Here is a 113,545-nt window from a genome sequence, read left to right as displayed (position 1 = left end):
CAGCGGGAAAGCGATCTTCCACTCGCACGCCATGCGATACACCGGCGAGCGCACGGCCGCGTCGAGCCAACTCTGCGAGATGCCCTGACGCAGCGCTTCAGCTTGCACCTGCGGGTCGTTCGGATCGAGGAACAATGAGAGCTGCGACGCGTATAGATCCGTTGTCTTTTCCACCGATGCGGCGCGCTCTATCCGGTCCGCGTCATACAGCATGACGCCGAGATACCGTATGCGCCCCACGCACGTTTCCGAGCATACGGTCGGCTGCCCGGCCTCGATTCGCGGAAAGCAGAACACGCACTTCTCCGCTTTGCCCGACTTCCAGTTGAAGTACATCTTCTTGTACGGACAGCCGGACACACACATGCGCCAGCCGCGGCACTTGTCCTGATCGACGAGGACGATGCCGTCTTCCTCGCGCTTGTACACGGACCCGGACGGGCACGACGCGACGCATGCGGGATTGAGGCAGTGCTCGCACAGGCGTGGCAGATACATCATGAACGTGTTTTCGAACGTCGAGTACATCTCCTTCTGGACGTTATCGAAGAGTTTGTCGCGGCTCCGAGAGCTGAATTCGCCGCCGAGATCGTCCTCCCAGTTCGGCCCCCAATGGATCTTGTCCATTCTCTTGCCGGTAATGGCCGATACGGGCCGGGCGGTCGGCGGAGTCCGGGACAGCGGCGCTTTCTGCAGATGCGCGTAATCGAAGGTGAACGGCTCGTAGTAGTCGTCGATGCCCGGCAGGTTCGGATTCGCCAAAATGTTGGCGAGCACTTTCAGCTTGCCACCCTGACGCGGCTCGATACGCCCGTCGCTTCTGCGCGTCCAGCCGCCCTTCCACTTGTCCTGGTTCTCCCATTCCTTCGGATAGCCGATGCCCGGCTTCGTCTCGACGTTGTTGAACCACGCGTACTCGACTCCGTCGCGCGATGTCCATACGTTCTTGCACGTCACCGAACACGTATGGCAACCGATGCACTTGTCCAGATTCAGGACCATCGCCACCTGGGCGCGAATCTTCATGATGCTGCTCCTTCCTCGAGCGGACCTTCGAGCCAGTCCACCTTTTTCATCTTCCGCACGATCACGTATTCGTCGCGATTGCTGCCCACGGTTCCGTAGTAGTTGAAGCCATACGCCTGCTGCGCATATCCGCCGATCATGTGCGTGGGCTTGAGCACCGTGCGCGTCACCGAGTTATGGATGCCGCCGCGCATGCCGCTCGTTTCCGCGCCGGGAACGTTGATGATCTTCTCCTGAGCGTGATACATGAGGCACATGCCGCGCGGCACGCGCTGACTGACGACCACGCGGGCCGTCAGCGTACCGTTCGTATTGAAGACTTCGACCCAGTCGTTATCGGCAAGACCGGCCTCTTTCGCCTCCGCCTCCGACACCCAGACGTGCGGACCGCCCCGCGATAGCGTGAGCATGCGCAGGTTGTCCGTGTAAGTCGAATGAATGCCCCATTTCTGATGCGGCGTGATCCAGTTGAGAACGAGTTCGTGCTCGCCGTTAGGCTTCGCACCGAGCATCGGTGCGATGGTCTTCGTGTCGATGGCGGGCTTGTACACGCACGACCCCTCGCCGAAATCCAGCATCCAGCGATGGTCCTGATAGAACTGCTGCCGCCCCGTGAGCGTGCGCCAGGGAATGAGCTCGTGCACGTTGGTATAGCCCGCGTTGTAGCTGACTTCTTCGGACTCGAGCCCTGACCAGGTCGGTGCCGAAATGATCTTGCGCGGCTGCGCCTCCACATCCCGGAAGCGAATCTTGTCGTGTTCGCGGCCTGCGGCCAGGTGCGTATGATCGCGGCCCGTGATCTTCGACAGCGCTTGCCAGGCCTTGACCGCGACGTGTCCGTTCGTTTCGGGCGCGAACGTAAGGATCATCTCGGCTGCGTCCACCGCCGTTTCGAGCCGCGGACGGCCATCGCGATCGCCAGAAAGCGTCGCGAGTTCCGTCACTTCATGCGCCGTATTCCAGCTAATGCCCTTTCCGCCGTTGCCAAGCTGGGCGAGCAAAGGTCCTACCGACGTAAATTTGTCGTAGATCTTTGCGTAGTCGCGTTCGACGAGCGTCATCGAGGGCGCTGTCTTTCCGGGAATCAGTTCGCATTCGCCCGCGCGCCAGTCCTTGGGCTCGAAGGCCTGGCCGAGTTCACCTGGCGTGTCGTGCATGAGGGGCGTGGTGACGAGGTCGGTGCGCGTGCCGAGATGCTTGCCGCCGATCTCGGAGAACTTCTTCGCGATCGCCTTGTAGATGTCCCAGTCCGTTTTGCTTTCCCACAACGGCTGCACCGCTTCCGACAACGGATGGATGAAGGGGTGCATGTCCGACGTGTTGAGATCGTGCTTCTCGTAGAAGGTCGCGCTCGGCAACACGATGTCGGCATAGAGGCAGGTCGTGCTCATGCGGAAATCGAGCACCGTCAGCAGGTCGAGCTTGCCTTCGGCGGCGGGGCGCAGCTTGACCTGACCTGGCTTGGTCGCGCCGGATTCATCGTCGAATAAGGCGTTCTGCGTGCCGAGCAAGTACTTGAGGAAGTATTCGTGGCCCTTGCCCGAACTGCCAAGAATGTTGGAGCGCCACACGAACATGTTGCGCGGAAAGTTCGCAGGGTTGTCGGGATCGTCGCATGCGAAGTTCAGCGCCCCCGACTTCAACTGATCGACTGCGTACTGGATAGGCTCCCGGCCCGCGCGCTTTGCCTCGTCGACGATATCGAGCGGATTCGCGCCCAGCTGAGGCGCGGACGGCAACCAGCCCATGCGCTCGGACTTCGCGTTGAGGTCGATCATCGACAGGTCTGCGTAGCGTGACGTATCCGCGCCAGGGCCCAGAATCTCGGCGACGCTTATCTTCTCGTGCCGCCATTGGCTCGTATGGTTGTAGAAGAACGACGTGCCGTTCATCTGACGCGGCGGACGGGACCAGTCGAGCGCAAAGGCGAGCGGCGCCCATCCGAACTGGGGACGCAGCTTTTCCTGGCCGACGTAGTGCGCCCAGCCACCGCCACTCTGACCGATACACCCGCACATCATCAGCAGATTGATGATGCCGCGATAGATCATGTCATTGTGATACCAGTGGTTCAGCGCCGCGCCGACGATCACCATGCTCTTGCCGTGCGTGCGGTCGGCGTTGTCCGCGAATTCGCGCGCGACCTGAATGACGAGGTGCCGCGGCACCGTGGTGTGCCTCTCCTGCCACGCCGGCGTAAAGGGCACGTCGTCGTCGAACGATGCGGCGACGTTGGGACCGCCTAGACCCTGATCGACACCGTAGTTCGCCATCTGCAAGTCGTAGACGGTGGCGATCGGAACGCTCGTGCCATCGGCGAGCGTGACGCGCTTGACGGGTACGCGGCGAGTCAGCAGCGCATCGTGCTCGCCGCAGAAGTTCGGAAAGCTCACGTCCACCACGTCGTCGTGCGCGTCGACGAGCGACAGACGCGGATCGATCTCACGCCCTGAGCCAGCGTCCTTCTGCTCGAGGTTCCAGCGGCCGACCTTCGCGCCGTCCTGATGACGCTCTTCGCCCCACCGGAAACCGATGGTGCCGTTGGGCGCCACGATGTTCCCGCTCGTCTGGTCGATGACGAGCGTCTTCCATTGCGGATTGTTCGCTTCGTCGAGATTGCCTTGCAGTTGCGACGCGCGCAGGAACTGGTCCGGCAGCAGCGCGCCTTCGTGCTCGCGCAGCACCACGAGCATTGGCATGTCGGTGTACTGCTTCACGTAGTCGCGAAAGTACGCCGACTTGCCGCTCGCATGGAATTCCTTCAGGACGACATGGCCCATCGCCATGGCGAGCGCCGCGTCGGTGCCCTGCCTGGGCGCTAGCCAGATATCGCCGAACTTCACCATCTCGCCGAAGTCCGATGAGACCGCGACCGTCTTCGTGCCCTTGTAGCGCACTTCGGTGTAGAAATGCGCGTCGGGCGTGCGGGTCTGCGGCACGTTCGAGCCCCAGACCATCAGGTATGTCGAGTTGTACCAGTCGGCCGATTCGGGCACGTCGGTCTGTTCGCCCCAGACTTGCGGCGATGCCGGCGGCAGGTCGCAGTACCAGTCGTAGAAAGACAGGCACACCCCGCCGATGAGACTCAGATAGCGCGCGCCGGCGGCGTAAGAGACCATCGACATGGCCGGAATCGGAGAGAAGCCGATGACCCGGTCCGGACCGTACTTGCCGATGGTATGCGCGTTCGCCGCCGCGATGATTTCGGTTGCCGTGTCCCAGTCGGCGCGCACGAAACCGCCGAGGCCTCGCACGCTCTTATAGCGCTTCGCCTTCGCCGGGTCTTCGCTGATCGAAGCCCAGGCCGCAACGGGATCGAGCGTCTTGCGCGCTTCGCGCCACATTTCGATCAGACGGGCGCGAACGAGCGGATATTTCACGCGCTGCGCGGAATACACGTACCAGCTATACGACGCGCCACGCGGACATCCGCGCGGTTCATGGTTCGGCAGATCGGGACGCGTGCGCGGATAGTCCGTCTGCTGGGTCTCCCATGTGATGAGACCGTTCTTGACATAGACCTTCCACGAGCACGAGCCCGTGCAGTTGACGCCATGCGTGGAGCGCACGACCTTGTCGTGCTGCCAGCGGCTGCGATAGCCGTTCTCCCACTTGCGGTCCTCGTCCACCACCGCGCCGTGACCGCCCGCAAAGGTGGACTTGACGCGAGACATGAACTTCAGGCGATCCAGAAAGTGACTCATTGATACTCCGGGCCAGGCCAGCGCGCAGCGGGATTCCGATGCGCGCGGCAATTGCTGTTTCGATTCGAGTGTAGGGTCGCGCGAGTCTTGCGCCCATTCATCGAAAGGATGAGTTAACGCTCGTCCAAAGAACTAGTCTTCTCGGGCGTCCTAATCCTTTGGTACTAGTCTCGCCGGTCAGCAGGGCATGGACGCATTGCGCCGCGCATAGCACGCCCACGTCACGACTGCGCAGACTGCGTAGAACGCGATGAAGCAGTAGAGCGCCATGACCGGCGATCCGGTCGCGTTGATCGACGTACCGAAGCTGCGCGGAATGAAGAAACCGCCGTAAGCGCCGATCGCGCCCGCGAAGCCCAGGACCGCCGCGGACTCCTTGCCTGCTTCATGCACCGCCTGCTTCCTGGCGGTTTCCTGCCCGCCGGCGGCCTCGCGCTGCTTCTGCGTCAGGAAGATGACGGGGATCATGCGAAACGTCGATCCATTGCCGACGCCCGTCAATGCGAACAGCACGACGAACATCGCCAGGAAACCTGCGAAATGGCCGCTTCCGCCGTCGTGCGGCAGGCAGGCGATCACGCCGAAAACGGCCACGATCATCGCGATAAAGGTGGCGAGCGTGACGCGCGCGCCGCCGAGACGGTCGGAGATCCACCCGCCGATGGGCCGCGTGATCGCACCCGCCAGCGGCCCGAGGAACGCGTAGGCCGTCGGGTTGACCGAGGGAAACTCCGCCTTCGTGAGCAGCGCGAGACCCGCCGAGAAACCGATGAACGAGCCGAACGTGCCGACGTACAGAAGGCACATGAGCCAGTTGTGCTTGCGCTTGAAAATGACGGCCTGTTCGGAAAACGAGGCCTTCGCATCGGCGATGTCGTTCATCCCGAACCACGCCGCAATCGTCGACACGACGATGAACGGCACCCACACGAAGCCCGCGTTCTGCAGCCATATGGCGTGTTCGCGGCCGTCGACCGTGTACGTCTGCCCTTCCCCGCCGAGCGATCCGAACACGGCCGCCGCCACGACGATGGGGGTCACGAATTGCACCACCGACACACCGAGATTGCCGATGCCCGCGTTCATCCCGGTCGCAAAACCCTTTCTGGCCTTCGGGAAAAAGAAGCTGATGTTGGCCATCGACGAGCTGAAGTTGGCGCCGCCGAGACCGCATAGCAAGGCAAGGACGAGCAGTGTCGAATAGCTGGTCGAGGGATCGCGAAGCGCGAACCCCATTCCCAGCGCGGGAATGAGCAGGCTCGCGGTGGAGAAGGCCGTGAAACGCCGGCCGCCGAAAATCGGCACCAGGAACGAATAGAAGATGCGCAGCGTCGCGCCCGACAAGGCGGGCAAGGCCGTCAGCCAAAACAACTGGTCTTTCGAGAAACGAAAGCCGCCCTTGTCCAGATTGACGGCGACCACGCTCCACAGCGACCACACGACGAACGCCAGCATGAGCGCGGGAATGGAGATCCACAAATTGCGGCGCGCGATGTTTTCGCCCGTTGCGCGCCAGAAGCCCTGATTTTCGGGCTCCCACTGAGTGAGCAGATAACGTGACATGAGAGGACTCGAACGTTGAAGCGCGATGAAAAACGATCGCGCTGGGTGCTTCAGGCCGCGCGCTCGGCGCGCCCCGGCTGAAACGTGAAATGCATGCTGATGAGACTGACCACGGTCGCGCCGAACATCAGCATGAAACAGGTGGTGCGAACGCCGGTGAGATCGGTCAGCAGGCCGAAGAGCACAGGCAAGAAGAACCCCGCCAGGCCGCCCGCGAGCCCCACGACGCCGGAGACGGCGCCGATGTTCGTGGGGAAATCCTCGGCGATGAACTTGAACACCGACGCCTTGCCGACCGCCATCGCCACACCGACCACGAACATCAGTGCCGTGTAGAGCGCAGGACCCGTCGTGATATGGAAATGGCGCGGGCCGTCGGCCGAGTGAACGGCCAGATCGGTGGCGGGATAGCTCAACACGAAGAAGCACGCGAGCGCGACCCACATCACGATCCACGTCGTGCGGTGCGCGCCGAACCGATCCGACATCCAGCCGCCCAGTGCCCGAAGGACGCCCCCCGGCAGCGAGAAGCATGCGGCGAGAAACGCAGCCCGCTCGATGCCGAAGCCATATTGATTCACGTAGTACTGCGGCATCCAGAGCGACAGCCCGACATAGCCGCCAAACACGACGGAGTAGTACTGCGCATAGCGCAACACGCGGCGGTCTTTGAGCAAGGCGAGTTGCGACACGAAACTTTGTGCGTTCGCGCCGAAATGCGCGGGGTTGGACGCGGACAGCAGCCAGAATGCGAGCGCGGTCACGAGCATTGCGATGGCGTACACCTTCGGGACGATGGTCCACGTTCCTGCGGCAAGCATCAGCACCGGTGCGACGAACTTGTTGAGCGCCGCGCCCGAATTACCCGCGCCGAACACGCCCATCGCGAGTCCCTGACGCGACTTCGGGAACCAGCGCGCCACATACGGCGTGCCTACCGAAAAGCACGCGCCCGCGATGCCGACGACGAGCCCCAGCAAGAGGAACTGCCATAACTCGGTGGCGTACGCGATGAGCCAGATAGGAACGATGGTCACGGCCATCGTCCAGAAGAAGACGATGCGGCCGCCGAAGCGGTCGGTCCAGATTCCGAGCGGCACGCGCGCCAGCGACCCGCTCAAAACCGGCATGGCGGCCATCAGGCCGAACTCCGTATCGCTCAGATGCAACTGCTGCTTGAGCGCAATGCCGAGAATGGCGAACACCATCCAGACCGCAAAGCAGATGGTGAAGGCGAATGTGCTCGCGCCGAGCACGCGCCATGCGGTGGAATCAGCCGCGCTGGGCGCGACGGAGGGCAGGTTGAGGACGCTCATCGTCCGTTCCTTGTGATGAAAGACTTCATCGCAAGGATAGGGAGCGCGCTGCGCGTGCGATATCCGCCAGGCGGACTAGTGCGGCGCTTGGCCGCTAGTCACAAAGGAGTACGCCGCATGATTCCTCGCGACACGCGGCACCGCGCGCGCACGAAGGCGCCTGCTCGGGGATAATGAAATCGATACGCCGGAGCAGATGTCATGAACCTCCCCTTCTACACGGTCGGGCATTCGACGAAGACGATCGATGATTTCGCGGCGCTCCTGAAGGCCGGCGCCGTGGAAGTGGTCGTCGATATCCGGACCATTCCGAGATCGCGCACGAATCCGCAATTCAACGAGGACGGCTTGCCCGCGAGTCTCGAACCGCACGGCCTCGCTTACCGGCGGATCGCGGCCCTGGGCGGGCTTCGCGGCAAGGCCCATGACGTGCCTGCCGAGGTGAACGGCTTCTGGGAGAACGCCAGCTTCCACAACTACGCGGATTACGCGCTGTCGCCCGCGTTCCGAAGCGGGCTGCAGACGCTCGTGGAACTCGGGCGGGAGAAACGTTGCGCCGTGATGTGCTCGGAAGCCGTCTGGTGGCGCTGCCACAGACGCATCGTCGCGGATTACCTTCTCGCGCGCGGCGAGACGGTGTTTCATCTGATGGCGGGCGAGCGCGTGGACGAGGCGCGGCTGACGCCCGGCGCGTCGGTCGGCGCGCCCGACATCGTCCGGTATCCGGCGCGGCCCGCGCAGGCTTGAGTCTTCGCTGAAACGCATGCGGCTCGCCGCTTGCTGCACGGAGCGCAAGTGGCTGCCGCTTTTCTTCGATCCACATCCACCAGCCGTGCGCAAACTGCACGGCGGTCCATCCATCAGGCACTCGAACAATGGAACAGAAAGCACTCATCATCGGCGCGACGGGCATCGTCGGCGGCAACGTCGCGGATCACCTGCTCGCGCGCGGCGACTGGAGCGTGACCGGGCTTTCACGCGGCCGCTCGCCCATGCGCGACGGCGTCGATGCCGTCACCGCCGATCTCACGTCGCAGGCATCGGTCGAAGAAGCGCTGCAAGGCCGCGATTTCACGCACGTCTTCTTCACCGCGTGGTCGCGACAGGAGAGCGAGCGCGAGAACATCCGCGTCAACGGCGCGATGGTCCGGCATGTGCTCGATGCGCTCGGTCCTTCGGGCAGGCTCCAGCATGCCGCGCTCGTCACGGGCCTCAAGCACTATCTCGGCCCGTTCGAAGCCTACGCGCAAGGGGATGTCCCGCTCACGCCGTTTCGCGAGGAACAGGGCCGTCAGGCAGTCGAGAACTTCTATTACGAGCAGGAAGACCGTCTCTTCGATGCAGCCAATCGATACGGCTTTGGCTGGAGCGTGCATCGGCCGCACACGATCATCGGCTTCGCGCTCGGCAATGCGATGAACATGGGCGTGACGCTCGCCGTCTACGCGACGCTCGCCAAAGAGACCGGCATGCCGTTCCGGTTCCCCGGCTCGGCCGCGCAATGGAACGGCCTTACCGACATGACCGATGCGCGCCTGCTCGCGCGCCATCTCGAATGGGCATCGACCGCGCCGAATGCACGCAACGAGGAGTTCAACGTCGTCAATGGCGATGTCTTCCGCTGGAAGTGGATGTGGTCGCAGATCGCGCAGTACTTCGGGATCGAACCCGCGCCGTTCGACGGCACCACGCAACCGCTCGAAGCGCGCATGCAGGACGCGAGCAGGCAGTGGGCGGAGATTGCCGAACGTCGCAATCTGATCGAGCCCGACATCGGCAAGCTCGCATCATGGTGGCATACGGACGCTGACCTCGGCCGCCCGATGGAAGTGCTCACCGACATGAGCAAAAGCCGCAAGGCCGGCTTCCTCGATTATCAAAGCACGCCCGATTCGTTCTACGCGCTGTTCGACAGGCTCAGGCACCATCGCGTGATCCCCGCATGAGGCTCGTTGCGTCCGCACCGCGATGTTGCCGGGAGGCGCGGCTCGTCAGTAGTGGACCGTCAGCGGTTCCGGATGATCCTGCGTGATGACGTAGCTCGACTCGACGGGCCAGCCCGCTTGCGTGAGCGGCGTCGCGTAACGCTGGCACTGGCCCGCGCTGCCGAGCAGATACGACGAAACGCTCAGGAATTGCGAGTTCGAAGCCGGCGCCACATAGACGGTAACTTCGGAACCGGTGCGAAGCACCGACGATGGCCGCGGTCCCGCGTTGCTCACGATGAGCGGCGCGCCGCTGCAGTCAGCCGAGAAGTACTGGTTGATGAAATACAGTCCCCAGCTGAACTGACTCGCCGAGTAGACCGTCTGGTCGCCGGTGCCGCTGACTTGGCGCCGCACGACCGGCAGGAACACCGAAGCGCCGTTCACCGTGACGAACACGCCCGCGCCGCCGCCCGAATATCGGAATGCGCCGACCACCTTGCCGTTGGCATCGAACACGCGCAGCACGCGATGATGCCGATAATTCGCGCGATGGTCCGCATCGTCGTGGGCGAACGGCGCGAGCGAATACGACATGAGAAGAGCCGCTACGATCATTGCACGCATCGAATGAACCTCCAGGCCGAAATCGCCGTTCGATAGAACGCGTTGCGGCAAGCGCGCCGGTCACTCGCGCGATGATTGTGCCGGGCCCGCGTGCGCATCGCGGATCGTGAGCGGCTCCGGATGCGAACCGGTCAGCGAGTACGTGATCGCCGCCGGCCAGCCGTATTCCGTGGTCGGCACGGTAGCGGTCGTGCACTGAAAGTTCGGTCCGGAAAGCGTCGAGGCCACGCGCATCGGGGCGGAGTTCGTATCCGGCGCCACATACAGCGTCACATCGGCGCCGCGCCTCACGGCCAGTGACGGACGCACGCCCGAAGTGAGCGTGATGATTGGCGTGCCGCTGCAGTCGGACGATGTGAAATCGACCGCGTTGGTCCCCGACCATCTGAAGTTCGTGCCCGAATAGACGGTCTGCGGACCGCCATCGCCCGATACGATCGTCCGCTCGATGAACGCGAAGGCGATCGCGCCGTTTATCGTCAGATAAACGCCCTGCCCGCCGTAATCGTCGAGCGGCGCGACGGGTCTTCCCTGCGCGTCGTAGACCAGCAGCTCGGCGCCGAGCTTATGGATGTCGCCCGACGTGTCGTCGCCGAAGGAGGCGGACGCGTAAAGCAGGAGCAATGCGGAGACGACGATCGCACGCATGCTTTCACCTTTTCACGTTGCAGCCGTTGCCCGGCCGACTGCATGACCGGGGAACCGTATCGCCGACGCGAACCGACCGCTAGTTCGTCATGCTCATGGTTCGCGCCGCCGCTCTAGGGTGCGTCGGTACCGAGTTCGACTCTCGCCTCGCCGATCGAAACGGCTTTTCCCTTCGGGTGATTCAGGGCGCTGATTCGCACGAATGAGACCACGATCTGGTTCGGATTCGTTATGCCGAGCCGTGCGAGCAAGTCTGTTACGTCATATTCGATCATGTTCATGCCGTGGTACCGCGCGGTCGAAATCTGGAACGCGCCGAGCGTGCCGACGAAATGATCGGACCTGACCGCGTCCACGTCCCCGGTGGCCGGCAAGTTCACATACACGTTATAGAAGAAGCCGCCTCCTGCTGCGCTGGATGGCATGTTGACATCGTCCAGCACGAGCTTCACATACTGAAACTTGTTAGCAACCGATGGCGCGACCTGCGTGGCGCTCAAGCCGATTGCGGGCGAGCTCGACAGCACGTCCTTGAGCGCGGTGGCATTGGACGCCTGCAGCGGAATGCTCGCGCTCAATGACGTTTCGCCGAGCGCGATGCCCTTTACGCCGCCCAGCGCGCGCCGCGTCGCCGATATGCTGCGCCCCGGCGTCGTCGTGAACGTGGCCAGTTGCGGGAGCCCGCGAATGGCCGACACCTGTGCTTGCACGCGAATGATCCGCCCTTGCTGCGCCTGCGGCGGCAACACGGCCGGCGTGGTGTCGTTGGCGTAGTCGTAGCCGAGTTGCGCGGTGGTGCGCGTAAGCGAGCGCGCCATCGTGAGGCTCCTCGCATACGTGAACGTGCCGCTCCAGTAGCTGTTGCTCGCAACCGGCACCTTGCTCGTCGGGCGCAGTGACCATGCATTCCACAGGCGGTCGATATTGCAGTGATGCAGGTAGAAGAGCGGGTCCGTCGCGGCCGTGGCGATGTCGGCCATCGGCCCGCCGATGATGTCGTGCACCGGATCGTGCGGCGCGTTCTCGCACATCGTCTCGAACGCGCTGCTCGTGCCGCGCTGGAAGTTGACGATGCGAGAGCCGAAAGGCGAGAGGTCGAGCGCCTGATACACGTTCGAGTTCACGCGCGAAACGTAGAGCGGATTGCCGCTCGCGGTATCCGTGAATTCTGATGGGATGGTCGGATACGTATAGTAGTCCCAATATGGCAACGTGACACCCGTATCGCCGGAAGACGACTTCAACTGCTGCTCGAAGTAATAGATATATCCGCGATGCCATGCCATGAAGTACGCCACGTCGTGCGGGCAATAGTTGGCATGAACATTGGCCCAGTACTTCCAGGAAGTCGCCTTGGTGCTGTCCGTTATTGATTTCATCGTGCGAATGGCGGTGAGATACGACGCGTAATGCGGCGTTGCCTTGAATGCCTGCCATTCGAGACGGATAACCGGCGTCGCCCCGAAGCTCATTCTGGGAAGGGAAGCCAGTGCGAGTGCGGACGCCGTGCCCTTGACGAACGTGCGTCGCCCAATAGAAGTGGATGCCATACATACTCCCTGTGCGCTGAAAGGCAGAGAGCGCATGCGTCGCGTTGCAGCGGTGCCGGTGTCTCTGGGTGAAGCCGTTCTCACTCATTATGGACAAATTCCCGCAGGCTTCAATCCGCGCATGATCGTCGCGCGATATCCCATGTTCGCTAGACCACATACGTGTGTGACTGCGAATCGAACGCATCGGCGAGGTATTTAAGCGCGTCACAAATGAAGCAGTGCTTGACGACGTCTTTAGCAACGATGCGGGCGCAATCAGTCCCGAACGTTCGTATGTTCTCGGTAATCCTGAGCGTTGGGCGAGAGGCTATTGATGAATCGCCGAGCGCAGCCGTTCCACTTCGCGATCGGAGACGGGCGCTGCGTGATTGCCCCAGGTTCCGCGAACGAAGCTGACCACCTGTGCGATTTGCGCGGACGTCAGTTGACCGTGAAAGCCCGGCATCTTTTGCTCGGCGGGTCCGGTTTCGGTCTTCGGGCTCTTGCTGCCTTCGACGACGATGCGTATCGCCGATGTCGGGTCTTCGGAAAGCACGAGCGCATTGCCCGCGAGCGCCGCGACCTTCCCCGGCTGGCCGCGTCCATCGGCCTGATGACAGCGCGCGCAGAACGACAGATACACGCCCGCGCCCGGGCGCTCGACTTCGCCCGTTTTGATGCTTCGCGCGGTCTGCACTTTCGCGTGCTCGTCGTTCGAGAAGGAAGCGTAGGCCTTCTCTGCGGGAAGCGATTTGACGTACGTCGCAATGGCCTGCAAGTCGGTATCGGACAGGTACTGCGTGCTTTCGCCGACCACCGGCGCCATCGCGCCGAAAGCTATCGCGCCCGCGCCATGACCGGTGCGCAAAAAGCTCACGATATCCGCCGCCGACCAGCGCCCGAGTCCGCTTCCCGCGTCGCCGGTCAGGTTCGGCGCGAGCCAATGATCGTTCACGCCGCCCGTCAGATACCACGGCGACGTTTCGCTGTATCCGAGTTCGTTGTACGCGGGTCCGCGCGGCGTGTGACACGCGCCGCAATGCCCGAGTCCCTGCACGAGATACGCGCCGCGATTCCATTGCGCGCTTTGTTTCGGGTTTGGCTCGTACTGGTCGTGATTGCCGAAGGCAAGGCTCCAGAACAGCATGCCCCAGCGCTGATTGAACGGAAACGGCAGATGCGTTTCGGGCGCGCGCTTCGCCGCCGGCTCGACGCCGTGCATGAGGTACGCATACAGCGCGGTGACGTCGTCATCGGTCATGTTCGCAAGCGACGGATACGGCATGGCCGGATAGAGCCGCTTGCCGTCGCCGCGCTTGCCTGCGCGCAATGCGTCCGCGAATTGCCGCAACGTATAGCGGCCGATGCCGAACTGCGGGTCGGGCGTGATGTTGCTCGCATAGATGGGGCCGAACGGCGAGTTCACCGGCATGCCGCCGCCCAGAGGCGTGTGATCGGCGGCGTCGTGGCATGCGCTGCAATCGCCGGCTTTCGCGAGATATTCGCCCCGCGCGATGAGTCGAGCGTCGCGGAGCGTCGGCGATTGCGCGGTGACATCGTCGGGCAAGTTGTCTTTCGAGCGCCCGCCGCATGCGCCGAGCGCCGCGATCACGAGCGCGGTGGCCAGGCCGATTGCAGTTCGCGTTGCGTTCATGTCAGTGCCATTGGCTGCAAGTTTCGAGAAACACTTCGGCGAGGACCGTGAACACGAGTCCCACGACGAACCCGCAGCCGATGAGCGCACTGCACAGCGCAACGAAGCGCTTGCGGCTCACTTCCTCTTGGCCGCGCGATGGCTTCTCGGACGAACCCTCGGCCTTCAGTTCCTTGTGCTTGCGGTCGAGAAGCACGAAGCCGTATACGGCGAGCGCCGCGCATACGACGGCAATCGCAATCGCCGCGATGGACGTGCCATAGAGCCACGCGTGAAGATGCGGATAAACGGGGCGCGCGCGGTGGATGGAACCCGCGTCGCAGGCCTGCGCCGAAAGCGTCTCCGAAATCATCACCTGAAGCAGCCATGCGCCGGGCGCGAGAAAGAAGCCCGCACCCGCGCAGAGCGCGAGATGGCGCTGTTCTCGCGACGTGAGCGGCGACGCTTCGGCGGAGACGGACGTTTGCATCAATGGCCTCTCATCCAGAAGGGCGTCACGTAGAGCGACGTGAAGATGAAGAGCCACACGATATCGACGAAGTGCCAGTAAAGCCCGCCGATGCGCATCGGCACGTTGCGCTCCGCATCGAAATAACCGAGCGCGATCCACACGGCGAGCAGCACCAGAATCACGAGCCCGACGACGACGTGCGCCATGTGAAAGCCCGTGATGGTGAAGTAGAGCGAGCCATACAGATGCGCGGTGATGCCGTATGGATGGTCATGCCACTCCTTCAGTTGCATGCCGGCGAACGCGCAGCCGAGCGCGATGGCCACGAGCATCCATCCGAACGCGGGCCAGCGCTTGCTCTTCTTGAGCGTGCGCTCCGATAGCCACGCGAACACGCTGCTCAGAATGAGCGTGCCGGTGCTCAATGCGCCGGTGCCGATCTTCGGCATGCCTTCGGGAGGCCACGGAAGCGTCGTCTGCGACTGCGAATAGAAGTAGCAGAAGATCAGGTAGCCGAAGAGGCTGGCTTCGGTCGCGATGAGCGCGAGCACGCCCCACCATCCACCGGAATGCTCGCCCGCGCTGCCGACCGGCAGGGCATCGCTTTTTCGCGCGGCTTTGGCGGGCGCCGTCTGTGCCGGTTCGGGCGGCTCGCGCTGCGCGAGCGAGCGGCGCGGCCACATCCACGCGATGAGCGTCGCGCCCGCCGCCGCCATCGCGATCGCAGTGAACGACGGCGAGCGCAGCAGCATGCCGACGAAGACGAGCGCGCCGAAAAGCCCGAGGAAGAATGGCGACCACGCGTCCTCGGGCATCTTGAGGATGACATCGGGTTTGCCGCTGAACGGATGCACTCCGAGCGCCTCGCGTCCCTGATGCAGCAGATAACCCGCTTCCAGGCTCGATTGCCGGCCCTTCGGCTGCAAGCGGTCCTCCCACATCGGATGCCGCGATTCGATCACCGGCAGCACCGCGAAGTTGTACGCGCGCGGCGGCGATTCGGTGGACCATTCGAGGCCCGGCGCGTCCCACGGATTCTGCGGCGACTTGCGTCCGCGACGCGCCGAAACGAGTGCGTTCACCACGAACACCAGCACGCCGATCGCGAAGAAGAACGAGCCGATGGTCGTGATGAGATTGGACGTGTCCCAGCCCATTCCTTCCGGATACGTGTAGATGCGCCGCGGCATGCCGAGCAGACCGGAAATGTGCATCGGAAAGAACCCGACGTTGAAGCCCACGAAGATGATCCAGAACGCGATCTTTCCCCAGCGCTCGTTCATGAGGCGCCCGGTGAACTTGGGGAACCAGTACGTGATGCCGCCGAAAACAGGGAACACGTTGATGCCGAGCAGCACGTAATGCAGGTGCGCGACGATGAAGTACGTGTCGGTGAGCTGCCAGTCGAGCGGCACGGCGGCGGTCATCACGCCGGACACGCCGCCCACGACGAACATCAGCACGAAGCTCGCGAAGTAGAGGAAAGGCACGGCAAAGACGGGGCGCCCCGTCCAGATCGTCGCGATCCATGCGAAGACCGCCACCGCGCTCGGAATGGAAATCAGCACGCTCGCCGCGCCGAAGAACGCGAGCGCGAGCGGCGGAATGCCCGTCGCGAACATGTGATGGATCCACACTTCGAAGCCGATGATCATCGTCCCGACCGTGGACATCGCAACAGCGGCGTAAGCGACCAGCGGGCGGCGGCAGAACGTCGGTAAGGCATCCGAAACGATTCCCATCGCGGGCAGCACGACCACGTAGACCCAGGGATGCGCGAACATCCAGAAAAGATGCTGCCACATGAGCGGCCGGCCATCGCTTGCCACATCGAAGAAATGCGTGCCGATGTTGCGGTCCATCCAGAGCAGGAAGAACGCGAGACTCACCGAAGGCACCGCGAAGAGATTCGCGAACGAAATGGTGAGCGTGCCCCAGACGATGATCGGCAGACGGTCCACCGACATCCCCACCGCGCGCATCCGAAACAGCGTGACGACGAAGTTGACCGCGCCGACCGTCGTCGATATGCCGAGCAGCACCATGCCGAGCGAATACACGTCGATGTTCGGCCCGCGGCTGTATTCGAGCGTGGACAGCGGAACGTAGTTGAACCAGCCCGCGTTGGGTGCCTGTCCGAGCGGGAAACTGCAATAGAGGAAGATGCCCGCGAAGAGAAACACCCAGTACGAGAGCGCATTCAGCCGTGGAAACGCCATGTCGCGCGAACCGAGCATGAGCGGCCACAGGAAATTCGAAAATCCGCTGAGTACCGGGAGCGCATACAGAAAGATCATGGTGACGCCGTGCATCGTGAAGAGTTCGGCGAACTGGCCGGGCGTCACGAGCGATTCGTTCGGCTGCGCGAGTTGCAGGCGCATGATGAGCGCCTCGACGCCGCCCATCAGCAGGAAGACGAACGCGGTCACGATATAGCGCAGGCCGATCTTCTTGTGATCCACCGTGGTGATGAAGCCGCGCCATCCTCCTTCCCCTTCCCAGACGTCGGAAAGCCGCTTCTCCGCTTCCGAGCCTTGCGGCACGGTGCCGAACTCCGGCTCGCGCCGGAACGCGACGCGGCTCGTCTGCACAACGCTTCGATCTCCAGTGACGGCCATCGTCTCTTCCTTACCTGAGAGTAGCGAGGTACGCCGACACGTCGCCCGCTTCGGCAGGCGAGAGCTTCATGTCGGGCATGAGCGTGCCGGGCTTGATTTCCTGCGCATGCTGTATCCAGTCCATCAGATTCTCCGGCGTATTGACGACCGTTCCCGCCGCAAGCAGCCGGCGCGACAACACATGCGTGAGGTCGGGCGCCTGCACGCCCGCCGACTTGCTGCCGGCGACGGCATGACATCCCGCGCAGCGCTCCTCGAAGAGCTTGCGTCCGCGTATGCCCTGAGCCGATGTCGGCGCGGGCGCGTCGCGCTGCTGTGCGGCATACCAGCGGTCGTAGTCGGCCTGCGGCTGTGCGTAGACTTCGAACGCCATATGCGCGTGCTGCACACCGCAATACTGCGTGCACTGTCCGCGAAAGATGCCGGGACGGTCCGCCTGTATCCACTGACGATTCACGCTCCCCGGAATGGTCTGCGTCTTGCCTGACAATTCCGGCACCCAGAAGGCATGGATGACGTCGGCGCTCTTGAGCACGACGAGAACCGGCACGCCCACCGGAATGTGCAGTTCGTTCGCCGTTGCAAAGTGGCTCGGGCCGTCGCCGTAGTCCACTTTCCACCACCAGTCGTAGGCGGTCACGGTGACGGTCAGCGCAGGCTCTTTCGGCGGATCGGCCACTTCGGCAAGCACGCTCAGCATGTAGATCGCGATGCCGAAGAGCGCGACGGTGGACACGATGCTGCCCACATACACGAAGCTCAGCCCGCCGCCCGAACGCAACGCGCGATGGTCCTCTTTCTTGCGCCGGCGGAACATCGCGATGAGCAGCATCACCGCGATGATGACGCACACGAGACTGCAGATGAACGCGAGGGTCCAGCCGAGATGAAGGACGGGCTCTGCCGCCGGTCCCTTGCTGCGCAGGAAATACGCAAGCGGCGTGGGCCCGCTCGCGAGCGATCCGGCTTCGCCCGGGGCTGCCTCGCGCGCCCATCCGTCGAGAGGATGCAGCGCGGCTCCAAGCGATAGCGCGCCTTGAACGACCGTTAGGGCAAACCGGCGCACCGGACTCACGTCATCTCCTTCGAATGGAATGGCGGACGTTACGACGACTCGTAATGCGCGCGCTCGAATGTTGCATGCGGTCGCGTCCATGGATCGGGCTTCTCATAGCAACGCACATTCCCGTTAGCTTGAGCGCGATGATCGCGCTGCGGAAGTTATGTCACGTCGTGCTGTTTCTTCAATCGCTTGAAAAAAATGCTGCGCCAGCGATCGGCCAAATGCGAATTGATCCCACCGCTGGCATCATGAAGATGAAAGGCTTGGACGGCAGGGTGCATCATGAATGGAGTGCAGAGCATGAGTAAAGGTAAGGCTCGGGCGCGTCGCAGCGTGCCGACGAAGAAGGACCTCGAGTCCTTGTCCAATTTTCGTTATGTTCTACGAAGGTTTCTCCGGTATTCGGAGGACGTGACTCAGTCGGCGGGAATCACCCCGCTGCAATATCTGTTGCTGTTGCATGTTCAAGGCATCGCGGGGCGCTCGTGGGCGAGCGTCGGCGAACTCGCGGAGCGCCTGCAGGCCGCGCCCAACGGCACGGCCGCGCTGGTTTCGCGATGCGAGCGCGCGGGTCTTGTCATACGCAAGCCGGGAGAACAGGATCGTCGTCAGGTCGAAGTCCACCTGACTCCGGCAGGCGAGCGTTGTCTGCTGAAACTCGCCAACCTGCATCTGAACGAGATCAAATCGTTCCGGTGGATCCTTGCAGAAATCTGACGCGCGTTCCATGAAGCTTTCAAAAGAATTAGCGCGTCATAGACGGCACGGCGGTTGCGTCACGTTGTGACATATCGAATCGCAAGCGTGCATTTCTCGTCGCAGCAACTGAGGAGCAAACCATGTCCACTACCGTCGGCGACTTTCTGGTCGACCGCCTTCACGCCTGGGGCGTGCGCCGCATCTATGGCTATCCCGGCGATGGCATCAACGGCGTCCTGGGCGCCTTGAATCGCGCGAAGGGCAAGATTGAATTCGTGCAGACGCGGCATGAAGAGATGGCCGCGTTCATGGCGTCGGCGCACGCCAAGTTCACCGGCGAACTTGGGGTTTGTCTCGCGACATCCGGACCGGGCGCCGCGCATTTGCTGACCGGCCTCTACGATGCCCGGCTCGACCACATGCCGGTGCTCGCGATTGCGGGGCAGCAAGCGCGTGCATCGCTCGGCGGGCACTATCAGCAGGAAGTCGATTTACAGTCGATGTTCAAGGACGTCGCCGGCGCGTTCGTGCAGCAGGCGAGCGTGCCTTCGCAGATTCGCCATCTCGTCGATCGCGCGATTCGTACTGCGCTCGGCGAACGCAAGGTCGCAGCGCTCGTGCTTCCGAACGACCTGCAAGACTTGAAATACGAACCGCCGCCGCGCAAGCACGGCACGTTGCATTCGGGCGTCGGCTATCGCGAGCCGAAAATCGTCCCTTATCCCGACGATCTCAAGCGCGCCGCCGACGTCCTCAACGCCGGCAAGAAGGTCGCGATTCTCGTCGGCGCGGGCGCGCTGCAGGCAACGGACGAAGTCATCGCAGTCGCCGACAAACTCGGCGCGGGCGTCGCCAAAGCGCTGCTCGGCAAAGCCGCGCTGCCCGACGACCTGCCTTACGTCACCGGCTCCATCGGTCTGCTCGGCACCGAGCCGAGCTACAAGCTGATGAACGAATGCGACACGCTCCTGATGATCGGCTCGGGCTTTCCCTACTCGGAGTTCCTGCCGAAGGAAGGCGCGGCGCGCGGCGTGCAGATCGACATCAAACCGGACATGCTGTCGATCCGCTATCCGATGGAAGTGAATCTCGTCGGCGATAGCGCGGAAACCTTGCGCGCGCTCTTGCCCTTGCTCGAACAGAAGACGGATCGCGCGTGGCGTGAAGACATCGAAGGCTGGATGCGCGACTGGTGGACGAAGCTCGAAAAGCGCGCACTTGAGCCGGGCACGACAGGCGTCAATCCTCAGCGCACGGTATGGGAACTGTCGCCGCGCGTGCCAGCCAACGCAATCGTCACAAGTGATTCGGGGTCCTGTGCAAACTGGTACGCACGCGATCTCAAGGTCAAGCGCGGCATGATGTGCTCGCTGTCGGGCGGGCTAGCGTCGATGGGCGCGGCCGTTCCGTATGCGATCGCCGCGAAGTTCGCGCATCCAGAGCGGCCGGTGATCGCGCTCGTCGGCGATGGCGCGATGCAGATGAACAACATGGCTGAGCTCATCACCGTGTCGAAGTACTGGAAACAGTGGTCCGATCCGCGATGGATCTGCATGGTGCTCAACAACGAGGACCTCAACCAGGTCACGTGGGAGCAGCGCGTGATGAACGGCGATCCCAAGTTCGAAGCGTCGCAGGACATTCCGTCGGTGCCGTATCACCGGTTCGCGGAACTGATCGGCTTGCGCGGCTTTTACGTCGATGATGCCGAACGCATGGCCGCCGTCTGGGACGAGGCGCTGGCGTCGGACAGGCCTGTCGTGATCGAAGTGAAGGCCGATCCGAACATTCCGCCGCTGCCGCCGCACATCACGCTGCAACAGGCAAAGGCGTTCGCGACCACGCTATTCGAGGGCGATCCGAACGAAGGCAACATCATCGTCGATACCGCGAAGCAGGTGCTCGGCGCGGTGTTGCCGGGGCATAAGGACGAGTGAACGAGACGAATCCGCGCCATGCATCTCACGAAACGCGACGCGCCCATCGAAGCCATTCGAGCGAGCGCCTACAGCATCCCGACGGACCGCCCGGAAGCGGACGGCACCTACGCCTGGCACGCCACCACGCTCGTCGTGGCGGAGGTGAGCGCGGCGGGCAAGACGGGCATCGGCTACACGTATAACGATGCAACCACCGCGCGCTTCATCGAAGCGACGCTCGCGCCGACGCTCACTGGCGAAGACGCATGGAACGTCGACGCGCTGTGGCTGCGCATGCAGCAGCGCGTGCGCAATATCGGCCGTTCGGGAATCGCCGCGTCCGCGATTTCCGCGCTCGACTGCGCGCTTTGGGATGTCAAGGCGCGGCTCCTCGACATGCCGCTCGCGCGTCTCCTGGGCGCCGCGCGCGAGCGCGTTCCGCTCTATGGCAGCGGCGGCTTCACGACCTATACCGACGACGAAATCCGCGATCAACTCGGTCATTGGGTGCACGAGGACGGATGCCGCTGGGTCAAGATCAAGATCGGGACGGAGCCGTCGCGCGATCCGCATCGCGTGCGCGTGGCGCGGGAAGCTATCGGCGACGATGCCGGTCTCTTCGTCGATGCAAACGGCGCGCTGGATCGCAAGCAGGCGCTCTTCTACGCGCACCAGTTCGCCCAATACGGCGTCGAGTGGTTCGAAGAGCCGGTGTCATCGGACGATATCGCGGGCCTCGCCTCGCTGCGCAATGTCCTGCCGCCGCACATGGAACTGGCCGCGGGCGAATACGGCTACACGATCGACGACTTCCGCGTGCTGCTCGCGAACAATGCCGTCGATGTGCTACAGGCCGATGTCACGCGCTGCGGCGGCATCACCGGGTTCTTGCGCGCGGCCACCCTTTGCGATGCGTTTCACATACCGCTTTCGGCGCATTGCGCGCCCGCGCTGCATCTGCATGTCGCGTGCGCGGCGCCGCGTCTGCGGCATCAGGAATGGTTTCACGATCACGTCCGCATCGAGTCGATGCTTTTCGACGGCGCACCGCATGCGCGCGACGGCGCGATCTCGCCGGACTGGTCGCGGCCCGGCTGCGGGCTGGATTTCAAGCATGCGGACGCGCACCGGTATGCGGTTTGAATCGATCGAATCGACAAAAATGACGCAGACAAGAACAATCGACATCGCCATCGGCTGCGGGATCGCTGCAGCGGGGCTTGCCATCGTGCGTCTCGGCGGGCGCAAGCGGGAACGTTCGCCGGTGCAGACGCACATCGACACCGCACGCACGTTCAACCGAAGCTCCGCGCTGCTCGCGCTCTCGGTGCTCACCGACAGCGCGATGGAGCACTATCGCGGCTCCTTCGACAATCCCGCGATGTACACGCCGCTCGTCGTATCGACGCTCTCGCTCTTCGCGGGGCTGCACGGCGGCACGGACCGGGAGCCGGCGCGTCATCCGGTCCGCGATTCGGTGTACATCGGCGCGGCGCTCGCGGGCATCGCGGGGACGGGGTTTCATCTCTACAACATCACGAAACGCCCCGGCGGATGGAGCTGGCACAACCTCTTCTATGCCGCGCCCATCGGCGCGCCGATGGCGCTGCTGCTTTCCGGCGCACTCGGTGCGGTGTCGGAGCGATTGCGCGATGAACCCGCGCACGAGCCGCGTCTTTTCGGCATGCCGGCGGGACAGGCGCTCGCGCTCGTCACGAGCGCGGGACTGATCGGCACGTTCGGCGAAGTCGCGCTGCTGCACTTTCGCGGCGCGTTCCAGAACCCGTTCATGTACGCGCCGGTCGTCATTCCGCCGGTCGCATCGGCGCTGCTCGTCGATGCCGCGCTCGAAACGCCGCGCGAGCACTGGTTCACGCGGCTGTGGCTGCGCGTGACGACGGCGCTCGGCTTCATCGGCGTGGGCTTTCATGCGCGCGGCGTCGCGCGGGCGCGCGGCGGATGGCGCAACTGGAGCCAGAATCTCTTCAACGGACCGCCACTGCCCGCGCCGCCGAGCTTTTCGGCGCTCGCGCTTGCGGGACTCGCGGCGCTGCGTCTCCGGGAGACCGAAAAAAAATGAAGCAATTGCCCTGTTATCCCGACTATGACGTGATGAGCAAGCGCGACACGCCGTCATGGGACGCTGTCACGCGCAATGTCATCGACGAACGGCTCGCGACGCCGAACGACCCGCATTTCTTCGATGCCGTCGAGTGGCGCGCGCTCTGTGCGTTGTGCGCGTGCATCGTGCCGCAAGACCGGCAGCGGCCCGCGGTGCCGGTCGCCGCGCTCGTCGATGCGCGTCTCGCGAAAAACACCGGCGACGGCTATCGCGACGCGCGTCTGCCGCCGATGCGCGATGCGTGGCGCATCGGCCTTCGCGCGCTCGACGCCGAAAGCCGCGCGCGCCACGAACTGCCGTTCGCGAGCATCGACGAGAACGCGCAATGCGCCCTGCTCACCGACATGCAGCACGGCAAGCTCGACCGCGCCGAATGGCAAGGCATGCCGAGCGCGGTGTTTTTCGCCGAGCGCGTGCTGCACGACATTTGCGGCATGTATTACGCGCACCCGCACGCGTGGAGCGAGATCGGCTTCGGCGGTCCGGCCAATCCGCGCGGTTACGTGCGCATGGTCGCCAACCGCCGCGATCCGTGGGAAGCCGCCGAAGCGAAACCCGGCGAACAAGGCGAAGCGCGAAAGGAGAACCGCCGTGTCCGCTGATTCGCCCCACGACGCGCAGCACGTTCCGCGCGGCAAGAACGGACGCGCGCCCGATGTGTTTCATCCCGGCGCGTGGATTCCGATGCGCGAATATCCGCAGGATGAAGCGGTGGACTTCGCGATCGTCGGAACCGGCGCGGGCGGCGGCACACTCGCCTGCCGTCTCGCGGAGAAGGGCTTCAAGGTCGTCGCGTTCGATGCCGGCGCGTGGTGGCGTCCGCTCGAAGAATTCGCATCGGACGAGACGCATCAGGGCAAGCTCTTCTGGACCGACGATCGCATCTGCGACGGCGACACTCCGCTCAAGCTCGGCAACAACAACAGCGGCAAGGCCGTGGGCGGCAGCACGGTTCACTTTGCGATGGTCTCGCTGCGCTTTCGGCCCGAGTGGTTCAAGGCGCGCTCGCTGCTCGGCTACGGCGCGGACTGGCCGCTCGACTGGCGCGAGATGTGGCGCTATTACGCGGAAGTGGAAGAGGCGCTGAAGATCGCCGGGCCGGTGAACTATCCGTGGGGGCCGAAGCGTCCGCGCTATCCGTATCGCGCGCATGAACTGAACGCCGCGGCGCTCGTGCTCGCGCGCGGCTGCGAAGCGCTCGGCATCGACTGGGCGCCGACGCCGCTCGCCACCGTCTCCGCGCCGCGCGGCGAGGCGCATCCGTGCGTCTATCGCGGATTCTGCGTGTCGGGCTGCGCGACCAACGCGAAGCAAAGCGCGCTCGTCACGTGGATACCGCGCGCGGTGCGCGCCGGCGCGGAGATTCGCGATCTCGCGATGGTCGGGCGCGTCGTCATGGGCGAGGACGGACGCGCCACCGGCGTCGAATATCTGCGCGAAGGACGCTGGCAGTTTCAGCGCGCGCGCAATGTCGTCGTGGCGGGCTATGCGATAGAAACGCCGCGCCTGTTGCTGATGTCCGCGACGGACCGCTTTCCCGATGGCCTCGCCAATAGCTCCGGTCTCGTCGGCAAGAACTTGATGGTGCAGACCAATCAGGCCGCGTGGGGAACGATGGACGAGGAGGTTCGCTGGTACAAGGGGCCGCCGTCGCTTGCGCTGACCGAGCACTGGAATTACGAGGACAAGGGCAAGGATTTCTTCGGCGGCTATTGCTACATGAGCCAGGGGCCGTTGCCGGTGGCGTGGGCCTCGACGCAGAACGGGCGCGGTCTCTGGGGCCAGCATTTGCTCGACGAGATGCAGAAGTACAACCATCAGGCGGGGCTGAAGATCGTCGGGGAAACCATGCCGCAGGAGCGCAATCGCGTGACACTCAGCGACGAGAAGGACCAGTACGGCCTGCCCGTCGCGCGCGTGACGTACTCGCTGTGCGACAACGACAAGCGCCTCGTCGCGCATTCGCTCGATTTCATGAGCACGGCGCTCGAAGCGGCGGGCGCGCGCGACGTATGGCGCGAAACCGACGACACCTGTCATCTGAACGGCACCGCGCGCATGGGCGACGATCCGGCGACGAGCGTCGTCAATGCCGACTGCCGAAGCTGGGACATCGACAATCTCTGGATCTGCGACGGCTCCGTCTTCCCGACGGTCGGCGGCGTGAATCCGTCGCTGACCATACAGGCCATCGCGCTGCGCACCGCCGACAGGATCGAGGCGCTCGCGGCTCGCGGAGATCTCCGATGAACACGACACAGAAGATCGCCGTCATCACCGGCGCGGGAGCGGGCGTCGGGCGCGCTGCCGCCGACGAATTCGCGCGCCACGGCTACGACGTCGCACTGTTGTCGCGCGACGCGGACCGGCTCACGCGAGCCGCCGCGCAGATCGAGGCGGGCTTCGGCGTGCGCGCGCTCGCCATTCCGACCGATGTCGCCGATTCGAAAGCGGTGGACGCAGCGGCATCGCGCGTGGAAGAAACGCTCGGGCCTATCGACGTGTGGGTGAACGTCGCGATGGCAACCGCGTTCGCGCCCGTCTCGGCGTTGACGGCAGAAGAAATCGAGCGCGGCACGCGCGTCACGTATCTCGGTCAGGTTCACGGCATGATGGCCGCGCTCTCGCGCATGCGCAAGCGCAATCGCGGAACCATCGTGAATGTCGGCTCGGCGCTCGCGTATCGCTCGGTGCCGCTGCAATCCGTCTACTGCGGCGCGAAGTTCGCCATTCGCGGCTTCACGGATTCGCTGCGCTCGGAGATCATCCACGACAAGCTGAAGGTTCATCTGACGATGGTGGAGTTGCCCGCCATCAACACGCCGCAATTCGACTGGGCGATGAACAAGATGGGCAAGCGCGCGCGGCCCGTCGCGCCGATCTTTCAGCCGGAGGTCGCCGCGCGCGCGATCTTCTTTGCCGCGACGCATCGCCGCCGCGAAGTGTGGCTCGGCTTTTCGACCGTCAAGGCGATTCTCGCCAATCGCGTCGCGCCCGCGCTGATCGACCGTTATCTCGCGCGCGCCGGTTACACGGGCCAAGTCACGGACGAACCGCTCCGGCGCGACGAAAGCGGCAATCTCTTCGATCCGGTGCCCGGCGACTACGGCGCGCACGGCCGGTTCGACGGCGAAGCGCGGCGGCATAGCTGGGAGATGTTCACGGACCGCCATCGCACGCTGTTCTGGGGACTCGCGGGCATCGGCGCGGTGAGCCTGCTTCGCGCAGCCGTGAAACGCCGGAGTTGACGCCCATGAGCCGCCCGATCGAAGACTATGCGCTCATCGGCGACGGCGAAACGGCCGCGCTCGTGAGCCGCGACGGTTCGATCGACTGGCTATGCTGGCCGCGCTTCGATGACGATGCGTGCTTCGCCGCGCTTCTCGGCACGCCCGACAACGGATGCTGGACGCTGTCGCCGGTCGATTGTGTCGAGCGGCAAGCGCGGCGCTATCAGCACGACACGCTCGTCGTGGAAACCGACTTCGAGGCCGAGAACGGCGCGGTCCGCGTCACGGATTTCATGCCTGTCGGTCATGGCCCGAGTTCGGTCGTCCGCATCGTCACCGGCTTGCGCGGCGTCGTCACGATGCGCTCGGAACTGCGGCTGCGCTTCAATTATGGCGAACTCGCGCCGCTGATCGAGAGCATCGACGGCGCAATGCAGGCGCGCATCGGAGCCGACCGCGTGATGCTTCGAACGGCCATCGACATGGACGTGGCCGACGGCGCGATGCGCGCGCGCTTCGCCGTTAGCGCGGGCGAATGCGTGAGTTTCGCAATGACCTACACGCGGGCGCACGAAGCGCCTCCGGAACCGCCCGACCCGCATCTCGCACTGCATGAGACGCAACGCTTCTGGCGCGAGTGGATCGCGAAATTCGACGACAGCCGGACAGCGTGGCCGCAGCCGGTCCGACGTTCCCTGTTGACGCTGAAGGCGCTGATGCACCGGCGCACCGGCGCGATCGTCGCGGCGCCCACGACTTCGCTTCCCGAAGCACCGGGCGGCGAGCTGAACTGGGACTACCGTTATGCGTGGCTGCGCGACACCAGCTTCGCGATGGTGGCGCTGCTCAATGCGGGCTATCGCGAGGAAGCGGGCGCGTGGCGCGACTGGCTGCTGCGCACCATCGCTACCTCGCCGGAAAGAAGCCGCATCATGTATCGCGTGGATGGCGGACGTCATCTTCCCGAATGGGAGATCGACTGGCTGCAAGGCCACCGTTACGCGAAGCCCGTGCGCATCGGCAATGCGGCAGGGGGCCAGCACCAACTCGACGTGCTAGGAGAAGTCATCGACTGCCTCGATGTCGCGCGGCGCGGCGGGCTCGATCCGGCAAGCCACGAAGACGCAATCGAGACGCGCATCGTCGAGCACCTGCACGAAGTCTGGCGCTTGCCGGGCGCGGGCATATGGGAATCGCGTGCGAGGCCGCGGCACTACACGTATTCGCGCGTGATGGTCTGGGTGGCGCTCGATCGCTTCGTGAACAGCCATGCGGCCGACAGCGCCCGCTCGCCGCTCGTGGAACGGCTGGCGTCACTGCGCGAGCACATCCACGAAGAGGTCATGCGTGAAGGCTGGAACGAGGGACTCGGCACATTCACGCAGTACTACGGCGGCGAAGAACTCGATGCAAGCCTTCTGCTGATGCCGCTCGTCGGCTTTCTTCCCGCAGATCATCCGCGCATGGCGTCGACGATCGAAAGGATACGTCGCGAACTGAGCGAAAACGGCTTGATCAGGCGCCTGCGTCGGGACCCGTGCGGCCCGAATGAAGGCACGTTTCTCGCCTGTTCGTGCTGGATGGCGGATTGTCTGCAGTTGCAGGGGCGGACCGACGAGGCGCGCGAACAGTTCGAGCGCGTGCTCGCGACGGCGAACGATGTCGGACTGCTCTCCGAACAGTACAACGCGCAGCGCCGCGAGCTCGCGGGCAACTTCCCGCAAGCGCTCACGCATCTCGCCGTCATCAATACGGCGCTCGGACTCAGCGGGCCGACGTTGCAGCGAGGCGGCGGCTAGGACGAGCCCTGTTGCCGCATGCTCTTCGGCACGGCGTACCGTCCGTCGCGATAATCGAGCGTCGCGCTTTCACGCTTCGGCGGGCCGTCCTTGCCGACGCAGTCGTCCTTAACCCAGCGCGACACGCTGTGGACCGTCTTGCCGTTGAGCTTGAGCGACGCATAACCGTCGCGGCCCGGCGCGCCTAGCGAGACGCTGCGCGTCGTCGTGTCGTAGAAGCCCTTGCATCGCGTGTCCCATTCGCCGCTTGCTTGCTCGACCGTCAGCCGGTCGAGCACGAGCCGCAGCGTCTGACCATCGACGACATAAAGGCTCAGCGATGTCCGCGCGTAGGGATTGGCCACCGACGCCCCTTCATGCCCGATGCGCACGCCGAACGCGCGATTCGTCGGCGTGAGCTGATAGCGCGCCGTGTCGAGCGCGATGTCGGCGAACGCGATGCCATCGGACTCGATCGCGTCCGGCTGGTATGCATGCGCCACGATCGACCCCGACGCGCTATCCGCGACGAGCACGTCGAGGTCATAGGTGCCCTCGTTTCCCTCGTTGTCCGCGTGAGGCAGCGTGAGCGCCGCGAGCGTCAGTTCGGGATTCGCGGGCCACGGCTTGCATGCGCTGTGCGATGCATCGAGCGTACGGCCGGGATGCAGCTTGTCGGCCCACGTTTGCATCGTGTCTTCGCATGCGGCGTGAGCGAATGTCGGCGCGAGCAGCGTCGCGGCGAGGACGAACAAGGTTTTCTTCATGTCGTGCGTCTGGAGTCATGCGAAATCGAGGCACGCATTCTGACGGGTCTCATCGCTCCGAACATCTGCACGCGCGTCACCGATGCAAAATTTGACGCTTTCGGCATGCCGTTCTCGCGCGGCTCGCACGCCCGCGTCCGACGCGGCAAAATGGCAAGTTCCGCTTTCCTTCGACCTCCTCTCGAAACGCCGCGAACGCCCTCTCACGGCAACGACGCCGCCCGCGCGACACAGCGTCGCAAGCCCCTGTTTTGAGACCAAATTCCATACATTCGCAACATCGCGATAAATCTCGCGTGGCATGATCGCGGCGCGGCGCAACGCCGTGAAACGGCGTTCTTCAGAGGACGCTTCGATCCAAAAAACCAGCGAATGCAATGAATGAAAATACTCACCGTTTAGCAGCGCCATTGTTATCGGGTTTGTTCGGCAGTGTCTGTCTCTCGGGATGCAAGCTCGAGGTGCTCGATTCGAAAGGCGTCATCGGCGCAGCGGAAAGCTCGCTGATCGCCACCGCCACGTTCACGATGCTCCTCGTCGTGGTTCCGGTGATCCTGCTCACCCTGATCTTCGCCTGGCGCTATCGCGCATCCAACAGGAACGCCACGTACGCGCCGAAATGGGCGCACTCCACGGCCATCGAGGTCGTCGTGTGGGCGATTCCGGCGGTCATCATCCTGTACCTCGGCATGCTCACCTGGAAGAGCACGCACGAGCTGGATCCGTACAAGCCCATTCAGTCGGACGTGAAGCCGATCAACGTCGAAGTCGTCGCGCTCGACTGGAAGTGGCTCTTCATCTATCCGGATCTGGGCGTGGCGTCGGTCAACCAGGTCGCGTTTCCGGTCGGCACGCCGGTCAATTTCCGCATTACGTCGGACTCCGTGATGAACTCGTTCTTCATCCCGCAGCTCGGCAGCCAGATCTACGCAATGGCCGGCATGCAGACGCAACTGCATCTGCAAGCGGACCACGCGGGCGACTATGCGGGCATCTCCGCGAACTATAGCGGCGCAGGCTTCTCCGACATGAAGTTCCGCGCGCTCGCCATGTCGCAAACGGACTTCGACGCGTGGGTCGCGAACGTCAAGACCGCGCAGGAAGGCCTCGACATGAACGTGTATGCCGGCGTCTCGCGTCCTAGCCAGAAGGTAGCCGTGCGCTACTTCTCCACCGTCGATTCGAAGCTCTTCAACAACATCGTCGGCAAGTACAACAACGGAAATGTCGCCGTTGGTGCGAATTGTGTAACCAAGGGGTAATGCCATGTTCGGCAAATTAACGCTCGAGGCGATCCCGTATCACGAGCCGATCATCATGGGGGCAACCGTCCTCATGGCGATCCTGGCGCTCGGTACGGCCGCCCTTCTCACCAAGTTCGAAAAATGGGGCTGGCTCTGGCGCGAGTACCTGACTTCGACGGACCATAAGCGCATCGGCGTCATGTATCTCGTCGTCGCGGGGCTGATGCTCGTGCGCGGCTTCGTCGATGCCGTCATGATGCGCGCGCAGCAGGCCGTCGCGCTGGATTCTCCGGGCTTCCTGCCGCCGCATCACTACGACCAGATCTTCTCGGCGCACGGCACCATCATGATCTTCTTCATGGCGATGGCCCTGCTCGTGGCGTTCTTCAATCTCGTGGTGCCCTTGCAGATCGGCGCGCGCGACGTTGCGTTCCCGTTCATCAACTCGCTCTCGTTCTGGATGACGGCCATGGCCGCCATTCTGATCAACCTGTCGCTTTTCATCGGCGAATTCTCGGCGACGGGCTGGCTCGCGTATCCGCCGCTCTCCGAGACGCAGTGCAGTCCCGGCGTGGGCGTCGATTACTACATTTGGGCGTTGCAGTTGTCGGGCGTCGGCACGCTGCTTACCGGCGTGAACTTCTTCACGACCATCGTGAAGATGCGCGCGCCCGGCATGACGTGGATGAAGCTGCCGGTGTTCACGTGGACGGCGTTCTGCTCGAACGTGCTCATCATGGCCACGTTCCCGATCCTGACGGTCGCGCTCGCGCTGCTTGCGCTCGACCGCTACTTCGGCATGCACTTCTTCACGAACGATGCCGGCGGCAACCCGATGGTCTATCTGAACCTGATCTGGGCCTGGGGCCACCCCGAGGTGTACATCCTGGTTCTCCCGGCGTTCGGCATTTACTCGGAAGTCGTCTCGACGTTCTCGAAGAAACCGCTCTTCGGCTACAAGACGATGGTCTACGCGACGTGCTGCATCATGGTGCTGTCGTTCCTCGTGTGGCTGCACCACTTCTTCACGATGGGTTCGGGCGCGAACGTCAATGCCTTCTTCGGCATCATGACGATGGTCATTTCCATCCCGACCGGCGTGAAGATCTTCAACTGGCTCTTCACGATGTACCGCGGCCGCGTGCAGTTCACGACGCCGGTCCTGTGGACCATCGGCTTCATCATCACCTTCACGCTCGGCGGCATGACGGGCGTGATGCTCGCCATTCCCGGCGCGGACTTCGTGCTGCACAACAGCCTCTTTCTGATCGCGCACTTCCATAACGCGATCATCGGCGGCGTGGTGTTCGGCTACTTCGCGGGCGTGCAGTACTGGTGGCCGAAGGTGTTCGGCTTCAAGCTCGACGAAAAGCTCGGCCGCAACGCGTTCATCTGCTGGTTCGTGGGCTTCTTCGTCGCGTTCGTGCCGATCTACATTCTCGGCTTCATGGGCATGACGCGCCGCCTGCAGCACTACGACAACCCCGCCTGGCAACCGTACCTGATCGTCGCGGCGTGCGGCGTCGGCATCATCGCGCTGGGCGTCGCGTTCCAGGTCGCGCAGATCATGGTGAGCGTGATTCGCCGCGATCAACCGGCTTACCGCGACGTCACTGGCGACCCGTGGGATGGCCGCACGCTGGAATGGTCGATCAGTTCGCCGCCGCCGGTCTATAACTTCGCGCATCTGCCGGCCGTTCGCGAACTGGACGACTTCGCGCACGCGAAAGAAACCGGCCTCAAGGAAACGCGCGCGTTCCGCGACATCCACATGCCGTCGAACACGAGCGCTGGCGTGCTGATCGGCGTATTCGCGCTGGCATTCGGCTTCGCGGCGGTGTGGCACATCGTGTGGCTGGTGGTCGTCGGTCTCGTCGGCATGGCGGCGGTCGCCATCGGCTATAGCTTCGGCGCGAACGCGGGCTACATCATTCCCGCGGCCACCGTCAAAGCGACTGAAGAGCGGAATCGTCCGCCGAAATCGCCGGCTGCGGCAGGCGCGGCGCGCGAACTGGAAATGGAGGTGCTGTAAATGTCGCAATCGACGCTTTCCGCGCATGACGCGCACGAGCACGAACACTCGCCGTCTCATTCGGTGTTCGGCTTCTGGTCCTACCTGATGACCGACTGCGTGCTGTTCGCGTCGCTCTTCGCGACTTTCGCGATGATGGCGCACCAGTTCGCTGGCGGCCCGACGGCCAAAGACCTCTTCGATCTCGGCGATGTCGCGATCGAAACCGCGCTGCTCCTCGTGAGCAGTCTGACGTTCGGCTTTGCGATGATCTCCGCGCATCGCAAAAAGACGAGCGCGGTGCTCGCGTGGCTCTTCGTCACGTTCCTGCTGGGCGCGGGCTTCCTGTGCATCGAGCTGCGCGAGTTCGCGCATCTCGTGACCGAAGGCGCCGGCCCGCAGCGCAGCGCGTTCTGGTCGTCGTTCTTCACGCTCGTCGGCACGCACGGGCTGCACGTGACGTTCGGCCTGATCTGGCTGGTCGTGCTCGCCGTGCAGATCGTGCAGAAGCCCGAACTGGGCGAGCGCGAACTGCGGCGCTTGGCGTGCCTGAGCCTCTTCTGGCACTTCCTCGACATCGTCTGGATTTGCGTGTTCTCCTTCGTCTACCTTGCGAGCGTCGTCTAATGGCCAATACACCTACAACGCACACCACGCATAGCGACATTCCGCACGTCACCGCGGGCGGGTATCTCGTCGGGTTCGTACTGGCGGTCGCGCTCACGGTCGCATCGTTCTGGCTCGTCGCCACCGGCAAGGTGTCGGGCGAGCAGGGCATCGCCGTGCTCGCGGTGCTGGCTGCGGTGCAAGTGATCGTGCACGTCGTCTTCTTCCTGCACGTCAACGCATCGAAGGGCCAGCGCTGGCATGCCTTGTCGTTTGCCTACACGATCCTGATGTCGCTCGTCATCATCGTCGGCACGGTCTGGGTCATGCATAACGTGCACATGCTGATGATGGCCCGCTAAGCGTAAGCTGCCTCATCATCGCAAGAAGAGCGGGTCCGGTTTCGGACCCGCTCTTTTTTTGTCTCCGTATTTCCCCTAAGTTAGTCATCTGCTTACAAATATTGACAATCGGCAGGCATGGCGCGAATATCTGTCCATAATTTGATTTCATCATCCATATTGTGGACAAAGGAGACGCGATGCCCGCGCCAAAGCCGTCGGCGGATGCCATGACGCCGTATCAATATCCGAACCCCAAGGAAGCGCAGAAGGAGATTGTGATCGGCCACGCGATTCCGAGCGATGAGCGCGAATGGGTTCCGCAGGCCGAGAACGTGTGGTTTCGCCCGCTGTGCCTGAACGTCTCCACCGGCTACTGGATGAACCTCCTGCGCGTGCGCAAGTCAGGCGTTCTGTCGCGGCACCGTCATCCGCAAGCCGTGCACGGCATGGTGCTCAAGGGGCGCTGGCGCTATCTGGAGCATGACTGGGAAGCGACCGAAGGCAGCTACGTCTTCGAGCCGCCCGGCGAAACGCACACGCTTTACGTGCCCGAGGACGTCGAAGAGATGATCACCTACTTTCAGGTGAACGGCGTCATGTTCTACTGCGATCCCTACGGCAAGTTCACCGGTTACGAAGACGTGTTCACCAAGGTCGACATGTGCCGCAAGCACTACGAGTCGGTCGGGCTGGGCGCGGATTTCGTCGACCAGTTCATTCGCTAACGCCCACGCTTTTCAACCCACACCAGCCGAAGCCTCGTAGAAGCGCGTTCGGAGGAGACACCATGCAGAGCAAATCGCCGCGCCTGAAGCGCATTCAGTGGATCGCGCTCACGTTCCTGACGCTCGCGGGAATCGTGAACTATCTCGACCGCAGCACGCTGTCGATCGCCAATCATTCGGTCACGCAGGAACTCGGGCTTTCCGCATCGCAGATGGGCTTGCTGCTTTCGGCCTTCTCGTTCGCGTATGCGTTCTCGCAGTTGCCCATCGGCGTGATGCTCGACCGCTTCGGCGCGCGCATCATGCTCGGGCTCGGCATGTTCGTGTGGTCCGTCGCGCAGCTGTTCGGCGGGCTGGTCACGAACCTGCATCAGTTTCTCGGCGCGCGCATCGCGCTCGGCATCGGCGAGGCGCCGCAATTTCCGGCGGGCGCGAAGGTCGTCTCCGAATGGTTCGCGCAACGCGAGCGCGGCAAGCCGACCGGCATCTTCGTCACGTCATCGACGATCGGCCCCGCACTCGCGCCGCCGATCCTCACCGTGCTGCTGCTGTCCTTCGGCTGGCGCAATATGTTCGTCATCATGGGCGTGCTCGGCATTGCCGTGGCGGTCGGCTGGTACATCGTCTATCGCAACCGCAAGGACGTCGCGCTCGAACCGCAGGAACTCGCGCATTTGACCGAAGGCGAACCGGCGCAGCGCGCGGAACGCAACATGAGCTTCGCCGAATGGCGCGGCCTCTTCAGCAAGGCGACGACGTGGGGCATGATCTTCGGCTTCATGGGCGTCATCTATATGGTGTGGCTGTATCTGACGTGGCTGCCCGCGTATCTGGAGCACGAGCGTCATCTGACGATTGCGAAGACCGGCTGGATCGTGTCGATTCCGTATCTCGCGGGCACGCTCGGCATGCTTTCGTCGGGCTTCATCGCCGATGGCCTGATGTCGCGCGGCGTCGCACCGATCCGCAGCCGCAAGTGGCCGATCTGCACCGGGCTCATCGGCGCGGCGCTCTTCACCGTGCCGGCCGCGTTCACGCCGAACCTCGCGCTCGCGATCACCTATCTCTCGGCTGCGATGTTCTTCGTCAACATGGCGAGCGGCGCGGCATGGGCGCTCGTCTCGGTGGCGGCACCGCGCCACATGGTCGCGTCGCTCGGCAGCATCCAGAACTTCGGCGGTTACTTCGGCGGCTCGTTCGCGCCGTTCATCACCGGGCTCGTGGTCGACAGGACGCATTCGTTCGTGAACGCGTTCCTGATCAGCGCGGCCGTCGCGTTCGCCGCCGCGCTCGTCTACATGTTCGTCGTGCGCGTGCCCATTCAGGATGCCGAGCAGGAAGCGGCCGCCGTTCCCGTCGTCTAATCATGACCGATATGACTTTCCAGGCTGATCTCTTCAAGGGCAAGACCGTTGTCGTCACGGGCGGCACGCAGGGCATCGGCGCGGGCATCGCGCAGCAGTTCGCCGCGCTCGGCGCGCGCGTGATCGCGGCGGGCATCGCTCCGACCGATGCGCAGCGCGACGCGCTCGGCGGCGGCATCGAAGTCGCCGCGCTCGATGTCGCCGATGCCGCGAGCGCCGCCGACCTCTTCGCGCGCCTCGATACGCTGGATGTCCTCGTCAACTGCGCGGGCATGATCAAGCGCGGCGACGAGCACGACATCGAAACCTTCGAGCGCGTGATCGCCGTGAACCTAAACGGCACGATGCGCATGTGCGCCGCCGCGCGCGCGCTGCTCGCGCAAAGCGGCGGAACGATCGTCAACACGGCGTCGATGCTGACGTTTTTCGGCGGCGGCCTCGTGCCCGCGTACAGCGCGAGCAAGGGCGGCGTCGCGCAGTTGACGAAGTCGCTCGCCATCGCCTACGCGGCGGACGGCATCCGCGTGAACGCGGTCGCGCCCGGCTGGATCGCGACCCCGCTCACGCAGGCGCTTCAGGACGACGGCGGCCGTTCGCAGGCGATTCTCGAGCGCACGCCGATGAAGCGCTGGGGCTTGCCGGAAGACGTGGCGCGCGTCGTCGCGTTTCTGGCCTCGCCCGCGGCGGCGTTCATGACCGGCGCGATCGTTCCGGTCGATGGCGGCTATCTCGTCGCCTGAGCGTTTGCGCATGGCTTCCGACTCCGCCTCGCTCGACGCCGCCCGCGCGACCGGCACCGCCGCGTTCTCCAAGTTCATGGCGGTGCTCCAGTTGATCGCCGATGCCGCCGAGCCGCCGACCATCGCGCATCTGGCGGCGCAAAGCGGCTATCCGCGCCCGACCGTGTATCGCATCGTCGGCGCGTTGATCGCGGAAGGGCTCGTCGTGGAAAGCGCGCGCGGCGGCAACTATGCGCTCGGCGCGCGCCTCATGTCGCTTGCGAGCCGAAGCTGGGAGCGCTCGGACTTGCGCATCGCCGCCGCCGACGCGTTGCGCGCGCTGCGCGACGTCACGCAGGAAACGGTGCATCTCGCGGTGCGAAGCGGCGCGGAAATGGTCTATGTCGAGAAGCTCGAAAGCCCGCACGCCGTGCGCATGGCATCGCGCATCGGCACGCGCGTGACGCTCTATTCGAGTTCGGTCGGCAAGGCGTATTTATCGACGCTCGCGCGCGCCGAACGCGACGCGCTGCTGCACGGCATCGCGTTCGAGCGCTTCACGGAAAACACCATCGTCGAACGAAACGCGCTCGACGCCGAACTCGACGCCTGCAAAACGCGCGGCTACGCGGAAGACCGCGAAGAAAACGAGGCGCAGATTTTCTGCTACGGCAGCGCGATCGTCGGCACGAACGGCGCGACGCTCGGCTGCGTGAGCGTGAGCATTCCGCTTTTCCGCAAGAGCGAGACGCCGATGGAAACCTACATCGCGCCGCTGAAGGACGCGTGCCGCGCCATTGCCGAGCGCATGAGCCCCGGCACGCGCTAGTCGCCTAGAACGTATTTCTCTGCGACGCGCCCGCGCGCTTCGCGATGAGCGTCGGCAGGCGCGGAAGCATCTGCGGCCAGTGCGTCGCTTCCTGCGCGAGACGCGCGAGCAGGCCGTGACAGCCGAACTGGTCCGCCGCGAGCCGCGCGATCACGCGGCGCGCAATCGCCCATACGTCGATATCCGGCGCGACATCGTGCACCATGCGCTCGATCGTTTCGACCCTGCGCGAAAGCAGCACCGCGCGCGACGCGATGCGCCCGTGCGTGACGCTGAACATGTGCTCGACGGGCGCCTTGCCGATGGCGTCGAATAAATGCGCGACGTGCGTTCCGCGCCGCGCGTCCGGCGACGAAAACCGCTCCGCCTCCCGCCGATACGTCGATTCGACGCGCACTTCGTGATGCGCCGCATGCGCCTCGGGCCGCCCGTGCTCGAAGTGCGCGCGCGCCGCCGCCTTGTGATCGCCTTCCAGCAGCGCGTTCGACACCCCGACGATGAACTCGCGCTCGTGCGCCGCGAAGAAGGTCATCGGGTTATCGGCTTCCAGCACGATCTGCCCGAACGTATCCGGCTCGACGCTCACGCGCGCGCCCGCGGCATCCAGCCCGGCGTGATAGAAACCCTGCCCGAGCGCCATTTCGAAGAAGGCTTCGATCAGCGTCGCGACGAGATCGGCCTGCTGCAATCCGTGCGTCGCGAGCGCATGCGCGTCGTTCAGCGGGACGGTTTCGATGGCGCGCGTCGTCAACACCGCGTTGTTGCAGTAATCCCAGAGCACTTCGGGCACGGCGAGGCGATCGTCGTCGCGCAGGCGATAGCGCAGATAGCTTTGATCGGCGGCGCGCTGGCGCAGATCGAGCATCGTGTCGACGTTCTCGCGCACGCGGCGCAGCAACTCGACCGCCTGCAATTCGCGCACCGTGGCCGAGCGCCGCTCCGCGAAGCGCGCCGCCGCCTGCGCGATGTCGAGGTCCTCCGCCAGTTCCGCGCGTGCATCGGCGCGCAATAGCGTGATGCGGACCGCCGCGCCGTCGATGCGCGCGGCGTGCGTCTGCTCGGCGATGCCCGAGCGCAGCGGCGTCGCGCCGATCTCCGTCAGTCCGACGCGCGGCGTGGCCGAAAACGCGACGGCGCATGCCGCGCGAAACGTCGCGGCATCGTAGGGCGTGAAGAGACCGTTCATTTCGGCGAGCGCGACGCGCACGGCCGTTTCCGCGAGCGCCGGATGGCGCGTGAGCACACCCGATGCAAGCGAAAACACGCGCGGCAATTGCGCGAGCGCAGCCACGCCGCCGGTGAGCGGCGCGGCGCGCGCACCGTGCGACGCAAAAAAGCGCGCGATGCGCTGCATCGACGCGCCGTCGCCGGGCGCATGGCTTTCGCGGACGAACGCCCGGCCAAGGCGCCAGAGCGTCGCGAGTCGTCGGACGGACAAATTACGTTCCTTGCGAAGGGATTGAACGGGGCGTGGCATCCGGCTTGCTCGCCAGTTTTAGCACGATTCGCTCCCGTGCGTCGGCGGGAGCGCTATTCATTCGGCTTCCTAACGATATGCGCAATCCGACATGACAGTGGAACCGCAATACGCCGCCCTGCGCGACGCGCTCCGCACCGAAGGCAGCGGCGTGCGCAGCTTCGTCGTCGTGCGCGATGCCCGGACGGTCTTCGAGCACTACCGCAGCGGCGACGCGGCGCCCGACGCGCTCGAAAACATCAATTCGGTCACGAAGAGCGTCGTGGCGCTCGCGGTCGGCATCGCGCTCGGCGAGCGGCGCTTCGCGAGCCTCGACACGCCCATCGCCGAGATCATCGCCGAAGCGCGCGACCCGGCGCTCGACGAGCGCGTGCGGCGCATCACGTTGCGCCATCTGCTCACCATGACTTCGGGCTTCGACTGGAACCAGCGCGCCATCGACGATTGCGTGCTCGGGGCGTGCGACCGGTTCGCGGGCGACGAAGACCGCGAGAGCTTCGTGCTGTCGCGGCCGCTCGCGCACGCGCCTGGCGCGCAATTTCTCTATGACACGCACGCGGTGCAGTTGCTCTCGCTCGCGGTCGAAGCCGTGACGGGGCAGACCGTCGCAGAGTACGTCGGCGCGAAGCTGTTCGCGCCGCTTGGCATCGACCGTTTCGAATGGATCGCCGATGAAGCCGGGCATACCTTCGCCGGACGCGGCCTCGAACTGCGTCCGCGCGACATGGCGAAGCTCGGCACGCTGATGCTCGATCGCGGCAACTGGCGCGGCACGCAATTGATCGACGCCGCGTTCATCGACGATGCCTTGTCCGTTCACAGCGAAGGCGGCCCGCCGATGCACGACGCGCGCTACGGCTATCTCTGGTGGATCGCGCCGCGCTATGTGTTCGCGGCGGGCTTCGGCGAGCAGTTCATCTTCGTGGCGCGCGAGCAGCGCATCGTGGCCGCTGCGACATCCGACAACGACGCGGCTCACAAAGGCGTTCGCGCGCTTTTCGAGGAGCACGTCCTCGGCGCGCATTAGTCCAGAGTTGCCCATCGGCAGCGTATGCGTATGACGAATGTATCTTTTTGTCCATACGCGATGCGAAGCTTTTCGATACGGTATCGTAATGCCCTCGTGCAACACCGTATCAATTTCGAGAGTGACCGCGAGCCGCCGATCCGCCCGGCGCCGGACTCGCACGGGGCCACCTGAGAGGCCATGTTCAAACCATCACAACAAGGACGCGCCATGCAGCCTCCGGTCGAGCAATCCATCGAAAGAACCATGTACATCCTCGGACAGATCGGGGCCATCGTCTGTCACGAGCGTGGGCCGCGCCCAAATACCGGGATTCTGACCACGATGGCATCGCGCCCCGCCGAAGGCTTGTGGCTCGCCGTGGCGCGTCTCAACGAACTCTGCCCCGCGACGCGCGGCCCGCGCCGCACGCTCTTGCAATGGAAGCGCAAGGAAATCGGGCGTCTGTCGCGCATGCTGCCGCATCCGTTGCCCGGCGATGCATGCGCCAAGACGCAGGTTCCGTTCTGGGCCGGCTACTGCCGCTATTGGGACGACGTGCTTAAGCAGCATGTCGAACAGGAAGCCGAGCAGCCGGCCGTCACGAGCGACGACATTCCCGCAAGACGCATCAACGCCTGAGCGCCCCGCCGCCCGCACGCCCGCACGCGCGCAGTTGCCACCTGCAGCCAAGTCGGGCAAACTGCCCGGCCCTGCGCGCGGCCGTTCGCCCCGGTTCACCGGATCGCCCTCCTTGCCGGAAACCGCGACGCTACGCGACGCGTCGCGCGCGACGGAACGAGGACGAACAGATGGACGAAGTGAAGATCACGATCAACGGCGAGGGACATCCCGTCATCGCGCATCCGGTGCCGGTCGAAAAGCGCAGCGCCGATGTCGCCGGCGCCATCGCCGCGCTGTCGGACGTGCTGGCGACGGCAACCGCCGACGGCATCGATCAAGCCCAATGTCTTGCGCTGCTGCGCTCGCTCGCGCACGAGCAGCTTGCGCTCACGCACGCGCTCTCCGAATGCGCCGGCGAATGGTCGACGGACGAGGCGTATCGCCGGACTTACCGGCGCGCCTTCAGAAAGGGCTTCTGCGCCGGACTGCAACGCACGCTGCCCGCGCGCCCGGTCGACATCAACGCCGCATCCGCCACATCGCCCGCTGCGGCCACGGGCACGTCGCGGTTCGACGCGCTGCGCCGACTCAAAGAGGCGTGCTGAACGGCTCGCTGTGCGCTCACGGCAGGCGCATCAGCATTCGCGCGCGCGCCGCTGCCCTTCGTGAGCGTAAAAATACGTGCGCATCAAGTCGATCATGCGGTCGATCTGCGTCGGCTTGATGAAATAACCGTTGAAACCGGTGCGGCGCGCCCGCGCGCAATCGTCGGGGCTCGTGCGGCCCGTATGGGCGATCAGCAGCATCGACGCATCCAGCGCGCGAATCGCTTCGGCGGCCTCCCAGCCGTCGCCGAGCGGCATCATCAGATCGAGCAGCACCACGCCCGGCTGCCATTTGCGCGCGAGCGTGACGGCATCCAGGCCGGTATGCACCGCGCGCACCGTGAAGTCGGCGTCTTCGAACGCGAGAGAGATCGCGCGGGTGGCTTCGAGGTCGTCGTCGGCGATGAGCACGCGCGGCTCGTCGTGGTGCACGGCGCACTCGGGAATGTGCCAGACGGCTTCTTCCGGTACGCGTGCGTGTCGTTGCGAGATTTGCATATCGTTGGCCTCGGATAGACCGTCATCGAGAGCAACTCGCGTTCCGCTTCGCAGCATGAACGGCCAAGCCGAGGCTGCGCGCGGGTCGCCAACGTTGCACTGCGGGAATACCCGGTGCTGGATGATGTATCGCACGCGGTGCGTCGCGGCGCTTTTTGCACCACGAAGGAACCGATGTTTCCCCGACCGCTCAGTCAGGTTCGTCCCACATCCAGAGGCACACGATGTTCGTAGTCTATTGGCTCGAGTCCGATACGCACGCCGAAGCCGAAGCGCGTCATCGCACATTCGATGCGACCGCGCTCGCAGAAGCGCTCCGCTTCGCGGAAGCGCTCAGGAAACGCCAGTCGCTGGGGGAAGCCATCGGCTTCGTCACGCTATGCAGCGAAAACCCGCAGTCGGTCGGCAAGCCGGGCGTCGCCGATCCGCCCGCCGGCTACGACTGGAAGAAGCGCCGCCGCTAGCCGCCCGGCGCGCTGGCGGCGCTGGCGGCGCTGGCCGCGTCGTCCTGCCATCCACCGCCGAGCGACTTGTACACGGCGATGAGATCGGTCGTCACATTCACCGTCGATTGCGCGGACTGTTCGCGCGTTTGCGCAAGCTGGCGTTCGGCGTCGAGCACGGTCACGAACGGCGTCAGCCCCTTGCGATAGCTGTCGGTCGCGAGTTGCAGGCTCACGCGATTCGCCTCGACCGTGCGCGCGAGCGCCGCGCGCCGGTCCTGCTCCGTGCGATACGCAACGAGCGCGTTGTCCACGTCCTGCAACGCATTGAGCACCGTCTGCCGATACTGCAGCGCCGCCTGCCCCGCCTGCGCCTTCGCGACGCGCACGTTCGCGCGCAACGCGCCGCCTTCGAAGATCGGCAGCGAAATGCTCGGCCCGACCGACCAGAAGAGACTCGACCAGCGCGCGAGATAACGCGCGTTCGTCGCCCGCGTGCCGACTTGCCCCGTCAGCGAGATATCCGGATACAACTGCGCGACCGCGACGCCCACTTCCGCCGTCGCCGCGTGCAACTGCGCCTCCGCGCGGCGGATGTCGGGACGGCGGCGCGCAAGCGTCGATGGCAGTCCGACCGGCACGGTCGGCGGAACGGGCGGCACGGCGCCGCCATCGGCGAGTTCCGCGTCGAGCGTGCCCGGCGCGCTGCCGGTCAGCACCGCGAGCGCGTTCATCGCCTGCGCGGTTTGCGCATCGAGCGACGGCACCTGCGCCTGCAACGCGCCGACTTGCGCGCTCGCGCTTTGCACGTCCTGCTGGCTCGTGAGGCCGACGCGCGCCTGTTCGCGCGTGAGATCGAGAATCTGCTGTTCGGCGTCGATTTCGTCGAGCGTGATCTGCCGGATCGCCTGCGCGCCGCGCAACTGCGCATACGTGCGCGCAACTTCCGCTTCGAGCGACACGAGCGCGTCGTTGCGGCTTTCGATTTCCGCCTGCGTCTGCGCGTTCGCCGATTCCACCGAGCGCCGCACGCGCCCGAAAAGGTCCAGTTCCCACGACGCGTCGAAGCCATCCTGAAAGAGCGTGACCGGTCCGGTCGCCGAATCCAGCCCTTGCCGGATCTGTGCGCCGTTCGCGCCGAGCCCGTCGATGCGGTCGTACACGCCCTGCGATTGCAGCAGGCCTTTCAGCCCGAGCTGTTCGCGCATGACGCTCGCGTTCGCGCTCAACTGCGGCAAGCCCTGCGCCGCCGCCGATACGCTCTGCTCGCGCGCCGCCGCGATGCGCAGCACGGCGCCTTGCAAATCGAGGTTGCCCGCGACGGCGCGATCGATCAGCGAGTCGAGCGTCGGATCGTCGAACTGTTTCCACCAGCGCGGATCGGGATCGGCGGATGTCGTCACGACCGACGGCGCGTCGGCGTGCGGCGCGCGCGCATCCGACGATGCGTTCTGCGCGCGTCCGATGTCGTTCCAGTTAGCGGGAAGATCGGCTTCGGGCGGCTTGAAATCGGGGCCGACCGCGCACGCGCTCATCGCGAAAGCGAGCATCAGAACGAAGATTCGCGGCGTCATGTCAATGTCCTCCCGGCTTGCCGGATGCCTTCACCGGCGAGAAGAAGAACGTGATCGGAATGAAGAGGAACGAGAAGATCGCGCAGGCGGCGAACACGTCGAGATACGCGAGGATCGTCGCCTGCGAAACGAGCGTCTTGTACATCTGTCCGGTCGCGGCGGTCATGGCCTGCGACATCGTCTGCCCCGTGTCCATGAGCGTGCGCGCGATGCGCTGCACCGTGTCGTTGTACGGCTGATTGAGCGGCGTCAGATGCTCGACCATATGCGCCATGTTCGCCTGCGTGCGCTCGCGGATCATCGCGGTGGCGAGCGAAATGCCGACCGACCCCGCCACGTTGCGGAACATCGTGAAGAGCGCGGACGCATCGTTGTTCATCGACTTCGGAAGCGACAGATACGCGAGCGTCGTCACCGGCACGAAGAGAAAGCCGATGGCCGCGGATTGCGCGCTGCGCATCATCGTGAGCGTGCGATAGTCGATGTTCGGCACCAGACGATGCGAATAGATCAGCGCGCAGCCCATCAGGAAGAAGCCGAACGCGACGAGAAAGCGCGTCTGCACGACGAGCATCAGCTTGCTCACGACCGGAATCAGAAACACGATCAGAAGCGCGCCCGGCGAGAGCACGAGGCCCGCGAGCGTTGCCGTGTAGCCGAGCTGCTGCTGCGCAAGCTGCGGAATGAGCACGGCGCTGCCGTACAGCACGGACGCGAACCCGACGATCGCCGCCGAGCCGAGCGCGAAATTGCGGTCCTTCATCACGCGAAGATCGACGACGGGCTTTTTCGCATACGAAAGCCAGAACGTTGCGCCGACGATGCCGATCGCCGCCAGCACCGCGAACGTCACGATGAAGTTCGACGAGAACCAGTCCTCGTCCTCGCCGCGATCCAGAAACACTTGCAGGCAACCCAGCCCGAGCGCGATCAGGCCGATGCCCACCGCGTCGATGCCCACGTCCTTGTGGCTCTGGCGCTCTTCCCACGGCGGATCTTCGACGAACTGCATCACCGCGATGGTCGTCAGCACGCCGACCGGCACGTTCAGCAGAAACACCCAGCGCCAGGTGAAGTTGTCGGTGATCCAGCCGCCGAGCGTCGGCCCGAGCACCGGCGCGACGACGATCGCCACCGCCGAGATCGAGAACGCGCGGCCGCGCTGTTCGGGCGGGAAGGTGTCGAGGATGATCGACTGCTGGCTCGGCTGCAGTCCGCCGCCGAAGAAGCCCTGCAGAATCCGGAAGACGATCAGTTGCCCGAGATTCGTCGCGATGCCGCACAGAAACGAGCAGACGGTGAACGCCCCGATGCAGATCAGAAAGTAGCGCTTGCGCCCGAGAATCTTCGAGAAATACGCGGAAAGCGGCAGCACGATGCCGTTCGCGACGAGATACGACGTGAGCGTCCACGTCGCTTCGTCGTAGCTCGCGGACATCGTGCCGGAAATGTGCGGCAGCGCGACGTTCACGATGGTCGTATCCAGCACTTCCATGAACGCCGCGAGCGTGACCACCACGGCGATGAGCCACGGATTCGCGCTCGGCTTCCAGCCGCTGTGGTCGGGTTCGGTCGTGTCGCTCATGGCTTCAGTGCCGCAGCATGACGGTCGGCTCGACCGACAACCCGAGCGGCAGCGACGTTCCCGGTTTCATGCCGCTGTCGATCACGATCTTCACCGGCACGCGCTGCACGATCTTCACGAAGTTGCCGGTCGCGTTTTCGGCGGGAAACGCGGAGAAGCGCGAGCCGCTGCCGAACTGAATGCTGTCCACATGGCCGTGCAGGTCGAGGCCCGGATAGGCGTCGATGTCGATATCGACCTTGTCGCCCGGATGCATGCGCGCAAGCTGCGATTCCTTGAAGTTCGCCGTGACCCAGACGCGCGTCGTGACGAGCGTGAGAATGGACGTGCCCGCTTGCAGGAACGTGCCGAATTGCACATTGCGCTTCGTGATCCAGCCATCGGCGGGCGCGCGCAGTTCGGTGTACGACAGATTCAGTTGCGCGGCTTCGACTTGCGCCTCGGCCTGCCGCACTTGCTGGCGCCGCTCCTGCACGGAAGCGACCACCTGCGCGATCTGCTGCGGCACGAGGCTCGCCGTGCGCACCTGCGCGCGCGCCTGAGCGACGTTCGCCTGCGCGCTCTTTTGCTGCGCGGTAGCGGCGTCGATGTTCTGCTGCGACGTGGCGCGCACATCGACGGTGCGCTGGCGCTCGTAGGCCGCGCTCGCCTGCGCGAGACTGGCGCGCGCGCTCAACTCCTGCGCCTGCGCCTCCGCGAGCTGCGCGGGATACTGCACGCGCGCGACCTGTAGCTGCACGTCGGCGGCGTGAAGCTGCGCCTGCGCGAGCCCGAGCTGCGCGGTCGCCTGATCGAGCTGCGCCTGATAGTCGCGCGGATCGATCTTGATGAGCAGATCGCCCTTGTGCACGAAGCGGTTGTCGTCGATGTTCATCGCGACGACATAGCCCGATACCTTCGGCGCGATGGTGACGGCGTCGCCATCGGTGTAGGCGTCGTCGGTGCTTTCCTGATTGCGTGTCATGAACCACCAGATCGACGCGCCGATGGCAAGCACCACCACGACGATGCCGAGAATGATCAACGGCTTCTTGCCGGGCTTCTTGCGCCCGTTCTTGCCGTTGTCTTTTTCGTCGCCGTTCTTTTCGTCGCCGTTCTTTTCGTCGGCGTTCTTGCCGTCATGCGCCCGCGCGCGTTCGCCGCCGTCCTTCGCGGTATCGTCGCGTGCGTCGTCGTGAGTATCGTTTCGGTCTGACATCACCGTTCGCTGTCGAGTTGGACGCCGGGCGAAATCCCGGGCTGACTTGCGCGTGATCTGGACTTGCGATGTTGCCGGCAGCGGCGCCGGACTCGGGGCATTCGAGCGCAGACCGGAAGCAAGGCCCATTCCTCACAGGCGCGCATCGGCCGCGAACCGAACGCGCGTGCGCTCTGGCACGAAAGCGCGCGCGCCGGCGCCGCGCGATGGCATCTGACGGCGGGTACGCTTTATAAGCGTCGCGCAAAACTTCCACGCGCTCTCATTCGCCGCTAACTCTGGCGGCCGAACATGGCTTCCAACGTCGATCGTTCCGATACGACGCACTCTCATCGGAGGTCATCATGTACAGGCACATTCTCGTTGCAGTCGGCACCAGCCTGAGCCACCGCGCGCTCGCCACCGCCATCGTCCGCGCGCGCGAATGCAACGCGCGGCTCACCGCGCTGCATGTGGTGGATCGCACGCCGTGGTGGGCGGTGGACACCGGCGAGTGCAATCAGCGCGACACGCTCTCGCTCATCGACGAACACTCGCGCGCGCTCATGCGCTACAGCGTGAGCATGATCGAGCGCGCGGGCATCGACGGCGTCGGCATCAGCGTGTCCTTGCCGGCTGGCGGCAGCATCGGCGAAGTGATCGCAAAGACGGCGAACGATTCGGGCGCCGATCTCGTCGTGCTCGGCGGCGAAACGGAGTCCGGCTGGCCGCATCGCGCCGAGCGTTTGCGCGATGTCGTCTGCGGTCAGACACACTGCGACGTGCTGATCGCGACGCACGCGCGCGCAGAGCCGGAAGCGGAGGCGGAAGCGGAAGTCGCGGTATCAGAGCGCGTCGCGTAAGTGCGCCGCCAGTTCGACGATGCCCATCGCGATCTGCTTCTCGCGGCGGGCGTCGAGCCGTCCGACGGGCACGCTCGTCGATACCGCGACGCGCTTGCCCGCGGGCGTCTCGCCGACGAACGCGGCGAAGCATGCAAGCCCTTCGGCCACTTCCTCGCGTTCGATGGCGAGCCCGCTCGCGCGCACCGCGGCGAGTTCGCGCACGAGCGCCGCGCGGCGCGTCACGGTGCGCGGCGTCACCGCTTCGAGGCGTTCGGGCAGGCGCTCGATCACGGCGTCGTCGGGAAGGCTCGCGAGCAGCGCCTTGCCGAGCGCGCAGCAATGCGCGGGCAAGCGCGAGCCGAGGTCCGACACGAGCCGCACCGGGCGATGCGCGTCCTCGCGCGCGACATAGACCACCTGCACGCCGTCGAGCACCGCGAGCTGCACGACTTCGTTGTGCTGGTTGATGAACGCGCCCGCGCCTTCGCGAAACGCCGCCTGCAGCGTGTCGTGGCGCACGTAGGCGTTTCCCAGTTCGAACAGTCCCACGCCGACGACATATCCGTCGTCGCGCTTCTCGATCCACTGCATGCGCGCGAGCGTTTCGAGCATCAGATAGAGCGTGCTGCGCGAAAGCCCGGTGCGTTGCGCGAGCGTCGCGGCGCGCACGGGCCTGGCGGCGTCGGCGAGCGTTTCGAGGATGTCGTTGGCGCGTCGCAGCGCGGGGACGTCGTAGGCTTTTTCCATTGGCGGCTTCACATGTTGAATCGACGATATTCCAATAGGTTGGATAAATAATCAACTCAATGGACAGCGCTCGGGTCGCGGGCTACGATCGGTTTTCCCTTCCGCCGCCATTCGAACTCATGCAAAACGTCAACGTCTCCTCTTGCCTGCCCGACGACCTCGCCGATGCCGTGCTGATCGGCCGCGTATGGCGCCCCGCCCCGGTCGATGGCCCCGCCGTCGTCGCCGTGCGCAATGGCGAAGTGTTCGACATCACGCGCGCCGCGCCGACCACCGCCGATCTCTTCGATCGCCCCGACGCGCTGGACATCGCCCGGAACGCAGAGGGCGAGCGCATCGGCAGCGTGCACGATCTGCTGCAGGCGACGCTCGACGGCGCGACCGGCGGCGCGCGCCTGCTCGCGCCGTGCGACGTGCAGGCGGTGAAAGCGTGCGGCGTCACGTTCGCTGTGAGCCTGCTCGAGCGCGTGATCGAGGAACAGGCCGGCGGCGACGCGAGCAAGGCGGTGGAAGTGCGCGACACCATCAACAAGCTGATCGGCGCGGATCTTTCGAAGATCAAGCCCGGCTCGGAAAGCGCGCAAAAGCTGAAGGCGGAGCTTGAGCGGCGCGGCGCGTGGTCCCAATACATGGAAGTCGGCATCGGGCCGGACGCCGAAGTGTTCTCGAAGTCGCAGCCGATGTCGTCGGTGGGCTTCGGCGCGGACGTCGGCCTGTATCCGACATCGCAATGGAACAATCCGGAGCCGGAGATCGTGCTGGCGGTGAACGCGCGCGGCGAGATCGTCGGCGCGACGCTCGGCAACGACGTAAACCTGCGCGATATCGAAGGCCGCAGCGCGCTTTTGCTCGGCAAGGCGAAGGACAACAACGCGTCGTGCGCGATCGGCCCGTTCGTGCGCCTCTTCGACGAAGGCTTCACGCTCGACACCGTGCGCGGCGCGAGCCTGTCGCTGAAAATCGAAGGCGCCGACGACGGCTTCGTGCTCGAAGGCGTGAGCCACATGAGCGAAATCAGCCGCGATCCGGCCGATCTCGTCAGTCAGACGCACGGCGCGCATCATCAATATCCGGATGGCTTCGTGCTCTTCCTCGGCACGATGTTCTCGCCGATCAAGGACCGCGACACCGAAGGCGGCGGCTTCACGCACCATCTCGGCGATGTCGTGACCATCGCGACGCCCACGCTCGGCGCGCTCGTCAACACGGTGCGGCTCTCGACGGAAATCGAGCCGTGGACCTTCGGCGTGCGCGCGCTATACCGGAATCTCGCCGCGCGCGGGCTGCTCGGCGCGGCGGCCTGAATTAAGGCTCAGGCTCAAGCTCAGGCGCGCGGCGCGCGGGTCTTCTCGCGCGTCACCACCTGCACTGGCGTTTCCATATAAGGCGACAAGTCCCGCTGACGGCGCTTCTCCACGAGCGCCTTCACCGCGACATCGACGCCGAACACGGCCTGGCGCGCGCCGAACTGCTCGACGGTCGCGAGCATGCTGCCGTTGTCGAGCAACGGCTGCACGGCGTCGATGTTGTTGTAGCCGGTGACGAGCACGCGCCCTTTCTTGCCCGAGATGCGGATAGCGTCGATGGCGCCCATCGCGATGTTGTCGTTCGCGCACAGCAGGCCGCGCAGCGTCGGGCGCGCGTAGAGCATCTGAAGCGCGATGGACTTGCCGCTCGGCGCGGTCCAGTCGCCGGTGTCGATGGCCGCGACGCGCAGTTGCGCCGCCGACATCGCTTCCCTGAAGCCGAGGGTGCGCTGCTGCGCGTTGCGATCGTTCGGCGGGCCTTCGATGATGCCGACTTCATCGCCCGGTTTCAGCTTCGAGGCGAGATAGGCGCCGACGAGCCGCGCCCCGCGCCGGCTGTCCGGGCCGACGAACGGAATCGTCACGTTGGCCGCTTCCTGCGCGTCTTCGTCGAACGGATTGTCGATGGCGATCACGAGCACGCCGGCCGCAATCGCCTGCGCGACCACCGGAACGAGCAATTTCGAATCGGTCGGCGCGATCACGATGGCATCCACCTTCGCCTTCACCAGCGCCTCGATGATGCGCGTCTGCCCCGCGACGTCGTTGTCGGTCAACGTGCCGTGCGTCGTCAGGTCGAGTTGCGAGGCGTAGTGGCGCTGATAGTTCTTCGCGCCGTCGATCATGGAGGCGACGAACGGATCGCCGAGCGATTTCATCACGAGCGCGACGCTCGCCTTGTCCGGCAGCGCGGCGGCGCGGCGCATGGACGCGAGCCCGCACGCGCTCAGGGCGCATGCGGTGAGCAGACGGCGGCGGGCAAGGCTTTTCATCGAAGGCGGGTCGGAATCGACGGTCGCCTCATTGTAGACGGACGGCAGCGTTCGCGACCGGGCGTGCCTCAGCGCTGCGCCCGCTCTTCCCACGCGAGCGCGACGAACGCCGCGCACAGCGCTTCCATGCCGCGCGCGTCTTCGTCGTCGAAGCGGCCGGGCGCGGGGCTGTCGACATCCCATACGCCGATGAGCGTGCCGTCGCGCGCGACGAGCGGCACGACGATCTCCGAGCGCGACGCCGAATCGCAGGCAATGTGGCCAGGGAACGCATCAACGTCCGGCACGACCTGCGTGCGCCGTTCCTGCGCCGCCGTTCCGCAGACGCCGCGCCCGAGCGCAATCCGCACGCACGCGGGCTTTCCCTGAAACGGCCCGACGACGAGTTCGTCGCCATCGAAGAGATAGAAGCCGGCCCAGTTCAACTCCGGCAGCGAGTGATAGACGAGCGACGCGAAATTCGCCGCGTTCGCCATGAAATCCGCCTCGTCGCCGATGAGCGAGCGGGCCTGCTGCAGCAAGTCGTCGTATTGCGCGGGCTTGCCCGCGTGACTCGTAGAGGAAAGCGAAAACATGGCGGCGTCTCGAAGTGACCTTCGACGTTAGCACAGCGCCGGCGCGGACGCTTTTATCGAACCGCGAAAGCTGACTGCAAGCCGCCTTGCCTAGTGTGAAAGCGCGCCACCCCGCGACAACGCTGCGCGGCGCCGCCGCTTCGGGTTTCTCCCTGCTTTACATCGCCGCGCCGTCGTTCTTAAATAAATCAACTTGATTTAATTAATCCCGCGACGAGCACGGCGCGGTCGATTCGGAGCCAGACCAAGTGAAATACCCGAGCGGCAGAGGCAGCAATCCCGCATCCGTGCGCCGATACAACGAGCGTCTGCTGCTTCAGGCGCTGCGCCGCACGGAACCGGCGTCGAAGGCCGATCTCGCGCGGCACGCGAATCTGACGAGCACGGCGGTCGGCAGCATCGTCGATTCGCTCGGCAAGGCGGGACTGATCGAATACACCGGACGCCGCCTCGATGGTCAGCGCGGCCAGCCGGCGTCGCTCTTGCGGCTCGATCCGCGCGGCGCGTTCGGCATCGGCGTGCGTCTCGATCGCACGAGCATCGAGACGGTGCTCGTCAACTTCGCGGGCGACGTGCTCGCGCGCAGTGCGCTCGACCGCGTGCTGCCGCATCCGTCCGTCGTGCTGGAAATCGTCCAGCGGGACATCGAAGGCATGCTCGCGCTGTTGTCGGCGGCGGAACGCGACCGGCTCACCGGCATCGGCGTCGCGCAGCCGTACAACCTCGGGAGCTGGCTGCGCGAACTGGGCGTGAGCGCCGACACGTCCAGCGCCGAGACTTTCCGCGCGTGGGACAGGACCGATTTTCCCGACGCGCTCTCGCGCGCGCTCGCGCTGCCCGTCTTCAGCGAAAACGACGGCAACGCCGCCGCGACCGCCGAACTCTTCTACGGACACGGCCGCCGCTGCGACGACTTCGTCTATCTCTTTCTCGGCTCGGCCATCGGCGGCGGCGTCGCGATCGACGGCGACTGTCTGCGCGGCGCGACCGGCAACGCGGGCGACATCGGCGTGATGCCCGTTCCGCCGAGCCGCCTGCCGTCCGCGCCGCAGCCGCCCGGCCAGTGGGACATCCTGCTGTCGCGCGCGTCGCTCAATGCGCTCGTGCGGCATCTGCACCACAGCGGCGCGGCGGCGGACAACCGCATCGACGTGCAGGCGTGCATCGAGCGGCGTCTGCCGGCCGTCGACGAATGGATCGACGACTGCATCGAAGCGCTCGCGCCCGCCCTGCGCGCGATGCTCTGCGTGCTCGACGTGCCGATGGTCGTGCTCGATGCCGATATCGACGGCGGCCTGCTCGACCGGCTGATACAGCGTCTATCCGCGACGATGACCGCGAACGCGCCCGAAGCGCGCGGCACGCCGGAACTCGTGCGCGGCACCTTCGGCCCCGACGCGGGCGCGATCGGCGCGGCCACGCTGCCGATGTTCTTCAACTTCTCGCCACGCGTGCGGCTGGATCGCGGCGCGGGTGTCAAACCGCAGGAGGTGAACCATGCCGCATGATTCTCCGCGCTCGTCGGAGCCGCGCACGCCGCTTCTGGAAATGCGCGGCATCAGCAAGACGTTTCCGGGCGTGCGCGCGCTCAACGACGTGCGCCTCGCCGTCCATCCCGGCGAAGTGCATTCGCTGATGGGCGAAAACGGCGCCGGCAAGTCCACGCTGATGAAGATTCTCTCGGGCGCGTATCAGGCCGACGCGGGCGGGCAGATTCTCATCGACGGCAAGCCGGTCGTCATCGACGGGCCGCTCGCCGCGCGCGCGCTCGGCGTCGCCGTCATCTATCAGGAATTGAGCCTCGCGCCGAACCTGTCGGTCGCCGAGAACATCTACGCCGGGCGCGAGCTGCATCGCGGCCGTGGCGCATGGGCGCTCGTCGACCGGCCCGGCATGGAGCGCGGCTGCGAGGACGTTCTGAAGCGGCTCGGCGCGAGTTTCAAGCCGCATACGCTCGTCGGCGACCTGTCGATCGCGGAGCGGCAACTCGTCGAAATCGCGCGCGCGGTGCATGCCCATGCGCGCATTCTCGTGATGGACGAGCCGACCACGCCGCTTTCTTCGCGCGAAACGGACCGCCTCTTCGAACTCGTGCGGCAACTGCGCGAGGAAGGCATCGCGATCATCTATATCAGTCACCGGATGGCGGAAATCTACGAACTGTCGGACCGCGTCTCGGTGCTGCGCGACGGCAGCTACGTCGGCACGCTGATGCGCGACGAACTCTCCGCCGAAAGCCTCGTGCGGATGATGGTCGGCCGCGACATCTCCGGCTTTTACAAGAAAGAGCACGCGCCCTACGATCCGGGCCACGTCGTGCTATCCGTGCGCGATATCGCCGACGACAGCCGAGTGCGCGGATGCAGTCTCGATCTGCACGCGGGCGAAGTGCTTGGCGTCGCGGGACTCGTCGGCGCGGGGCGCACGGAACTCGCGCGCCTCATCTTCGGCGCGGAACAGCGCACGCGCGGCGACGTGTCGATGCACGGCAAGCCGCTCACGCTGCGCACGCCGCGCGACGCGATCGACGCGGGTCTCGTCTATCTCACCGAGGACCGCAAGGGCCAGGGGCTTTTCCTCGACATGAGCGTGCGCGACAACATCAACGTCGCGGTCGCCGGGCGCGATTCGAAAGCCGGCGTGATGGACATCGCGCGCGGCAATGCGCGGGCGCGCGACGCGATCGCCGCGCTCTCGATTCGCGTGCCGAATCAGCGCGTGAACGCGGGCGCGCTTTCGGGCGGCAATCAGCAGAAGGTGCTGCTCTCGCGCCTTCTGGAAACGAAGCCCGAAGTGCTGATCCTCGACGAACCGACGCGCGGCGTGGACATCGGCGCCAAGTCGGAGATTTATCGAATCATCAACGATCTGGCGCGCTCGGGCGTCGGCGTGATCGTGATTTCGAGCGAGCTGCCGGAAGTGATCGGCGTGGCGGATCGCGTGATCGTGATGCGCGAAGGCGAGATCGCGGGCGAACTCGGCGGGCATTCCGGCAAGCCGATTTCGCAGGAAGGGATCATCGAACTGGCGACCGGCTCGCGCGCCGCGCTCGGTCAGGCCGCCTGAAGGCGGCTCAAGAAACATTCGGAGACAGAGATGGCTAACACGACGAAACACCACGACACGGGCGCGGCGCCGGTTGCAAAGGCGGACAGCGCGACGCAGCGGCAACGCCGCATCGAGCATCGCGAGCGCATGCAGGTGCTGATGCGCACGGCGGGCATGCTGCCGGTGCTGATTCTGCTGTGCATCGGCTTCGGCATCGTGACGGACGGCTTCTTCAGCTTGCAGAACATGTCGATCGTCACGCAGCAGGCGTCGATCAACATCGTGCTCGCGGCGGGCATGACCTTCGTGATTCTGACGGGCGGCATCGACTTGTCGGTCGGCTCGGTGCTGTCGGCGGCGGCGGTCACGGCGCTGCTCGCATCGAACCTTCAAGGCATGGGCTGGCTCGGCGTGCCGGCGGCGCTCGGCGTCGGGCTCGCGTTCGGCGTCATCAACGGGGCGCTCATCGCGCTTCTCAAACTGCCGCCGTTCATCGTCACGCTCGGGTCGCTCACGGCCGTGCGCGGCATCGCGCGGCTGATCGGGCACGACACGACCATCTTCAATCCGCAACTGCCGTTCGCGTTCATCGGCAACGATACGATTCTCGGCGTGCCCTGGCTCGTCGTGATCGCGCTCGCCGTCGTCGCGATCTCGTGGTTCATTCTGAGGCGCACGGTGCTCGGCCTGCGCATCTATTCGGTCGGCGGCAATCCGGAAGCGGCGCGGCTCTCGGGCATCAAGGTGTGGGGCATCCAGATGTTCGTCTACGCGATGTCCGGCCTGCTCGCGGGTCTCGGCGCGGTGATGTCCGCCGCGCGGCTCTATGCGGCGAACGGACTCCAACTCGGGCAGTCATACGAACTCGACGCCATCGCCGCGGTCATTCTCGGCGGCACGAGTTTCGTCGGCGGCGTCGGGTCGATCGTCGGGACGCTGGTGGGCGCGCTCATCATCGCGGTGCTGTCCAACGGGCTCGTGCTGCTCGGCGTGTCCGACATCTGGCAGTACATCATCAAGGGGCTCGTCATCATCGGCGCGGTGGCGCTCGACCGTTATCGCCAGCGCGGTTCGGCGCGCACCTGATGTCTTTCGAAAGACCATTGCAGCAATCAAGACCAACAACTCACCGGAGACACACAATGCGCAAGCACAACACGTTATTCGCGAGCATCGCGCTCGCGCTCGGATGCACGATGACGTTCGCGGCCCACGCCGCCGACAAGCCGCTCAAGGCCATCGGCATTACGGTCGGCTCGCTCGGCAATCCGTACTTCGTGACCATCTCGAAGGGCGCGGAAGCCAAGGCGAAGGCGATCAATCCGAACGCGAGGGTGACGGCCGTCTCGTCCGATTACGACATGAACAAGCAGTTCACGCAGATCGACAACTTCATTTCGGCGCATGTGGACATGATCCTGCTCAACGCCGTCGATCCGAAGGCGATCGAGCCGGCGGTCAGGAAGGCGAAGGCGGCGGGCATCGTCGTGGTCGCGGTCGATGTCGCGGCGGCGGGCGCCGATGCGACGGTGCAGACGAACAACGTGCAGGCGGGCGAGATCGCGTGCGACTTTCTCGCGAAGAAGCTGAACGGCAAGGGCAGCGTGGTGATCGAGAACGGGCCGCAGGTCTCGGCGGTGATCGACCGCGTGACCGGCTGCAAGTCCGTGCTCGCGAAGAATCCCGGCATCAAGGTGCTTTCCGACGATCAGGACGCGAAAGGCTCGCGCGAAGGCGGCATGAACGCGATGCAGGGCTATCTCACGCGCTTTCCGAAGCTCGACGGCCTCTTCGCGATCAACGATCCGCAAGCGATCGGCAGCGATCTCGCGGCCAAGCAGTTGCAGCGCAAGAACATCGTGATTACATCGGTGGACGGCGCGCCGGATATCGAGACCGCGCTCAAGTCCGACACGCTCGTGCAGGCGTCCGCGAGCCAGGATCCGTGGTCGATGGCGCAGCAGGCGGTGAGCGTCGGCTACGACCTGATGAACGGCAAGAAGCCGAGCAGCACGATGATCCTGATGCCGTCCACGCTCGTCACGCGCGAAAACGTCGGCAATTACAAGGGCTGGTCGTCGCCGCACTGAAAGCGCGTCACGGAAGCGGCAGCACGCGCAGCGAACTCGGCGTCTCGCGCGTGCTTGCCCGGTCGACGGCGATGAGGCGCTTCCTCGCGCTATCGACGGCGACGCCGCGCGGCGCATCGAAGCCGTCGGCGATGACGCTCGCGCGGCCGCGCCGCGAAACGCGGCATACGCTGTGCGCGCCGCATTTCGTGTAGAGCGTGCCGTCGGGCGAAGCGGCGAGCAGATCGGGCGAATCGATCGCGGCGAAGACGTCGCTTGCCTGAACCGGCGCGCTCGCCGCGCGCGCGTCCTGCAAGTCGAATTTGTAGATGCGGTTCGCCGCCTGGTCGGAGACGAAAAGCGTATCGCCGACGACCGCCATTCCAACGGGCTTCTGAAGCCCGGTCACGATATCGCGTTCCGTCACGCGCCCCGGCTGCGCGCCGCGCGTGATGACGCTCACGCCGCCCGCCGGCGGTGCGTCGCCTTCCTTCACGAACCAGCTCGAGAGAAACGTGCCGCTGTCCAGCACGACGAGGCCCAGGCGCCTGCGCGCGGGGTTCGTGTCCGCGGCGAGCGTCACCTGGCCGCTCGGCGCGACGTCGAACACGGCGCTCGCGGCACCGAAGCCGAATCGTTCGGCGAGGATGTGCCCGTCGGGCGCGAACGCGATCTCGCTCAGTCCGGTGCGTTCGCCTTCGCGCGCGGGAATGCGCGCATAGAGCGAGAAATCGGGCGATGCCGCGCCGATGTTCGCGCTCATCACGATGCCGTTGGTCTTGTCGTCGGTGACGAACACCGCGCCATCCGATGCGCGCACCGCGACGCCGTTGGGCATGCCGGAAAACGGCACGCGCGCGGCCTTCGTGTCGCCGCTCGGTTGCGCCGTGCCGCACGCCGCGAGGAAGACGGCGAACATCGCGGATAAAGCCTTCCACTTCATACGCCTTCTCCCGTTCTCCGTGCCAGTTTCGCCGATGACCACTATGCCGCAAAACACATGGCATGGCGCCGGCCGTCGTAATATAGTCGCAGACATAACGCCTCTCAAGGCCGCGTCCGCAGCGGCTCTCACGTCACCACCATGAACCACGCGCACGCGCTACCGCTGACAGAAACGCTCATCGAGATCGGCGGCGCGGTCGAACGGCCGCTCGCGCTCGATCTCGCTGCCCTGCGCGAATTCGAGAGCGCGAGCATCGAACCGTTCGATCTCGTCTGCTTCACGACCGGGCGCTACATTCGTCCGGTGGCGAGCTATCGCGGCGTGCCGTTGCGCGCGCTGCTCGATGCCGCAGGCGTGCGGCGCGCGGGCAGCACGGATTTCAAGCGCACCGTGTTCCTCGCCCACGCGCACGATGGCTACGCCGTGACGTTCTCGTGGCACGAGCTTTTCAACACGCCGGTGGGCGACCGCGTGATCGTCGCGTATGCGTGCGCGGACCGCGCGCTCGGCATCGACGAGGGCTTGCCGGTGCTCGTCTCCGGCGCCGACAAGGTACACGCGCCGCGCCATATGAAGCGGCTCGTTCGCGTCGATGCGCATGTGCTCGGCGCCCCGCGTCGCGAATGAACGCGACGGCGCACGCGTTGCTCGCGCGGGCGGCGCATCCCGTATCGGCGGATTCCAGGCTCTTCGCGCGGCTCGTCGGCGCGCGCATCGACATGGACGACGTATCGTTGCTCGGACTCGATGCGCCCGCGCTAGAAGCGCTGATCGCGCGTCATTTTCCCGGTGCGCGCGATAGTGTTCGCACGATGCGCACGCGCGTGGCCCTGCGCGAATCGCCGCATTGGGCGTTCGTGCGCGACCTTCGCGCGCTGCTTCTGCGTCACGATCCGACGAAGGACGCGCGGCCCGACGACGCGCAGTGCCTCGCGACGATCATCGCGGCGGCGTGTCTGCGGCCCGATCATCTGTGGCGCGATCTGGGCCTCGATTCACGCGACGATGTCACCGCGATGCTCGAACGCCACTATCCCGAACTCGTTGCGCGCAACACCGCGCAGATGCGCTGGAAGAAGTTTCTCGCCTACGAACTCGCGCGCGCAAACGGCGTCGCGCCCGAGTGCGCGCCGGGCTGCCCCGGCTGCGAAGACTTCGCGCACTGCTACGCGCCGCGCTGACGCGCAGACGCCCTGGCGCGCTCGCCGCGCGATGCGTCGTGTATTCTCTCGCGCATGGCGACGTCCCTCAAACCCAAAGCATCCCGAGAACCCGCACGCAACGCTCCGGCGCACGAATCCGCCGAAGTGCGCTTTCGTATGCGCATCAGCAAAGGCGAAACGGTCGCTATCGGTCCCGGCAAGGTCGCGCTGCTCGAAGCGGTGCGCGATCACGGCTCGATCTCGGCGGCGGCGCGCAGTCTTGCGATGTCGTATCGGCGCGCGTGGCTGCTCATCGACGAACTCAATCGCTCGTTGGAGTCACCCGCGACAGTCTCGGAACAAGGCGGGCAAAGCGGCGGCGGCTGCGTGCTGACGCCGGTCGGCGAGCGCATCGTGAAGCTGTATCGCGAGATCGAAGCGCGCGCGCAGGCAGCTTGCGCCGCCGAAATCGCATCGCTCACGCGGCTTCTCAAAGCCTAGCCGTGCCGCAGGCAGAACGCGGACGGCGGCGGGGAATTGCGTGGAGCATCGAGCCGCGCCATTGACTCGACGAATGCGACGAAGCTCGCCACGCTCGCCGTGCGCAGCGGCGAATACGTCACGCCGTGGCGCTCGCAAACGCGCTTGAGCATGTTCATCGAATCGTGATCGATGCAATCCACCGGAAACATGACAATATCCGCGCTCGGCAGCGCGGCAGCGAGCAAGCCCTTGCGGTCTTCGATGCCGCCGTCGTGCACGATCAAATCTCCGTCCGCCGATTCAACGAGCGCCTTGAGCACCGCATTCGAATTGGGCCTGCCGCCCACATAGACGATGCGTCTGCCGTTGAGCCACGCGAACGCGCGGCGACGGGCGGCGGCGGCATCGCCGTCATGGACGTGAAGCGCCGCACCTTCGAGCGCCGCGCATTCCGCCTGCACGGTCTCGATGAGCGCGTGTGCATGGTCGAGTTCGGCGCGCAGCGCGTCGGCTTGCCCTTCGTACCGCTGCGCGCGCTGCTCGGCGGCTTCGCGACGGCTCGTATGCAGCGCGAGGCGCCGCTCGCCCTCTTCGATCTTCTGCGCGAGGCGGCGCCGTTCGGCGTCCGATAGCGCCGCTTCCGGCTGCTGCTGGCGTTCTTCGAGCGCGGACAGTTGCAGCGCCTGATCCCTGCATCGACGCAGCGCGGCCTCGCGCTCCGTTCCCAGTTCCTGCAAGCGCGCCTGCTGGCGCTCGATCTTGTCCTTGAGCGCGGCGTTCTCTTCTTCGAGCGCAACGAGCCGCCGAATGTCCGCGCGATTCGCCGCGCCCACGAGATGCGACAACATGTGCAATTCGCCGAACGCCGACTGACGCACTTCGATGTTCGCGTGCGGATGCGTCATCAACGCCCAGTATGCGGGGGCGATGTCGCCGGACTTGAGCGCGTCGAGCCACAGATCGATGACGGCTTGCGCGTCGCGGGCGGCATCGAATCGCCGGATCGCGATGGCATAACGTTCGTCGAGCGCCTTGTTGAGCGCCTTCGCGCCCGCGCCGCCTTCGATCGCCAGTTCGACCGCCGCGTGATGAATCTCGAGATCGCTCGCGTGATGGCGGTCCACGTTCGCGAACTTCGGCACGAGCTTGCGCAACTCCGCCGTGCCGAGACACGTACCGATGATCGAACAGTGCAACTTCGCATCCAGTTCCGCGAGCCGCACGCGCCTGCGCGCGCTGCGCAACTCGGCGGCGGACGGCTGACAGCACGCGTCGCCGCGATGCCCGCGCGTCGTCTGCGTTTCGATACGCACGTCGCGGGCAAGCTGAAACGGAGGGCTTTGCATGATGACCTCGTGTCCGGTTCCTGACGCGCAATATACCACCGAATATAACGGTGGCGACAGCGCGCACGCCTGCGGGACACACGGCGTATCCTGTGGCTTCGGCGCGGCCCTCGTCCGGTGAACGGTCCGCCGCCACTTCCAACGCACAGCAGCGCTCACAGGAGAAACTGAATGGCCAGGGTCGAAGTCAAGGTTCCGCAGCTTTCCGAATCCGTCACCGAAGCGACGATGCTGCCGTGGAAGAAGAAAGCCGGCGATGCCGTGACGCAGGACGAAATCCTCGTCGAACTGGAGACCGACAAGGTCGTGCTCGAAGTGCCCGCGCCCGCGTCGGGCGTGCTCGCAGAAGTGCTCAAGCAGCAAGGCGACATCGTCCACGCCGACGAACTGCTCGCCGCCATCGACACCGAAGCGAAGGCATCGGCGGGTTCTTCTGCTCCTGCCCCTGCGCCCGCGCCCGCCGCTGAAAAACCCGCCGCTGAAAAACCCGCCGCCGTCGCGCAAACGTCCGCACCACAGGCTTCTGGCGAAAAAGCCGACTTCGATGTCATCGTCATCGGCGCGGGGCCGGGCGGATACATCGCCGCCATTCGCGCCGCGCAACTCGGCATGTCGGTCGCGTGCGTCGAGGAATGGATCAACCCCGCCGGCAAGCCGAAGCTCGGCGGAACGTGCCTGAACGTCGGCTGCATTCCGTCGAAGGCGCTGCTCGCGTCATCCGAGGCATTCGAGAATGCCAAACTGCATTTCGGCGATCACGGTATTTCGATGGACAACCTGAACGTCGATGTCGCCAAGATGGTTGCGCGCAAGGAAGCCATCGTCGAGAAGATCACGGGCGGCGTCGAGTTCCTCTTTCGCAAGAACAAGATTACGTGGCTGAAGGGCCACGGCAAGCTCGCGGGCAAGGACGGCGGCAACTTCCGCATCGAGGTGAGCGGCGGCGGCGAGAGCGGCACGCACACGACGAAGCACGTCATCATCGCGACGGGTTCGAAGGCGCGGCATCTGCCGAACGTGCCCGTGGACAACCGCATCGTGTCCGACAACGAAGGCGCGCTCGCTTTCGATACCGCGCCGAAGAAGCTCGCGGTGATCGGCGCGGGCGTGATCGGCCTCGAACTCGGCTCGGTGTGGCGCAGGCTCGGCGCCGACGTGACGATTCTCGAAGCGCTGCCCGAATTTCTCGGCACCACTGACATCGCGCTTCAGAAAGAAGCCGCCAAGCTCTTCAAGAAGCAAGGGCTCTCCATTCACCTCGGCGTGAAGATCGAGAACGTGAAGTCGTCCGACGCGGGCGTTTCCATCGCCTACACGGACAAGGACGGCGCGTCGCAGACGCTCGACGCGGACCGCCTGATCGTGTCCATCGGCCGCGTGCCGAACACCGACAATCTCGGGCTGGATTCCATCGGTTTGGCCACGGATCAGCGCGGCTTCATTCCCGTCGATGGCCACTGCGCGACGCAAGTGCCGAACGTCTATGCGATCGGCGACGTGGTGCGCGGACCGATGCTCGCGCACAAGGCCGAGGATGAAGGCGTGCTCGTGGCCGAAATCATCGACGGGCAGAAGCCGCACATCGACTACAACTGCATTCCGTGGGTCATCTACACGCACCCGGAAATCGCGTGGGTCGGACAGACGGAGCAGGCGCTCAAGGCCGAAGGGCGCGCGTACAAGACGGGCCAGTTCCCGATGATGGCAAACGGCCGCGCGCTCGGCATCGGCGAGACGGACGGCTTCATCAAGGTCATCGCCGATGCGAAAACCGACGAAATTCTCGGCGTGCACATCGTCTCGGCGAACGCGTCGGACCTGATCGCCGAAGCGGTCGTCGCGATGGAGTTCAAGGCGGCGTCGGAGGATATCGGCATCATTTCGCATCCGCATCCGTCGCTCTCGGAAGTGATGCGCGAAGCGGCGCTCGCGGTGAACAAGCGCGCGCTCAACATCTAGACGCGTCGCGGCATCCACACGCGCAGGAGCGAATACAGCCGGTCGATGTCGATCGGCTTCGCGAGATAGTCGCTCGCGCCGGCGGCGAGGCATTGCTCCTGATCGTCCTTCATCGCCTTCGCGGTGATCGCGATGACCGGCAGCTTGCGAAAGCGCGCGTCCTCGCGGATGCGCCGCGTCGCTTCGAGTCCGTCCATGCCGGGCATCATCACGTCCATCAGCACGATGTCGATATCGGCGTGGCGATCGAGCGTTTCGATCGCCTCGAAGCCGTTGCGCCCGATGTCGACCTTCAGCCCCTGATGCTCCAGCGCGCTCGACAGCGAGAAGATATTGCGGATGTCGTCGTCCACGAGCAGCACGCGCCGGCCGTCCAGCACGCGGTCGCGCGCGCGTGAGACATGCAGCATCGCCTGCCGGTCGGCGGACAGATCGGACTCCACCTGGTGCAGAAAGAGCGTGACTTCATCGAGCAGACGCTCGGGCGAACGCGCGCCCTTGATGATGATCGACTGCGAGTAGCGCATGAGTTCCGCTTCCTCGTCGTGCGTGAGCGTGCGGCCCGTATAGACGATCACCGGCGGAAACGAGAACGCCTCCGTGGACGCCATCTGGCGCAGCAGATCGCGGCCCGGCATGTCGGGCAGTTTCAGGTCGATGATCATGCAGTCGAACACCGTGCTCTTCAGCCGCGCGAGCGCGTCGCGGCCAAGCGCGACGGGCGTGATTTCCACGTCCTTGTCGCTGATGAGCTCGACGATGCTTTGCCGCTGCCGCGCATCGTCCTCGACGAGCAGCACGCGCTTGATCTTCTGGCTGCTCTTTTCTTCGAGGCGCTGGAAGATGGCCGTGAGTTGCTCGCGTGTCGTCGGCTTGACCGCATAGCCGATTGCGCCCAAATGCAGCGCGGCCTCCGTCCTGTCGGACGCGGACACGACATGCACCGGAATGTGCCGCGTCTTCGGACTCGCCTTGAGTTCCTGAAGCACGACGAGTCCCGAGCGATCCGGCAGGCCGATATCGAGCAGGATCGCGCTCGGCGAGCGCTCGAGCGCGAGTTGCAGCGCTTCGCGCGCGGTGCCGCTCACGATGCAGCGATAGTTCAGTTCGTGCGCGAGATCGAAGAGGATGCGCGCGAAGTCCGGCTCGTCCTCGACCACGAGCACGAGCCGGCGATCGGACGCGGCGTCGAAGCGATCGTCGTCGATGACGGGAATGGCCGGCGCAGCTTCTGCTTCGGGTTCGGGTTCCGCTTCGGGCGCGGCTTCCGGTGCCGCTTCGGGCGGCGCTTCCTCGACGGCGGGCGCGGGTTCGCTGAACGCGACGGGCATCGTCAGCGTGAAGGTGCTCCCCTGCCCCGGCACGCTTTCGACGTCGATCTCGCCGCCAAGCAGATGCGCGAGGCTGCGCGAAATCGACAGGCCGAGGCCGGTGCCGCCATAGTGCCGCGTCGCGGTGCCGTCGGCTTGCTGGAAGGCGGCGAAGATGCTTTCGAGCTGATCCTCCGCGATGCCGATGCCCGTGTCCTTCACGACGAAGCGCACCGCGTCCGCGCCCGCCCGTTCGAGCGTGAGCGAGACCGCGCCCGCATCGGTGAATTTGAGCGCGTTCGAGAGCAGGTTCTTGAGTATCTGTTCGAGCCGCTGGAAGTCGGTCGAGAGCGTCGCGGCGCCTGCGGTGCGATCGCGCAATTCGAGCGCGAGCTTCTTTTCCCGCGCGACCGGCTCGAACGTGCGCGCGAGCGAATCCATGATCCGCTGCGGCGGCGCTTCCTCGATATGCAGATCGAGCTTGCCCGCTTCGACTTTCGAGAGATCGAGAATATCGTTGATGAGGTTGAGCAGATCGTTGCCGGCCGAATAAATGGTGTCCGCGTACTTGATCTGATCCGCCGTCAGATTGCCGCCGCGGTTCTCCGACAAAAGCCGCGCGAGAATCAGCGCGCTGTTGAGCGGCGTGCGCAATTCGTGCGACATGTTGGCGAGGAACTCGGACTTGTACCGGCTCGCGCGTTGCAGCGCTTCGGCGCGCGCTTCCAGTTCGCCTTGCGCGGCGTTGAGCGCGGCGTTGCGCTCGTCGAGCACGCGCGCCTGATCCGCGAGCTGATCGTTGTTCTGCTCAAGTTCCGCCTTCTGATTGGCGAGATAGACCCGTGCCTGCGAAAGCGCGGACGTCTGCTGTTCCAGTTCCTCGTTCGCGGTGCGGAGTTCCTCCTGCTGCGTCTGCAATTCCTCGTTCAACTGCTGCGTTTCTTCGAGCACGCGCTGCAGCCGCTCGCGATACTGCGCGGCCTCGACGAAATCGCCGACATTGCCCGCGATCGCCTGCAGGAACTGGCGATCGCGTTCAGTGAGCGTGTGCATCGCGCCGAGTTCGATCGCGCCGTTCGGCTCGCCTTCGTTCTCGATCGGCACGATGACGATGCTCTTCGGCGCGCTCGCCCCGAGCCCCGACGTCACTTTCCAGTAGTCGGGCGGCACGTCGTCGATGCTCGTCAGCTTGCGCGTATGCACCGCCTGCCCGACGAGGCTCTTCACGCCTGTGAGCGTCGCGGGCGCGGCTGCGCTGGCCGGATCGAAGCCGAAGCTCGCGGTGCGCTTCAGCCCGCCATCGCGTTCGCAGACGTAGAACGCACCGAGCGACGCTTTCAGGTAGCCGGCGAGGAAATCGAGGATCGTCTGGCACAGCTTGTCGAGCGATTGCCGGCCAATCACCGTTTCCGCGAGCTGCGTCTGTCCTTCGCGCAGCCACGCCTGTTCCTGCAACGCGCGCGTCTGCTTTTCGTGTTCGCCGATTGCGAGCGCGAACGCGCCTGAAAGCTGCATCAGTTCGCGTCGCCCGAAGACGGCGAGGAACACCGAGAGCGTGAGACTCAGCAGCAGAAAAACGGCGACGGTGATGGTCGTCAACTGTCTGGCCGAGTTCACGCGCGCGAGCCGCAGCGTCTCCTCGATGTCGAGGAACGCGTCCAGTTCACGCACCGTTTCGGCGCGCTCGGCTGCCCCGACGCCGGAACGCACGAGCGCGGCTGCGTCGCCGTTCTGGCGGCGTGCGCCGATCTGCGCATCGGCGGCCTTGTCCCACTGTTGCTGCAACGCGCGAATGCGGATCAGCCGGTCCACTTGCGGCGCGTTGTCGGAGACGAGCTGCGCGAGCGTGTCGATATCGGCGAGGAGCTTCGGGCTTGCCGTGCGGTAAGGCGCGAGAAAGGATTCGTCGCCCGTCAGCAAAAAGCCGCGCAACGCGCTTTCCTTTTCGCCGACGAGCCGCCCGATTTCCTGCGTGTTGCCGATCACGCGTTCCGAATGCTCGACCCAGTTGATCCCGGAAAGGAGATAGAGCACGAGCGCGACGAACGACACCGCCGTGACGATGCCCGTTCCGAGCGGCAGCGCGATATTGCGAAAGAGGATGCGTCGAAAGCGTGATTCGTCGACACCGAAACGCAAGGGCATGAACTGCTCCAGATGACATGAGCGTCGCCGTGCGCGGGGCGCGCGGCGAGAATAGGAAGTGGGTCGGGCGGGACCGGTGCGAATCATAACCGCTATGCCGAAAGACGACCGGGCGATGAAGCGGAACGCCCCTGCCGGCACCGATCCGCTCGATATGCAGGCGTCGATTTTATTTTGTATCCCTAACTATCTATGCGCCCCGCGCCCGCACGCCGATTCTTTTTGGCGACTCGCTCACTGGCGGCGCACTCTTCTTACGCGCGCACACCCCGCATAAACCCCGATTTTTTTCTCAATTGCGTTTATTAATTATAGATACATATAATAAACCAGCGTCGAAACCGGTGGGCCCCCGCTTCGCGCCATCCCGGCATCTGGCCGGCCCCGAGTGGCATTCATGGACGGTGCGAGCCGTCGACAACGAGGAGTTGTTCATGTCGCAAGCAGAGCTTCAATCCGGCCCGGCCTTCCCGCCGCGGGCGGAACACCCTTCGGTTTCGGATCGCGGCGATGCGTGGAGCGGGGATGTGCCCGTCGAAGCCTTCATCGACGCGCATCGTTTCTCGCGCTTCCAGTGGGTCCTGATGGGCGTCTGCTTCCTGATCGTGCTGATCGACGGAATGGACACCGCCGCCATCGGCTATATCGCGCCGGCGCTCGTCAAGGGCTGGGGCATTTCGAAGGCGGCGCTCGCGCCCGTCCTGAGCGCCGCGCTCTTCGGCCTTGCCGCCGGCGCGGTCATCTCCGGTCCCGCCGCCGACCGCTTCGGCCGCAAGAGCGTGCTCATCGCCGCGACCGCATTCTTCGGCGCGATGAGTCTCGCCACCGCATTCGCGGGCACCATCGAATCGCTCGTCGCGCTGCGCTTTCTGACGGGCATCGGGCTCGGCGCCGCGATTCCGAACAGCATCACGCTCGTCTCCGAATACGCGCCGCAACGCAGCCGCGCGATCATCGTCAACACCACGTACTGCGGCTTCACGGTCGGCGCGGCGCTCGGCGGCTTCATCTCGTCGTGGCTCATTCCGGCGTTCGGCTGGCACAGCCTCTTCGTGGTCGGCGGCGTGTTTCCGCTGATTCTCGTGGTCGGCGTGGCGCTGTGGGTGCCCGAGTCGGTGCGCTTTCTCGTCAAGCGCGGCGCGGCCAAGGAGAAGATCGCGGCGCCGCTCGCGAAGATCGCTCCGCTCGATGTCTCCCGCATCACGTCGTTCCGCCTCACGGAGCGCGTCGCGACGAACGCGAAGACTGCCGTCGGCGCCATTCTCTCGAAACAGTTCGTGATCGGCACGGTGATGCTGTGGACCACGTATTTCATGGGTCTCGTCATCTTCTATCTGCTGATGAGCTGGATGCCGCTTCTCATGAACGAAGCCGGCTTCACGCCCGAACGCGCCGCGCTTCTCACCGCGCTCTTCCCGCTCGGCGGCGGCATCGGCACGGTCGCCTCGGGCTGGCTGATGGATCGCTGGAACGCGAACGTCGTCGTGATGCTCGGCTATCTGCTCACGGCCGCGTTGATCTTCGTGGTGGGTCAGGCGATCGGCAGCATCGGGCTCGTGAGCGCGCTCATCTTCCTCGCCGGCACCACGATGAACGGGGCGCAATCGTCGATGCCCTCGCTCGCCGCGATGTTCTATCCGACGCAAAGCCGCGCGACCGGCGTCTCGTGGATGTACGGCGTCGGGCGCTTCGGCGGCATCGCGGGCGTGGCGCTCGGTGGCCTCTTCGCGCAGTGGAAGCTCGGGCTGCCGGCGGTGTTCGCGCTGCTCGCGGTGCCCTCGGTTTTCGCGGGTCTCGCGCTCTTCGTGAAGCTGAAGGCGCATCCGGGACGCGAGCACGCATGATGTATCGCCGGTCGCTCGCTTTCGGGCGAGCGACCCGCTTCGCGCCCGACGCAACGATTACTCAACGCAAAGACAGGAAGCAAGACATGAGTCAGGAACTCGACGTATTGACCGGCAAGCTGCACGGCCTCACCGCTGCCATTAGCGTGATCGCCGCCGCGCTGCCGCAGTCCGCGTCCGCGGACGTGCAGGAAACGCTGCGCGACATGATCGGCGAAACCGCCAGCGCGGACTTGCCTCAGGCCGCGCTCGGCTCGATGCACGCGACGCTCACGCACGTCATCGAATCGATGGAGATCGGCCTGCGCCGTTGATCCAGCGCGCGTTACGCCGCCCGCGCGGTGCGGGCGGCTCGCCCGGTCTTCGTGGCCGGCTTCGCGGCTTTCTCGGCTTTCTCATCCGGCGCGGTCTGCGCCTTCTTCGCGCGGCTCGCGCGCTCCGGTTTCGCCGCCACGCACGCCTGTGCCTCCAATCCGCCGACAATGAAGCTCGTCAACTGTTCGAGCGTCTCGTTCGCGTCCCACGGATCGCACGCGCCCTTCGCGAGCACGTCCAGACGATGCGTGTCGGAGAACGCGTACAGGTAGGCGCCGATCATCGCGGTGACGCGCCAGTACAGGTCTTTCGCGGGCAAGCCGGGCAGCGCGATGCGCAGCGCTTCGACATAGGCGTCGGTCGAGTCGCCATAAGCCGTGCTGCGCAGGCTGTATGAAATCTCGGGCGGCTCCGTGTGCAGCCGCGCCTGCAACCGGATGAATGCGCGCCCGCCCTCGGACTTGCGCAAGGCGACGAGCGGCAGCAGGAACGCGCGGACGATGTCGCGCACGCCGGGCTTCGCGCCGTCGTCGGTCAATGCGTGCAGCACGTTCACGCGCTCTTCCGAAATCAGCTTCGCGCGGCGCAGGAAGACCTGCTCGAACAACTGCTGTTTCGTGCCGAAGTAATACGTGATGAGCGCCTGCGTGACGCCGCACGACGCCGCCACGTCCTTGAGCGAGGTGCCCGCATAGCCGCGCTGAGAGAAGTCGACCTCGGCGGCATCGAGGATGTTCTCGCGCTGATTGATGTTGCCCGTCGGGCGTCCGAGCCGCTTGCGCTTGCCCGATTCGCCGTGCGCGCGGCCGTGAGTCGTTTCGTCTTTGGTCATGCTTGGGCGCTGCTGCGTAGTGGTGAAGAGCCGCGTATGAATCGCGGCCCGCGTTCGCCGACTATTTTACGGTCGTTTAAATCCTTATCCCGAATTTCCCTCGCCGTGCGTCTCGCGCCGTTGCATTTATTTATACGGCCATATAATATTTGTCACGCATCCACACGGCAGCACTTTTCAGAAGGACGAGATCATGAGCAGAACACTTCGCGTCGGCGTGATCGGCGGCGGAATCGGTGGCGTCGCCCTGACGGGCGCGCTCGCGCAGCAAGGCATCGACGTGCGGCTCTTCGAGCGCGCGAGCGCGTTCGGCGACGTCGGCGCGGGCATCCAGATGACGCCCAACGCGGTGAAGGTGCTGCAGGCGCTCGGCCTGGGCGACGCGCTGCGCGACGTCGCGTTCGTGCCGCAGGCCATCGTCGGGCGCAACTGGGAGACGGCGCGCGAGAACTTTCGCACGCCGCTCGCCGCCGTGTGTCCGGCGCTCTACGGCGCGCCGTTCTACCACGTCCATCGCGCGGACTTGCATCGCATTCTGACGACGCTGCTTCCGGCCGACGCGTTCCGCCTCTCGACGAGTTGCGTCGACGTGCGTCAGGAAGACAACGGCGCGGTGGCCGTGTTCGAGGACGGCAGCACGTTCGAAGCGGATGTCATCGTCGGCGCGGACGGCGTGCGTTCCATCGTGCGCGGCAAGCTCTTCGGCGAAGAAGCGCCGCGCTTCACCGGCAACATGTGCTTCCGCGCCGTCGTCCCGTTCGACGAGATGCCCGACTTCGTGAGCCCGGATTCGTCGTTCTGGCTCGGGCCGCACGCGCACGTCGTCACGTATTACGTGCGGCGCGGCAAGGCGGTGAACATCGTCGCGGTCGCGGAAACCGAGAACTGGGTCGAGGAATCGTGGAATGCGGCGAGCAGCCGCGAGGAACTGCTCGCGACATTCGAAGGCTGGCACCCGAATCTCATTCGTCTTTTCGAGCGCGCGGATTCCGTCTTCAAGTGGGGCCTCTTCGACCGCGATCCGATGCGAACGTGGTCGCGCGGCAACATCACGCTGCTCGGCGACGCCGCGCATCCGATGCTGCCGTTTCTCTCGCAGGGCGCGGCGATGGCGATCGAAGACGGCTTCGTGCTCGCGCGTTCGCTCGGCGCGCACGGCAGCGACATCGCGAGCGCGCTTCGCGATTACGAAGCCGAACGCCTGCCGCGCACGAGCCGCGTGCAGCTCGAATCGCGCGAACGCGGCCGCACGTATCACCTGCCGAGCGCGTTCGCGCAAAGAAAGCGCGATCTCATCTACAAGTTCAAGTCGTATCTGAATCCGCAGGCGTCGGGCATCCAGGCGAACTGGGTCTATGCGTACAACGCAACCGACTTCGCGCCGCGTGTCGAACGCGACGCGCTCGCCGCATCGCAATGACCGGCCCTTTCTCTCTTTCGAGGTTTGACATGCCCGCCAGGACTTATCGCATCGGCCAGATCGTCCCCAGTTCGAACACGACGATGGAAACCGAAATCCCCGCCATGTTGATGGCGCGTCAGGCCATCGAGCCCGAACGCTTCACGTTCCATTCGAGCCGCATGCGGATGAAGAAGGTCGTGAAGGAAGAGCTTGCGCTGATGGACGCGGAATCCGACCGCTGCGCCGTCGAGCTTTCGGATGCGCGCGTCGACGTGCTCGGCTATGCGTGTCTCGTCGCGATCATGGCGATGGGGCGCGGATACCATCGCGCATCGCAAGAGCGCTTGCAGGCGCATACCGCCGCGAACGGCGCGGACGCGCCCGTCGTCACGAGCGCGGGCGCGCTCGTCGATGCGCTCAAGGTGATGAAGGCGAAGCGCGTGGTGGTCGTCGCGCCGTACATGAAGCCGCTCACCGAACTCGTCGTCGATTACATCCAGCATGAAGGCTTCGAAGTGATCGACTATCGCGCGCTCGAAATTCCCGACAATCTCGAAGTCGCGCGCCACGATCCGCGCAATCTGCCGGAGATCGTGAAGACGCTCAAGTATCAGGACGCGGACGCCATCGTGTTGTCCGCGTGCGTGCAGATGCCGTCGCTTGCCGTCGTGCCGATGGTCGAAGCGATGACGGGCAAGCCGGTCGTGACCGCGGCCATCGCCACGACCTATGCGATGTTGCGCCAGCTCGATCTCAGGCGCGTCGTGCCGGGCGCGGGCGCGCTGCTGTCGGGCGCGTACTGAACGGGAGACGCGATGCAATCGACTTATCTTTATGGCGCGAACGTTCAGGCCAACGGCATCCGGCAGCACTATCTGCGATACGGCGGCTCGGCGGCAAGCGGCGAACGCGCGGCGCGCGATCCTGTCGTGATCGTGCCCGGTATCACGAGTCCGGCGATCACATGGGGCTTCGTCGCGGACCGCATCGGCCGCCAGTTCGATACCTATGTCCTCGACGTGCGCGGACGCGGGCTGTCGAGCGCGTCGGCGGACCTCGACTACAGCCTCGACGCGCAAGCCGACGATCTGCTCGCTTTCATCGATGCAGTCGGATTGAAGCGCGCGAGCGTGCTCGGGCACTCGATGGGCGCGCGCATCGCGTTGCGCGCGGCACGTCGCGAAGCGAGCGGCGATAGCCGTATCGCGCGGCTCGCGCTCGTCGATCCGCCCGTGTCGGGGCCGGGACGCCGCGCGTATCCGTCGCAGCTTCCGTGGTATGTCGATTCGATCGCGCTTGCTCGCGAAGGCATGGACATCGACGCAATGCGCCGCTTCTGCCCGACGTGGACCGAGGAACAACTGCGCTTGCGTGCGGAATGGCTGCATACGTGCGACGAACGCGCGATCCGCACGAGCTTCGACGGCTTTCATACGGACGACGTTCACGCCGACATGCCGCATGTGAAGCAGGACGCGCTGCTGATGGTCGCGGGCCGCGGCGACGTGATCCGCGGCGAGGACATCGAAGAGATTCGCGGTCTCATGCCGCAACTCGAAGTGGTCAAGGTTGCGGACGCCGGCCACATGATTCCGTGGGACGACGAAGAAGGCTTCTATCGCGCGTTCGGGTCGTTCTTCGGCGCGACGCTCATCTGAGGCGCACACACATGCCAATCAGCGACTATCAACTCGTCGAAGCGTGGAAGCGCGTGCTCACGCTTTCGCGGCTCGAACCGGGCCAGACCGTCACGATTCTCACCGGCGCGGCTACGCATCCGCAGACGCTCGCGTGCGCGTTGATCGCCGCGCAGTCGATGGGCGCGGTCGTCAACCGGCTCGACCTGCCGCCTGTCAACGGCGAAAAGGCGTTGAGCCGCGACGCGCTCGCCTATCTCGGGGAAACGCCGCTCACCGGCAACCGCGCGGCCATCGCGGCGCTCAAGGCAAGCGACCTCGTGCTGGATCTGATGACGCTGCTCTTTTCGCCCGAGCAGCACGACATCCTCGGGTCCGGCACGAAGATCCTGCTCGCCGTCGAGCCGCCCGAAGTGCTCGTGCGAATGACGCCCACGCCGGGCGATCGCGCGCGCGTGCTCGCAGCGGCAAAGCGCATCGAGAACGCTCGCGAGATGCGCGTCACGTCGAAGGCGGGTACGGATTTGCGCTGTCCGCTCGGCGAGTTTCCGGCGATTGCGGAATACGGTTTCGTCGATGAACCGGGCCGCTGGGACCACTGGCCAAGCGGCTTCGCGCTCACATTTCCGAACGAAGGCGGCGCGAATGGCCGCATCGTGATCGATCGCGGCGACATTCTGCTGCCGCAGAAGAGCTACTGCACGGAGCCGATCGTGCTGACCGTCGAAGGCGGCTATGCGACGTCGATCGAAGGCGGCGTCGACGCCGACCTGCTGCGCGAGTACATGCAAACATTCGACGACCCGGAAGCCTTCGCGATCTCGCATATCGGCTGGGGTCTGCAAAAGCGCGCGCACTGGTCCACGCTCGGTCTGTACGACCGCGAAGCGACGCTCGGCATGGACGCGCGCGCATTCGACGGCAACTTCCTGTTCTCGCTCGGACCCAACAACGAAGGCGGCGGCAAGCGCACCACCGCATGCCATATCGACATTCCATTGCGCCGCTGCACCGTGTCGCTCGACGGCGTGGACGTGGTGCGCGACGGCAAGACCATCGAGGCGACGTCATGAATCACGAAACGAAGGAAGCCACTTACGCGCGTCAGGGCTTCGGACACGCATTCGACATCGAGGGAAAGACCGGTCTCCTGATCGTCGATTTCGTCAATGGCTTTGCCGACCCCGCGATCTTCGGCGGCGGCAACATCGCCGAGGCGATTGCGCGCACCGTGCCGCTGCTTCACGCGGCGCGCGAGATGCGCTGGCCGGTCGCGCATAGCCGCATCGTCTACGCGGACGACGATTCGGATGCGAACGTCTTTTCGCTCAAGGTGCCGGGCATGCTGACGCTGAAGGAGCACGCGAACGCGAGCGCAATCGTGCCGCAACTCACGCCTGAGAAGGGCGAACTCGTCGTGCGCAAGAACGTTCCGTCGGCGTTCTTCGGCACGTCGCTCGCGCCGTGGCTTTCGATGCATGGCGTGCGGACGCTCGTCGTCGCCGGCGCGGTCACGAGCGGATGCGTGCGCGCGAGCGTCGTCGATGCGATGCAGTACGGCTTTCGTCCGGTCGTGTTGTCCGATTGCGTGGGCGACCGCGCACTGGCCCCGCACGATGCGAATCTCTTCGACATGGCGCAGAAGTACGCGGCCGTGATGCGCTCGGACGAACTGCTCGCGCGCGTTCGCGGCTAGCCGCTTGCGGCGCTGGTTTCCGGCGGGACGCGGGTGAATGTTACGGTGGCGCGTCGTCTGCAGTGGTCTTCGGCGCCGTCCATCGCGCGATTTCGCGCCGTCACGCAGGACATGCCGGTGCCCGTTGCCTTGCCGGTCACGACATAGACATCGGCCGGGACGTGGCGGCGAGATCGCTCGCGGTGCCGCATGCGCCGAGCGCGAGTGAGTCGTTCACACGCTTCGGATCGTCTGTTGGAAAGAAGGCGCATGCGCGACGCACTCACTTCGTTGCTCGCTCACGCTGCTTCGATACGATCCAGCAGTCGTTGCAGCCGCGTGTGTTGCGACGGTGCGAGTCCCGGCGTCGATAACGCATGCTCCACGCGCGAGCGCCAGTAGGTCTTGGAAAACAGCGAATTCGCGCCGTCCAGGTTCAACACCTGTTCGAGATGCGCGATGGCCGCGTCGAGATGATTGACGTGATAAGGGCGTGCGCCCGGGCAGATTTCATCCATTGAAGTCGTGCCGATGTGCGCCACGCGCACCGTCGGCGAGCCTGGTTCGAGAAGTGACAACGGCACGCGCGAAGCACATGCTTCGCGCGGCTACGGCGTAAATGCTTCGTGATGCGGGGCAATGCGCGGCGAATGCGCCCCCGCGTCAATGCATGTGCTGACCGCCGTTGATCGCGATATTCGAACCGGTCACGAAGCCCGCATCGTCCGAGCACAGGAACGCGACGAGCGCGGCCACTTCTTCCGGCTTGCCGAGCCGGCCCGCGGGAATCTGCGGCAGGATCTTCGAATCGAGGATGTCCTGCGGGATCGCGGTCACCATCTTGGTCGCGAGGTAGCCCGGCGAAATGGTGTTCACGGTCACGCCCTTGCGCGCGACTTCCAGCGCGAGCGACTTCGTGAAGCCGTGCATGCCCGCTTTCGCCGCCGCATAGTTGGTCTGACCGATCTGCCCTTTCGATCCATTCACCGACGAAATATTGACGATGCGGCCCCAGCCGCGCGCGACCATCTCTTCGCACACCGGCTTCGTCATGTTGAAGACGGAGTCGAGATTGGTGCGCAGCACGGCATCCCAGTTCACCTTCGTCATCTTCTTGAAGGTCGTGTCCTGCGTGATGCCCGCGTTGTTCACGAGAATGTCGATCGGTCCGACTTCGCGCTGAATCTTCGCGATGCAGTGCTGGCTCGCGTCGTAATCCGCGACATCGACCGGGTACGCGCGAAAGTTATACCCCTGGCGGTCCATGCTCGCGAGCCACTCCGACACGATGGTGTTGCCGGGCGAATGCGTGACGACCACGGCATAGCCGGCGTCGTTCAGCTTCATGGCGATGGATTCTCCGAGGCCGCCCATGCCGCCCGTTACCACTGCGATTCGCTTAGTCATGCCAAATATCCTCTCAGGTTCGTAATAGTCGGAATGCGTCCGGCATCGCGCTTCGAATGGTTGTATGTGCGATGCCGGCGTTCTGCGGTTCGTGCGCGTGCTTGCCCGCCGCCCTTACGGACGCTCGAGCGCCAGCGCGACGCCCATGCCGCCGCCGATGCACAGCGACGCGAGGCCCTTCTTCGCATCGCGCTTTTGCATCTCGTGCAGCAGCGTGACGAGGATGCGGCAGCCCGATGCGCCGATCGGATGACCGATCGCGATCGCCCCGCCGTTCACGTTGATCTTCTCTTGATCCCAGCCCATCTGCTTGTGCACGGCGAGCGCCTGCGCAGCGAACGCCTCGTTGATCTCCATCAGATCGAGATCGTTCACGCTCCAGCCCGCGCGTTCCAGACAGCGCTTCGATGCCGGCACCGGCCCCATGCCCATGATCTTCGGATCGACGCCCGCGCTCGCATACGCCTTGATGCGCGCGAGCGGCGTGAGCCCGAGCGCTTCGGCCTTCTTCGCCGACATCACGACGACCGCCGCCGCGCCATCGTTGATGCCCGACGCGTTGGCCGCCGTCACCGTGCCTTCCTTCGAGAACGCGGGCTTCAGGCCCGAGAGCGCTTCGGCGGTGACGCCGTGGCGCACGAATTCGTCGGTGGCGAATTGCAGCGGCTCGCCCTTGCGCTGGGGAATCGCGACCGGCACGATCTCGTCGCTGAAACGCCCCTCCTTCTGCGCGCGCTCGGCCTTGTTCTGCGACAGCGCCGCGAACGCGTCCTGTGCTTCGCGCGTGATGCCGAATTCCTTCGCGACGTTTTCCGCCGTCGTGCCCATGTGGTAGTTGTTATAGACGTCCCACAGGCCATCGACGATCATCGAGTCGATCAGTTTTGCATCGCCCATGCGGAAGCCGTCGCGCGAGCCGGGCAGCACATGCGGCGCCGCGCTCATGTTCTCCTGACCGCCCGCGACGACGATCTCCGAATCGCCCGCGATGATCGCGTTCGCGGCAAGCATCACCGCCTTGAGGCCCGAACCGCAAACCTTGTTGATGGTCATGCCCGGCACCATGTCGGGCAAACCAGCCTTGATGACCGACTGACGCGCCGGGTTCTGGCCCGAGCCCGCCGTCAGCACCTGTCCCAGGATGACCTCGCTCACCTGCTCGGGCTTCACGCCCGCGCGCTCGAGCACCGCGCGAATCACCGTCGCGCCCAGTTCCGGCGCCGCGATGTTCGCGAGCGAACCGCCGAACTTGCCGACCGCTGTACGCGCGGCCGATACGATCACTACGTCAGTCATCTTTCATCCTCGTTGAACAGCAGAACTCGTTGCATTTCCGGCAGACGGAAATTTGAAGCGGAAACAGACACCGCAGCGGTGCCGCGACACAGGGTGCATCCATCGGCGGTCCTTCCGCGCGGTAACGCGCGGCGTTCGGAAAAGCCCGTCGACTGGCGATTCGAACCATTGGCGGATATTGGCGTTTCAGCCGATTCGCCCAGAAAGCAATGCGCCGATTCAACGCGTATTACACGGCCCTATAAATAGGCCTCTAATTAAATCTCTCAGGTACTGCAACGGCCTTCTCTCATCGGCATGCGCTCATGGAAATCGCGCGTGCGCAGTTTCCTCGCACGCTTTTGCGCGCGCTATTTCGGCATGCCGGGGGAAGTTTTAACTGGGCGCAAAGCTTGTGCGTTGCACCAATTGCAAACATTCTAAACGCAAAACATCGACAGAAATTTGCATATTTCTAGGTGATTACCCTAGGTCAGGTAAAAAGTCCCATAACAAACATGCGAAACGTTCGTTCGAATGACGAACGGACGTTCAATAATATGGCTTTTAGGCAGCGAAAGTTGCGCCGCGCGTCTGATGAATGCGCTGTTGCCGACGCGCGCGCCGAATGAAACCCGCGTCGCATATCGCGCGTTGTTCGTTAGCCGCTTAGTAGAAGACGCGCTGTCCATGACAGACATTCGGGTTATTGCCACGCGCTAATGACACCCGAATGACTGTTCCCGGTTATTCGTGCTTCGATGGAAATGGGTATTCAAATCGCCAGTACCAGTTTGATACCTTTCGCGCGAGAGCAGCACGCCATCATTCGCTGATTCGACTGCCGCTCGCCCCTCGTCAATACGAGATCGCGATGATCGATCTCGCCGTCGAGAACCCTAACTTCGCACGAGCCGCATAATCCCTCTTCGCAATCGCTCTGGATATCGACGTTCGCGCGGCGCAGCGCGGCAAGGAGCGTCTGATCGGCGCCGACGGTCAGCGTCAGTCCCGAATCCTTCAGTTCGACCTCGAAGGGATGTTCCTTGTCGGGATCGAGCGAGCCGAGCGTCGATTCGAAGTGCTCGATCTTCAACGCGTCGTCGGGCCAGGCGGCGCTGGCCGCCGTGAGCGCATCGAGCATGCGCGCCGGTCCGCACGCGTAGACCTGCGTGCCTTCAGCGACGGTGAGCGCGGCGAAGTCGTTGCGCGCGCCCTCCTCCGACACGTACACACGCAGGCGCTCGCCGTGCAGGGCGCGCATTTCATCGAGCAGCGCCATCGATGCGCGCGTCCGCCCGCTGTAATGCACTTCGTAGTCGATCGCGCGCTCCCGCGCACGGCGCGCCATCGCGCTGATCGGCGTGATGCCGATGCCGCCCGCGATCAGAATCAGCTTGCGCGCGGTTTCGTCGAGCCGGAAGTGGTTGCGCGGGCCGCGGATGCGCCAGTGCGCGCCGGGCCGCACGTTGTCGTGGACCCATGCCGAACCGCCTCGGCTTGCGGTCTCGCGCAAGACGGCGATCTCGAACGCGGCGCGGTCCGCCGGGTCGCCGCAGAGGGAATACTGGCGCGACAGTCCGCTATCGCCGCAGATCACGTCGATATGCGAGCCAGGCGTCCAGCGCGGCAGCGCGCGTCCGTCGGCTGCGACGAGTCGCACGCGCACGATGCGATCCGCGCACGCGGACACCGAATCGACGATCACTGCGCGGCTCACCGCATGCGACGACGGCTCGCCGAGACGCACCGTCGCGCGTGGCGCGCGCACGGAGGGATCGGCGCGTTCCGGGTTCATCGCCGGGTCCCATTGCACATAAAGATGCTCCGGCCCGCGAAACGACGTGTTCGGCACATAGGTGAAGCGCTGATCGGAAAGACGCATGTGCGGCAGCCGGCGCGTGAGTTCGTCGAGAAAAATCTGCATCTCCATGCGCGCGAGATTCTTGCCCATGCACTGATGCGCGCCGTAGCCGAAGGTCAGTTGATCGCTCGCGTTCTCGCGGCGAATGTCGAAGAAGTCGGCGTCGGCGAAGCGGTGCTGATCGTGGTTCGCCGACGACGTCACGATCAGCAGCTTCGAGCCGGCGGGAATGTCGATGCCGCCGATGGTCACGTCTTTCGTCGCGAGACGCCGCCACGCCGCGACCGATCCGTTATGCCGCAGGCACTCCTCGACCGCGTTCGGGATGAGGCTCGGGTCCTCGCAGATGTCGCGCCAGGCATCCGGGTGTTGCAGCAGCAGCTTGATCGCGTTGGCCGACGCGTTCGCCGTGGTCTCATGCGCGGCGACGATGCCCGCCATCATCATCGAATGGAGATACGAATCCGTCACGACGTCCGGCAGTTCCTTCTGCTTGCGGATGCCGTACTGCATCCAGCCGGGGCCGGACGGGTCTTCGCGCATCTTCTGCAGCACCTTGCCCGCGTACTGCCAGAACTTGCCGACCGCGTGCGCGACCGCGACCTGTTCCTCGGGCTTCGGCCGGCCCCAGGTGTTCACGGTATGCGCGATCGAGTATTCGCGCAGCGTGTCCATGTCTTCCTCCGGCACGCCGAGAAAATGCAGCGCGACGGTGAGCGGCACTTCCCATAACATCTGGTCGACGAGATCGGCGCGGCCATCGTCGATAAAACGATCGACGTACTCGCGCGTGAGCGCGCGCACCATCGGTTCGTGATGCGCAAGCGCCTCGGGCGTGAACGGGTCCATCAGCGCGCGGCGGCGCGGCATGTGCGCGGGCTCGTCTTCGTTGACGAGCGTGCGGTTCAGCGCGAAGCCGTAGGACGCGAGCACCGCGTTCGCTTCCGGGCCGGTCGGCGTGATCTTTTCCAGCGCGATCGACGGGCTGAACGTGAGGTTGTCGCGAAAGATCGCCTTGATGTCGTCGTAACGGGTGACGACCCAGTAGCCGAGCTTCGGACTGTAGAACACCGGTTCCTGCTCGCGCGCCCAGCGCACGTATTCGGGCGGGTCTTGCTGATAGCCGTCCCCGAAAGGGTCGAACTCGGCGGCGCTCGCGCTCACCGGACAGCCGTTGGGCGCGAGCGTCGCGGCCGGCGCGTCGGCATGAAAGGGACAGCGGGGCGCGCGGTCGTCGTCGGCCACGTAGGTCATAAATGCGTCTCCGGTTTATTCGTATCGGGCTTTCGTCGAAGCCTCACGGAAGAAGGGTATCGGCAAGCAGCTTCACGTTCAATACGACGATCGCGCCCGCCACGAACCACGCGAGCACGGCGAGCCATCGGCCGATCGCGAAGACGCCCATTTTCCGGCGGTCGGAAACGAATCGCACGAGCGGGACGACGGCGAACGGGAGTTGCATCGAAAGGATCACCTGACTGAGCACCAGCAATTGCGCTGTGCCCTTTTCGCCGTAGACGGCGGCCACCGCCACGACCGGCACGACGGCGATGCCGCGCGTGACGAGGCGCCGCGCCCAGTTCGGCAGGCGCAGCCGGAGAAAGCCTTCCATCACGATCTGGCCGGCGAGTGTCGCGGTCACGGTCGAGTTCAGGCCCGACGCGAGCAGCGCCACCGCGAAGAGCGTCGACGCGATCCCGAGACCGAGCAGCGGCGACAAAAGCCGGAACGCGTCGCCGATCTCCGCGACGTCGTCGTGGCCGCTCGCGTGAAAGACAGCCGCCGCGACGATCAGGATCGCGGCATTGACGAAGAGCGCGAGCGTCAGCGCGAGCGTGCTGTCGATGGTGGCCCAGCGGATCGCGTCGCGCCGCGCTTCGGTCGACTGTCCGTATGCGCGGGTCTGGACCACGGACGAGTGCAGGTAGAGGTTGTGCGGCATCACGGTAGCGCCGAGGATGCCGATCGCCACGTAAAGCATCTCGCGGTCGGCGGCGATTCTCGGCGATGGCACGAAGCCGCGCAGCACATTTGCGATGGGCGGCGCGGCGGCGGCGATCTGCAGGGCGAAGCACGTCGCGATCACGATGAGAAGCGCGATCACGAAGGCTTCGAGGAACCGGAAGCCCTTGTTGACGAGAAGCAGCAGCAGAAACGCATCGAGCGCGGTGATGAGCGCGCCGGCGATCATCGGAATGCCGAACAGTAATTGCAGCGCGATCGCCGTGCCGATGACTTCGGCGAGGTCGCAGGCGATGATCGCCGTTTCGCACGCGAGCCACAGCGCGATGTTGACCGGCTTCGAGTAGTGATCGCGGCATGCTTGGGCGAGGTCGCGGCCGGTCGCGACGCCGAGGCGCACCGCGAGCGCCTGCAGCAAAATCGCCATCAGATTCGAAAGAAGGATGACGGCGAGCAACGAATAGCCGAACCGCGATCCGCCCGCGATGTCGGTCGCCCAGTTGCCCGGGTCCATGTACCCGACCGAAATCATGTAGCCGGGACCGGCGAACGCGAGAAAGCGCCGAAGCCATCCCGCGCCGACCGGCACCCGCACCGACGCGTAGACTTCCGGCAGACTCGGGCGATGCTCGTCCTGCGCTGGCCGTTTGTACGCGGGGCGTCGGGAATCGCGCATCGGCACATGTCTCCAGCGAGGTGCGGACAGGGTTGCTCGAATATGCGCCGGCGCTGTGAAGATTCAAGCGCGCGGGGTTGTTCGTGCGTTGCGCTGATAAAGGTACTTATCAGATGTAGCGATTTAACTTGTTAAATTCGACGCTGGTTGATAACCTCGCCGCAAATGCTTGAAAACAAAGACGAAACTTCCTTCGCTCAAATGGGTTCGCCAGCCGACGCGACACCTCGCCGGCTTACGCGACAACACTTTGCGCTTTACCGCGGCTACCTTGACGGCATCTCGGAAGCGCAGTTGCACGCGTCCTACGGCGATTCCGGCGCCGATGTCCGCAGCACGCGCCGACTGATCGCCGCGCTGCGCGACACGCTTTCGGTCATGGCGCGCCGGGCGCAGGACATCGATGCGGCGCATCTGCTTCGGCTGCGTCCCGGCAGCATTCCGTCGGACGCGGCGAGTCCGGTAACGCCGGTGCCTACGCTCGAGGAATTCCGCGAACGCGTCGATCCGGAGAGCGTGTACGGCGAATCCGAACTGCTTGCGCTCTATCAGGAGGCGTTTGCCGCGATCGCATCGGCGCCGCTGGACCGGCGCACCGCGCGCAACATCCGGTTGCGGCGGCGTCAGGCGGACGCGCTTGCTCGCATGGAAGCGAGCCTCGTTCAGGATCCGAGGCCGCAGCATCCGGTCGACGGATGGTTCGAGCCGGCCGTCAGCGCGCGGCTGGCGGCAGCGGGAATCGGCACGATTGGCGATCTGATCGCGTTGGTCGAGCGACGGCGTCATCGCTGGTACACGGCCGTGCCGCGACTCGGTCCGAAGGGCGCGCAGCGGATCGTCGACTGGCTGCAACTGCACGCGAGCGCGCTCCAGCACACGGTCTCGCCGGCCGCGCTCGTCCCGCGTCGGCAATGGAAAGGCGAGGCGTCGCGAAAAATGATCGATGGAGGTACGCTCGCCGTCGCGCCGCTGGAATCGCTGCGGGTGCCGTCGGCGCTGGATGGGTCGAAAGGAACGAATCGCGCCCCGCCCGGCTCGGCGTGCCGCTTCGACACCGACATTCGTGCGATTGCGGCCTGGCTCGACGCGCGCTCCGCGAGCGATCACACCCGGCGCGCTTATCGGCGGGAGGCCGAGCGGCTGCTGCTTTGGGCGCTCGTCGAAAGACAAAAGCCGCTTTCCTCGCTCGATCCCGCCGATTGCACCGAGTACGTCAACGTCTTTCTCGCCGATCCCCGGCCGGCGGCCCGGTGGGTGGCCAAGGGCCGCGTCGAACGGTGCGTCGCGACGTGGCGACCGTTCGCCGGACCGCTATCGGATCGCAGCCGGGAGTCCGCGCGGGCCATTCTGAACGCGATGTGCGAGTGGTTCGTCGCGAGCGACTACCTGGCGACGAACCCGTTTTCGACGCTCGAGCGCCCCGCGACGCCGCCGATTTTCGACGCTCCAGCGCGCACGCTCGACTTCGAGCAGTGGCGATGCGTCTTCGAATCGGTAACGCGCCCGAATTACACGTTTGCCGAACATCGCGACCGCCTGGCACTGTTGCTGGCTTATGCCACTGGTTTGCGCCGGGCGGAACTGGCCGCCGCAACGACGGACGCGCTGTCGGTCGGGCGACTAGCGGGCGTCGGCGATCCGGTCTGGCGGCTAAGCGTTGGTCCGGCGAGAACCGGTGGACAGGCGCGCACGGTGCTGTTGCCGCCCGCCGTCGTCGAAGCGTTGCAGGAGAATCTCGCAATGCGCAGTTTCCCCGACGCCCTCGCCTGCCCTGTCGGCACCCCGATTCTGGCGCAGGCTCGAGGCGGACACGCGATCACGCCCGATGGCATCGGCCGGCTTTTCAAGGACGTGTTCGCGCAGGCAGCGGCTCTTTCCGAGGCAAAAAATCCGGGGTCCGGCCGCAGTCTTGCGCGCGCGAGCACCCATTGGTTGCGGCACACGCACTCGGCGCACGCGCTGGCGCACGGCGCGCCCATCGCGCAAGTGGGCAAAGGCCTGGGTCACGCCGATCTGTCGACCACCGCGCTGTACCTGAAGCGCTATGATCCGCCGAGTTTACTCGGCGTGGAGCAGTTGATCCGACGCGCGTTGGCAACTGAGAAGGGATCGGAATCGGCCTAAACCGGCGGAACACCCGCCGCGACGTTGCGTAAACGCCTTCGTCCGCGTTAGAAAGACTTCAGAGTTTACTTGAGGTTTACCGGTTGGCCGTTTATTCTTCGGTTTGCAGTATGTTTTCCACAAACCGAAGAATTATTTGCTTACCCAGGCCCGCCAGTGACTGCGAACTCGATGTTAAGCGCTCGGCTTCCCGAAGTCGATCAGACCGTTTCGATCGAAACGCTCTTGGGGGTGGCCGCCCAAGCCACTGACATTCTCAATCAGATCCGCGATGCGATGCTGGAGCCGTATCCCCGCAAGAGCGCGCCGACGTTCACGAGCGCTCAGGTCGCGTCGCTGTGCGGGCTCGACAAGCAGCGCTTCCAGTATCTGACGACCAAAGGCGAACTGCCCGCCGGGACTTCCAAGGGCGCCGGGCGCAGCAAGGAATTCACGCTCGAGGAAACCCTTACGTGGATCCGTTCCACGAAGGAACGCGCGCGCCGGCCGGACGGCAAGCGTGGGCGCATCGTCACGGTGGCCAACTTCAAGGGCGGCGTCGCGAAGACGACGACGGCCGTATCCGCTGCGCAGGCGCTGACGCTTCTCGGGCGCCGCGTGCTGGTGATCGATTGTGATCCGCAAGGCACGACCACGCAGCTTTGCGGCTGGGCGCCGGACGCCGAGATTTCCGACGATCAGACACTCCTTCCGCTCATTTACGGCGACCAGCCTTCCCTGCACTATGCCGTGCAGGAGACTTACTGGCACAACCTCGACCTCATCCCGGCGTCGTCCTCTCTGTTCGACGCGGAGTTCGAGATCCCCGCGAAGGTGCTGAACGATAGCACCTTCGAGTTCTGGGAAATTCTGCGCAAGGGGTTGATGCCGTTGACGGACGAGTACGACGCCGTCGTCATCGATACGCCGCCCGCGTTGAGTTATCTGACCATCAACGCGCTGCTGGCGTCGGACGCCATTCTGCTGCCCTGCCCGCCCGAAGCGCTGGATTTCGCCAGCTCGACGCAGTTCTGGCATCTGTTCGCGGACATCGCGAAGAAGCTGCCTGGCGTGCTGGAGCAAAAGCGATTCGATTTCGTCAACGTGATCCTGACGAAGGCCAAGTCGGACGACGTGTCCCGCGTCGTGCGCGGATGGTTGCAAAAGGCTTACGGCGATCGCGTGCTTCCGTTCGAGATCCCGGAGTCCACAGTGCCGAAGGGTGCGTCCGCCCAGCTCTCTACGGTCTACGACTTGTCGAAACCCGACGGAAGCACGGCTGCGTATAACCGATTCAAAGAGCCGCTTGACCGGCTCGCGGAACATCTCGACGCGCAATTCGTCCGCGCGTGGAATCAGACGGAGGCATAAATGGGCATCGGCGACAGACTGCTCGCGAAGACCGCGAACGTCGGCAACAAACCGGGCGATGGTTCGCCGCGGCCAACGAACACGGAGCCGCGGACATCACCCGGAAGGTTGATGGACGCGCAGCATCGGATCAATACGGCGCAGGCTCGAATCAAGGAACTTGAAGCTCAACTGGAAGAAAGGGCGGCACTCGAAGTGCCGCTCGACGCGCTTGTGGAGGTCCACGGCAGGCGACGGAAGCTGACCAGCGAACAGTTTCAGGAACTGAAGAGCAATCTCGCTCAGCACGCGCTCGCAACCCCGATCCTTGTGCGGGCTCTTGCTGGCGATCGATACGAGATCGTCGCCGGGCACAACCGTGTGGCGGCGTATCGCGAACTGGGCCGCAGCACGATTCGCGCGAACGTCGCCTCGATAGAAGAAGGGGAGATCGAGTTCGCAGCGTTCTTTTCCAACCTGCTTTCGCCGTCTCTTACCGACTTCGAGAAGTATTGGAACTTCAAGCGCCTTCAGGAATTGAGCGGCTTGTCCCGCACCGAGATTTCGGAGAGCGCCGGACTCAGCAAAAGCCACGTGTCGAGAATCTTCTCGTTCGACGCACTGCCGGACGCTGCAAAGGAGGCGCTGGCACAAAGGCCAGAGCGACTAGGCAGCAATGCCGCGCAGAAGCTGGCGGCGCTCGCCGAGGCAGGGAAGGGCGAAAAAGTAGTGGAAGCGGTCCGCCGCCTGATCGACGACGAAAGCTTCACGCAGGACAAAGCGGTCGCCATGGCTTCGGAGAAGCCCAAGACTACGGCGCCGAGCGCGACGGTGGTCAGATCAGGGCGCCGAAAGGTCTGCGAAGTGACGGCTCGGAACGGCGTGGTTGGCGTCCGATTTTTCGACAAGGATGCTGGCGACGCGGACACCTGGAGTCAGCGCATAGCCGACTTCATCAGCAAGTCGATTAGCGAAACAGAGAATGAATAGCGACTCTAGTAGGTTTTCCTTGCAAAACAAGGACTTAGCGATGGCAGATGACTGCCGTTACTGAACCTACTAGAAACGGCTTATAAATCAAACACTTGGGAACGACATCGACGAGGTCGATATGTAAAGACAGGCTGTAGAAAGACAAAAGCCTTCGGCGCCAACCGAAGGCTTTTGAATATCGGGCTTAACTGCTGCTCGCCCGGTCCGCTTCCCGACGCCAATCGGGTCACGAGTCCACAACTCGAAGTTTAGCGGATCGCGATCGGCAGTCAAGCGTTTGTCCTCCATTTTTCGAAATGGACGCACTTGACATGCATATCGCGCAACCTTCCGTTGCAGGCGAGGACGTCTCTCGCCCTCATACATCCGAAGCACCGGGCGTCGATCCGGATCAGCAGGCAGCGAACGAGTACGCCTGCGATCGATCGAACCTGCCGTGGGTGATCTTCCGTGCCGCTCATCGAGCGAACCACATCGCTGCGCTGCCAGCCCGCGCCCGCGCCGTGTTGTCTGCGCTTGCCAGGACCGTCGATGCAGGACGCCCATTCGCGGCGATATTCGCGCGTCGGGAGCTGCTGACAGGCCGCGCCCTTCAATCGATGCGGACCTTCTACCGAAGCCTGGACGATCTAGAAACCGCCGGCTTGATCATGCGACCGCCGCAGACCCGCTACGGCGGCGCAGGCTTGTTCGGTCGCGCATATCTTCATTTGACTTCGAAGGCAGCTTCGTTGCTCGGCTTGGTTAGTCCGCAGCAAGCGGATCGCAGTGCTCTGTCCTCTTGCCATGAAACTGCTCGGCACAACGGCCCCGCCGATTCTTTGGCGTCGCCGTGTGTCACGGTGGCAGACGGCGCTATATATAAGGATCTATCCCCTACTACTCAAAAGAGACAACCCGGCACACTCCCTCACGACCTGATCCGCTTGCGGCAACTGGGATTTCGTGAATTCCTGATTTTCAAACTCATGCGCGAAGCGAGTGACAACGGCAAGCGCCTTTCCGATGTAGTCGAGGCTACGTGGACGCATCTCCAACGCGCCAAGCGCCCGATCAGCTATCTGCGCGCTTTGCTTCGCGTGCCGGTCGACTTTGCGTATCGAGTGCATATCAGCCGCTCCGAAGCTATAGCGCACGACGAACGTCGTCATCGGGATTCGCTCGTGGAACAGCAAGCCAAGACACTCGCTGGTCAGGCCTTCGAAAGCCACGATGGACTGCGGCGCTACTTCGTGGCCGACGACGCCACCACGGTGACCATTGAGCATCGAGACGAACAGCGACCTCGCGTCCACGCCGGAGCTTGGGCGAGCGATTTCATCGCGGCGCTCAGGGCCGGTCTTATCCTTCGCACAGATCTACGCACAGACCAAACAGCGAATTCGCCAACTGTCCGGCCGCGACAGCATGACCACGCTGCCCGCGCACGCATTACGGATCATCTCGATGCAATGAAGCAGGCGCTGCGGTTGAAAGGCGCGCTCACCGGCACCATATCGGCGATAGGCAAGGATCGCCCGCCGACCGCGCAATCGAAGGTCCGTTCGGCATCGGCCCGGCTATTCAGCCACGTTCCAGCATCGTCTCCACCAGCGGTGCCGACGACCTTCGACAGGCCTCACAAAAAGCCTGACGCGTCGCAGCGACCCTGATATACTCTAAGGTTGCGCCTTTGGTGGCATTTGGAATACGCGGCCCTCGTAACAGCGAGGTCTGCGCGCTTTGCTCGATGCGATTCTCAGCAAGCCGTCCGTGATCGAAGCTGTTGTCGATATCAACGCGGGCCATACGCTCGCTTCCGGGGACCTGTCATCGTCGAGCAAATCTGTCGAGGAGAAAGCATGGCAAGTTTTGATCGGGAAGAGTCGGAGCTGGATATCGTCGCACCGGCGCGCAGAGGCGCGGGCCGACGCGCCAACAAGGCGAAGGGCCAGGCCGGCACGATGCAGCCCGATGTCGCAATGACCGTCGAGCAGAATGAGGAGCGCCAGCGCCAGATGCGCGCGCTCATCCAGTTGGGCAAGGAACGTGGCTATCTCACGCACGCCGAGATCAACGACCATCTGCCGGACAATTTCGCTGAAACGGCGGCGATGGAAACCATCGTCAGCACATTCAACGACATGGGCGTCGCGGTCTACGAGCAAGCGCCGGACGCGGAAACGCTCCTTTTGAGCGATAACGCGCCCGCCGTCGTTGCCGATGAGCAGTCGGAAGAGGAAGCCGAAAACGCGCTTTCCACGGTCGATTCGGAGTTCGGCCGCACCACCGATCCCGTGCGTATGTACATGCGCGAGATGGGTGCGACCGAGTTGCTCACGCGCGCCGGCGAAATCGCGATTGCAAAGCGCATCGAAGACGGATTGCACGAGATGATCCAGGCGATCGCCGCGTGCCCGTCCACCGTTGCGACCATTCTCGCGGACGCGGCGCTCGTCGAATCGGGCGAGTTGAAAATCGACGATCTCGTCGACGGTCTGAAGGAAGACGACGTCGTAGAGGAAGAAATTTCGCCCTCCGAAACAACGGAATCCGCCGAAATCGATACGGACGCCGATGAATCCGACAGCGACGAGGACGACGACAGCGACCTCGACGGCGGCGATGCCAGCGCATCGAACGAAGCGCGTCTCAAGCAGCTGAAAGCCGATTGTCTCGAGATTTTTGGCCGCGTGCGCGAGCTTGCGGAACAGGCGAGCAATCCTAAGGGTTCGGGCGCCGCCGCCGCGAAGGCCGTCGAACGCGCGCGCGCCGAGATTCAACGCGAACTCGGTTCCATCCGCTTCACGGCGAAGACCATCGACCGCCTGTGTGCCGACGTCCAGCAGCAGGTCGCGCGAGTGCGCGAGATCGAGCGTCGCGTGTTGCAGATCGCAGTCGACCGTTGCGGCATGCCGCGCGAGAAATTTGTGGAATCGTTCGTCGGTCACGAAACGGATCTCGAATGGACCGCGCGCGCGGCAGCCGGCTCGAAGCAGTACGGCGCCTCGCTCGAGCGCAGCCTGCCGGCGATTCAGGCCGAGCAGCAGAAGCTGATCGACATCGAAGTGGCGGTGGCGCTTCCGCTCGCGCAACTCAAGAAGATCAACCGTCAGATGACGGCTGCCGAGTTGAAGATGCGTCAGGCCAAGCGCGAAATGATCGAAGCCAACCTGCGTCTCGTGATCTCGATCGCAAAGAAATACGTCAACCGCGGCATGCAGTTCCTCGATCTCATCCAGGAAGGCAACATCGGACTGATGAAGGCGGTGGACAAGTTCGAATACCGTCGCGGCTGGAAGTTTTCGACGTATGCGACGTGGTGGGTTCGCCAGGCCGTGACGCGTTCGCTCGCCGATCAGGCGCGCACGATTCGCGTGCCGGTTCACATGATCGAAACGATCAACAAGCTGAACCGCATTTCGCGCGAGATCCTGCAGCAGACGGGACAGGAAGCGCATCCGTCCGTGCTCGCCGAGCGCATGGAAATGCCCGAAGAAAAAATTCGCGGCATTCTCAAGATCGCTAAGCAGCCCGTGTCGCTGGAAACGCCGGTCGGCGAAGACGCCGACGCGACCCTCGGTGACATGATCGAAGACCAGGGCGCGGCATCGCCCGCCGACGCCGCCGTGCACGCGAACATGCGCGCCGCGATCGACGATGCGCTCAACGCGTTGTCACCGCGCGAGGCGAAGGTGCTGCGCATGCGCTTCGGCATCGATACGGCTTCGGATTACACGCTCGAAGAACTGGGCAAGCAGTTCGACGTGACGCGCGAGCGTATCCGTCAGATCGAAAGCAAGGCCATGCGCAAGCTCATGCATCCGAGCCGCGCCGACAAGCTGCGTCCGTTCCTCGATCGTTAATCGCTGAACGCGAAGTCTGCACGTCGATAACGCGTGCCGTCCGTCAGGGCGGCACGCGTTTTTTATTGCGCGCGCCATTCAGTCGTGCATCAGCAATGCATTAGCCGCGGGTCGTGCCTTTCGCCGCCGACGAGCATGCTTGCAGCGCGACGATGGCCTTCTTCGCGAGCGTCACGGTTTCTTCGCACGCGCGCGTGTTCGCGAACATCGAGCATCCGCCGCCCGCGTCGATCTTCGAGACGGCGCTTCGCACTCTGTCGAGCGCCGATTGCGGCGAGCCGCTGTCCTTGATGATCGACGCGACGTCGAAGGCGCTGCCGGCGTCCGTTTCGACGTAACCGGGACACGTGGTCTGCGCGTGGACCGCGACGCACATCGCGCCGGTCAGGGCGATCGCGGCGAACGTTCGTGTATGTCGATAGCAGGGAAGGGCGTTCATGGCGTTGGACCCGTTGAAGCGTTGCAACGAAAACCGCACGCACTCGCGGCATCGCGACCAGGAAAAAGGGCGGTCGCGTTGTCCACAGATTTTGTGATCAAGCATGTGGATATCCTGAGCACCGACGAGCCAACACATTGATGCAAAGGGTGTTTCGCCCGCCGTGCGAAATGCGCGCGTGATCGCTCATTGTGAACCTGTTGCCGCTCGCGCGTCGGACGGAGCGCATTGGGACGTCGGATGTCCCAATCGCGTCCTAGACTTGGCCGAAGGCGGTCAGAAGCCGCCGAACAACGGAGAAATAAAACATGAACAGGGTCATTCGGGCAACGGCTTTTGCCGCCCAGAAGCATCGCAACCAGCGGCGCAAGGACGCCGAGGCATCTCCCTATATCAATCATCCGATTGCGCTCGCCGATGTTTTAGCGAACGAAGGCGGCATGGACGACGAAGCGGTTCTCGTCGCGGCCATTCTTCACGACACGATCGAAGACACCGAAACGTCGATGGACGAACTCATCGCTCATTTCGGCGAAGAAGTCGCAGGCATCGTCGCCGAAGTGACCGACGACAAAAGTCTGCCGAAGGCGGAACGGAAGCGCCGGCAAGTGGAACACGCGGCGCACATCAGCGAGAAGGCGAAACTGGTGAAACTCGCCGACAAGATCTGCAATCTCCGCGATATTGCCGCGTGCCCGCCGGCCGACTGGCCAGTCCAGCGAAAGCGCGAATACTTCGACTGGGCGAAAGCCGTCGTCGATGGACTGCGCGGCGTAAGTCCCGTCCTCGAAGCCGTCTTCGACGAGGCGCACGCGGCGAAGCCTCACGCGGGCTAACCGCGCGCGTCGCTGTTATCCACAGAAACGGGGGAAAATCCTGTGGATTTCCTGAGCATCAGCGACGCAACGCGTTGATGCAAAACGCGTTTCGCCCAGCGTCGCGGATGCGCGCGCCGGGCGCCGCCTCGCTTCGTCAATTGCGCTTCGGAATCTCCAGCCCACGTTGCACCGCGGGCCGCGCGACGAAGGCATCCAGTGCTCGCTGCACATTGCCGAATGCATCGAAACCCACGATCTCGCGCGCCTCATAGAAGCCGACGAGATTGCGCACCCACGGGAACACCGCGATATCCGCGATGCCGTACTCGCTTCCCATGATCCAGTCGCGGTCCGCGAGACGTTGATCGAGCACGCCGAGCAGACGCTTCGTTTCCGCGACGTATCGATCGCGCGGCCGCTTGTCCTCGTAGTCCTTGCCCGCGAATTTGTGGAAGAACCCAAGCTGCCCGAACATCGGACCGATGCCGCCCATCTGGAACATCACCCACTGAATCGCCTCGTAGCGGCGCGCGGGATCGGCGGGAAGGAACTGGCCGCTCTTGTCCGCCAGATAGATGAGAATCGCGCCGGATTCGAAAAGCGCGAGCGGCTCGCCGCCCGGCCCGTTCGGATCGATGATCGCGGGAATCTTGTTGTTCGGATTGAGCGACAGGAATTCGGGCGACATCTGATCGTTCGTATCGAAGCGAACGAGATGCGGCTCGTAGGGCAGGCCGGTCTCTTCCAGCATGATCGACGCTTTGACGCCGTTGGGCGTCGGCAGCGAATAAAGCTGGATGCGGTCCGGATGCTGCGCGGGCCATTTGCGGGTGATCGGGAAATCGGAAAGCGCGGGCATGGCGGTCCTCTGGGAATGGATCGCTCAATATAACCATTTCATCTCGCGCCTGCGCGATGGGGCCAAAACGCGACTGAGGCGGCACGCACAGACGGCCGCTGGCATGCGGGAACAACCTGACGATGCGTGCGCTACACGCGTTTTGTAGGAATCGCGGAGTGCGGCGGTTCAGGGCATCGCGCGGAAAACGGTCGCGCACCGCCCGGCCGACACGCCCGCCCGCTGGCTCGCAACTTGCCTCCTACGCGATGCTGGCATGACCGAACCGGCGTCCGCGACCGTATTCCAAACGACCGAATCAACGAACGCATCAACAACCGCTGCTTGCCGTTGCCATGAAAACCGTTCCTCTCGCCACGCTTACCGCATTCGCGGCCGTCACTGGCGGACTGCTGCCGGCCGTCTCGCACGCGCATGCCCTCGAAAGCCAGCTCGATTGCAAGTCGAGCGCGCATCGCTTCATCGCGCCGTTGCGCGACGAGCGCTACATCGACGCAAGCCCGATGCGCGTCGAATCGAATTCCGTCAACGCTTTCCGGCCGACGCACGGCAGCGAGCTGACCGCCTACGGCTTTCGCGTCTACGCCGTGCTCGGCTACGAACAGGACGACGCGATGTTCAAGCAGGGCGCCGGCCAGCCGATCAACGATTCCGCTTACGGCGTCGTCGTGCTCGGCTCTAAGGATTCGGTCGAGGCGCGCGTGCACGAGGCGGGCAGCACGGCGGTCGTCCATGAAGTCGTGCCGATGCTGATGACCGCCGTCTTCTGCGACGGCAGCGCGATGCGCAACACGGCAGGCACGGTCGCGACGGAGGCGTCGCGCAGCCACTGAAAACCGGCGATTCGTCGATAATGCTCTCCCGATCACGACAGCGCGCGACTGTCGCGCGCCGCACAACAGGAGACGTTACAGATGCCGGACGCAGCCAACACATCCTCACGCATTGCCATCGTCACGGGCGCGGGCAGCGGCATCGGCCGCGCGGCGGCGCTCGCGCTCCTCGGCGACGGCTGGTCGGTCGTGCTCGCGGGAAGGCGCGCCGCGCCGCTGGAGGCGGTCATCGCGGAATCGAATGCGGGCGAGCGCGGCCTCGCCGTGCCCACGGATGTCGCCGACCCGCAATCGGTGCAACGGCTCTTCGCGGCGGCGGTCGAGCGCTTCGGGCGCGTCGATCTGCTCTTCAACAACGCAGGCGTGAGCAATCCGCCCGGCCCGTTCGAGGACTGGACGCCCGAGCAATGGCAAGGCGTCGTCAACGTCAATCTGAACGGCATGTTCTATTGCCTTCAGCAGGCGTTCCGCACGATGCGCGCGCAGTCGCCGATGGGCGGACGCATCATCAATAACGGCTCCATTTCGGCGAGCGCGCCGCGCCCGAATTCGGCGGCGTACACGGCGACGAAGCACGCGGTCGGCGGCCTCACGAAATCGGCGTCGCTGGATGGCCGCAAGTACGACATCGCGGTCGGGCAGATCGATATCGGCAATGCGCTCACGGAGCTTTCCGAACGCATGTCGCGCGGCGTGCCGCAGGCGAACGGCGAAATCGCTGTCGAGCCGATGATGGACGTGAACATCGTCGGCCAGTCGGTCCTTTACATGGCGAATCTGCCGCTCGAAGCGAACGTGCTGTTCCACACCGTCATGGCGACCAAGATGCCGTTCGTCGGGCGCGGGTAACGTCTCGCTATTCCGTGCGATACCAGACGCGAATGCCCGAGTACCAATGGCTCACGCTGGTATCGTCGCCGGCGCCGAACGTGGAGAGGCTCTCCACGTTCAACACGTCGATGCCGTTATCCGCGATCCACTGATTCGCCCGCTCGACGAGCGCCGTGCCGTTCTCATACACGTTGCCCTTGATGATGTGATGCTGCACCACCTTGCGCTCGAAGTCTTCGTAGGCAATTCTGGTCATCCTTCGTCTCCTTGTCGTTGTAATCGTCCGCGGCTTCTCGAGCGAGGCGTGTGCCGCAGCGCAGCAAGCGCGGCGCATGACTCGTCCTGCCGATTCGAGCATCATATGGCCTGATCGACGCCGCGCGCGGGCCGATTCCCCGGTGTTTTCCCGACATTGCGCGGCGCGCACGACGCATTCTTCGAAAAATAAAAAAGCGTCGGAAGGAGACATCCCAAGGAGAGCACGATGGACATGCGGCAACGCGAGCACATCGAGGCGGTCGTCGCGGCGACCACGCGGGCGCAGATGCTCGCGCCGGCGCGCACGCACGAGGGCATCATCGAGAGTTCGTGGCGGCGCTGCGTGCATCAACACGGGCTCGATCCGTCACGCATGCAGGAGGCGCGCATTCTGCCGCAGACGCGCCTGCGCGAGCATCAGCAGCGCATCGACGATTTCGCGCGCATCGCGCGTCACGGACTGGAGACGCTTTACGAACGCGTCGCGGGAATGGGCTATGTCGTCCTGTTGACGGACGCGCTCGGCGTGACCGTCGATTACATCGGCGACGCCAACGCCGATGCCGCGCTGCGCCGCGCGGGGCTTTATCTCGGCGCGCAATGGAGCGAGACCGGCGCGGGCACGTGCGCCGTCGGCACCGCGCTCGCGACGGGTCAGGCGCTGACCGTCCATCAAGCCGATCACTTCGACGCGACGCACATTCCGCTTACCTGCACCGCCGCGCCGCTCTTCGACTCGCGCGGCGCGCTCGCGGCCATTCTCGACATTTCCGCGCTCACTTCGCCGCAGGCGCGCGAGAGCCAGAGCCTCGCGCTGCAACTGGTTCGTATCTACGCGGCGCACATCGAGAACGCGAACTTTCTGCGGGCGCATCGGCAGGACTGGATTCTCAAGCTGCACAGGTCGCCCGAATTCGTCGATGTCGATCCCGATTATCTGATCGCGCTCGATGAAAACGGGCGCATCGCCGGACACAATCGACGCGCGCAGGAGATGCTGGCGGCGGAAAACCGCCGGCCGCTTTCGCCGGGCGAGCCGCCCGCGTCGCTGATCGGCGCGCGCTTCGATGCGCTCTTCGACGCGCGTATCGACGACCTGGGCCGCTTCGTTTATTCGCGTCCGAGCGAAACCCGCGCGCTGCGGCTCGCGAAAAGCGGCGCGCTGCTCTATTTGAGCGCGATGCCGCCCACGCCCTGCGTCACGTCGACGGGAAGCGGCGCTTCGGGCGCGATCCGCGGCGCGACCGAGATTCCCGCGCCGCTCGCGGGGCTGTGCGGCGGCGATGCCGCGCTCACGCGCCAGCTCGAACGCGCGGCGAAGCTCGTCGATTCGCCGATCAACCTGCTCGTGAACGGCGAAACCGGCAGCGGCAAGGAATACTTCGCGAAGGCGCTGCATCGCGCGAGCGCGCGGCGCGCGGGGCCGTTCGTCGCGGTGAATTGCGCGGCGATTCCGGAGACGCTGATCGAGAGCGAACTCTTCGGACATCTGCCGAACAGTTTTTCCGGCGCGGGCACGAGGCCCAAGCGCGGATTGATTCAGGAAGCGGACGGCGGCACGCTCTTTCTCGACGAAATCGGCGACATGCCGCGCGAACTGCAGTCGCGCCTTTTGCGCGTGCTCGCCGAAGGCGAAGTGCTCGCGATCGGCGCGTCGCGGCCAGTGTCGGTGGACGTGCGCGTGATATCGGCGACGCATCATTCCCTCGATACGCTCATGCGCGACGGACGTTTTCGCGAAGACCTCTACTACCGGCTGAACGGCGCGCGCTTCACGTTGCCGCCGCTGCGCGAGCGCACCGATCTCGACTGGCTCGCGGCCAAGTTTCTCGATGCGGACAACGCGCGCGGCGCGGTCGCGCTGTCGCCAGCGGCGCGCGAGCGGCTGCATCGGCATGACTGGCCGGGGAATCTGCGCGAGCTGTGCAACGTGCTTCGCTATGCGCGCGCGGTTTGCGCGCACGGATTGATCGATGCCGACGATTTCCCCGAGGGCTTCGGCGCCAGCGATGCCGCGACGACACCGCCAGCGGCATCGACCCCGGATAAATTCGATCCGCATCGGCTGCCGCCCGAGGGCATGCTGCTGATGCAGTACTTGCGCGCGGCGAGCTGGAATCTGAGCGCGGTCGCGCGGCAGATCGGCGTGAGCCGCATGACGCTTTATCGACGCATGGCGCGCTACGGCATCCGTTCGCCGAATCAGCGCGACGCGGGCGGACGCTGACGTTGCGCCGTTCTTCACGCGATACGCCTGTCGACATCGCCGAGACAACTGCGCTGTGACACCTGTCTCGCGCGCGCCTTTCGCGCCGCGCAAACAGCGCTTTTTTTGCGGGTAATCCCGCACGATTTCGCCGTCTCGGATGCGCTTTTAAATTGGCATAACGCTTGCCTTTATCCGCCGCACTAAAAAGCAAAGCGGAGACACAGGCATGCGTAGAGACGCACCGCCGCTTGTCGGCATCATCGCGAATCCGGTTTCGGCGCGCGACATTCGCCGCGTGATCGCCAACGCGAACAGTCTTCAACTCGCGGACCGCGTGAACATCGTGCTGCGGCTTCTCTCGTCGCTCGCGGCGTGCGGCGTGCCGCGCGTCGTGATGATGCCGGACCGCGAAGGCCTCAAGGTCATGCTCGAGCGCCATCTCGCGCGCCGGCAAGGTCCGGATGCCGCGCTCGCTACCGTCGATTTCCTCGACATGCCCGTGACCGCGCGCGTCGACGACACGTTTCGCGCCGCACGCATGATGCGCGAAGCGGGCGTGGATGCGCTCCTCGTGCTGGGCGGCGACGGCACGCATCGCGCGGTGGTGCGCGAGTGCGGCGCCGTGCCGCTCGCCGGGCTTTCGACCGGCACGAACAACGCCTTTCCCGACATGCGCGAGCCGACCATCGCCGGACTCGCGGCCGGCCTGTACGCGACGGGCCGCATTCCCGCGACGAACGCGCTCGTGTCCAACAAGCGGCTCGACATCGAGATACGCGATGCGGGCGCCAACACGCGCCGCGATATTGCGCTCGTGGATGCCGTCATCTCGCACGAGCAGTTCGTCGGCGCGCGCGCGCTCTGGAAGATCGACACGCTCGCCGCCGTCTACGTCTCATACGCCGATCCGCAGGCGATCGGCATGTCGGCCATCGCCGGATTGCTCGATCCGCTCGGGCGCGGCGAGCCGGGCGGCGTGGCCGTCGAACTGGCCGCGCCGGGCAAGGGCGAGTTCGATCTCTACGCGCCGATCGCGCCCGGTCTCATCGAAGCCGTGCCGATCGCGCACTGGCAGCGCCTCGCCGACGGCGTGCCGCATCGCGTGAAGCAGCGTCAGGGCATCGTCGCGCTCGACGGCGAACGCGAGCTTGCCTTCGGCGCGAGCGACGAAGTCACGATCATCCTGCGCGAAAGCGCGTTCCGAAGCATCGACGTCGCCGCGTGCATGCGCTACGCGGCGGCTCACGGGCTGATGCGACAGCCCGCCTGCAGCGCCCGCGAGACCCACTGACCCAAGGAGACAGACATGACAGCGTCGCACCAGCATCCAGGCGGCTTACCGTTGTCCAAGGACGAACTGCTGACCGTCTATCGCAAGATGCGCACGATCCGCGATTTCGAAGAGCGTCTGCACGTCGATTTCGGACGCGGCGACATTCCCGGCTTCGTGCACCTGTACGCGGGCGAGGAAGCGGCGGGCGTCGGCATCATGCATCACCTGAACGACGGCGACCGCATTGCGAGCACGCATCGCGGCCACGGACACTGCATCGCGAAGGGCGTCGATCCCGTCGCGATGATGAAGGAGATCTACGGCAAGAAGGGCGGCTCGTGCAACGGCAAGGGCGGCTCCATGCATATCGCGGATTTGTCCAAAGGGATGATGGGCGCGAACGGCATTCTCGGCGCGGGCGCGCCGTTGATCTGCGGCGCGGCGCTCGCGGCGAAGTTTCGCGGCAAGGGCGAAGTCGGCATCACGTTCGCGGGCGATGGCGCGTCCAATCAGGGCACGTTCCTCGAAAGTCTGAATCTCGCCGCCGTGTGGAGTCTGCCGGTGATTTTCGTGATCGAGAACAACGGCTATGCGGAATCGACGGCGCGCGAATACGGCACGGCGGTGGACAGCTACGTGGACCGCGCGGCGGGCTTCGGCATTCCCGGCGTGACCGTGGACGGCACCGACTTCTTCGCCGTGTACGAAGCCGCGGGCGAAGTCATCCGGCGCGCGCGCGAAGGCGGCGGCCCGGCGCTGCTCGAATGCAAGATGATCCGCTTCTACGGCCACTTCGAAGGCGACGCGCAGACGTATCGCGCGCCGGGCGAACTCGACGACATCCGCTCGAACAGGGACTGCCTGAAGAAATTCCGCGACACCGTCACGCAAGCGGACGTGCTCTCGCCGGGCGAACTCGATGCGATCGACCGCGAAGTTGCCGCGCTCGTCGACCGCGCGGTGCAGGAAGCGAAGGACGCGCCGCTGCCGTCCGCCGCCGACCTGCTGACCGATGTCTATGTGAGCTACTGAGGAGACGCGCATCATGGCCCGCAAACTGAGCATGAAGATGGCGATCAACGAAGCCATCGATCAGGAAATGACCCGCGATCCGAGCGTGATCGTGCTGGGCGAGGATATCGTCGGCGGCGCAGGCGCGGACGGCGAGAAAGACGCGTGGGGCGGCGTGCTCGGCGTGACGAAGGGACTCTACGCGAAGCACGGCGACCGGCTCCTCGACACGCCGCTTTCCGAGTCCGCGTATGTCGGCGCCGCGATCGGCGCGGCGGCGTGCGGCATGCGCCCGATCGCGGAGCTGATGTTCATCGACTTCATGGGCGTGTGCTTCGACCAGATCTTCAATCAGGCCGCCAAGTTCCGCTACATGTTCGGCGGCAAGGCGGAAACGCCCGTCGTCATTCGCGCGATGGTGGGCGCCGGCTTTCGCGCGGCGGCCCAGCACAGCCAGATGCTGACGCCGATCTTCACGCATATTCCCGGCCTGAAAGTGGTCTGTCCGTCCACGCCCTACGACACCAAAGGCCTGTTGATTCAGGCGATCCGCGACAACGATCCGGTGATCTTCTGCGAGCACAAGAACCTTTACGGCTTCGAAGGCGAAGTGCCCGAAGGCTCGTATGCGATTCCGTTCGGCGAAGCGAACATCGTGCGCGACGGCAAGGACGTGTCCATCGTCACTTACGGGCTGATGGTGCATCGCGCGCTCGAAGCCGCGGCGACGCTCGCGAAGGAAGGCATCGAAGCGGAAGTGGTCGATTTGCGCACGCTGTCGCCGCTCGACATCGATACCGTGCTCGAAACGGTGGAGAACACGGGGCGGCTCGTCGTCGTCGATGAAGCGAATCCGCGCTGCAATATCGCCACCGATATTTCCGCGCAAGTCGCGCAGCAGGCGTTCGGCGCACTGAAGGCCGGCATCCAGATGGTGACGCCGCCGCACACGCCCGTTCCGTTTTCGCCGACGCTCGAGGACCTGTACATCCCGAGCGCCGCGCAGATTGCCGACGCCGCGCGCAAGACGATGAAAGGAGGCAAGCACTGATGGCCGCGATCACACCGATTGTCATGCCCAAATGGGGCTTGTCGATGAAGGAAGGCACGGTGAACGAGTGGCTCGTGGAAGAGGGCGCAGAGATCACCGTCGGCATGCCGATTCTCGATGTCGAAACCGACAAGATTGCCAACGCCGTCGAAGCGCCGGACGCCGGCTTGCTGCGCCGCAAGGTCGCGTCGCCGGGCGATACGCTGCCGGTCAAGGCGCTGCTCGGCGTGCTCGCGCCCGCCGACGCGAGCGATGCCGAGATCGACGAGTACGTGTCGTCGTATGTGACGCCCGTCGAGGACGAAGAGGAGGGCGAAGCGGCGTCGGCGTATCACTTCGTCGATATCGACGGCATTCGCGTGCGCTATGCCGCGCGCGGCGATGTCGACGGAAGCGGTGCGAGCCGGCCCGCGGTGCTGTTCATCCACGGCTTCGGCGGCGATCTCGACAACTGGCTCTTCAACCTCGATGCGCTCGCGGACGACAACCGCGTGTTCGCGCTCGACTTGCCGGGGCACGGACAATCGACCCCGCGCATTCCCGGCACGACGCTGCCCGAACTGGCGACGTTCGTCGCGCGTTTCATGGACGCGGTGAATATCGACCGCGCGCATGTCGTCGGTCATTCGATGGGCGGCGGCATCGCGGCGCAGCTTGCAGTTCAGGCGCCGCAGCGGGTGCGGTCCGTCGCGCTGATATCGCCGGCCGGTTTCGGCGACGAAATCAACAACGCGTACACGCAAGGGTTCGTGAGCGCGCAGTCGCGGCGCGAGTTGAAGTCTGTCGTGGAACTGCTTTTTGCCGATCCCGGACTCGTGAGCCGCCAGATGCTCGACGATCTGCTGAAGTACAAGCGGCTCGACGGCGTGAGCGAGGCGTTGACGTCGCTCGGCAGCACGCTATTCGGCAACGGCAGGCAGAGCGCGCAGCCGGGGCGCGAACTGGCATCGACGGGCAAGCCTGTGCTTGTCATCTGGGGCGCGCAGGACCGCATCATCCCGTCGGCGCATGCGGGCAACGCGTCGGAGGCCGCGACCGTGCGCGTGTTCGACGATGCGGGGCACATGAGTCAGATGGAGAAGGCGAATGAGGTGAATGGGTTGTTGAAGGAGCATGTGGGCAGGGCGGGATGAGGGGTTAATCATGTCGTGGCGCGCTGTGCGGACTTGATTCCGCACGGCGCGTTTTCGTTTTTGTGTGTGCAGTCCGCCCGTCGACATGGTTGCCCACCCCCGCCCGCTTCTTCGCTACCATGTCCGATGTCGCGGCCACCGGCGCCTTCGCGCTTCCCTCCATGTCCTTCGCCCTGCTCGATTCCGCGTCGCTGCCCGGCGATCCGCTCGACGCCGAGGAAGCGCTGCTCGCGCGCGCCGCCGCCGGCGATGCCGTCGCGCATCTCTGGACCGCGCCGGTGTCGCTGATCGTGCCGCGCAGCTATCAACGCTATCCCGCGCTCGCCGACGCGCGCGCCGCCTTCGCACAACGCGGCTGTCCTGTGTGGCTGCGTCTGTCGGGCGGCGGGCTGGTGCCGCAAGGGCCGGGCATCGTCAATCTGAGTCTCGCCTATCCCGTTCACGCGCCGATGGGCGCGCTCGCCGAACGCATCTATCTGCATCTGTGCGGCATTCTCGCGGATGCGCTGAAGACGCTCGGCGTGCTCACGCATCATCAGGCGGTGGAAGGCTCGTTTTGCGACGGACGATTCAATCTCGCGTGGGGTCCCGGCGACGAGGCGCGCAAGATCGCCGGCACCGCGCAATACTGGCGGCGCGTGCCGCAGCCGGCCGATAACCGCGACAAGCCGCTCTACGCCGTGCTCGCGCACGCGGTGCTGCTCGTGAGCGCCGATCCCGTCGAGATCAACGAGCGCGCCAATGCGTTCGAGGCGCGAATCGGCAGTGGACGCCGCTACGAAGAAACGAAAGTGGTGACCGTTGCACAGGCGCTCGCTTATCAATGCTTCGAGCAGCCCGCCGATCTCCAGACGCGCGTCGTCGATGCCATTGCCGCGCGCGTCGCGCACGCTGCGTTACCCGAAGGAAGCTGACTCATCAAACCGCATCGAGGTGGCCATGCCGCTCAGACGTGCATCGAATGGCTTCTTTTTTGCGTTGTGGGTCGCCGTATGCGCCGCCGCGCCGGAATTCCTGTGGCAGGGCCTCGTTTCTCTCGTCGGTCATTTCTCGCTCACCGACGCAGCCGCCGCGTTGCTGATCGGCGCGATCCTCGCCTTTTTCGTCGATCCGGTGCTCGAACGCTTGCGCGCGCTCGGCTCCGATGCCGCGCATCCGCGCTCCGAGAAGTCGCCGGCATTCGCCGCCTGCGAAGCGCTCAGTTTCGCGATCGTCGCGGTGTGCGTGCACGAAGCGATCACCGTGTATGTCGCGGCGAGCCATTCGAACGAAGCGGCGAGCGAAAACCTCGCGAAAGCCGTGGCGCAGGCGCTGCAATGGGCGACGCTGCCGTTCGCCGTCACCATCGCCTGGCTCGCCGCGCGCGCGTCGCGCTGGATTGCGTGGGTCGTCGCGCTGCTCGCGGTCGCCGCCGGATATCTGAGCGGCGTCGTTTTCGCGTGGGAACCGCGCGTCCTCGTTACGAGCCTGATTCCCGCGATCTTCGTTCTAATCGCCGGCTGCGTGGTCGTTCGCGAGCAGTGGGATACATCGACGTTTCGCCGCTGCGCCCGCGCGACGGCCGTCATCGCCGCGACGTGGCTCGTGCTCACCGGCGCGCTGCAGATCGCGCTGTGGCTCGCGCACGCCGGGGCGTTTCGCATCTACTCGAATGCCGAGTTCTGGAGCGATGTGCGCTTCTATATCGGCTGGGTGACGGGACTGGTCGTCGCACCGGGGCTCGTTGCGCCGATCAACCCGCACGCGCGCCCCGCCGACGATAACTGGCGCGCGCGTCGCTGAAGCCCGCGAAAATCAACTGGAAGGCGGTGGAGGAGGCGGCATGCCGGGCGGTGGCGGCGGCGGTGGCGCGTAATAGGCGCCGCTGGGCGGCGCCGTCCGCATCGCGCCACTCACCGGCACTTTGTCGCCCGCGGCGTACATGCATTGGAGGTACGCGTAGTCGTAGCGCCGCTGCACGCCGTAGCCCGACGTCTGCGCCGCGCCCACGCCGAACGCGCTGCCCGTCAAGAGACCCGCGCCCGCACCGATGGCCGCGCCCGAGCCGCCGCCGAACGCCGCGCCAGCCGCCGCGCCGATCGCCGTGCCGACAACGGCGCTGCCTACCGCGCTATTCGTCGCGGCCTGATCCGCGCTTACGCCGCCGACTTGCTGAAACGCAAACTGGCGGCACGAGGCGTCGTCGGCGCGGAACTGGTCAAACGTCTTGCCGGTGCCGGGCAGCGCCATCACGCTGGGACCACTCGGCATCACCGTGCATGCGGACAGCCCGGTGAGCGCGAGGAGAAATACGAGCCTTCGATAGTTCATGAATGTGGTTCGCAAGAACGAAGTTCCTAGTTCGACGGCGGCGGGGGCGGTTGTGCCGGCACTTCGCGCCATCCGCCGGGGCATTCCTTCACATACGGGTAGTACGCGCGCGCCTGATCGCAGTAGTACCAGGAGCCGCTCGACTGCGCGGGACCGGCCTCGGCCTGGCCCTGCTCGACGTAAGTCGTCGGCGCGGCGGGCACGGCCACGACGGGCGGCGGCGGATAGTAGTAATACGGCGCAGGCGCGACGGGGTAATACAGCGGCGCGCCGAACCATATGCCGACGCGACCGCCCGCTTGAGCGGTCGCGGTCACGCCCGCCGTGGCGAGCAACGACACCGCAATGAGAACCTTCAGGCTTTTCACGACATTCTCCGCAAGAATTGTTGCCCCGTTGCCGGCCGCGAGGAAACGTTACGCCTCGACGCGAGCGCGCATCCGGTGCATCTTCGAACGCTATGCCAGTTGCGGGCGAATTTCAATTACAGCGCCGCCGACGATTCTTTCGGCGCGTTACCCGGTAATAATCTGCGTCAACCGACCTGAAGGAGACCGCGTATGACCGATACGATTGCCACGAAAGACCGCGTTCGCGTCGTCGAGACGCTCGTGCTGTCGGACGATTGGTACGTGCTCAGAAAAGTCATCTTCGACTTCCAGCGTCGCGACGGCGCGTGGCAGCGGCAAAGCCGCGAGACCTACGATCGCGGCAACGGCGCGACCATCCTGCTGCACAACCCGCGCACTGGCAACGTGCTGCTGACGCGGCAGTTCCGCATGCCCGCGTTTGTCAACGGACACGACGGCATGCTGATCGAGGCGCCCGGCGGACTGCTCGACAACGCGACGCCGGAAGAACGCATTCGCGCCGAAGTGGAAGAGGAGACGGGCTATCGCGTCGGGCGCATCGAGAAGATTTTCGAGGCGTTCATGAGCCCGGGATCGGTGACGGAGAAGCTCTACTTCTATGTCGGCGAATACGACGGATCGATGCGCGTCGGCGACGGCGGCGGCATCGTCGATGAAGGCGAGGAAATCGAAGTCCTCGAAATTCCGCTGCAAGAAGCGATGCGGATGATCGGGCGCGGCGAGATCGCGGACGGCAAGACGATCATGCTCTTGCAGCACCTCGCGCTCACGCGAGCAGCGACACGGCCTTGACCTGCGCCCAGACGCGCATGCCGACCGCGATCCCCAGCCGGTCCACCGAATAGCGCGTGACGCGCGCGAGCAGCGGCGAGCCGTCCACGTCCAGCCGCACGACGGCTTGCGACGGATGCGCGTCGTCGGCAATCGCGACGACCGTTGCCGGAAGCACGTTCAGCACGCTGCTCTGCGTCTCGTCGCGCGCGTGCGTGACGAGGCTCACGTCGCGCGCCTTGACGGTCACGCGCATCGGCTTGCCCGGCGCGACCGGCGCGTGCAGCACGCGAAGCGTCGTGCGTGCGCCGGCAAGTGCGAGCGTCAGCAAGCCGTAGTGCGCATCGTAGGCGGTCGCCACGCCTTCCAGCACGACGGATGCATCGTCGGCATGCGCCATCGGCAGATCGAGCCGCGCGAGGGTTTCGGCAAGCGGCCCGCTCGCGAGCGCGCGGCCGCCATCGAGCAGCACGAGATGATCCGCGAGCCGCGCGACTTCTTCCGGCGCGTGGCTCACATAGAGCATCGGGATGTCGAGCTCGTCGTGCAGGCGTTCGAGATACGGCAGGATTTCCTGCTTGCGCTGCTGATCGAGCGATGCAAGCGGTTCGTCGAGGAGCAACAGCCGCGGACTCGTCAACAGCGCCCGCGCGATACCCACGCGCTGCCGCTCGCCGCCCGACAAACCGGCCGGCATGCGTTCGAGCAAATGCGCGATGCCGAGCAGTTCCGCCGCCTGCGCGAGATCGACGCGGCGCATCGCGGCGGGCACGCGCGAAAGCCCGAAGCGCAGGTTTCGCTCGACGCTCAAATGCGGGAAAAGGCTCGCTTCCTGGAAGACGTATCCGAGCGGGCGCTTGTGCGTCGGCAAAAAGATGCGCCGCGCGGTGTCGAGCCATACGTCGCCATCGACGACGAGCCGCCCGTCGCCTGGCCGCGCGAGTCCCGCGAGGCAGCGAAGCAGCGTCGTCTTGCCCGAACCGGACTGGCCGAAGATCGCGGTGACGCCGCGCGCGGGCAACGTCAGGTCGAGATCCAGCGTGAAGCCGCCCTGTTCGACGACGAAGCGTGCTTCGATGGCGTCGCGCGTCGTGCTGCGGCGGGCGGCGTCGAGCGTCAGATTCGATGATGTGAGTTCAGCCATACGCTGCCGCCGTTCGACGGCTCGAATAAAGCAACAGAAGAACGACGAACGAGAACAGCACCATGCCGCCCGCGAGCCAGTGCGCCTGCGCGTATTCGAGCGCTTCGACGTGGTCGAAAATCTGCACGGAAACGACGCGCGTGCGCCCCGGAATATTGCCGCCGATCATCAGCACGACGCCGAATTCGCCGACGGTATGCGCAAAGCCGAGAATCGTCGCGGTGACGATGCCCGGCCGCGCGAGCGGCAGCGCGACCGCGAAGAACGTGTCCCACGGACCGGCGCGCAGCGTGGCGGCGGCTTCGAGCGGACGGCCGCCGATGGCTTCGAACGCGTTCTGCAGCGGCTGCACGACGAAGGGCAGCGAATAGATGACCGAGCCGACGACCAGCCCGGCGAAGCTGAACGGCAGCAGGCCGATGCCCGCCGCTTGCGTCAGCTTGCCGACCGGACCGTTCGGGCCCATCAGCACGAGCAGATAGAAGCCGATGACCGTCGGCGGCAGCACGAGCGGCAACGCGACGACCGCGCCGATCACGCCCTTCGCGCGCGAGCGCGTCCGTGCGAGCCACCGCGCGATCGGCGTGCCGATGACGAGCAGAAGCAGCGTCGCGAGCGACGCCAGTTCGAGCGTCAGCGTGATGGCCTGAAGATCGGCGGTATCGATCGGCATGTGAATGTCAAAGCTGATAACCGAACGACTTGATCACCGCGGCGGCCTTCGGCCCCTTCAGGTAATCCACGAACTGCTTCGCGACCGGATTGTCCTTGCCGTTCTCGAGGATCACCGCGTCCTGCTTGATCGGCTCATGCAGCGACGCCGGAACGATCCACGCCGAACCGCTCGTGATCTTGCCGTTCTTGTAAATCTGCGACAGCGCGACGAAGCCCAGCTCCGCGTTGCCCGTTGCGATGAACTGCTGCGCCTGCGAGATATTCTGCCCTTCGACGATCTTCGGGGCCACCGCCTGCGCGAGCCCGAGCTTGTCGAGCGCCTGCGTCGCCGCGAGGCCATACGGCGCGGCCTTCGGATTCGCGATCGCGAGATGCGTGAACTGGTTCTTCTTGAGCACGTCGCCCTTGTCGTCCACATAGCCGTCTTTCGCGGACCACAACGCGAGCGCGCCGGTCGCGTAGGTGAAGCGGCTGCCCGGCACGGTCAGGCCTTCCTTTTCGAGCTTGGCGGGCGTGGTGTCGTCGGCGGCGAGGAAAACCTCGAACGGCGCGCCATTTTTGATCTGCGCGTAAAACTGGCCGGTCGCGCCGTACGAGGCGACGACCTTGTTGCCCGTATCCTTTTCGAAGTCGGCGGCGATGGCCTGAACCGGCGCGGTGAAGTTGGCCGCGACCGCGACCTGCACTTCGCCGGCGAGCGCCGACGACGCAGCGACGCCGAGCGCCAGCGCAAACGCCGCGGATAGCATTCTGCGTAGGAAAGGTGTCTTCACGTTTGACTCCTCGTTCTTGTGAATGATGTAGTGGCTGAAGTGTCGGATGAGGCTCGTAATATATCCCAATATATTACGGCGGCGCGCGCCTGCTTCGTGACATGATGGACGGCGGAGGCACAGGCGCCGGCTGTGAGTTTGGCTCATCGCGCGGTGTTGACCGCAAGCGCGCTTATCGCCGACACTTGGAAGCATCGACAATTTGCGGCCCGGCTTTCGTTGAGCGATGCTCACATGCCGCGCCGAACGCGAGAGACGACATCATGAGTGACGCAATGAACCTGCAACGTCTGAAGCTCGCGGTGGACGGCCACATCGCGCGCGTGACGCTCGATCGTCCGGGCGTGCGCAATGCGTTCGACGACGAAGCGATCGTCGAGCTGACCGCCGCCTTTCGCGCGCTCAACGACGACCCGAACGTGCGCGCGATCATCCTCGCCGCGAACGGACCGGCATTCTGCGCGGGCGCCGACCTGAACTACATGAAGCGCATGGCGGGCTATTCCGACGCCGAGAATCGCGCCGATGCCCTCGGTCTCGCGACCATGCTTCATACGATTTACACGAGCGCGAAGCCGGTGATCGCGCGCGTGCAGGGCGACGCCTACGCGGGCGGCATGGGCCTCGTCGCCGCATGCGACATCGCGGTGAGCGCGGACACGGCGCACTTCTGTCTCTCGGAGGCGAAGCTCGGCCTGATGCCCGCGACCATCGCGCCATACGTGATCCGCGCGATGGGCGCGCGCGCCGCGCATCGGTACTTCGTGACCGCCGAGCGCTTCGATGCGGCCGAGGCGCTGCGCATCGGCTTCGTGCATCAGGTCGTCGCCGCCGATGCGCTCGACGCAACCGTCGACGCGATCGCCGCGAGCATCGCCGCGAACAGCCCGAACGCGGTGCGCGAATGCAAGCGGCTCGCGGCGGATCTGGCGGGCTGCGCCATCGACGATGCGCTCATTTCCGATACCGCGGAGCGCATCGCGCGCATCCGCGCATCGGACGAAGGGCGCGAGGGCGTGCGCAGCTTTCTCGAGAAGCGCAAACCCTCGTGGCTCGCTTGATGATTACGCTGCATCACTGCGTCAGCGCGCGTTCGTTCCGGGTGCTGTGGGCGCTGGAGGAAATCGGCTTGCCGTATCGGCTGGAGATGCTGGCGTTTCCGCCGCGCGTTCGGGCGCGGACGTATCTCGACATCAATCCGCTCGGCACCGTGCCCGCCTTCTTCGACGATGCGCTCGCCATGACGGAGTCGTCGGCGATCTGCCAGTATCTCGCGGCGCGTTATTCGCCCGGTGCGTTGGATGTCGCGCCGCACGAGGCCGACTTCGGGCGCTATGTGAACTTCCTGCATTTCGGCGAAGCGACGCTCACGTTCCCGCAGACGCTCGTGCTGCGCTACACGCATCTTGAACCGCCGGAGCGCCGGCAGCCGCAGGTCGCCGAGGACTACGCGAAGTGGTTCCACGCGCGTCTGCGCACGCTCGCGCCGCTTCTCGAGCGCGAGGATTTTTTGTGCGCCGGGCGCTTCACGGCGGCGGACATTTCGGTCGGTTATGCGCTGATGCTGGCGGAGCATCTCGGCCTCGCGGCGCGGATTCCCGAGCCGATCGCGCGATATTGGATGCAGCTTGGCAAGCGCGATGGCTTTCTTCGCGCTCTGCGCGCGCAGGACGACGCGGCGCGCGCGCAAGGCGTTTCGCCGGTGCCCGCGCCTGATCTGCGCTAGGGCGCTGCGTCCCTCCTACATGTCCCTCCCTCCGTGGGGCTGTGCGGCTCGCCGTGGGACTCTACTCTGAGCATCGAGCGCTGAACGTTCATGAGCGCCGATTCAGACGAATTCTCCCCACGAGGTGCGGCGATGTATGTCTTCTCCTGGTTTCTGTCGATGATCGTCGCGCTCGTGGCCACGGGCACGATCGTGCTGGCCCTGCCGCGCTCGGCCGCGGATGAATTGAGCGTCGCGACCGCGCCGCAGTCCGTATGGGCGGCGGGGACGGTCGCTGGCGCCGGCGCGATGCTCGCGTCGTGCGTTGCCGACGGGCGGTGAGGGCGCATCGTGAGGCGGTGGCGGTTTGTGGTGTGGAATCAGCGGGTTGGGGGATTGGTTAGCAGGAAATCCACAGGGTTTTCCTCGGTTTCTGTGGATATGTCTGCGGGGCTTTTCTGACGAGATTCGAGTCTTAGTCGAGTCGCTCGCTGCCGCAGTTGTTCGAGGCGCTGCGGTGTCGCACGCGCATATTGGAACGCTGGGCTGACTTTTCACGGCAACGCCGCCGGCCTTTGCAGGATTTCCGTACCGCGACAACGGCTGGCCCTTCGCGTCTTCCGGTCCAACGCGGCCACCGCAGCGAACAGACGCCCGCACAAGCCACAACCTCTCCCGCGCGAATCTGTCAATTATTGAAAAAGCGATGCCGACGATCGCCATTTGTCTCATTCGTCGATGCCCGAATCTTGATAAGTCGTTGTCGATTTGATAGTTTCCAGCCCCCATGAGCGCATTGTGCACAAGGCACATCGACGCTTGCGCCGTAGTCGGAATCGATGGCACTGCTTATAAACTGAGCGCCGCCATCGAACCGATAAGGCAAGCGCGGAATCCCTTGGCCAGGACACGAGGTCCCTCTCGGGCCGTTGGTCAGACAACAATAAATAACGTTTCGAATGTTCACGAATTTGCTCAAGGCGCTGTTCGGCGCGCGCCAGCCGGCCGATCTCGCGCGCGCAGCGCAATCGAATTGGAACGACTGGCTGTTGCCAATCCAGGCCGACGCCCCCGTCGGCGACGACCCCGCTTACGACGACACTTTCCAGGCCATCAAGGAAGAAGTCGCGAAACTCTCCGACATCGACGACGCGCTCATCTGCGATCTCGCCGAGCGCCTGCTCAGACAGCGGGCCAAGGACGTGCGCATCGCCGTCTATTACGTCTATGGCCGCATGCGACGCGATGGCGCCGAGGGCGTCGCGTCGGGCTTCGAACTGCTGTCGGCGCTAGTCGACCGCTTCGGCGACGCGCTACTCCCGGCGCGTGCGGCGTCGCGCCGCGCGGCGTTCGAATGGCTATGCGGCAGCACCTTCGCGGATCGGCTCGACCGCGTGCAGGGTCTGACCGACACGTTGCTGGAGCGCACGCTTTCGGCGCTGGCGCTTATCGATGAGCGCGTCGCATCGTGGCCGGAACAGGACCGCCCCGCGCTCGCGCCGTTGTTCCGGCGCTTCGAGGGCAGAATCGAGACCCCGCAGGCGAGCGACGGCTCACCGGCAACTCGCGCCGACGCGCCGGCATCCGCCGCGCTGCCCGCGTCTTCGGAAGTCGGATCTACGCGTGAGTTGCTCGATCGCGCCCGGCAAATGGCGCAATTCCTGCGCGAGCAGCCGCAAGGGTACTTGGCGGCATACCGCCTGATGCGCTGCGTGCGCTGGGACACGCTCACCGAGGCGCCGCCCTTCGAAGCGGGCGGCAAGACGCGCCTCGTCGGGCCGCGCAGCGAACTGCGCGCCAACCTCAAGCGCTTGCTTCTGCAAAAGCAGTGGCCGGAACTGCTCGAACGCGTCGAGCTGGCGTTTGCCGAAGGCGCGAATCATTTCTGGCTCGACTTGCAGTATTACGCATTTGTCGCGCAGGAGCAGGCGGGCGGCGAGTACGCGCAAGTGCGCGAAACGGCGGCGACGGACTGCGCGCTCATGCTCGAACGCTTACCCGGCCTGGAACATCTGCTCTTCGCGGACGGTTCGCCATTCGCCGACGACGCCACGCTCGAATGGATCGCGCGCCATGCAACGGTGCGCGACATCGAGCGAGGAGAAACCGCCGCGCCTGTCAGCGCCGCCGTCGCAAGCACCGATTGGTCAGAAACCGAAGCGCAAGCGAACGACATCGCCGCGCAGCAAGGGCTCGATGCAGCGCTCCGCCTGGTTGCAACGCCTGCCGGCGCACGACGAAGCGTCCATCTCGGGCGGCGAGCGTGAGCGCTTCATGCGCCAGCTCGTGATGGCGCGCGTGTGCGAACGTGCCGATCGCGCGGACACGGCTGCGCATCTGCTCTCGATGCTCGACGCCGAAGCGCAGCGCTACCAGCTCGCGCGCTGGGAGCCGTCGCTTGCGTTCGACGTCAAGCAGCACTTGTTGCGCATCCTGAGGATTCGCCTGAACCGCAAGGACGCCGACAAGCCTGCGCTCGCGACACGCATCGACTCCTTAATCGCCGATCTGACCGCGATCGATCCGGCGCGTGCGGTCGCGCTGGCGTGAGAGGCAATGGCAACGCGCATTCGACATCGACAATAAACAGGAAAACAGCATGCAGCATTCGAACTACTTCCGATGGAGCGGTCGCCTGACATCGCGGGCGGGCGTCGCGGCGGCGCTCGCGGCCGTATTCGCGGTCTCCGGCTGCGGCGCGTGGCAGGTCACGAAGGACAGTACGGTGGGCGCGGCCGAATGGCTCTTCACGACGCAGGTCAAGACCATGAACGTCGATCTCGACGCCCGCGCGTCCTTGAATGAAACCACTGCGGGCCTTCCGCTCTCCACGGTGGTGAGGTTCTATCAACTCAAGGATTCGAAGGCGTTCGCCCAGCTCGAATATGCCCAGTTGCAGGACAACGATCTCGAACTGCTCAAGCCGGATCTCGTCGCGACAAAAGACGTGGTGTTACGTCCGGGCGCGAGCGCGAGCGTGAGCGAGCCGATGGACAAGGACGCCGAATTCGTCGGCGTCGTGGCGTTTTTCCGCGCGCCCACCGGCGACGGCGAGTGGAAGCTGCTGATCCCGAAGAAGCAGTGGAAGGACACCGATCCGGTGAAGATTCAGCTACAGGGCAATCGACTGGCGTATGAGGGCGCGAAGCCGAAGCCCGTCAAGCGCGACGCGCCCCAGCAATCGGCGCCGGCGGCGGCATCGGCAAGTACCCCGGCGGCTTCTGCCGTGTCGGAGGCGTCGGCGGCGGGTAAGACGGCGTCGCAGGGTATCGACACCGCCACCGATGCGCTCAAGAGCGCGAAGGCCGGCGCGGGTGCGATTACCCGCAGCGTCGGAAACGTGTTGTCGAACTAGGGCGCGATAGCCGCGCCTGAGATCGGCCAGCGCCGGGCGGCGGCTGGCCGCGATCGCGGCTCCAGGAGAGGTTCACCGAATCGGCGCCCGCTCGTTGCACGCCGTCTTTCATCTCTTCTTCGATCCGTGAAGGCGACTCCTGGAATCACCGTCCTTCGCGCACACGCCGTTCGAGCCGGAAGATGCCGGGCGGCACGAAGTACGTGCCAAAGCGCACGAGCCCGCTCCTTTTCAGATGACAGGTCATCTCGAAGCTGACCTGCAAGCCCGGATCGTCGTTCTCGAGGATGCCGATATCGATCGCACGGATGCGCGGCTCGTACTTGAGCAGGGTCGTCTCCATCTGCTGCTTCAGCGCGTGAGACGAGCCGGGCAGTTCCTTATAGATGTTCGTCAAGTCCGGCAAACCATAGTCCGGCAGATGCTTGAGCGCCCCAGCGCGCGTGTTGAGAATGCGCCGGACATTCTGCTGCACGCTCAGCGCTTCGAGCGTGCGATCGTCGAAATTATGGATCGACTCTCCGTCGATCTGCCCGAGAAGCATGTCGTAAAGCGATGGACCAGCCGGCATGTCATCGTCCTCACGCGGCAGTGCTAACGCTCGATTCGCGATCGACGAATTCGATCGTCAGATTGCCTTCTTCCGAACTCGCGAGACGAATCGCCGCAGGCGCCACTCCCGTCGCCATGCGCGCGAGGAGTTCGCGCGACACGGTCGGCAGGATGCGCTGATCGAGGAAAGCGTCGACGCTGCGAGCGCCCGATTCACGCGCGACACACAGTTGCGCGAGCGATGCGACGAGCGAATCGTCGCAAAGGAGCTTGACGTCGTGCTGCCTTTGCAGCCTGTCGGCGACCTTGCCGAGCTTCAGGCGCACGATGGACGCGATCGCGTGCACATCGAGCGGGCGATAAACGAGCGTCTGGAAGCGCGCGAGCAGCGCCGGCTGGAAGTGTTTGACGAGCGGCTCGTGAATCGCATCGAGCAATGCGGGCTGTGCGATGTCCGGATTGTCTGTGGTGACTTCGTCGATTTGAGCGCTGCCCAGGTTCGACGTCATCAGGATCACGCAATTTCGGAAGTCGATGTCGCGGCCTTCGCCGTCGCGCATCGTGCCGCGATCGAATACCTGATAGAAGATGTCCAGCACGTCGCGATGCGCCTTTTCGACTTCATCGAGCAGGATGACGCTATAAGGCCGCTGGCGAACCGCTTCGGTGAGAATGCCGCCGCGGCCGTAGCCGACGTAGCCCGGCGGCGAGCCTTTCAGTTGCGATACGGTATGGGCTTCCTGATACTCGGACATGTTGATGGTGGTGAGCGCGGCCTCGCCACCGAAAAGCACGTCGGCGAGCGCGAGCGCCGTTTCGGTCTTGCCTACGCCAGACGTCCCCGCAAGCAGGAACACGCCGAGCGGGGCGTGTTCGCTCTTCAGTCCGGCCTTCGCCGTGCGCAGGCTCTCCGCGAGCATGGCGAGCGCGTCGTCCTGCGCGACGACGCGCGCAGCCAATTGCTGTTCCAGCGTGAGCAGATTGGCGAGTTCATCCTCGACCAGACTGCCGACGGGCACGCCGGTCCATTCGGCCACGACGCGCGCGATGGCCTGCGCATCGACATCGGCGAAAACGAGCGGCGCTTTGCCTTGAGCGTCCGCGAGCGTCTGCTTGGCCTGTGCGAGCGCGGCAGCTTGTGGCTTACTGCTGCCGTCGCCACGCTGGTCGAGCAGCGCGCGCACCATCGAGAGCTCGCGCGCGTAACGTGCGGTGAGCGCGTCGACGTTCTGCGCAGCTTGCGCAATCGATTCTTCCAGCGCACCGCGTCGTGTCCCGGCGTCCGCGACGCCTGCCTGCTCGTCGGCATCGAGCGCGGCGCGTTCCATTTCGAGCGCGGCGAGCGCGGCGCGCGCGCGCTGCAGTTCGACTGGGGGCGTGTCGAGACCCATCCGCACGCGAGCCGCTGCGGTGTCGATCAGATCGACGGCCTTGTCGGGCAACTGGCGCGCGGGAATGTAGCGGCGCGACAGCTTGACGGCGGCGATGAGCGCCTCGTCGCGGATGTGCACGTCATGGTGCTTCGCATAGCGGCTGGCGAGTCCGCGCAGCATGAGGCACGCGGTGTCGTCGTCGGGTTCTTCCACCTTCACGAGCTGAAAGCGGCGTTCCAGCGCCGCATCGCGCTCGAAGTATTCCTTGTATTCGGACCAGGTGGTCGCCGCGATCGTTCGCAGCTCGCCGCGCGCCAGTGCGGGCTTGAGCAGGTTGGCCGCATCCGAGCCGCCGGCCGCGTTGCCTGCGCCGATCAGCGTGTGCGCTTCGTCGATGAAAAGCAGCACCGGCGTCGCCGATGCCTTCACCTCGTCGATGACATTCTTCAGGCGCTGCTCGAACTCGCCTTTGACGCCCGCGCCGGCCTGGAGAAGACCGAGATCGAGCGTGAGAACGCGCACGTCGCGCAAGAGCGTGGGCACGCTGCCATCCACGACGCGCAGCGCCAGCCCCTCGACGAGCGCAGTCTTGCCGACGCCCGGCTCGCCGACGAGGATCGGATTGTTCTTTCGACGGCGCACCAGCACGTCGATCATCTGCTGGATTTCGCGATCCCGCCCGAACACGGGATCGACCTCGCCGCGACGCGCCTTCTCGGTCAGATCGATGGCGAAACGGGAAAGCGCGTCGCCCTCGGTCGAGCGATGCGCGGCATTCCCGGCTTCGGGCGCAGCGTGGCTCGGCGCGGGCGTCTCGCTGTCGCTTGCATCGGATTCATCAACCGGCGCATGCGTCTCGTTCTCGCACGATTGACGCCCGAGACGCGGCAGCAGGCGTTCGATCTGCGCGCCCGACAGCGAGAAGAGCGGCCACGCGTCCTGCGTTCGCATGACGTGCGGCGCGGCGATGATGGCTTGCAACAGATGCGCCGAGCGGATCGTCCCGTCGATGTCCGTGCGCGACGCGATGTTCCATGCGTCCTGCAGCACGCTCGCCAGTTGCAGCGACAGCGCGGGCATGCCACGCAGATTGCGCGGCAGACGATCGATGGCGGCAAGCAGCGCGTTCCAGATGGCGTCGACGTCCAGTTCGTAGTGGCGCAGGATTGCCGGAAGGTCTCCGTCACCCGCCTCGATCAGCTTCAGCAGCCAGTGCTCGACGGTGATTTCGTCGCACAGGCGCGTCTGGCACAGGCTCGCGGCGGCTTCGAGCGTGCGGGCGCAGTGCGAGTTGAGCCGGCGAAGCAGATGAGTGGTGTCACGCAGAGTCATATCGGGCAGGCAAAGAGACAGCGGAAAGCGGGGCAAGCGCAGAAACGCTCGAATTCGATGGTGAGGCCAGCCTGCTTGCGCGGACTGGCCCGTGAACCGGTTCGGTCAGTGCGGCCGAAGCGGTTCGGGTGCGAGCTCAGGTGCTGTTACGAGCGCTCGTTCCAGGTGTCGGCGTGGATGATGTTGCCGTCCTTGTACGCCCAGGTGATCTTCTCGTAGCGCAGTTCCACTTCTTCGAGATGGTTGTGCTTCTCGAAGTCGGGGATCTTGATGTCGAGCATCTTCGGACGGACGGCGACGACCTTCACGTTCTCGAGCTTGGTGTTGAAGTATTCCTTCTCCTTGCCCGCGTCGTCGATCTTGTACCACTTCAGTTCGACGGACTTGAGCGTCTGGCCGCTCGTCACCGCTTTGTAGAGGTACGGCGTGGACGCGTCGGTTTCCTTCGTGAAGGTGATCGGCGCGTGCACGCGGGTGCCCGTGAGCTTGCCCGTGTTGCCGTCGGTCGGAATGTGGATGCCGTGATCGAACGCCACGACTTCGACGCTGCCTTCGCGGCCCTGCACGGTCACCGAACCCTTGATGTCTGCGCCGCCGTCATCTTTGAGCCACATGTATGCTGGAATTGCCATTTGCTGCTCCTTCTTAGTACTACACACTATGGACGGGACGCTTCTCCCGTGCCTCAATAACCCGGCACCGAAGCGCCGGGATTCCAACTGCTGCTACTTCGATGTATCCGGCACCAGCGTGATCTCCACGCGACGATTCCTCGCGCGGCCCTCGGGCGTGTCGTTTCCGGCGATGGGCCGTGTGTCGCCGTAGCCCTGAATCGCGAACTGCGTGGCCGCGATGCCCGAGGCGTCGACGAGCCAGTCCCGAAGCGCGGCGGCGCGTGCATT

101 protein-coding genes and 1 pseudogene (2 of these 102 running past the window's edge) are annotated in these 113,545 nt (G+C 64.9%); 60 read left to right on the top strand and 42 right to left on the bottom strand.

The features are described 5' to 3' along the window. From narH to LDZ27_RS21835, 4 genes are all read right to left on the bottom strand, one after another. Window positions 1-1,026, bottom strand: the 5' portion of a protein-coding gene (gene narH, locus LDZ27_RS21850) for a nitrate reductase subunit beta (protein WP_244817881.1). Its footprint begins 519 nt before the window's first position; the window shows 1,026 of its 1,545 coding nt (coding positions 1-1,026); it begins with the start codon at window positions 1,024-1,026; its stop codon lies beyond the left edge, outside the window. Continuing rightward, on the bottom strand, window positions 1,023-4,730 hold the full coding sequence (locus LDZ27_RS21845; protein WP_244817880.1) for a nitrate reductase subunit alpha: 3,708 nt from the start codon (window positions 4,728-4,730) through the stop codon (window positions 1,023-1,025). Before LDZ27_RS21845 ends, narH begins: the two co-directional genes overlap by 4 nt. Before the next feature lie 177 nt (window positions 4,731-4,907). Further along, complete coding sequence (locus LDZ27_RS21840) at window positions 4,908-6,293, bottom strand: NarK family nitrate/nitrite MFS transporter (protein WP_244817879.1); 1,386 nt, start codon at window positions 6,291-6,293, stop codon at window positions 4,908-4,910. 50 nt (window positions 6,294-6,343) lie between these two features. Continuing rightward, the gene (locus LDZ27_RS21835) at window positions 6,344-7,609 is read right to left on the bottom strand and encodes a nitrate/nitrite transporter (RefSeq protein WP_244817878.1); all 1,266 of its coding nucleotides are present in this window, start codon (window positions 7,607-7,609) and stop codon (window positions 6,344-6,346) included. A 201-nt stretch (window positions 7,610-7,810) separates the two neighbouring features. Between LDZ27_RS21835 and LDZ27_RS21830 the strand changes: the two genes are divergently transcribed. Continuing rightward, window positions 7,811-8,356, top strand: coding sequence for a DUF488 family protein (locus LDZ27_RS21830; protein WP_244817877.1), 546 nt, complete (start codon window positions 7,811-7,813; stop codon window positions 8,354-8,356). A gap of 128 nt (window positions 8,357-8,484) precedes the next feature. Then, window positions 8,485-9,555, top strand: a complete 1,071-nt coding sequence (locus LDZ27_RS21825; protein WP_244817876.1) for an SDR family oxidoreductase — start codon at window positions 8,485-8,487, stop codon at window positions 9,553-9,555. A 45-nt stretch (window positions 9,556-9,600) separates the two neighbouring features. Here LDZ27_RS21825 and LDZ27_RS21820 read toward each other — a convergent pair whose 3' ends face one another. From LDZ27_RS21820 to coxB, 7 genes are all read right to left on the bottom strand, one after another. Next, window positions 9,601-10,152 (bottom strand): hypothetical protein, encoded by a 552-nt coding sequence (locus LDZ27_RS21820; RefSeq protein WP_244817875.1) that lies wholly within the window; start codon window positions 10,150-10,152, stop codon window positions 9,601-9,603. 69 nt (window positions 10,153-10,221) lie between these two features. Next, window positions 10,222-10,809 carry a hypothetical protein gene (locus LDZ27_RS21815; protein ID WP_244817874.1) on the bottom strand — a complete coding sequence of 196 codons (588 nt, stop codon included), beginning with the start codon at window positions 10,807-10,809 and terminating at the stop codon, window positions 10,222-10,224. A gap of 113 nt (window positions 10,810-10,922) precedes the next feature. Next, on the bottom strand, window positions 10,923-12,359 hold the full coding sequence (locus tag LDZ27_RS21810) for a tyrosinase family protein (protein ID WP_244817873.1): 1,437 nt from the start codon (window positions 12,357-12,359) through the stop codon (window positions 10,923-10,925). Window positions 12,360-12,669: 310 nt separating this feature from the next. Then, window positions 12,670-13,995 (bottom strand): cytochrome c, encoded by a 1,326-nt coding sequence (locus LDZ27_RS21805; RefSeq protein ID WP_244817872.1) that lies wholly within the window; start codon window positions 13,993-13,995, stop codon window positions 12,670-12,672. A gap of 1 nt (window position 13,996) precedes the next feature. Beyond that, a complete protein-coding gene (locus tag LDZ27_RS21800; RefSeq protein ID WP_244817871.1) occupies window positions 13,997-14,464 on the bottom strand; it encodes a hypothetical protein in 468 nt (155 codons plus the stop codon). Beyond that, window positions 14,464-17,064, bottom strand: coding sequence for a cytochrome c oxidase subunit I (ctaD, locus tag LDZ27_RS21795; RefSeq protein ID WP_244817870.1), 2,601 nt, complete (start codon window positions 17,062-17,064; stop codon window positions 14,464-14,466). Before ctaD ends, LDZ27_RS21800 begins: the two co-directional genes overlap by 1 nt. A gap of 10 nt (window positions 17,065-17,074) precedes the next feature. Beyond that, on the bottom strand, window positions 17,075-18,139 hold the full coding sequence (gene coxB / locus LDZ27_RS21790; RefSeq protein WP_370653477.1) for a cytochrome c oxidase subunit II: 1,065 nt from the start codon (window positions 18,137-18,139) through the stop codon (window positions 17,075-17,077). 270 nt (window positions 18,140-18,409) lie between these two features. Here coxB and LDZ27_RS21785 point away from each other — a divergent pair, with 270 nt between their 5' ends. The 8 genes from LDZ27_RS21785 (at window position 18,410) to LDZ27_RS21750 (ending at window position 27,896) form a co-directional block, all read left to right on the top strand. Continuing rightward, entirely contained in the window at window positions 18,410-18,844 is a 435-nt protein-coding gene (locus LDZ27_RS21785; protein ID WP_370653476.1) for a MarR family winged helix-turn-helix transcriptional regulator, read from the top strand. A gap of 122 nt (window positions 18,845-18,966) precedes the next feature. Beyond that, a complete protein-coding gene (locus LDZ27_RS21780; protein ID WP_244817869.1) occupies window positions 18,967-20,763 on the top strand; it encodes a thiamine pyrophosphate-requiring protein in 1,797 nt (598 codons plus the stop codon). Window positions 20,764-20,781: 18 nt separating this feature from the next. Then, the gene (locus LDZ27_RS21775; protein WP_244817868.1) at window positions 20,782-21,888 is read left to right on the top strand and encodes an enolase C-terminal domain-like protein; all 1,107 of its coding nucleotides are present in this window, start codon (window positions 20,782-20,784) and stop codon (window positions 21,886-21,888) included. 19 nt (window positions 21,889-21,907) lie between these two features. Further along, window positions 21,908-22,825, top strand: a complete 918-nt coding sequence (locus tag LDZ27_RS21770; RefSeq protein WP_244817867.1) for a hypothetical protein — start codon at window positions 21,908-21,910, stop codon at window positions 22,823-22,825. Then, a complete protein-coding gene (locus LDZ27_RS21765) occupies window positions 22,822-23,469 on the top strand; it encodes a gluconate 2-dehydrogenase subunit 3 family protein (RefSeq protein WP_244817866.1) in 648 nt (215 codons plus the stop codon). Before LDZ27_RS21770 ends, LDZ27_RS21765 begins: the two co-directional genes overlap by 4 nt. After that, complete coding sequence (locus LDZ27_RS21760; RefSeq protein ID WP_244817865.1) at window positions 23,459-25,117, top strand: GMC family oxidoreductase; 1,659 nt, start codon at window positions 23,459-23,461, stop codon at window positions 25,115-25,117. The genes LDZ27_RS21765 and LDZ27_RS21760 overlap by 11 nt, the downstream gene beginning before the upstream one ends. Continuing rightward, entirely contained in the window at window positions 25,114-26,115 is a 1,002-nt protein-coding gene (locus tag LDZ27_RS21755) for an SDR family oxidoreductase (RefSeq protein WP_244817864.1), read from the top strand. The genes LDZ27_RS21760 and LDZ27_RS21755 overlap by 4 nt, the downstream gene beginning before the upstream one ends. 5 nt (window positions 26,116-26,120) lie before the next feature. Then, complete coding sequence (locus LDZ27_RS21750) at window positions 26,121-27,896, top strand: glycoside hydrolase family 15 protein (RefSeq protein ID WP_244817863.1); 1,776 nt, start codon at window positions 26,121-26,123, stop codon at window positions 27,894-27,896. Here LDZ27_RS21750 and LDZ27_RS21745 read toward each other — a convergent pair. Both LDZ27_RS21745 and LDZ27_RS21740 read right to left on the bottom strand, forming a co-directional pair. Beyond that, window positions 27,893-28,642: a hypothetical protein gene (locus LDZ27_RS21745; RefSeq protein ID WP_244817862.1), complete on the bottom strand. Its 750-nt coding sequence runs from the start codon at window positions 28,640-28,642 to the stop codon at window positions 27,893-27,895. The genes LDZ27_RS21750 and LDZ27_RS21745 overlap by 4 nt on opposite strands. A gap of 15 nt (window positions 28,643-28,657) precedes the next feature. Beyond that, window positions 28,658-29,053 (bottom strand): hypothetical protein, encoded by a 396-nt coding sequence (locus tag LDZ27_RS21740; RefSeq protein ID WP_244817861.1) that lies wholly within the window; start codon window positions 29,051-29,053, stop codon window positions 28,658-28,660. On the opposite strand from LDZ27_RS21740, the gene cyoA reads away from it, so the two are divergent. The 8 genes from cyoA (at window position 29,020) to LDZ27_RS21700 (ending at window position 36,484) form a co-directional block, all read left to right on the top strand. Next, window positions 29,020-29,904, top strand: a complete 885-nt coding sequence (gene cyoA / locus LDZ27_RS21735; RefSeq protein WP_244817860.1) for a ubiquinol oxidase subunit II — start codon at window positions 29,020-29,022, stop codon at window positions 29,902-29,904. The genes LDZ27_RS21740 and cyoA overlap by 34 nt on opposite strands. 4 nt (window positions 29,905-29,908) lie before the next feature. Continuing rightward, window positions 29,909-31,918, top strand: a complete 2,010-nt coding sequence (gene cyoB / locus LDZ27_RS21730; protein WP_244817859.1) for a cytochrome o ubiquinol oxidase subunit I — start codon at window positions 29,909-29,911, stop codon at window positions 31,916-31,918. Then, entirely contained in the window at window positions 31,919-32,524 is a 606-nt protein-coding gene (gene cyoC, locus LDZ27_RS21725; protein WP_244817858.1) for a cytochrome o ubiquinol oxidase subunit III, read from the top strand. After that, window positions 32,524-32,865 carry a cytochrome o ubiquinol oxidase subunit IV gene (gene cyoD, locus LDZ27_RS21720; RefSeq protein WP_244817857.1) on the top strand — a complete coding sequence of 114 codons (342 nt, stop codon included), beginning with the start codon at window positions 32,524-32,526 and terminating at the stop codon, window positions 32,863-32,865. The genes cyoC and cyoD overlap by 1 nt, the downstream gene beginning before the upstream one ends. A gap of 179 nt (window positions 32,866-33,044) precedes the next feature. Further along, entirely contained in the window at window positions 33,045-33,572 is a 528-nt protein-coding gene (locus LDZ27_RS21715; RefSeq protein WP_244817856.1) for a 2,4'-dihydroxyacetophenone dioxygenase family protein, read from the top strand. A 62-nt stretch (window positions 33,573-33,634) separates the two neighbouring features. Further along, the gene (locus tag LDZ27_RS21710; protein ID WP_244817855.1) at window positions 33,635-34,936 is read left to right on the top strand and encodes an MFS transporter; all 1,302 of its coding nucleotides are present in this window, start codon (window positions 33,635-33,637) and stop codon (window positions 34,934-34,936) included. An 11-nt stretch (window positions 34,937-34,947) separates the two neighbouring features. Next, entirely contained in the window at window positions 34,948-35,676 is a 729-nt protein-coding gene (locus LDZ27_RS21705; protein ID WP_244818003.1) for an SDR family NAD(P)-dependent oxidoreductase, read from the top strand. 10 nt (window positions 35,677-35,686) lie between these two features. Next, window positions 35,687-36,484: an IclR family transcriptional regulator gene (locus tag LDZ27_RS21700; RefSeq protein WP_244817854.1), complete on the top strand. Its 798-nt coding sequence runs from the start codon at window positions 35,687-35,689 to the stop codon at window positions 36,482-36,484. A gap of 4 nt (window positions 36,485-36,488) precedes the next feature. Here LDZ27_RS21700 and LDZ27_RS21695 read toward each other — a convergent pair whose 3' ends face one another. Beyond that, the gene (locus LDZ27_RS21695; RefSeq protein ID WP_244817853.1) at window positions 36,489-37,922 is read right to left on the bottom strand and encodes an AarF/UbiB family protein; all 1,434 of its coding nucleotides are present in this window, start codon (window positions 37,920-37,922) and stop codon (window positions 36,489-36,491) included. Between the two features lie 130 nt (window positions 37,923-38,052). On the opposite strand from LDZ27_RS21695, the gene LDZ27_RS21690 reads away from it, so the two are divergent. From LDZ27_RS21690 to LDZ27_RS21680, 3 genes are all read left to right on the top strand, one after another. Further along, window positions 38,053-38,988 carry a serine hydrolase gene (locus tag LDZ27_RS21690; protein WP_244817852.1) on the top strand — a complete coding sequence of 312 codons (936 nt, stop codon included), beginning with the start codon at window positions 38,053-38,055 and terminating at the stop codon, window positions 38,986-38,988. A gap of 210 nt (window positions 38,989-39,198) precedes the next feature. After that, window positions 39,199-39,609 (top strand): hypothetical protein, encoded by a 411-nt coding sequence (locus LDZ27_RS21685; RefSeq protein WP_244817851.1) that lies wholly within the window; start codon window positions 39,199-39,201, stop codon window positions 39,607-39,609. Window positions 39,610-39,779: 170 nt separating this feature from the next. Further along, window positions 39,780-40,196 (top strand): hypothetical protein, encoded by a 417-nt coding sequence (locus LDZ27_RS21680; RefSeq protein WP_244817850.1) that lies wholly within the window; start codon window positions 39,780-39,782, stop codon window positions 40,194-40,196. A 30-nt stretch (window positions 40,197-40,226) separates the two neighbouring features. Here the strand turns inward: LDZ27_RS21680 and LDZ27_RS21675 are convergent, their stop codons facing one another. Beyond that, a complete protein-coding gene (locus LDZ27_RS21675) occupies window positions 40,227-40,694 on the bottom strand; it encodes a response regulator (RefSeq protein ID WP_244817849.1) in 468 nt (155 codons plus the stop codon). Between the two features lie 224 nt (window positions 40,695-40,918). On the opposite strand from LDZ27_RS21675, the gene LDZ27_RS21670 reads away from it, so the two are divergent. Then, window positions 40,919-41,158, top strand: coding sequence for a hypothetical protein (locus tag LDZ27_RS21670; protein ID WP_244817848.1), 240 nt, complete (start codon window positions 40,919-40,921; stop codon window positions 41,156-41,158). Here LDZ27_RS21670 and LDZ27_RS21665 read toward each other — a convergent pair. The 3 genes from LDZ27_RS21665 to LDZ27_RS21655 are packed head-to-tail and all read right to left on the bottom strand — an operon-like array spanning window position 41,155 to window position 45,494. Further along, on the bottom strand, window positions 41,155-42,711 hold the full coding sequence (locus LDZ27_RS21665; RefSeq protein ID WP_244817847.1) for an efflux transporter outer membrane subunit: 1,557 nt from the start codon (window positions 42,709-42,711) through the stop codon (window positions 41,155-41,157). The genes LDZ27_RS21670 and LDZ27_RS21665 overlap by 4 nt on opposite strands. Before the next feature lies 1 nt (window position 42,712). Continuing rightward, the gene (locus tag LDZ27_RS21660) at window positions 42,713-44,296 is read right to left on the bottom strand and encodes a DHA2 family efflux MFS transporter permease subunit (RefSeq protein WP_244817846.1); all 1,584 of its coding nucleotides are present in this window, start codon (window positions 44,294-44,296) and stop codon (window positions 42,713-42,715) included. A 4-nt stretch (window positions 44,297-44,300) separates the two neighbouring features. Next, a complete protein-coding gene (locus tag LDZ27_RS21655; protein ID WP_244817845.1) occupies window positions 44,301-45,494 on the bottom strand; it encodes an HlyD family secretion protein in 1,194 nt (397 codons plus the stop codon). Between the two features lie 344 nt (window positions 45,495-45,838). Here LDZ27_RS21655 and LDZ27_RS21650 point away from each other — a divergent pair, with 344 nt between their 5' ends. After that, window positions 45,839-46,336, top strand: coding sequence for a universal stress protein (locus LDZ27_RS21650; protein ID WP_244817844.1), 498 nt, complete (start codon window positions 45,839-45,841; stop codon window positions 46,334-46,336). Here LDZ27_RS21650 and LDZ27_RS21645 read toward each other — a convergent pair. Further along, window positions 46,319-47,065 (bottom strand): IclR family transcriptional regulator, encoded by a 747-nt coding sequence (locus tag LDZ27_RS21645; protein ID WP_244817843.1) that lies wholly within the window; start codon window positions 47,063-47,065, stop codon window positions 46,319-46,321. The genes LDZ27_RS21650 and LDZ27_RS21645 overlap by 18 nt on opposite strands. A 119-nt stretch (window positions 47,066-47,184) precedes the next feature. Between LDZ27_RS21645 and LDZ27_RS21640 the strand changes: the two genes are divergently transcribed. After that, on the top strand, window positions 47,185-48,369 hold the full coding sequence (locus tag LDZ27_RS21640; protein ID WP_244817842.1) for a fumarylacetoacetate hydrolase family protein: 1,185 nt from the start codon (window positions 47,185-47,187) through the stop codon (window positions 48,367-48,369). A 20-nt stretch (window positions 48,370-48,389) separates the two neighbouring features. On the opposite strand, the gene LDZ27_RS21635 is transcribed toward LDZ27_RS21640, so the two are convergent. After that, entirely contained in the window at window positions 48,390-49,364 is a 975-nt protein-coding gene (locus LDZ27_RS21635) for a substrate-binding domain-containing protein (RefSeq protein ID WP_244817841.1), read from the bottom strand. A 68-nt stretch (window positions 49,365-49,432) separates the two neighbouring features. Further along, complete coding sequence (locus LDZ27_RS21630; protein ID WP_244817840.1) at window positions 49,433-49,939, bottom strand: GAF domain-containing protein; 507 nt, start codon at window positions 49,937-49,939, stop codon at window positions 49,433-49,435. Window positions 49,940-50,187: 248 nt separating this feature from the next. Here LDZ27_RS21630 and LDZ27_RS21625 point away from each other — a divergent pair, with 248 nt between their 5' ends. From LDZ27_RS21625 to LDZ27_RS21610, 4 genes are all read left to right on the top strand, one after another. Then, on the top strand, window positions 50,188-51,447 hold the full coding sequence (locus tag LDZ27_RS21625; RefSeq protein WP_244817839.1) for an ROK family transcriptional regulator: 1,260 nt from the start codon (window positions 50,188-50,190) through the stop codon (window positions 51,445-51,447). After that, on the top strand, window positions 51,437-53,005 hold the full coding sequence (locus LDZ27_RS21620) for a sugar ABC transporter ATP-binding protein (protein WP_244817838.1): 1,569 nt from the start codon (window positions 51,437-51,439) through the stop codon (window positions 53,003-53,005). Before LDZ27_RS21625 ends, LDZ27_RS21620 begins: the two co-directional genes overlap by 11 nt. Before the next feature lie 30 nt (window positions 53,006-53,035). After that, window positions 53,036-54,073 carry a ribose ABC transporter permease gene (locus LDZ27_RS21615; RefSeq protein ID WP_244817837.1) on the top strand — a complete coding sequence of 346 codons (1,038 nt, stop codon included), beginning with the start codon at window positions 53,036-53,038 and terminating at the stop codon, window positions 54,071-54,073. A gap of 110 nt (window positions 54,074-54,183) precedes the next feature. After that, window positions 54,184-55,077 (top strand): ABC transporter substrate-binding protein, encoded by an 894-nt coding sequence (locus tag LDZ27_RS21610; RefSeq protein WP_244818002.1) that lies wholly within the window; start codon window positions 54,184-54,186, stop codon window positions 55,075-55,077. 7 nt (window positions 55,078-55,084) lie between these two features. Here the strand turns inward: LDZ27_RS21610 and LDZ27_RS21605 are convergent, their stop codons facing one another. After that, complete coding sequence (locus LDZ27_RS21605) at window positions 55,085-55,999, bottom strand: hypothetical protein (RefSeq protein ID WP_244817836.1); 915 nt, start codon at window positions 55,997-55,999, stop codon at window positions 55,085-55,087. A gap of 141 nt (window positions 56,000-56,140) precedes the next feature. Here LDZ27_RS21605 and LDZ27_RS21600 point away from each other — a divergent pair, with 141 nt between their 5' ends. From LDZ27_RS21600 to LDZ27_RS21590, 3 genes are read left to right on the top strand one after another with little or no spacing between them, the layout of a single operon-like run. Beyond that, complete coding sequence (locus tag LDZ27_RS21600) at window positions 56,141-56,629, top strand: molybdopterin-dependent oxidoreductase (RefSeq protein WP_244817835.1); 489 nt, start codon at window positions 56,141-56,143, stop codon at window positions 56,627-56,629. Next, window positions 56,626-57,183, top strand: a complete 558-nt coding sequence (locus tag LDZ27_RS21595; protein WP_244817834.1) for a nitrogen fixation protein NifQ — start codon at window positions 56,626-56,628, stop codon at window positions 57,181-57,183. Before LDZ27_RS21600 ends, LDZ27_RS21595 begins: the two co-directional genes overlap by 4 nt. A 54-nt stretch (window positions 57,184-57,237) precedes the next feature. Then, window positions 57,238-57,645: a winged helix-turn-helix domain-containing protein gene (locus tag LDZ27_RS21590; protein WP_244817833.1), complete on the top strand. Its 408-nt coding sequence runs from the start codon at window positions 57,238-57,240 to the stop codon at window positions 57,643-57,645. Here the strand turns inward: LDZ27_RS21590 and LDZ27_RS21585 are convergent. Next, window positions 57,642-58,973 carry a DUF2325 domain-containing protein gene (locus LDZ27_RS21585; RefSeq protein WP_244817832.1) on the bottom strand — a complete coding sequence of 444 codons (1,332 nt, stop codon included), beginning with the start codon at window positions 58,971-58,973 and terminating at the stop codon, window positions 57,642-57,644. The two genes, LDZ27_RS21590 and LDZ27_RS21585, sit on opposite strands and share 4 nt — an antisense overlap. 171 nt (window positions 58,974-59,144) lie before the next feature. Between LDZ27_RS21585 and lpdA the strand changes: the two genes are divergently transcribed. Continuing rightward, window positions 59,145-60,932, top strand: coding sequence for a dihydrolipoyl dehydrogenase (lpdA, locus tag LDZ27_RS21580; protein ID WP_244817831.1), 1,788 nt, complete (start codon window positions 59,145-59,147; stop codon window positions 60,930-60,932). On the opposite strand, the gene LDZ27_RS21575 is transcribed toward lpdA, so the two are convergent. After that, the gene (locus LDZ27_RS21575; protein WP_244817830.1) at window positions 60,929-64,387 is read right to left on the bottom strand and encodes a response regulator; all 3,459 of its coding nucleotides are present in this window, start codon (window positions 64,385-64,387) and stop codon (window positions 60,929-60,931) included. The two genes, lpdA and LDZ27_RS21575, sit on opposite strands and share 4 nt — an antisense overlap. A gap of 434 nt (window positions 64,388-64,821) precedes the next feature. On the opposite strand from LDZ27_RS21575, the gene LDZ27_RS21570 reads away from it, so the two are divergent. Beyond that, window positions 64,822-66,231 (top strand): MFS transporter, encoded by a 1,410-nt coding sequence (locus tag LDZ27_RS21570; RefSeq protein ID WP_244817829.1) that lies wholly within the window; start codon window positions 64,822-64,824, stop codon window positions 66,229-66,231. Between the two features lie 86 nt (window positions 66,232-66,317). Then, entirely contained in the window at window positions 66,318-66,545 is a 228-nt protein-coding gene (locus LDZ27_RS21565) for a hypothetical protein (RefSeq protein WP_244817828.1), read from the top strand. A gap of 11 nt (window positions 66,546-66,556) precedes the next feature. Here the strand turns inward: LDZ27_RS21565 and LDZ27_RS21560 are convergent, their stop codons facing one another. Next, the gene (locus LDZ27_RS21560) at window positions 66,557-67,378 is read right to left on the bottom strand and encodes a TetR/AcrR family transcriptional regulator (protein ID WP_244817827.1); all 822 of its coding nucleotides are present in this window, start codon (window positions 67,376-67,378) and stop codon (window positions 66,557-66,559) included. Between the two features lie 193 nt (window positions 67,379-67,571). Between LDZ27_RS21560 and LDZ27_RS21555 the strand changes: the two genes are divergently transcribed. The 5 genes from LDZ27_RS21555 to LDZ27_RS21535 are packed head-to-tail and all read left to right on the top strand — an operon-like array spanning window position 67,572 to window position 72,113. Next, window positions 67,572-68,798 (top strand): FAD-dependent monooxygenase, encoded by a 1,227-nt coding sequence (locus LDZ27_RS21555; protein ID WP_244817826.1) that lies wholly within the window; start codon window positions 67,572-67,574, stop codon window positions 68,796-68,798. A 29-nt stretch (window positions 68,799-68,827) separates the two neighbouring features. Then, entirely contained in the window at window positions 68,828-69,583 is a 756-nt protein-coding gene (locus LDZ27_RS21550; protein WP_304657619.1) for an Asp/Glu racemase, read from the top strand. 12 nt (window positions 69,584-69,595) lie between these two features. Continuing rightward, window positions 69,596-70,438 (top strand): alpha/beta fold hydrolase, encoded by an 843-nt coding sequence (locus tag LDZ27_RS21545; protein WP_244817825.1) that lies wholly within the window; start codon window positions 69,596-69,598, stop codon window positions 70,436-70,438. A gap of 11 nt (window positions 70,439-70,449) precedes the next feature. Further along, entirely contained in the window at window positions 70,450-71,490 is a 1,041-nt protein-coding gene (locus tag LDZ27_RS21540; RefSeq protein WP_244817824.1) for a 2,5-dihydroxypyridine 5,6-dioxygenase, read from the top strand. Continuing rightward, window positions 71,487-72,113 carry an isochorismatase family protein gene (locus LDZ27_RS21535; protein ID WP_244817823.1) on the top strand — a complete coding sequence of 209 codons (627 nt, stop codon included), beginning with the start codon at window positions 71,487-71,489 and terminating at the stop codon, window positions 72,111-72,113. The genes LDZ27_RS21540 and LDZ27_RS21535 overlap by 4 nt, the downstream gene beginning before the upstream one ends. 278 nt (window positions 72,114-72,391) lie before the next feature. Here the strand turns inward: LDZ27_RS21535 and LDZ27_RS21530 are convergent, their stop codons facing one another. From LDZ27_RS21530 to LDZ27_RS21510, 5 genes are all read right to left on the bottom strand, one after another. Next, a complete protein-coding gene (locus LDZ27_RS21530; RefSeq protein ID WP_244817822.1) occupies window positions 72,392-72,670 on the bottom strand; it encodes a hypothetical protein in 279 nt (92 codons plus the stop codon). Between the two features lie 85 nt (window positions 72,671-72,755). Continuing rightward, window positions 72,756-73,499: an acetoacetyl-CoA reductase gene (gene phbB / locus LDZ27_RS21525; protein WP_244817821.1), complete on the bottom strand. Its 744-nt coding sequence runs from the start codon at window positions 73,497-73,499 to the stop codon at window positions 72,756-72,758. A 114-nt stretch (window positions 73,500-73,613) separates the two neighbouring features. Continuing rightward, a complete protein-coding gene (locus LDZ27_RS21520) occupies window positions 73,614-74,795 on the bottom strand; it encodes an acetyl-CoA C-acetyltransferase (RefSeq protein WP_244817820.1) in 1,182 nt (393 codons plus the stop codon). 754 nt (window positions 74,796-75,549) lie between these two features. Next, window positions 75,550-77,892: a cytochrome P450/oxidoreductase gene (locus tag LDZ27_RS21515; RefSeq protein WP_244817819.1), complete on the bottom strand. Its 2,343-nt coding sequence runs from the start codon at window positions 77,890-77,892 to the stop codon at window positions 75,550-75,552. A gap of 43 nt (window positions 77,893-77,935) precedes the next feature. Further along, window positions 77,936-79,276: an Nramp family divalent metal transporter gene (locus LDZ27_RS21510; protein WP_244817818.1), complete on the bottom strand. Its 1,341-nt coding sequence runs from the start codon at window positions 79,274-79,276 to the stop codon at window positions 77,936-77,938. Window positions 79,277-79,570: 294 nt separating this feature from the next. Here LDZ27_RS21510 and LDZ27_RS21505 point away from each other — a divergent pair, with 294 nt between their 5' ends. The 5 genes from LDZ27_RS21505 to rpoD all read left to right on the top strand — a co-directional run bounded on the left by LDZ27_RS21505 (window position 79,571) and on the right by rpoD (window position 87,567). Next, complete coding sequence (locus LDZ27_RS21505; protein ID WP_244817817.1) at window positions 79,571-81,400, top strand: phage integrase family protein; 1,830 nt, start codon at window positions 79,571-79,573, stop codon at window positions 81,398-81,400. Between the two features lie 171 nt (window positions 81,401-81,571). After that, complete coding sequence (locus tag LDZ27_RS21500) at window positions 81,572-82,750, top strand: ParA family protein (protein ID WP_244817816.1); 1,179 nt, start codon at window positions 81,572-81,574, stop codon at window positions 82,748-82,750. Beyond that, on the top strand, window positions 82,751-83,719 hold the full coding sequence (locus LDZ27_RS21495; protein ID WP_244817815.1) for a ParB/RepB/Spo0J family partition protein: 969 nt from the start codon (window positions 82,751-82,753) through the stop codon (window positions 83,717-83,719). 314 nt (window positions 83,720-84,033) lie between these two features. Then, complete coding sequence (locus LDZ27_RS21490; protein WP_244817814.1) at window positions 84,034-85,374, top strand: replication protein O; 1,341 nt, start codon at window positions 84,034-84,036, stop codon at window positions 85,372-85,374. Window positions 85,375-85,563: 189 nt separating this feature from the next. Then, complete coding sequence (gene rpoD / locus LDZ27_RS21485) at window positions 85,564-87,567, top strand: RNA polymerase sigma factor RpoD (RefSeq protein WP_244817813.1); 2,004 nt, start codon at window positions 85,564-85,566, stop codon at window positions 87,565-87,567. A 100-nt stretch (window positions 87,568-87,667) separates the two neighbouring features. On the opposite strand, the gene LDZ27_RS21480 is transcribed toward rpoD, so the two are convergent. After that, window positions 87,668-88,006, bottom strand: coding sequence for a hypothetical protein (locus LDZ27_RS21480; protein WP_244817812.1), 339 nt, complete (start codon window positions 88,004-88,006; stop codon window positions 87,668-87,670). 308 nt (window positions 88,007-88,314) lie between these two features. On the opposite strand from LDZ27_RS21480, the gene LDZ27_RS21475 reads away from it, so the two are divergent. Beyond that, on the top strand, window positions 88,315-88,842 hold the full coding sequence (locus tag LDZ27_RS21475) for an HD domain-containing protein (RefSeq protein ID WP_244817811.1): 528 nt from the start codon (window positions 88,315-88,317) through the stop codon (window positions 88,840-88,842). 136 nt (window positions 88,843-88,978) lie between these two features. On the opposite strand, the gene LDZ27_RS21470 is transcribed toward LDZ27_RS21475, so the two are convergent. Continuing rightward, the gene (locus LDZ27_RS21470; RefSeq protein ID WP_244817810.1) at window positions 88,979-89,683 is read right to left on the bottom strand and encodes a glutathione S-transferase N-terminal domain-containing protein; all 705 of its coding nucleotides are present in this window, start codon (window positions 89,681-89,683) and stop codon (window positions 88,979-88,981) included. Window positions 89,684-90,018: 335 nt separating this feature from the next. On the opposite strand from LDZ27_RS21470, the gene LDZ27_RS21465 reads away from it, so the two are divergent. Both LDZ27_RS21465 and LDZ27_RS21460 read left to right on the top strand, forming a co-directional pair. Continuing rightward, complete coding sequence (locus tag LDZ27_RS21465; RefSeq protein ID WP_244817809.1) at window positions 90,019-90,516, top strand: hypothetical protein; 498 nt, start codon at window positions 90,019-90,021, stop codon at window positions 90,514-90,516. 81 nt (window positions 90,517-90,597) lie between these two features. Next, the gene (locus LDZ27_RS21460; RefSeq protein ID WP_244817808.1) at window positions 90,598-91,365 is read left to right on the top strand and encodes an SDR family oxidoreductase; all 768 of its coding nucleotides are present in this window, start codon (window positions 90,598-90,600) and stop codon (window positions 91,363-91,365) included. Window positions 91,366-91,372: 7 nt separating this feature from the next. Here the strand turns inward: LDZ27_RS21460 and LDZ27_RS21455 are convergent, their stop codons facing one another. After that, the gene (locus LDZ27_RS21455) at window positions 91,373-91,603 is read right to left on the bottom strand and encodes a hypothetical protein (protein ID WP_244817807.1); all 231 of its coding nucleotides are present in this window, start codon (window positions 91,601-91,603) and stop codon (window positions 91,373-91,375) included. Window positions 91,604-91,831: 228 nt separating this feature from the next. Between LDZ27_RS21455 and LDZ27_RS21450 the strand changes: the two genes are divergently transcribed. From LDZ27_RS21450 to LDZ27_RS21420, 7 genes are all read left to right on the top strand, one after another. Next, on the top strand, window positions 91,832-93,832 hold the full coding sequence (locus LDZ27_RS21450) for a sigma-54-dependent Fis family transcriptional regulator (protein ID WP_244817806.1): 2,001 nt from the start codon (window positions 91,832-91,834) through the stop codon (window positions 93,830-93,832). A gap of 208 nt (window positions 93,833-94,040) precedes the next feature. After that, window positions 94,041-95,105 carry an ATP-NAD kinase family protein gene (locus LDZ27_RS21445; RefSeq protein ID WP_244817805.1) on the top strand — a complete coding sequence of 355 codons (1,065 nt, stop codon included), beginning with the start codon at window positions 94,041-94,043 and terminating at the stop codon, window positions 95,103-95,105. Window positions 95,106-95,120: 15 nt separating this feature from the next. Next, entirely contained in the window at window positions 95,121-96,119 is a 999-nt protein-coding gene (locus tag LDZ27_RS21440) for a thiamine pyrophosphate-dependent dehydrogenase E1 component subunit alpha (RefSeq protein ID WP_244817804.1), read from the top strand. A gap of 13 nt (window positions 96,120-96,132) precedes the next feature. Continuing rightward, the gene (locus tag LDZ27_RS21435; protein ID WP_244817803.1) at window positions 96,133-97,149 is read left to right on the top strand and encodes an alpha-ketoacid dehydrogenase subunit beta; all 1,017 of its coding nucleotides are present in this window, start codon (window positions 96,133-96,135) and stop codon (window positions 97,147-97,149) included. Further along, the gene (locus LDZ27_RS21430) at window positions 97,149-98,282 is read left to right on the top strand and encodes an acetoin dehydrogenase dihydrolipoyllysine-residue acetyltransferase subunit (protein ID WP_244817802.1); all 1,134 of its coding nucleotides are present in this window, start codon (window positions 97,149-97,151) and stop codon (window positions 98,280-98,282) included. Before LDZ27_RS21435 ends, LDZ27_RS21430 begins: the two co-directional genes overlap by 1 nt. 161 nt (window positions 98,283-98,443) lie before the next feature. Beyond that, window positions 98,444-99,196, top strand: coding sequence for a lipoate--protein ligase family protein (locus tag LDZ27_RS21425; protein WP_244817801.1), 753 nt, complete (start codon window positions 98,444-98,446; stop codon window positions 99,194-99,196). A gap of 25 nt (window positions 99,197-99,221) precedes the next feature. Continuing rightward, entirely contained in the window at window positions 99,222-100,064 is an 843-nt protein-coding gene (locus LDZ27_RS21420; RefSeq protein WP_244817800.1) for a hypothetical protein, read from the top strand. 12 nt (window positions 100,065-100,076) lie between these two features. On the opposite strand, the gene LDZ27_RS21415 is transcribed toward LDZ27_RS21420, so the two are convergent. Next, window positions 100,077-100,592, bottom strand: coding sequence for a glycine zipper family protein (locus LDZ27_RS21415; protein ID WP_244817799.1), 516 nt, complete (start codon window positions 100,590-100,592; stop codon window positions 100,077-100,079). A 26-nt stretch (window positions 100,593-100,618) separates the two neighbouring features. Beyond that, on the bottom strand, window positions 100,619-100,960 hold the full coding sequence (locus LDZ27_RS21410) for a hypothetical protein (RefSeq protein WP_244817798.1): 342 nt from the start codon (window positions 100,958-100,960) through the stop codon (window positions 100,619-100,621). A gap of 192 nt (window positions 100,961-101,152) precedes the next feature. On the opposite strand from LDZ27_RS21410, the gene LDZ27_RS21405 reads away from it, so the two are divergent. Beyond that, window positions 101,153-101,755 carry an NUDIX domain-containing protein gene (locus LDZ27_RS21405; RefSeq protein ID WP_244817797.1) on the top strand — a complete coding sequence of 201 codons (603 nt, stop codon included), beginning with the start codon at window positions 101,153-101,155 and terminating at the stop codon, window positions 101,753-101,755. On the opposite strand, the gene modC is transcribed toward LDZ27_RS21405, so the two are convergent. The 3 genes from modC to modA are packed head-to-tail and all read right to left on the bottom strand — an operon-like array spanning window position 101,730 to window position 104,302. Beyond that, window positions 101,730-102,878 (bottom strand): molybdenum ABC transporter ATP-binding protein, encoded by a 1,149-nt coding sequence (modC, locus tag LDZ27_RS21400; RefSeq protein ID WP_244817796.1) that lies wholly within the window; start codon window positions 102,876-102,878, stop codon window positions 101,730-101,732. The genes LDZ27_RS21405 and modC overlap by 26 nt on opposite strands. Then, complete coding sequence (gene modB, locus LDZ27_RS21395; protein ID WP_370653475.1) at window positions 102,871-103,551, bottom strand: molybdate ABC transporter permease subunit; 681 nt, start codon at window positions 103,549-103,551, stop codon at window positions 102,871-102,873. Before modB ends, modC begins: the two co-directional genes overlap by 8 nt. A gap of 7 nt (window positions 103,552-103,558) precedes the next feature. Beyond that, on the bottom strand, window positions 103,559-104,302 hold the full coding sequence (gene modA, locus LDZ27_RS21390; RefSeq protein WP_244817999.1) for a molybdate ABC transporter substrate-binding protein: 744 nt from the start codon (window positions 104,300-104,302) through the stop codon (window positions 103,559-103,561). Window positions 104,303-104,601: 299 nt separating this feature from the next. Here modA and LDZ27_RS21385 point away from each other — a divergent pair, with 299 nt between their 5' ends. From LDZ27_RS21385 to tssJ, 5 genes and pseudogenes are all read left to right on the top strand, one after another. After that, entirely contained in the window at window positions 104,602-105,387 is a 786-nt protein-coding gene (locus LDZ27_RS21385; protein ID WP_244817795.1) for an enoyl-CoA hydratase/isomerase family protein, read from the top strand. Beyond that, on the top strand, window positions 105,387-106,052 hold the full coding sequence (locus LDZ27_RS21380; RefSeq protein ID WP_244817998.1) for a glutathione S-transferase family protein: 666 nt from the start codon (window positions 105,387-105,389) through the stop codon (window positions 106,050-106,052). Before LDZ27_RS21385 ends, LDZ27_RS21380 begins: the two co-directional genes overlap by 1 nt. A gap of 90 nt (window positions 106,053-106,142) precedes the next feature. Next, the gene (locus LDZ27_RS21375; protein ID WP_244817794.1) at window positions 106,143-106,373 is read left to right on the top strand and encodes a hypothetical protein; all 231 of its coding nucleotides are present in this window, start codon (window positions 106,143-106,145) and stop codon (window positions 106,371-106,373) included. Window positions 106,374-106,990: 617 nt separating this feature from the next. Then, window positions 106,991-108,581: pseudogene (gene tssA / locus LDZ27_RS21370) on the top strand (type VI secretion system protein TssA). A gap of 49 nt (window positions 108,582-108,630) precedes the next feature. After that, complete coding sequence (gene tssJ / locus LDZ27_RS21365) at window positions 108,631-109,386, top strand: type VI secretion system lipoprotein TssJ (protein ID WP_244817793.1); 756 nt, start codon at window positions 108,631-108,633, stop codon at window positions 109,384-109,386. 145 nt (window positions 109,387-109,531) lie between these two features. On the opposite strand, the gene tssE is transcribed toward tssJ, so the two are convergent. From tssE to LDZ27_RS21345, 4 genes are all read right to left on the bottom strand, one after another. After that, entirely contained in the window at window positions 109,532-109,957 is a 426-nt protein-coding gene (gene tssE, locus LDZ27_RS21360; protein ID WP_244817792.1) for a type VI secretion system baseplate subunit TssE, read from the bottom strand. A gap of 10 nt (window positions 109,958-109,967) precedes the next feature. Further along, window positions 109,968-112,643 (bottom strand): type VI secretion system ATPase TssH, encoded by a 2,676-nt coding sequence (gene tssH, locus LDZ27_RS21355; RefSeq protein ID WP_244817791.1) that lies wholly within the window; start codon window positions 112,641-112,643, stop codon window positions 109,968-109,970. A gap of 146 nt (window positions 112,644-112,789) precedes the next feature. After that, on the bottom strand, window positions 112,790-113,275 hold the full coding sequence (locus tag LDZ27_RS21350; RefSeq protein WP_244817790.1) for an Hcp family type VI secretion system effector: 486 nt from the start codon (window positions 113,273-113,275) through the stop codon (window positions 112,790-112,792). 93 nt (window positions 113,276-113,368) lie between these two features. Next, window positions 113,369-113,545 carry the 3' portion of an OmpA family protein gene (locus tag LDZ27_RS21345; protein ID WP_244817789.1) on the bottom strand. The gene runs 1,503 nt beyond the window's last position, so 177 of the gene's 1,680 nt are visible here — the last part of the coding sequence; its start codon lies beyond the right edge, outside the window; it ends in the stop codon at window positions 113,369-113,371.

Origin of the sequence: Caballeronia sp. Lep1P3 (assembly GCF_022879595.1) — a bacterium.
GTDB lineage: Bacteria > Pseudomonadota > Gammaproteobacteria > Burkholderiales > Burkholderiaceae > Caballeronia.
Note: the sequence above shows the minus strand (reverse complement) of the source record. Positions and strands in the feature narration are given on the sequence as shown.

Excerpts from the sequence above, each read along its gene's own strand:
- LDZ27_RS21545 (WP_244817825.1), top strand. The coding sequence starts at position 69,596 with ATGCAATCGACTTATCTTTATGGCGCGAACGTTCAGGCCAACGGCATC.
- tssH (WP_244817791.1), bottom strand. The coding sequence starts at position 112,643 with ATGACTCTGCGTGACACCACTCATCTGCTTCGCCGGCTCAACTCGCAC.
- LDZ27_RS21610 (WP_244818002.1), top strand. The coding sequence starts at position 54,184 with ATGACGTTCGCGGCCCACGCCGCCGACAAGCCGCTCAAGGCCATCGGC.
- LDZ27_RS21605 (WP_244817836.1), bottom strand. The coding sequence starts at position 55,999 with ATGAAGTGGAAGGCTTTATCCGCGATGTTCGCCGTCTTCCTCGCGGCG.
- LDZ27_RS21565 (WP_244817828.1), top strand. The coding sequence starts at position 66,318 with ATGAGTCAGGAACTCGACGTATTGACCGGCAAGCTGCACGGCCTCACC.
- LDZ27_RS21810 (WP_244817873.1), bottom strand. The coding sequence starts at position 12,359 with ATGGCATCCACTTCTATTGGGCGACGCACGTTCGTCAAGGGCACGGCG.
- LDZ27_RS21470 (WP_244817810.1), bottom strand. The coding sequence starts at position 89,683 with ATGCCCGCGCTTTCCGATTTCCCGATCACCCGCAAATGGCCCGCGCAG.
- LDZ27_RS21750 (WP_244817863.1), top strand. The coding sequence starts at position 26,121 with ATGAGCCGCCCGATCGAAGACTATGCGCTCATCGGCGACGGCGAAACG.
- LDZ27_RS21420 (WP_244817800.1), top strand. The coding sequence starts at position 99,222 with ATGCCGCTCAGACGTGCATCGAATGGCTTCTTTTTTGCGTTGTGGGTC.
- LDZ27_RS21780 (WP_244817869.1), top strand. The coding sequence starts at position 18,967 with ATGTCCACTACCGTCGGCGACTTTCTGGTCGACCGCCTTCACGCCTGG.
- LDZ27_RS21630 (WP_244817840.1), bottom strand. The coding sequence starts at position 49,939 with ATGTTTTCGCTTTCCTCTACGAGTCACGCGGGCAAGCCCGCGCAATAC.
- LDZ27_RS21820 (WP_244817875.1), bottom strand. The coding sequence starts at position 10,152 with ATGATCGTAGCGGCTCTTCTCATGTCGTATTCGCTCGCGCCGTTCGCC.
- LDZ27_RS21555 (WP_244817826.1), top strand. The coding sequence starts at position 67,572 with ATGAGCAGAACACTTCGCGTCGGCGTGATCGGCGGCGGAATCGGTGGC.
- LDZ27_RS21770 (WP_244817867.1), top strand. The coding sequence starts at position 21,908 with ATGACGCAGACAAGAACAATCGACATCGCCATCGGCTGCGGGATCGCT.
- LDZ27_RS21490 (WP_244817814.1), top strand. The coding sequence starts at position 84,034 with ATGCATATCGCGCAACCTTCCGTTGCAGGCGAGGACGTCTCTCGCCCT.
- LDZ27_RS21715 (WP_244817856.1), top strand. The coding sequence starts at position 33,045 with ATGCCCGCGCCAAAGCCGTCGGCGGATGCCATGACGCCGTATCAATAT.
- LDZ27_RS21615 (WP_244817837.1), top strand. The coding sequence starts at position 53,036 with ATGGCTAACACGACGAAACACCACGACACGGGCGCGGCGCCGGTTGCA.
- LDZ27_RS21510 (WP_244817818.1), bottom strand. The coding sequence starts at position 79,276 with ATGCGCGATTCCCGACGCCCCGCGTACAAACGGCCAGCGCAGGACGAG.
- cyoD (WP_244817857.1), top strand. The coding sequence starts at position 32,524 with ATGGCCAATACACCTACAACGCACACCACGCATAGCGACATTCCGCAC.
- cyoC (WP_244817858.1), top strand. The coding sequence starts at position 31,919 with ATGTCGCAATCGACGCTTTCCGCGCATGACGCGCACGAGCACGAACAC.
- LDZ27_RS21835 (WP_244817878.1), bottom strand. The coding sequence starts at position 7,609 with ATGAGCGTCCTCAACCTGCCCTCCGTCGCGCCCAGCGCGGCTGATTCC.
- LDZ27_RS21600 (WP_244817835.1), top strand. The coding sequence starts at position 56,141 with ATGAACCACGCGCACGCGCTACCGCTGACAGAAACGCTCATCGAGATC.
- LDZ27_RS21675 (WP_244817849.1), bottom strand. The coding sequence starts at position 40,694 with ATGCAAATCTCGCAACGACACGCACGCGTACCGGAAGAAGCCGTCTGG.
- LDZ27_RS21535 (WP_244817823.1), top strand. The coding sequence starts at position 71,487 with ATGAATCACGAAACGAAGGAAGCCACTTACGCGCGTCAGGGCTTCGGA.
- LDZ27_RS21435 (WP_244817803.1), top strand. The coding sequence starts at position 96,133 with ATGGCCCGCAAACTGAGCATGAAGATGGCGATCAACGAAGCCATCGAT.
- LDZ27_RS21660 (WP_244817846.1), bottom strand. The coding sequence starts at position 44,296 with ATGAGCGACACGACCGAACCCGACCACAGCGGCTGGAAGCCGAGCGCG.
- LDZ27_RS21700 (WP_244817854.1), top strand. The coding sequence starts at position 35,687 with ATGGCTTCCGACTCCGCCTCGCTCGACGCCGCCCGCGCGACCGGCACC.
- modB (WP_370653475.1), bottom strand. The coding sequence starts at position 103,551 with ATGCCGATCGATACCGCCGATCTTCAGGCCATCACGCTGACGCTCGAA.
- LDZ27_RS21515 (WP_244817819.1), bottom strand. The coding sequence starts at position 77,892 with ATGACCTACGTGGCCGACGACGACCGCGCGCCCCGCTGTCCCTTTCAT.
- LDZ27_RS21560 (WP_244817827.1), bottom strand. The coding sequence starts at position 67,378 with ATGACCAAAGACGAAACGACTCACGGCCGCGCGCACGGCGAATCGGGC.
- LDZ27_RS21680 (WP_244817850.1), top strand. The coding sequence starts at position 39,780 with ATGGACGAAGTGAAGATCACGATCAACGGCGAGGGACATCCCGTCATC.
- LDZ27_RS21570 (WP_244817829.1), top strand. The coding sequence starts at position 64,822 with ATGTCGCAAGCAGAGCTTCAATCCGGCCCGGCCTTCCCGCCGCGGGCG.
- LDZ27_RS21465 (WP_244817809.1), top strand. The coding sequence starts at position 90,019 with ATGAAAACCGTTCCTCTCGCCACGCTTACCGCATTCGCGGCCGTCACT.
- LDZ27_RS21640 (WP_244817842.1), top strand. The coding sequence starts at position 47,185 with ATGCAAAACGTCAACGTCTCCTCTTGCCTGCCCGACGACCTCGCCGAT.
- tssJ (WP_244817793.1), top strand. The coding sequence starts at position 108,631 with ATGCAGCATTCGAACTACTTCCGATGGAGCGGTCGCCTGACATCGCGG.
- LDZ27_RS21495 (WP_244817815.1), top strand. The coding sequence starts at position 82,751 with ATGGGCATCGGCGACAGACTGCTCGCGAAGACCGCGAACGTCGGCAAC.
- modC (WP_244817796.1), bottom strand. The coding sequence starts at position 102,878 with ATGGCTGAACTCACATCATCGAATCTGACGCTCGACGCCGCCCGCCGC.
- LDZ27_RS21740 (WP_244817861.1), bottom strand. The coding sequence starts at position 29,053 with ATGGCGCTGCTAAACGGTGAGTATTTTCATTCATTGCATTCGCTGGTT.
- LDZ27_RS21460 (WP_244817808.1), top strand. The coding sequence starts at position 90,598 with ATGCCGGACGCAGCCAACACATCCTCACGCATTGCCATCGTCACGGGC.
- LDZ27_RS21475 (WP_244817811.1), top strand. The coding sequence starts at position 88,315 with ATGAACAGGGTCATTCGGGCAACGGCTTTTGCCGCCCAGAAGCATCGC.
- LDZ27_RS21620 (WP_244817838.1), top strand. The coding sequence starts at position 51,437 with ATGCCGCATGATTCTCCGCGCTCGTCGGAGCCGCGCACGCCGCTTCTG.
- phbB (WP_244817821.1), bottom strand. The coding sequence starts at position 73,499 with ATGACTAAGCGAATCGCAGTGGTAACGGGCGGCATGGGCGGCCTCGGA.
- LDZ27_RS21785 (WP_370653476.1), top strand. The coding sequence starts at position 18,410 with ATGAATGGAGTGCAGAGCATGAGTAAAGGTAAGGCTCGGGCGCGTCGC.
- LDZ27_RS21405 (WP_244817797.1), top strand. The coding sequence starts at position 101,153 with ATGACCGATACGATTGCCACGAAAGACCGCGTTCGCGTCGTCGAGACG.
- cyoB (WP_244817859.1), top strand. The coding sequence starts at position 29,909 with ATGTTCGGCAAATTAACGCTCGAGGCGATCCCGTATCACGAGCCGATC.
- LDZ27_RS21690 (WP_244817852.1), top strand. The coding sequence starts at position 38,053 with ATGACAGTGGAACCGCAATACGCCGCCCTGCGCGACGCGCTCCGCACC.
- LDZ27_RS21775 (WP_244817868.1), top strand. The coding sequence starts at position 20,782 with ATGCATCTCACGAAACGCGACGCGCCCATCGAAGCCATTCGAGCGAGC.
- LDZ27_RS21705 (WP_244818003.1), top strand. The coding sequence starts at position 34,948 with ATGACTTTCCAGGCTGATCTCTTCAAGGGCAAGACCGTTGTCGTCACG.
- LDZ27_RS21540 (WP_244817824.1), top strand. The coding sequence starts at position 70,450 with ATGCCAATCAGCGACTATCAACTCGTCGAAGCGTGGAAGCGCGTGCTC.
- LDZ27_RS21380 (WP_244817998.1), top strand. The coding sequence starts at position 105,387 with ATGATTACGCTGCATCACTGCGTCAGCGCGCGTTCGTTCCGGGTGCTG.
- LDZ27_RS21480 (WP_244817812.1), bottom strand. The coding sequence starts at position 88,006 with ATGAACGCCCTTCCCTGCTATCGACATACACGAACGTTCGCCGCGATC.
- LDZ27_RS21655 (WP_244817845.1), bottom strand. The coding sequence starts at position 45,494 with ATGTCAGACCGAAACGATACTCACGACGACGCACGCGACGATACCGCG.
- LDZ27_RS21645 (WP_244817843.1), bottom strand. The coding sequence starts at position 47,065 with ATGGAAAAAGCCTACGACGTCCCCGCGCTGCGACGCGCCAACGACATC.
- LDZ27_RS21375 (WP_244817794.1), top strand. The coding sequence starts at position 106,143 with ATGAGCGCCGATTCAGACGAATTCTCCCCACGAGGTGCGGCGATGTAT.
- LDZ27_RS21450 (WP_244817806.1), top strand. The coding sequence starts at position 91,832 with ATGGACATGCGGCAACGCGAGCACATCGAGGCGGTCGTCGCGGCGACC.
- LDZ27_RS21590 (WP_244817833.1), top strand. The coding sequence starts at position 57,238 with ATGGCGACGTCCCTCAAACCCAAAGCATCCCGAGAACCCGCACGCAAC.
- LDZ27_RS21830 (WP_244817877.1), top strand. The coding sequence starts at position 7,811 with ATGAACCTCCCCTTCTACACGGTCGGGCATTCGACGAAGACGATCGAT.
- LDZ27_RS21385 (WP_244817795.1), top strand. The coding sequence starts at position 104,602 with ATGAACCTGCAACGTCTGAAGCTCGCGGTGGACGGCCACATCGCGCGC.
- LDZ27_RS21755 (WP_244817864.1), top strand. The coding sequence starts at position 25,114 with ATGAACACGACACAGAAGATCGCCGTCATCACCGGCGCGGGAGCGGGC.
- LDZ27_RS21550 (WP_304657619.1), top strand. The coding sequence starts at position 68,828 with ATGCCCGCCAGGACTTATCGCATCGGCCAGATCGTCCCCAGTTCGAAC.
- LDZ27_RS21650 (WP_244817844.1), top strand. The coding sequence starts at position 45,839 with ATGTACAGGCACATTCTCGTTGCAGTCGGCACCAGCCTGAGCCACCGC.
- LDZ27_RS21430 (WP_244817802.1), top strand. The coding sequence starts at position 97,149 with ATGGCCGCGATCACACCGATTGTCATGCCCAAATGGGGCTTGTCGATG.
- LDZ27_RS21825 (WP_244817876.1), top strand. The coding sequence starts at position 8,485 with ATGGAACAGAAAGCACTCATCATCGGCGCGACGGGCATCGTCGGCGGC.
- cyoA (WP_244817860.1), top strand. The coding sequence starts at position 29,020 with ATGAATGAAAATACTCACCGTTTAGCAGCGCCATTGTTATCGGGTTTG.
- LDZ27_RS21685 (WP_244817851.1), top strand. The coding sequence starts at position 39,199 with ATGCAGCCTCCGGTCGAGCAATCCATCGAAAGAACCATGTACATCCTC.
- LDZ27_RS21425 (WP_244817801.1), top strand. The coding sequence starts at position 98,444 with ATGTCCTTCGCCCTGCTCGATTCCGCGTCGCTGCCCGGCGATCCGCTC.
- LDZ27_RS21845 (WP_244817880.1), bottom strand. The coding sequence starts at position 4,730 with ATGAGTCACTTTCTGGATCGCCTGAAGTTCATGTCTCGCGTCAAGTCC.
- LDZ27_RS21665 (WP_244817847.1), bottom strand. The coding sequence starts at position 42,711 with ATGACGCCGCGAATCTTCGTTCTGATGCTCGCTTTCGCGATGAGCGCG.
- LDZ27_RS21745 (WP_244817862.1), bottom strand. The coding sequence starts at position 28,642 with ATGAAGAAAACCTTGTTCGTCCTCGCCGCGACGCTGCTCGCGCCGACA.
- LDZ27_RS21575 (WP_244817830.1), bottom strand. The coding sequence starts at position 64,387 with ATGCCCTTGCGTTTCGGTGTCGACGAATCACGCTTTCGACGCATCCTC.
- LDZ27_RS21800 (WP_244817871.1), bottom strand. The coding sequence starts at position 14,464 with ATGCAAACGTCCGTCTCCGCCGAAGCGTCGCCGCTCACGTCGCGAGAA.
- LDZ27_RS21635 (WP_244817841.1), bottom strand. The coding sequence starts at position 49,364 with ATGAAAAGCCTTGCCCGCCGCCGTCTGCTCACCGCATGCGCCCTGAGC.
- LDZ27_RS21500 (WP_244817816.1), top strand. The coding sequence starts at position 81,572 with ATGTTAAGCGCTCGGCTTCCCGAAGTCGATCAGACCGTTTCGATCGAA.
- LDZ27_RS21805 (WP_244817872.1), bottom strand. The coding sequence starts at position 13,995 with ATGAACGCAACGCGAACTGCAATCGGCCTGGCCACCGCGCTCGTGATC.
- LDZ27_RS21595 (WP_244817834.1), top strand. The coding sequence starts at position 56,626 with ATGAACGCGACGGCGCACGCGTTGCTCGCGCGGGCGGCGCATCCCGTA.
- ctaD (WP_244817870.1), bottom strand. The coding sequence starts at position 17,064 with ATGGCCGTCACTGGAGATCGAAGCGTTGTGCAGACGAGCCGCGTCGCG.
- LDZ27_RS21520 (WP_244817820.1), bottom strand. The coding sequence starts at position 74,795 with ATGACTGACGTAGTGATCGTATCGGCCGCGCGTACAGCGGTCGGCAAG.
- LDZ27_RS21415 (WP_244817799.1), bottom strand. The coding sequence starts at position 100,592 with ATGAACTATCGAAGGCTCGTATTTCTCCTCGCGCTCACCGGGCTGTCC.
- rpoD (WP_244817813.1), top strand. The coding sequence starts at position 85,564 with ATGGCAAGTTTTGATCGGGAAGAGTCGGAGCTGGATATCGTCGCACCG.
- LDZ27_RS21440 (WP_244817804.1), top strand. The coding sequence starts at position 95,121 with ATGACAGCGTCGCACCAGCATCCAGGCGGCTTACCGTTGTCCAAGGAC.
- LDZ27_RS21840 (WP_244817879.1), bottom strand. The coding sequence starts at position 6,293 with ATGTCACGTTATCTGCTCACTCAGTGGGAGCCCGAAAATCAGGGCTTC.
- LDZ27_RS21710 (WP_244817855.1), top strand. The coding sequence starts at position 33,635 with ATGCAGAGCAAATCGCCGCGCCTGAAGCGCATTCAGTGGATCGCGCTC.
- LDZ27_RS21765 (WP_244817866.1), top strand. The coding sequence starts at position 22,822 with ATGAAGCAATTGCCCTGTTATCCCGACTATGACGTGATGAGCAAGCGC.
- LDZ27_RS21815 (WP_244817874.1), bottom strand. The coding sequence starts at position 10,809 with ATGCGTGCGATCGTCGTCTCCGCATTGCTCCTGCTTTACGCGTCCGCC.
- LDZ27_RS21670 (WP_244817848.1), top strand. The coding sequence starts at position 40,919 with ATGTTCGTAGTCTATTGGCTCGAGTCCGATACGCACGCCGAAGCCGAA.
- LDZ27_RS21445 (WP_244817805.1), top strand. The coding sequence starts at position 94,041 with ATGCGTAGAGACGCACCGCCGCTTGTCGGCATCATCGCGAATCCGGTT.
- lpdA (WP_244817831.1), top strand. The coding sequence starts at position 59,145 with ATGGCCAGGGTCGAAGTCAAGGTTCCGCAGCTTTCCGAATCCGTCACC.
- LDZ27_RS21350 (WP_244817790.1), bottom strand. The coding sequence starts at position 113,275 with ATGGCAATTCCAGCATACATGTGGCTCAAAGATGACGGCGGCGCAGAC.
- LDZ27_RS21455 (WP_244817807.1), bottom strand. The coding sequence starts at position 91,603 with ATGACCAGAATTGCCTACGAAGACTTCGAGCGCAAGGTGGTGCAGCAT.
- LDZ27_RS21585 (WP_244817832.1), bottom strand. The coding sequence starts at position 58,973 with ATGCAAAGCCCTCCGTTTCAGCTTGCCCGCGACGTGCGTATCGAAACG.
- tssE (WP_244817792.1), bottom strand. The coding sequence starts at position 109,957 with ATGCCGGCTGGTCCATCGCTTTACGACATGCTTCTCGGGCAGATCGAC.
- modA (WP_244817999.1), bottom strand. The coding sequence starts at position 104,302 with ATGCTATCCGCGGCGTTTGCGCTGGCGCTCGGCGTCGCTGCGTCGTCG.